The organism is Streptomyces sp. NPDC039480, from assembly GCF_055597165.1.
The window spans coordinates 393,456-508,798 of record NZ_JBVITX010000003.1; the positions used below are offsets into that span (position 1 = coordinate 393,456).

89 protein-coding genes and 5 pseudogenes (2 of these 94 cut by a window edge) are annotated in these 115,343 nt (G+C 69.4%); 46 read left to right on the forward strand and 48 right to left on the reverse strand.

Annotation, left to right across the window (positions count from 1 at the left end):
* Both ACZ56E_RS12455 and ACZ56E_RS12460 read left to right on the forward strand, forming a co-directional pair.
* Positions 1-728, forward strand: partial view of an FAD-binding and (Fe-S)-binding domain-containing protein gene (locus ACZ56E_RS12455; protein WP_471213622.1) — the end only. 2,197 nt of this gene lie to the left of the window's left edge; 728 of the gene's 2,925 nt are visible here — the last part of the coding sequence; its start codon lies off the left edge, out of view; it ends in the stop codon at positions 726-728.
* Between the two features lie 144 nt (positions 729-872).
* Positions 873-2,354, forward strand: a complete 1,482-nt coding sequence (locus ACZ56E_RS12460) for a Gfo/Idh/MocA family protein (RefSeq protein ID WP_471213623.1) — start codon at positions 873-875, stop codon at positions 2,352-2,354.
* Between the two features lie 69 nt (positions 2,355-2,423).
* On the opposite strand, the gene ACZ56E_RS12465 is transcribed toward ACZ56E_RS12460, so the two are convergent.
* Together ACZ56E_RS12465 and ACZ56E_RS12470 are read right to left on the reverse strand one after the other, a co-directional pair.
* The gene (locus ACZ56E_RS12465) at positions 2,424-4,076 is read right to left on the reverse strand and encodes a peptide-N4-asparagine amidase (RefSeq protein WP_471213625.1); all 1,653 of its coding nucleotides are present in this window, start codon (positions 4,074-4,076) and stop codon (positions 2,424-2,426) included.
* A gap of 101 nt (positions 4,077-4,177) precedes the next feature.
* Positions 4,178-4,912: a L,D-transpeptidase family protein gene (locus ACZ56E_RS12470; protein WP_471214087.1), complete on the reverse strand. Its 735-nt coding sequence runs from the start codon at positions 4,910-4,912 to the stop codon at positions 4,178-4,180.
* Between the two features lie 226 nt (positions 4,913-5,138).
* Here ACZ56E_RS12470 and ACZ56E_RS12475 point away from each other — a divergent pair, with 226 nt between their 5' ends.
* The 4 genes from ACZ56E_RS12475 to ACZ56E_RS12490 all read left to right on the forward strand — a co-directional run bounded on the left by ACZ56E_RS12475 (position 5,139) and on the right by ACZ56E_RS12490 (position 12,531).
* Complete coding sequence (locus ACZ56E_RS12475) at positions 5,139-6,995, forward strand: ABC transporter transmembrane domain-containing protein (RefSeq protein WP_471213626.1); 1,857 nt, start codon at positions 5,139-5,141, stop codon at positions 6,993-6,995.
* Positions 6,992-8,773, forward strand: a complete 1,782-nt coding sequence (locus ACZ56E_RS12480) for an ABC transporter ATP-binding protein (RefSeq protein WP_471213628.1) — start codon at positions 6,992-6,994, stop codon at positions 8,771-8,773. Before ACZ56E_RS12475 ends, ACZ56E_RS12480 begins: the two co-directional genes overlap by 4 nt.
* An 84-nt stretch (positions 8,774-8,857) precedes the next feature.
* Positions 8,858-10,726 carry an ABC transporter transmembrane domain-containing protein gene (locus ACZ56E_RS12485; protein ID WP_471213629.1) on the forward strand — a complete coding sequence of 623 codons (1,869 nt, stop codon included), beginning with the start codon at positions 8,858-8,860 and terminating at the stop codon, positions 10,724-10,726.
* Positions 10,723-12,531, forward strand: coding sequence for an ABC transporter ATP-binding protein (locus tag ACZ56E_RS12490; protein ID WP_471213630.1), 1,809 nt, complete (start codon positions 10,723-10,725; stop codon positions 12,529-12,531). The genes ACZ56E_RS12485 and ACZ56E_RS12490 overlap by 4 nt, the downstream gene beginning before the upstream one ends.
* A 53-nt stretch (positions 12,532-12,584) precedes the next feature.
* Here ACZ56E_RS12490 and ACZ56E_RS12495 read toward each other — a convergent pair whose 3' ends face one another.
* The gene (locus tag ACZ56E_RS12495) at positions 12,585-13,379 is read right to left on the reverse strand and encodes a metal-dependent hydrolase (protein ID WP_471213631.1); all 795 of its coding nucleotides are present in this window, start codon (positions 13,377-13,379) and stop codon (positions 12,585-12,587) included.
* Positions 13,380-13,440: 61 nt separating this feature from the next.
* Between ACZ56E_RS12495 and ACZ56E_RS12500 the strand changes: the two genes are divergently transcribed.
* The 4 genes from ACZ56E_RS12500 to ACZ56E_RS12515 all read left to right on the forward strand — a co-directional run bounded on the left by ACZ56E_RS12500 (position 13,441) and on the right by ACZ56E_RS12515 (position 18,793).
* Positions 13,441-16,014: a DEAD/DEAH box helicase gene (locus ACZ56E_RS12500; protein ID WP_471213633.1), complete on the forward strand. Its 2,574-nt coding sequence runs from the start codon at positions 13,441-13,443 to the stop codon at positions 16,012-16,014.
* A gap of 46 nt (positions 16,015-16,060) precedes the next feature.
* Positions 16,061-16,963: an acyl-CoA thioesterase gene (locus tag ACZ56E_RS12505; protein WP_468089032.1), complete on the forward strand. Its 903-nt coding sequence runs from the start codon at positions 16,061-16,063 to the stop codon at positions 16,961-16,963.
* A gap of 28 nt (positions 16,964-16,991) precedes the next feature.
* Positions 16,992-18,182 (forward strand): winged helix DNA-binding domain-containing protein, encoded by a 1,191-nt coding sequence (locus ACZ56E_RS12510; RefSeq protein WP_471213634.1) that lies wholly within the window; start codon positions 16,992-16,994, stop codon positions 18,180-18,182.
* A 98-nt stretch (positions 18,183-18,280) separates the two neighbouring features.
* Positions 18,281-18,793 (forward strand): tetratricopeptide repeat protein, encoded by a 513-nt coding sequence (locus ACZ56E_RS12515; protein WP_471213636.1) that lies wholly within the window; start codon positions 18,281-18,283, stop codon positions 18,791-18,793.
* Positions 18,794-18,841: 48 nt separating this feature from the next.
* Here the strand turns inward: ACZ56E_RS12515 and ACZ56E_RS12520 are convergent, their stop codons facing one another.
* Together ACZ56E_RS12520 and ACZ56E_RS12525 are read right to left on the reverse strand one after the other, a co-directional pair.
* The gene (locus tag ACZ56E_RS12520) at positions 18,842-19,777 is read right to left on the reverse strand and encodes a DUF6397 family protein (RefSeq protein WP_471213638.1); all 936 of its coding nucleotides are present in this window, start codon (positions 19,775-19,777) and stop codon (positions 18,842-18,844) included.
* Positions 19,778-19,889: 112 nt separating this feature from the next.
* A complete protein-coding gene (locus ACZ56E_RS12525; RefSeq protein WP_471213640.1) occupies positions 19,890-20,303 on the reverse strand; it encodes a roadblock/LC7 domain-containing protein in 414 nt (137 codons plus the stop codon).
* 92 nt (positions 20,304-20,395) lie between these two features.
* Between ACZ56E_RS12525 and ACZ56E_RS12530 the strand changes: the two genes are divergently transcribed.
* Entirely contained in the window at positions 20,396-20,824 is a 429-nt protein-coding gene (locus tag ACZ56E_RS12530) for a PPOX class F420-dependent oxidoreductase (protein WP_471213641.1), read from the forward strand.
* Positions 20,825-20,894: 70 nt separating this feature from the next.
* Here the strand turns inward: ACZ56E_RS12530 and ACZ56E_RS12535 are convergent, their stop codons facing one another.
* From ACZ56E_RS12535 to ACZ56E_RS12555, 5 genes are read right to left on the reverse strand one after another with little or no spacing between them, the layout of a single operon-like run.
* Entirely contained in the window at positions 20,895-21,500 is a 606-nt protein-coding gene (locus tag ACZ56E_RS12535) for a GTP-binding protein (RefSeq protein ID WP_468607817.1), read from the reverse strand.
* Positions 21,481-21,894, reverse strand: a complete 414-nt coding sequence (locus tag ACZ56E_RS12540; protein WP_471213643.1) for a DUF742 domain-containing protein — start codon at positions 21,892-21,894, stop codon at positions 21,481-21,483. Before ACZ56E_RS12540 ends, ACZ56E_RS12535 begins: the two co-directional genes overlap by 20 nt.
* Positions 21,895-21,912: 18 nt before the next feature.
* A complete protein-coding gene (locus ACZ56E_RS12545; protein ID WP_471213644.1) occupies positions 21,913-22,347 on the reverse strand; it encodes a roadblock/LC7 domain-containing protein in 435 nt (144 codons plus the stop codon).
* Positions 22,344-24,950, reverse strand: a complete 2,607-nt coding sequence (locus tag ACZ56E_RS12550; protein WP_471213646.1) for a sensor histidine kinase — start codon at positions 24,948-24,950, stop codon at positions 22,344-22,346. The genes ACZ56E_RS12545 and ACZ56E_RS12550 overlap by 4 nt, the downstream gene beginning before the upstream one ends.
* 55 nt (positions 24,951-25,005) lie before the next feature.
* The gene (locus ACZ56E_RS12555; protein ID WP_471213649.1) at positions 25,006-25,779 is read right to left on the reverse strand and encodes an MHYT domain-containing protein; all 774 of its coding nucleotides are present in this window, start codon (positions 25,777-25,779) and stop codon (positions 25,006-25,008) included.
* A 153-nt stretch (positions 25,780-25,932) separates the two neighbouring features.
* Here ACZ56E_RS12555 and ACZ56E_RS12560 point away from each other — a divergent pair, with 153 nt between their 5' ends.
* A complete protein-coding gene (locus ACZ56E_RS12560) occupies positions 25,933-26,532 on the forward strand; it encodes a class I SAM-dependent methyltransferase (RefSeq protein ID WP_471213650.1) in 600 nt (199 codons plus the stop codon).
* A 28-nt stretch (positions 26,533-26,560) separates the two neighbouring features.
* Here ACZ56E_RS12560 and ACZ56E_RS12565 read toward each other — a convergent pair whose 3' ends face one another.
* Positions 26,561-27,319: an alpha/beta fold hydrolase gene (locus tag ACZ56E_RS12565; RefSeq protein ID WP_471213652.1), complete on the reverse strand. Its 759-nt coding sequence runs from the start codon at positions 27,317-27,319 to the stop codon at positions 26,561-26,563.
* A 135-nt stretch (positions 27,320-27,454) separates the two neighbouring features.
* Here ACZ56E_RS12565 and ACZ56E_RS12570 point away from each other — a divergent pair, with 135 nt between their 5' ends.
* The gene (locus ACZ56E_RS12570) at positions 27,455-27,988 is read left to right on the forward strand and encodes a PadR family transcriptional regulator (protein ID WP_471213653.1); all 534 of its coding nucleotides are present in this window, start codon (positions 27,455-27,457) and stop codon (positions 27,986-27,988) included.
* On the opposite strand, the gene ACZ56E_RS12575 is transcribed toward ACZ56E_RS12570, so the two are convergent.
* A complete protein-coding gene (locus ACZ56E_RS12575; RefSeq protein ID WP_471213656.1) occupies positions 27,965-28,870 on the reverse strand; it encodes an oxygenase MpaB family protein in 906 nt (301 codons plus the stop codon). The genes ACZ56E_RS12570 and ACZ56E_RS12575 overlap by 24 nt on opposite strands.
* A 100-nt stretch (positions 28,871-28,970) precedes the next feature.
* Between ACZ56E_RS12575 and ACZ56E_RS12580 the strand changes: the two genes are divergently transcribed.
* Positions 28,971-29,276, forward strand: coding sequence for a hypothetical protein (locus ACZ56E_RS12580; protein ID WP_471213658.1), 306 nt, complete (start codon positions 28,971-28,973; stop codon positions 29,274-29,276).
* 129 nt (positions 29,277-29,405) lie between these two features.
* On the forward strand, positions 29,406-30,227 hold the full coding sequence (locus ACZ56E_RS12585; RefSeq protein WP_471213659.1) for a hypothetical protein: 822 nt from the start codon (positions 29,406-29,408) through the stop codon (positions 30,225-30,227).
* A 40-nt stretch (positions 30,228-30,267) separates the two neighbouring features.
* On the opposite strand, the gene ACZ56E_RS12590 is transcribed toward ACZ56E_RS12585, so the two are convergent.
* Positions 30,268-30,450 carry a hypothetical protein gene (locus tag ACZ56E_RS12590; protein WP_471213661.1) on the reverse strand — a complete coding sequence of 61 codons (183 nt, stop codon included), beginning with the start codon at positions 30,448-30,450 and terminating at the stop codon, positions 30,268-30,270.
* 157 nt (positions 30,451-30,607) lie between these two features.
* Positions 30,608-31,660 carry a fatty acid desaturase family protein gene (locus ACZ56E_RS12595; RefSeq protein ID WP_471213663.1) on the reverse strand — a complete coding sequence of 351 codons (1,053 nt, stop codon included), beginning with the start codon at positions 31,658-31,660 and terminating at the stop codon, positions 30,608-30,610.
* Between the two features lie 235 nt (positions 31,661-31,895).
* Here ACZ56E_RS12595 and ACZ56E_RS12600 point away from each other — a divergent pair, with 235 nt between their 5' ends.
* The 3 genes from ACZ56E_RS12600 (at position 31,896) to ACZ56E_RS12610 (ending at position 37,584) form a co-directional block, all read left to right on the forward strand.
* Complete coding sequence (locus tag ACZ56E_RS12600) at positions 31,896-34,778, forward strand: DEAD/DEAH box helicase (protein WP_471213666.1); 2,883 nt, start codon at positions 31,896-31,898, stop codon at positions 34,776-34,778.
* Positions 34,775-36,097, forward strand: a complete 1,323-nt coding sequence (locus ACZ56E_RS12605; protein WP_471213668.1) for an SWIM zinc finger family protein — start codon at positions 34,775-34,777, stop codon at positions 36,095-36,097. The genes ACZ56E_RS12600 and ACZ56E_RS12605 overlap by 4 nt, the downstream gene beginning before the upstream one ends.
* A gap of 134 nt (positions 36,098-36,231) precedes the next feature.
* On the forward strand, positions 36,232-37,584 hold the full coding sequence (locus ACZ56E_RS12610; protein ID WP_471213670.1) for an esterase-like activity of phytase family protein: 1,353 nt from the start codon (positions 36,232-36,234) through the stop codon (positions 37,582-37,584).
* A 20-nt stretch (positions 37,585-37,604) separates the two neighbouring features.
* Here the strand turns inward: ACZ56E_RS12610 and ACZ56E_RS12615 are convergent, their stop codons facing one another.
* Both ACZ56E_RS12615 and xylA read right to left on the reverse strand, forming a co-directional pair.
* Positions 37,605-37,907: a hypothetical protein gene (locus tag ACZ56E_RS12615; RefSeq protein WP_471213671.1), complete on the reverse strand. Its 303-nt coding sequence runs from the start codon at positions 37,905-37,907 to the stop codon at positions 37,605-37,607.
* A 279-nt stretch (positions 37,908-38,186) separates the two neighbouring features.
* On the reverse strand, positions 38,187-39,353 hold the full coding sequence (gene xylA / locus ACZ56E_RS12620; protein WP_471213673.1) for a xylose isomerase: 1,167 nt from the start codon (positions 39,351-39,353) through the stop codon (positions 38,187-38,189).
* Positions 39,354-39,476: 123 nt separating this feature from the next.
* Here xylA and xylB point away from each other — a divergent pair, with 123 nt between their 5' ends.
* The 6 genes from xylB to adh all read left to right on the forward strand — a co-directional run bounded on the left by xylB (position 39,477) and on the right by adh (position 47,325).
* Positions 39,477-40,931, forward strand: coding sequence for a xylulokinase (gene xylB / locus ACZ56E_RS12625; protein ID WP_471213675.1), 1,455 nt, complete (start codon positions 39,477-39,479; stop codon positions 40,929-40,931).
* 14 nt (positions 40,932-40,945) lie between these two features.
* Positions 40,946-42,178: an ROK family protein gene (locus ACZ56E_RS12630; RefSeq protein ID WP_471213677.1), complete on the forward strand. Its 1,233-nt coding sequence runs from the start codon at positions 40,946-40,948 to the stop codon at positions 42,176-42,178.
* 390 nt (positions 42,179-42,568) lie between these two features.
* Positions 42,569-43,657, forward strand: coding sequence for an acetamidase/formamidase family protein (locus ACZ56E_RS12635; RefSeq protein WP_471213678.1), 1,089 nt, complete (start codon positions 42,569-42,571; stop codon positions 43,655-43,657).
* Between the two features lie 143 nt (positions 43,658-43,800).
* Complete coding sequence (locus tag ACZ56E_RS12640) at positions 43,801-44,400, forward strand: N-acetylmuramoyl-L-alanine amidase (RefSeq protein WP_471213680.1); 600 nt, start codon at positions 43,801-43,803, stop codon at positions 44,398-44,400.
* 74 nt (positions 44,401-44,474) lie between these two features.
* Positions 44,475-45,746, forward strand: coding sequence for a winged helix-turn-helix domain-containing protein (locus ACZ56E_RS12645; RefSeq protein WP_471213682.1), 1,272 nt, complete (start codon positions 44,475-44,477; stop codon positions 45,744-45,746).
* 55 nt (positions 45,747-45,801) lie between these two features.
* Positions 45,802-47,325 carry an aldehyde dehydrogenase gene (adh, locus tag ACZ56E_RS12650; protein ID WP_471213683.1) on the forward strand — a complete coding sequence of 508 codons (1,524 nt, stop codon included), beginning with the start codon at positions 45,802-45,804 and terminating at the stop codon, positions 47,323-47,325.
* A 160-nt stretch (positions 47,326-47,485) separates the two neighbouring features.
* On the opposite strand, the gene ACZ56E_RS12655 is transcribed toward adh, so the two are convergent.
* From ACZ56E_RS12655 to ACZ56E_RS12710, 12 genes are all read right to left on the reverse strand, one after another.
* Positions 47,486-48,874, reverse strand: coding sequence for a tyrosine-type recombinase/integrase (locus ACZ56E_RS12655; RefSeq protein WP_471213685.1), 1,389 nt, complete (start codon positions 48,872-48,874; stop codon positions 47,486-47,488).
* On the reverse strand, positions 48,871-49,068 hold the full coding sequence (locus tag ACZ56E_RS12660) for a helix-turn-helix transcriptional regulator (protein ID WP_471213686.1): 198 nt from the start codon (positions 49,066-49,068) through the stop codon (positions 48,871-48,873). Before ACZ56E_RS12660 ends, ACZ56E_RS12655 begins: the two co-directional genes overlap by 4 nt.
* Before the next feature lie 1,037 nt (positions 49,069-50,105).
* Positions 50,106-50,588, reverse strand: a complete 483-nt coding sequence (locus tag ACZ56E_RS12665; RefSeq protein WP_471213688.1) for a hypothetical protein — start codon at positions 50,586-50,588, stop codon at positions 50,106-50,108.
* A 167-nt stretch (positions 50,589-50,755) separates the two neighbouring features.
* Complete coding sequence (locus ACZ56E_RS12670) at positions 50,756-51,721, reverse strand: phosphotriesterase family protein (protein ID WP_471214089.1); 966 nt, start codon at positions 51,719-51,721, stop codon at positions 50,756-50,758.
* A gap of 292 nt (positions 51,722-52,013) precedes the next feature.
* Positions 52,014-53,834, reverse strand: a complete 1,821-nt coding sequence (locus ACZ56E_RS12675; protein WP_471214090.1) for a TniQ family protein — start codon at positions 53,832-53,834, stop codon at positions 52,014-52,016.
* A gap of 57 nt (positions 53,835-53,891) precedes the next feature.
* Positions 53,892-54,170 (reverse strand): hypothetical protein, encoded by a 279-nt coding sequence (locus ACZ56E_RS12680; RefSeq protein WP_471213689.1) that lies wholly within the window; start codon positions 54,168-54,170, stop codon positions 53,892-53,894.
* Positions 54,170-55,180, reverse strand: coding sequence for an ATP-binding protein (locus ACZ56E_RS12685; protein ID WP_471213691.1), 1,011 nt, complete (start codon positions 55,178-55,180; stop codon positions 54,170-54,172). Before ACZ56E_RS12685 ends, ACZ56E_RS12680 begins: the two co-directional genes overlap by 1 nt.
* On the reverse strand, positions 55,177-55,944 hold the full coding sequence (locus ACZ56E_RS12690; protein ID WP_471213693.1) for a hypothetical protein: 768 nt from the start codon (positions 55,942-55,944) through the stop codon (positions 55,177-55,179). Before ACZ56E_RS12690 ends, ACZ56E_RS12685 begins: the two co-directional genes overlap by 4 nt.
* Positions 55,945-56,230: 286 nt before the next feature.
* Entirely contained in the window at positions 56,231-57,610 is a 1,380-nt protein-coding gene (dctA, locus tag ACZ56E_RS12695; protein ID WP_471213695.1) for a C4-dicarboxylate transporter DctA, read from the reverse strand.
* A 194-nt stretch (positions 57,611-57,804) separates the two neighbouring features.
* Positions 57,805-58,863 carry a tartrate dehydrogenase gene (locus ACZ56E_RS12700; protein WP_471213696.1) on the reverse strand — a complete coding sequence of 353 codons (1,059 nt, stop codon included), beginning with the start codon at positions 58,861-58,863 and terminating at the stop codon, positions 57,805-57,807.
* A 94-nt stretch (positions 58,864-58,957) separates the two neighbouring features.
* Positions 58,958-59,842, reverse strand: coding sequence for a LysR family transcriptional regulator (locus tag ACZ56E_RS12705; protein ID WP_471213698.1), 885 nt, complete (start codon positions 59,840-59,842; stop codon positions 58,958-58,960).
* A 182-nt stretch (positions 59,843-60,024) separates the two neighbouring features.
* Positions 60,025-60,255, reverse strand: coding sequence for an MmyB family transcriptional regulator (locus ACZ56E_RS12710; RefSeq protein WP_471213699.1), 231 nt, complete (start codon positions 60,253-60,255; stop codon positions 60,025-60,027).
* A 467-nt stretch (positions 60,256-60,722) separates the two neighbouring features.
* Between ACZ56E_RS12710 and ACZ56E_RS12715 the strand changes: the two genes are divergently transcribed.
* The 7 genes and pseudogenes from ACZ56E_RS12715 to ACZ56E_RS12745 all read left to right on the forward strand — a co-directional run.
* On the forward strand, positions 60,723-61,280 hold the full coding sequence (locus ACZ56E_RS12715; protein ID WP_471213701.1) for an adenylyl-sulfate kinase: 558 nt from the start codon (positions 60,723-60,725) through the stop codon (positions 61,278-61,280).
* Between the two features lie 69 nt (positions 61,281-61,349).
* Positions 61,350-62,129, forward strand: a complete 780-nt coding sequence (locus tag ACZ56E_RS12720; protein ID WP_471213702.1) for a class I SAM-dependent methyltransferase — start codon at positions 61,350-61,352, stop codon at positions 62,127-62,129.
* A gap of 69 nt (positions 62,130-62,198) precedes the next feature.
* Positions 62,199-63,707, forward strand: a complete 1,509-nt coding sequence (locus tag ACZ56E_RS12725; protein ID WP_471213703.1) for an MFS transporter — start codon at positions 62,199-62,201, stop codon at positions 63,705-63,707.
* The gene (locus ACZ56E_RS12730) at positions 63,704-64,591 is read left to right on the forward strand and encodes a sulfotransferase domain-containing protein (RefSeq protein ID WP_398310482.1); all 888 of its coding nucleotides are present in this window, start codon (positions 63,704-63,706) and stop codon (positions 64,589-64,591) included. Before ACZ56E_RS12725 ends, ACZ56E_RS12730 begins: the two co-directional genes overlap by 4 nt.
* A gap of 150 nt (positions 64,592-64,741) precedes the next feature.
* Positions 64,742-65,053, forward strand: a pseudogene (locus ACZ56E_RS12735) (transposase); the annotation flags it as partial.
* 90 nt (positions 65,054-65,143) lie between these two features.
* A complete protein-coding gene (locus ACZ56E_RS12740) occupies positions 65,144-65,734 on the forward strand; it encodes a hypothetical protein (RefSeq protein ID WP_471213705.1) in 591 nt (196 codons plus the stop codon).
* A gap of 469 nt (positions 65,735-66,203) precedes the next feature.
* Positions 66,204-66,667 (forward strand): annotated as a pseudogene (locus ACZ56E_RS12745) (transposase); the annotation flags it as partial.
* Positions 66,668-66,722: 55 nt separating this feature from the next.
* Here the strand turns inward: ACZ56E_RS12745 and ACZ56E_RS12750 are convergent.
* Positions 66,723-67,019: a hypothetical protein gene (locus tag ACZ56E_RS12750; protein WP_471213707.1), complete on the reverse strand. Its 297-nt coding sequence runs from the start codon at positions 67,017-67,019 to the stop codon at positions 66,723-66,725.
* Between the two features lie 187 nt (positions 67,020-67,206).
* Here ACZ56E_RS12750 and ACZ56E_RS12755 point away from each other — a divergent pair.
* Positions 67,207-67,641, forward strand: a pseudogene (locus ACZ56E_RS12755) (transposase); the annotation flags it as partial.
* Between the two features lie 142 nt (positions 67,642-67,783).
* Here ACZ56E_RS12755 and ACZ56E_RS12760 read toward each other — a convergent pair.
* The 5 genes from ACZ56E_RS12760 to asnB are packed head-to-tail and all read right to left on the reverse strand — an operon-like array spanning position 67,784 to position 75,047.
* Positions 67,784-69,073 (reverse strand): ATP-grasp domain-containing protein, encoded by a 1,290-nt coding sequence (locus ACZ56E_RS12760; RefSeq protein ID WP_471213708.1) that lies wholly within the window; start codon positions 69,071-69,073, stop codon positions 67,784-67,786.
* A complete protein-coding gene (cuyB, locus tag ACZ56E_RS12765) occupies positions 69,070-69,849 on the reverse strand; it encodes a cysteate racemase (RefSeq protein ID WP_471213710.1) in 780 nt (259 codons plus the stop codon). The genes ACZ56E_RS12760 and cuyB overlap by 4 nt, the downstream gene beginning before the upstream one ends.
* Positions 69,846-71,060, reverse strand: a complete 1,215-nt coding sequence (locus ACZ56E_RS12770; protein WP_471213712.1) for an MFS transporter — start codon at positions 71,058-71,060, stop codon at positions 69,846-69,848. The genes cuyB and ACZ56E_RS12770 overlap by 4 nt, the downstream gene beginning before the upstream one ends.
* Positions 71,061-71,101: 41 nt before the next feature.
* Positions 71,102-73,111, reverse strand: a complete 2,010-nt coding sequence (locus ACZ56E_RS12775; protein WP_471213713.1) for a hypothetical protein — start codon at positions 73,109-73,111, stop codon at positions 71,102-71,104.
* 46 nt (positions 73,112-73,157) lie between these two features.
* Entirely contained in the window at positions 73,158-75,047 is a 1,890-nt protein-coding gene (gene asnB / locus ACZ56E_RS12780) for an asparagine synthase (glutamine-hydrolyzing) (protein WP_471213715.1), read from the reverse strand.
* 230 nt (positions 75,048-75,277) lie between these two features.
* Between asnB and ACZ56E_RS12785 the strand changes: the two genes are divergently transcribed.
* The 4 genes from ACZ56E_RS12785 to ACZ56E_RS12800 are packed head-to-tail and all read left to right on the forward strand — an operon-like array spanning position 75,278 to position 87,365.
* The gene (locus tag ACZ56E_RS12785; RefSeq protein ID WP_471213717.1) at positions 75,278-78,382 is read left to right on the forward strand and encodes an amino acid adenylation domain-containing protein; all 3,105 of its coding nucleotides are present in this window, start codon (positions 75,278-75,280) and stop codon (positions 78,380-78,382) included.
* A gap of 46 nt (positions 78,383-78,428) precedes the next feature.
* Positions 78,429-84,212 (forward strand): AMP-binding protein, encoded by a 5,784-nt coding sequence (locus tag ACZ56E_RS12790; RefSeq protein ID WP_471213718.1) that lies wholly within the window; start codon positions 78,429-78,431, stop codon positions 84,210-84,212.
* Complete coding sequence (locus tag ACZ56E_RS12795; RefSeq protein WP_471213720.1) at positions 84,209-85,516, forward strand: KamA family radical SAM protein; 1,308 nt, start codon at positions 84,209-84,211, stop codon at positions 85,514-85,516. The genes ACZ56E_RS12790 and ACZ56E_RS12795 overlap by 4 nt, the downstream gene beginning before the upstream one ends.
* A gap of 46 nt (positions 85,517-85,562) precedes the next feature.
* Entirely contained in the window at positions 85,563-87,365 is a 1,803-nt protein-coding gene (locus tag ACZ56E_RS12800) for a carbamoyltransferase family protein (RefSeq protein WP_471213721.1), read from the forward strand.
* 66 nt (positions 87,366-87,431) lie between these two features.
* Here ACZ56E_RS12800 and ACZ56E_RS12805 read toward each other — a convergent pair whose 3' ends face one another.
* Positions 87,432-87,809 carry an IS110 family transposase gene (locus tag ACZ56E_RS12805; protein WP_471213723.1) on the reverse strand — a complete coding sequence of 126 codons (378 nt, stop codon included), beginning with the start codon at positions 87,807-87,809 and terminating at the stop codon, positions 87,432-87,434.
* Positions 87,810-88,189: 380 nt separating this feature from the next.
* On the opposite strand from ACZ56E_RS12805, the pseudogene ACZ56E_RS12810 reads away from it, so the two are divergent.
* Both ACZ56E_RS12810 and ACZ56E_RS12815 read left to right on the forward strand, forming a co-directional pair.
* Positions 88,190-88,891, forward strand: a pseudogene (locus ACZ56E_RS12810) (IS701 family transposase); the annotation flags it as partial.
* Positions 88,892-89,010: 119 nt separating this feature from the next.
* Positions 89,011-89,421, forward strand: coding sequence for a transposase (locus tag ACZ56E_RS12815; protein WP_471213725.1), 411 nt, complete (start codon positions 89,011-89,013; stop codon positions 89,419-89,421).
* Positions 89,422-89,582: 161 nt separating this feature from the next.
* On the opposite strand, the gene ACZ56E_RS12820 is transcribed toward ACZ56E_RS12815, so the two are convergent.
* Positions 89,583-89,945, reverse strand: coding sequence for a helix-turn-helix transcriptional regulator (locus ACZ56E_RS12820; protein WP_471213727.1), 363 nt, complete (start codon positions 89,943-89,945; stop codon positions 89,583-89,585).
* A 112-nt stretch (positions 89,946-90,057) separates the two neighbouring features.
* On the opposite strand from ACZ56E_RS12820, the gene ACZ56E_RS12825 reads away from it, so the two are divergent.
* Both ACZ56E_RS12825 and ACZ56E_RS12830 read left to right on the forward strand, forming a co-directional pair.
* Positions 90,058-90,456 (forward strand): STAS domain-containing protein, encoded by a 399-nt coding sequence (locus tag ACZ56E_RS12825; RefSeq protein ID WP_471213728.1) that lies wholly within the window; start codon positions 90,058-90,060, stop codon positions 90,454-90,456.
* A gap of 603 nt (positions 90,457-91,059) precedes the next feature.
* Positions 91,060-91,467, forward strand: a complete 408-nt coding sequence (locus ACZ56E_RS12830; protein WP_471213731.1) for an STAS domain-containing protein — start codon at positions 91,060-91,062, stop codon at positions 91,465-91,467.
* A 658-nt stretch (positions 91,468-92,125) separates the two neighbouring features.
* Here the strand turns inward: ACZ56E_RS12830 and ACZ56E_RS12835 are convergent.
* The 7 genes and pseudogenes from ACZ56E_RS12835 to ACZ56E_RS12865 form a co-directional block, all read right to left on the reverse strand.
* On the reverse strand, positions 92,126-92,353 hold the full coding sequence (locus tag ACZ56E_RS12835) for a hypothetical protein (protein WP_471213733.1): 228 nt from the start codon (positions 92,351-92,353) through the stop codon (positions 92,126-92,128).
* A 90-nt stretch (positions 92,354-92,443) separates the two neighbouring features.
* Positions 92,444-92,662 (reverse strand): annotated as a pseudogene (locus ACZ56E_RS12840) (IS5/IS1182 family transposase); the annotation flags it as partial.
* A gap of 87 nt (positions 92,663-92,749) precedes the next feature.
* Positions 92,750-93,178, reverse strand: a complete 429-nt coding sequence (locus ACZ56E_RS12845; RefSeq protein ID WP_471213734.1) for a hypothetical protein — start codon at positions 93,176-93,178, stop codon at positions 92,750-92,752.
* 348 nt (positions 93,179-93,526) lie between these two features.
* On the reverse strand, positions 93,527-96,643 hold the full coding sequence (locus ACZ56E_RS12850) for a hypothetical protein (protein WP_471213736.1): 3,117 nt from the start codon (positions 96,641-96,643) through the stop codon (positions 93,527-93,529).
* The gene (locus tag ACZ56E_RS12855) at positions 96,640-97,899 is read right to left on the reverse strand and encodes a hypothetical protein (protein WP_471213737.1); all 1,260 of its coding nucleotides are present in this window, start codon (positions 97,897-97,899) and stop codon (positions 96,640-96,642) included. The genes ACZ56E_RS12850 and ACZ56E_RS12855 overlap by 4 nt, the downstream gene beginning before the upstream one ends.
* Complete coding sequence (locus ACZ56E_RS12860; RefSeq protein ID WP_471213739.1) at positions 97,896-99,164, reverse strand: hypothetical protein; 1,269 nt, start codon at positions 99,162-99,164, stop codon at positions 97,896-97,898. The genes ACZ56E_RS12855 and ACZ56E_RS12860 overlap by 4 nt, the downstream gene beginning before the upstream one ends.
* On the reverse strand, positions 99,161-100,414 hold the full coding sequence (locus tag ACZ56E_RS12865) for a Wadjet anti-phage system protein JetD domain-containing protein (RefSeq protein WP_362012535.1): 1,254 nt from the start codon (positions 100,412-100,414) through the stop codon (positions 99,161-99,163). The genes ACZ56E_RS12860 and ACZ56E_RS12865 overlap by 4 nt, the downstream gene beginning before the upstream one ends.
* A 612-nt stretch (positions 100,415-101,026) precedes the next feature.
* On the opposite strand from ACZ56E_RS12865, the gene ACZ56E_RS12870 reads away from it, so the two are divergent.
* The 5 genes from ACZ56E_RS12870 to ACZ56E_RS12890 all read left to right on the forward strand — a co-directional run bounded on the left by ACZ56E_RS12870 (position 101,027) and on the right by ACZ56E_RS12890 (position 106,942).
* Positions 101,027-101,278, forward strand: a complete 252-nt coding sequence (locus tag ACZ56E_RS12870) for a hypothetical protein (protein ID WP_471213740.1) — start codon at positions 101,027-101,029, stop codon at positions 101,276-101,278.
* 779 nt (positions 101,279-102,057) lie between these two features.
* Positions 102,058-102,837, forward strand: a complete 780-nt coding sequence (locus ACZ56E_RS12875) for a hypothetical protein (RefSeq protein ID WP_471213742.1) — start codon at positions 102,058-102,060, stop codon at positions 102,835-102,837.
* 429 nt (positions 102,838-103,266) lie between these two features.
* On the forward strand, positions 103,267-104,481 hold the full coding sequence (locus tag ACZ56E_RS12880) for an ABC-three component system protein (RefSeq protein ID WP_471213743.1): 1,215 nt from the start codon (positions 103,267-103,269) through the stop codon (positions 104,479-104,481).
* Positions 104,481-104,966 carry a three component ABC system middle component gene (locus tag ACZ56E_RS12885; RefSeq protein ID WP_471213745.1) on the forward strand — a complete coding sequence of 162 codons (486 nt, stop codon included), beginning with the start codon at positions 104,481-104,483 and terminating at the stop codon, positions 104,964-104,966. Before ACZ56E_RS12880 ends, ACZ56E_RS12885 begins: the two co-directional genes overlap by 1 nt.
* Complete coding sequence (locus ACZ56E_RS12890; protein ID WP_471213747.1) at positions 104,963-106,942, forward strand: DUF3732 domain-containing protein; 1,980 nt, start codon at positions 104,963-104,965, stop codon at positions 106,940-106,942. Before ACZ56E_RS12885 ends, ACZ56E_RS12890 begins: the two co-directional genes overlap by 4 nt.
* A 1,190-nt stretch (positions 106,943-108,132) precedes the next feature.
* Here ACZ56E_RS12890 and ACZ56E_RS12895 read toward each other — a convergent pair.
* Together ACZ56E_RS12895 and ACZ56E_RS12900 are read right to left on the reverse strand one after the other, a co-directional pair.
* Positions 108,133-108,573, reverse strand: coding sequence for an OsmC family protein (locus tag ACZ56E_RS12895; RefSeq protein ID WP_471213748.1), 441 nt, complete (start codon positions 108,571-108,573; stop codon positions 108,133-108,135).
* A 49-nt stretch (positions 108,574-108,622) separates the two neighbouring features.
* Entirely contained in the window at positions 108,623-109,894 is a 1,272-nt protein-coding gene (locus ACZ56E_RS12900; RefSeq protein ID WP_471213750.1) for a DUF6777 domain-containing protein, read from the reverse strand.
* 207 nt (positions 109,895-110,101) lie between these two features.
* Here ACZ56E_RS12900 and ACZ56E_RS12905 point away from each other — a divergent pair, with 207 nt between their 5' ends.
* The gene (locus tag ACZ56E_RS12905; RefSeq protein WP_471213751.1) at positions 110,102-111,400 is read left to right on the forward strand and encodes a streptophobe family protein; all 1,299 of its coding nucleotides are present in this window, start codon (positions 110,102-110,104) and stop codon (positions 111,398-111,400) included.
* A gap of 57 nt (positions 111,401-111,457) precedes the next feature.
* Here ACZ56E_RS12905 and ACZ56E_RS12910 read toward each other — a convergent pair whose 3' ends face one another.
* The 3 genes in view from ACZ56E_RS12910 to ACZ56E_RS12920 are tightly spaced (at most 11 nt apart) and all read right to left on the reverse strand, a layout consistent with a single transcriptional unit that may run on beyond the window.
* Positions 111,458-112,474 carry a serine/threonine-protein kinase gene (locus ACZ56E_RS12910; protein WP_471213752.1) on the reverse strand — a complete coding sequence of 339 codons (1,017 nt, stop codon included), beginning with the start codon at positions 112,472-112,474 and terminating at the stop codon, positions 111,458-111,460.
* Entirely contained in the window at positions 112,474-113,376 is a 903-nt protein-coding gene (locus tag ACZ56E_RS12915) for a hypothetical protein (protein WP_471213754.1), read from the reverse strand. The genes ACZ56E_RS12910 and ACZ56E_RS12915 overlap by 1 nt, the downstream gene beginning before the upstream one ends.
* Before the next feature lie 11 nt (positions 113,377-113,387).
* Positions 113,388-115,343: the 3' portion of an ABC transporter ATP-binding protein/permease gene (locus ACZ56E_RS12920; protein ID WP_471213755.1), read on the reverse strand. It continues 411 nt past the right edge of the window; the window shows 1,956 of its 2,367 coding nt (coding positions 412-2,367); the start codon falls outside the window, past its right edge; it ends in the stop codon at positions 113,388-113,390.

Genomic DNA, 115,343 nt, shown 5'->3' on the forward strand with positions numbered 1-115,343 from the left:
GCGCCTCGGCCGTCTACTACCCGGCGTGCGTCAACCGCATCTTCGGCGGGCCGGGCGACCGCTCCCTGGCGGAGGCCGTCGTCGCCGTCTCCACGCGCGCGGGGAAGCCGGTTTGGATTCCGGACGATGTCGCGGGGACGTGCTGCGCGACGATCTGGCACTCCAAGGGGTACGACGCCGGCAACAGGATCATGGCCAATCGCATCGTCGAAGCGGCCTGGGGCTGGACGGCGGGCGGCCGCCTGCCGCTGATCGTCGACGCCTCGTCCTGCACGCTCGGCATCGCGCACGAGGTCGTGCCCTACCTGACCGCCGACAACCGCGAGCTGCACCGGGAGCTGACGGTCGTCGACTCGATCGTCTGGGCCGCCGACGAGCTCCTCCCCCATCTGACGGTGCACCGCACGGTGGGCTCCGCCGTGCTGCACCCCACCTGCTCCATGCAGCACCTCGGAGACGAGCCACAGCTCCGGGCCGTCGCCGAGGCCTGCGCGGACGAGGTGGTCGTCCCGGACGACGCCGGGTGCTGTGCCTTCGCGGGCGATCGCGGCATGCTCCACAAGGAGCTCACGGAGTCGGCCACGCGCAAGGAGGCGGCGGAGGTCACGTCCCGCGCCTTCGACGCACACCTCTCGGCGAACCGCATGTGCGAGGTGGGCATGGACCACGCGACGGGCCGCGGCTACTACTCCGTACTCCTGGAGTTGGAGCGCGCGACACGTCCGTGACCGGCATTCCCCCTGCTCCTGCTCCTCCTTCGATAAATCCAACTCTTCGGTCCCTCCTGTCTCTTGCGCCCCGGCCGGGCCCGCCACCAGGGTGGCTTCCGCCCCAGTGGTAGAGACCAGCCGACATTCAGCTACGGAGGTCCGATGCACGACGAGAACGCCACCCCGACCCCTGACGCCACCACCCCCGACGACGGCACCGGAAGCACGGCGGGAGACGGCCACTCCCGCCGCACGGTGCTCCGCACGGCGGGCCTCGCCGGTGCGGGACTCGGAGTCGGCGCCTTCACCGGCGGCACGGCACACGCCGACACCCCTGCCGCGGCGGCCGCGGCAGCCCCGGCGTCGGATGCTGGGACGGCCGAGGCTCCCGCCCGCAAGGGCGACACCATGATCGGCGTGCCGTTCGAGCGGCGCTCCACGGTGCGGGTCGGGATCATCGGGCTCGGCAACCGCGGCGGCAGCATGATCGACCTGTTCCTCGCGATACCGGGCGTGCGCGTGGTCGCACTCTGCGACCCGGTCAAGGACAAGACTGCGGCCGCCGCGAAGAAGGTCACGGCCGCGGGCCAGCCCGCCCCCGCGACGTACACCAAGGGCGAGCACGACTACGAGAACCTGTGCAAACGCGGCGACATCGACTTCGTGTACGTGGCCACGCCCTGGGAACTCCACTTCGCCATGGCCAAGTCGGCGATGGTCAACGGCAAGCACGTCGGTGTGGAGTGTCCGATCGCCATGCGCCTGGACGAGCTGTGGCAGCTCGTCGACCTGTCCGAGCGCACCCGCAGACACTGTATGCAGCTGGAGAACTGCTGCTACGGCAAGAACGAGATGCGCGTCCTGCGCATGGCGCACGCGGGCAAGTTCGGCGAGCTGCTGCACGGAGCGGGCGCCTACAACCACGACCTGCGCGGTCTGATGTTCGACCCCGACTACTACGAGGGGCCATGGCGACGCCTGTGGCACACCAGGCTGCGCGGCGACCTCTACCCCAACCACGGCTTCGGCCCGGTCGCCAACTACATGGACGTCAACCGCGGCGACCGCGTCACACACATCTCCAGCTTCGGCACGCCCGCGCTCGGCCTCGCCGAGTACCGCAAGGCACACATGCCCGCAGGGGACCCGAGCTGGAAGGAGACGTACATCGAGAGCGACCGCACGATCAGTCTCGTCCAGACGGCGAAGGGACGGGTCATCCGTCTTGAGCATGACGTTTCCACGCCCCACCCGTACAGCCGCATCAACAGCCTCGGCGGCACGAAGGGCGTCTTCGAGGACTACCCCGCCCGCATCTACATCGAGCCGGACCACACGGACGACCGGTGGGCCGACTTCTCCAAGTACGCCGACTTCGACCACTGGCTGTGGAAGGAGCACTCCAACCCGCCCGGCGGGCACGGCGGCATGGACTACATCATGATCTTCCGGCTGATGCAGACCATGCAGCTCGGTCTGGTGCCGGACTTCGATGTGTACGACGCCGCGACGTGGACGGCGCCGGTGCCGCTGAGCCATCTGTCGATCAAGGCGAAGGGCGCGCCGCAGGCGATCCCGGACTTCACCCGTGGGCTGTGGAAGAAGGCGCGGCCGGGAATGGACTCGGAGAAGCCGAAGGCGTAGGGGCTCGGGCGGGCTCGGTGGCGGGGACCAGCCACCGAGCCCGCCCTCGGGCCTCGGCGTCCTCGCCGGTCAGCAGCGCCGGCGGTCCTCCGCCAGGGTTCCCTGGACGGTGGCGAGAGTCCGGTCGTAGCAGCCGGTGTCGCCGACCAGCCGGTAGCGCTCACGCGAGGTGCCGACGGCGTGCCGCTGGTCGCGCGGGACGTTGGCGGTGTACGTCGCGTCGCCGTCGTAGCGGTCGTCCAGCACCGACCAGCCGGTGCGCCGGTCACCCCGCTCCGTGACTCTCTCGGCGCGGTCCCCGAGGGAGATCTCGGTCCGCAGCCGGTCGCCGGCCCTGAGCGTTGTGGTGCCGTCCATGGTGTACGTCCGGTCGGTGCGCTCCGCGCGTTGGCCTGTCGTGACCGTCTCGCGGTCGGTCCAGGTGGCCTTGAGCGCGTCCGTCGACTCGCCGTCGGTCCAGCGGTGGACGGACGTGTTCGCGAGGGTGCGCGTCACGGTCGTCGCGACGCGGCCGTGCGAAGTGTTCACGTACCCGGAGACGCTCAGCCGGTGGCCGCCCTCCGTGTCGAGCCGGTGCGCCTTGCCGCCCGAACCCGGCGCGTAGGTCGACTTATTGACAAGGTCGCCCTCCTTGTGGCGGGTCAGGCTGCCCGTCACGTGGTCGCTCTTCTCGTCCTGCCAGACCAGAACGTTGACCGGCGTGCTCCAGCCGGTCTGTGCCTCGGGTACGCCGGCGACGGAGACCTCCACCCGGTGCGGGCGGCCGTCGTTGAGGATGCCCGCGAAGGGCGTCAAGTCGTACTCGATGGGCTTGATGTCGAAAGCGCGCGGCCCTGGGATCACGTACCAGAGAAAGGGGTTGGACCAGCCGCCGGTCCACACGGTCGGGAACGGCGCCGCGATGCCCGCCAGTCGGCCGTCGACCTTGACCTGGACCTCGCGGTAGGGGCCCTTGTCGGCCTTGCAGGAGTAGGGCGCGGCGTCGGGCACCGTCAGGTACCAGTACTCCTCGCAGCCTCCGCCGGATCCTGTGGCGTAGACCTCGGCGACGATGCGTTCGCTGTTGCGGGGGGTGGTGAGGGTGGTACCGGTGGGGCCGGTGGTTCCCTCGCCGAGGGGGATGATCCGGTCGGGCGTCTCGCGGGCGGCGGCGTCCGCCTTCCGCTGCTCGGCGGCACCCGCCTTTCGCTGCTGGTAGAACGTCAGCTTCACCTTGACGTCGATGATCCCGGTGTAGGTGTCGTTGACGACATTCCCGATGAGCATCTCGACCTGTTGGGCGCGGGCCAGGGTTTCGCTGTACCGCGTGACGTCCTTCTCGACGGACCAGGTGATGCCGTCGACCGACGGTTGCGGAGTCGACGTACGGAAGACTTCGACGCCCCCGATGCGGAGATAGCCGAGACGGTCGTACTGCCGCCCCTTGACCTTTCCGTCGAGCCGCAGGACCACCTTGCCCCAGTCGCCCTTGCCGCACTTCTCCGGAGGGGCGTAGTCGCCCTTGTACGGCGTGAAGTCCTTGAACTGCGCTTCGGCGACCGTCACTTCACAGGACTTGGTATGCGGTTTCGGCACGGGCGGCGCGGCGGTGACCGGGTCGTGCCAGTCGTTCCCGAACTCCGGTGGGGGTGTGGCGGCAGCGGCCGGGCCGGTGCCGGCACCGAGGAGGGTGCTCGCCGCGAGGGCCGCTCCGGCGAGCATGGACATGACGCGTCTTCTCATGGGGGCTTTCTATGGGCAGGCGCCGATCACCGCAATGGTGCCGCCGCTGCTCCGACCTCCCGGTGCCCTGGCCTCCCGGTTCCTCGGCCTCCGCACCCTGCTCAGGCCCGGAGGTTCGCCCTGTCACCCATCACCACGACCGGGTGCTGCTTCGGATCGAGCGTGCGCAGCAGGTGCTTCATGGCCGCCTTGGACAGGCTCACGCAGCCCGACGTGCCGCTGCCGTGGTCCATGTGCAGCCAGATGCTGCCGCCCTTGGCCTGCCCTTGCGGCCGCGTCGGGTCGTTCGGCGGGGTGCCCTTGGCGCGGTTGTAGTCGATGGCGATGACGTAGTCGAAGTCGTGCCAGTGCGTCTTGGGCCAGTAGTGCGGGGCCTGCATGGACACCGACTCCGTGTAGGGGAACTTGGCCCCCGGATCCGCGAGGACTCCGCCCGCGTCGGTCAGCGTGAACACGCCCACCGGACTGCGCTTGTCGTTCTCGCGGTGGTCGGTGGTCCAGCCCTTCTTGCCGTTGTGCGCGGGCCAGCTGCGGGCCTTCTCCCAGGTGGTGTCCTTGCTCCCCGACTTCGTGTAGAGCACGACGGTCGACTTCGCCGAGTCCTCACCGTCGCCGTAGACAGCTACGACCTGACGGGAGTTCCGAGGAATCTCGGACTGCAGGCGGTCACCGACGTCCGGAATGCGCCGGGGGTCGTCGGCCCCGTCCTGACCACCCTGACTCTGTCCTTCACTCTTGCCGTGCTCCGCGCCGGCGTCACCCTTCCGCGAACCGTCGTCGTTCCCACTCGCGCAGGACGTCAGAAGAACACCGCAGGCCGCTGCCGCGACCACCACTCGCACCCCACCGGCTATTCGCATCCGCCCATGGTCGCACCCGCTCCGCACTCCCCCCGCCCACCGCCACGGCGCACGCCGGGACCGGGCCGATTCTTTACCCCAGGGCGGAAAACCGTTTGCCTCCGACCACCGCGCGAGGCGAACCTTTCACGGTTTGTAACCGCCGTCCGCTCCTTCGAACTCCTCGTCGGAGCGACGCCGCCGCACCTAGTCCTGGGACGTCATGCAGATTCGCGACCTTCCGTATACCGACCCCGGTGTCCCCGATGTCCGGTCGGGGCCGCGCTTCCTGCTGTGGCTGGGCCGCAACCAGCTCGGTGGGCAGCTCAAGTCACTCGCCTGGGGCCTGCTGCACTTCAGCTCCATCGCGGGCCTGCCCTACATGGTCGGCGTCGCCGTCGAGGCCGTGCTCGACCGCTCCGGCGGCCGGCTCGCCCTGGCGGGCGCGCTGATCGGCCTGCTCGGCATCGGCATCGCGGTGGGCGACACCATGCTGCATCGCACCGCGGTCACCAACTGGATCATGGCCGCGGCGCGCGTGCAGCAGCTGCTCGCCCGCAAGACCGCCGCGCTCGGCTCCGCACTGACCCGGCGCGTCGCCGCCGGAGAGGTCGTGGCCGTCTCCACCGGTGACGTCGAGAAGATCGGATGGTTCGTCGAGGCGCTGTCGCGGTTCGCGGCGGCCGCGCTCACCGTCGTCCTGGTCTGCGTCGGTCTCGTCGTCTACCAGCCCGCCCTCGGTGTCGTCGTCGCCGTCGGCATCCCGGTGCTTGCGATAGCGGTGCTGCCGCTGCTGCCCCGCGCCACGCGCCGGGCGGACTTCCAGCGCGAGAAGGCGGGGCGGGCCACCGAACTGGCGTCGGACACCGTCGCCGGGCTGCGGGTGCTGCGCGGCATCGGCGGCGAGGAACTCTTCCTCGACCGCTACCGCCGTGCCTCGCAGGAGGTCCGCACCGCCGCGGTGCGCAGTGCCCGGATGTGGGCCGTCATCTCGGCGATCCAGATCCTGATGCCGGGGCTGCTGCTGATCGTGGTCGTCTGGCACGGCGTGCACCTCGCTCGCGAGGGCCGCGTCACGGTGGGCGAGCTCGTCACCGTCTACAGCGCCATCATGATGCTCAACTACCCGCTGCGGCACTTCGAGGAGATCGCCATGGCGTACTCCTTCTCCCGGCCCTCCGCGAAACGAGCGGCCCGGGTCCTCGCCCTGCAGCGGACGGCGCCGAAGGGTACGGACGCCGCAGATACAAAGTCTTCGGCGGGTGACCCGCCTGTTCCTTCCGGTGACCTGTACGACCCGGCGACGGGCCTGCTCGCCCCGGCGGGCCGCCTCACCGCCGTGGTGTGCGGCGACCCGGACGAGGCGGGGCGGCTCGCCGAACGGCTCGGCGGACACCCCGCGTTCGACGACGCCGCGGACCTGCCGTCCGTACGCCTCGGAGACGTACCGCTCGACGACCTGCCGCTGGACACCGCCCGCACCGCCGTACTGGTCCAGGACAAGGACCCCGTCCTGCTCTCCGGAACCCTTCGCGCCCTCCTCGACGTACCGGCATCGGGCGCGGTCAGCCCCAAGGAGGCGCTGACCGCCGCCCAGTGCTCCGACGTCCTGGACGCGCTCGCACAGGCGTCGGTGGACGACGACCCGATGGCCGCCCACCTCACGGAACGTGGCCGCTCCCTCTCCGGAGGCCAGCGCCAACGCCTCGCTCTGGCCCGTTCACTGGTCACCGACCCCGAGGCGCTCGTGCTCGACGAGCCGACGTCCGCCGTGGACTCGCACACCGAAGCCCGGGTCGCCGACGGCATCCGGCAACTGCGCCGGGGACGCACCACCGTGGTGCTCACCTCGTCACCGCTGCTCCTCGACCGTGCCGAGCGTGTCGTCTTCCTGGCCGACGGCGAGGTCGCGGCCGTAGGCGCACACCGGGAACTGGTGCACAGCGAACCGCGGTACCGCGCGGTCGTGACCCGCGAGACGGACACCGAACACACCGAACACACGGAACGTGTCGCCGCGGAGGCCCTGACCGGCCCCTCGGACGCCCTGGCGAATTTCGACATCGAGGAGACGGCATGATCGGCCTGGCGCCTCCGGCGTACGATCCGGCGGCCCCCACGACGGCGGAGACCCTGCCCGTCGGCTCGGCCACGACCGTGCGCGACTACGTTCGCGAACTGTTCCGGCGCCACCGCCGGGCCTTCCTCCTGCTCATCCTGGTGAACACACTCGCCGTCATCGCCTCGATGGTCGGCCCCTATCTCCTCGGCGGCTTGGTCGAGAAGGTCTCGGACGACACACGGGACCTCCACCTCGAACTCACCATCGGCCTGTTCACGGTGGCCCTCCTCGTGCAGGCCTTCTTCGTGCGCGAAGTGCGGCTGCGCGGTGCGATGCTCGGCGAAAGGATGCTGGCAGATCTGCGGGAGGACTTCCTCGTACGATCCGTCGGGCTGCCGCCCGGCGTCCTGGAGCGGGCCGGTACCGGCGACCTGTTGTCGCGCATCACCACGGACATCGACCGGCTGGCCAACGCCATGCGTGAGGCCGTGCCGCAGCTCGCCATCGGCGTGGTGTGGGTTGTGCTGCTGCTCGGCGGACTCGTCGTGACCGCGCCGCCGCTGGCACCCGCCGTGCTCGTCGCCGTGCCCCTCCTCGTCGTGGGCTGCCGCTGGTACTTCAAGCGGGCTCCCTCCGCCTACCGTTCGGAGGCCGCCGGATACGCCGCCGTGGCCGCCGCCCTCACCGAGACCGTCGACGCGGGACGCACGGTGGAGGCCCACCGCCTCGGCCGCCGCCGCGTCGAGCTCTCGGAGCGCCGCATCGCGGAATGGACCGCTTGGGAGCGATACACCCTCTACCTGCGGTCGGTCCTCTTCCCGGTACTCAACCTCACCCACACGACCGTCCTCTGCTCGACCCTGATGATCGGCGGAGTCTTCGTCCTCCAGGGCTGGATCGGCGTCGGCCAGCTGACCACCGGGGTTCTGATCGCGCAGATGCTCGTCGACCCGCTGGGGATCATCCTCAGGTGGTACGACGAACTTCAGGTCGCCCAGGTGTCGCTGGCCCGGCTCGTCGGCGTGCGCGACATCGAGCCGGAAGCGGGTGACCCCTCCGTGACTCCGGAAGGACGACATGTCCTCGCCGACGACGTCCACTTCGGCTACCGCGCGGGCGTCGACGTGCTCCGCGAGGTGTCTCTCGCCATCGAACCCGGTTCGCGCGTCGCGTTGGTCGGCCCGTCGGGCGCGGGCAAGTCGACCTTGGGCAGGCTTCTCGCCGGGATCTACGGACCTCGCACCGGTCATATCACCCTGGGCGGCGCCGCACTGTCGGACATGCCCGCGGAGGCGGTCCGCGCCCATGTGGCGCTGGTCAACCAGGAACACCACGTCTTCGTGGGCTCTCTGCGCGACAACCTCCTCCTCGCCAGAACCGGAGCGCGGGACGCCGAACTCTGGGCCGCACTCGGCGCGGTCGACGCCGCCGACTGGGCGCGTGGCCTCGACGAGGGACTGGACACCGAGGTCGGCTCCGGCGGGTTCGCCCTGACGCCCGCCCAAGCCCAGCAGATCGCCCTGGCTCGACTGGTCCTCGCCGACCCGCACACGCTGGTCCTGGACGAGGCGACCTCGCTCCTCGACCCGCGCGCGGCACGGCACTTGGAGCGCTCCCTCGCCCGCGTCCTGGACGGCCGCACGGTCGTGGCGATCGCCCACCGACTGCACACCGCACATGACGCCGATGTCATCGCGGTGGTCGAGAGCGGCCGGATCAGCGAACTGGGCAGCCACGACCAGCTGGTGGCGGCCGACGGCGCGTACGCGGCGCTGTGGCGGTCCTGGCACGGATAGGAAGGACTGGGCGTACGGGGAGGTGGGCGCGCTGAGCGCAGGGGGCCCTATTGGCCTCCGGGCGAGGGTAGTTAGGGTTCGTGGATGGCTGCATCGTCCACGGAACCCGGCGTCCCCGATCGGCGCGGGCCCGCCCGCTACCTCTGGTGGGTGACCGTCAGCCAGCCTCGCCGTGTGGCTGCCGGTGCCATGTTGGGCAGCGCGTGGATGGTCTGCCTGACGCTCCCCCCGTACGTCCTGTCGCGCGCCATCGACGAGGGCCTGCGGGCGGGTGACCGGTCCGCTCTGGTGGGCTGGTGCGCGGCCCTGTTCGGCATCGGAGTCCTGAACGCCTGGCTGGCGATCATGCGGCATCGCACGATGACCCGGATCCGACTCGACGCCTACTTCCGCACCGTGCGGGTCGTGGTCGACCACGCGACCCGGCTCGGCGCCGCGCTGCCCCGCCGCATCTCGGCCGGTGAGGTCGTCACGATCGGCCATTCCGACGTGGGTGTGATCAGCCAGACCCTCACCGTGACCGGGCCAGGCGTGGGCTCGGTGATCGCCTACTTCGTGGTGGCCGCGCTGTTGTTGTCCGTCTCCACGTTGCTCGCTGTGGTGGTGCTGGTCGGCGTGCCTCTGCTCGCCGTGCTGATCGGGCCGTTCCTCAGCCGGTTGCAAGGGGCCGAGACGGCCTACCGGGAGCGCCAGGGCGCACTCGCCGCGACACTCGGGGACCTCGCGGGCGGGCTCCGTGTCCTCAACGGCCTCGGGGGCAAGAGGGTGTTCGCGGCCCGCTACCGCGAGGGCTCCCGCCAACTGCGGGACGAGGGCTACCGGGTCGGGTCGAGCATGAGCTGGATCCAGGCCTTCGGTCTCGGCCTGCCGACCCTTTTCCTGGCCGCCGTGACGTGGCTCGCCGCACGCATGGCGGCGCAGGGCACCATCACTGTTGGCGAGTTGGTGGCCATCTACGGCTACGTCGCCGTGCTCGTGGTACCGGTGACTTTCTTCATCGAAGGCAGCTACGACATCGGCCGGGGCCTCGTCGCCGCGCGCCGGGTCGTCGACTTTCTGAACCTGGAGCCGCTGGAGCCGCTGGAGGTGCTGGAGCCGCAGGGCTGGGAGAACGGACATCCGGTGAACTCGGAGGCTCCGGTTCCTGCTTCCGCTTCCGCACCCGCACCCGCACCCGCACCCGCACCCGAGAAACCATCCGTGCTGCGCGACCCCGCATCCGGCGTCGAGGTCGCCCCCGGCCTCCTCACCGCGCTCGTCAGCGCTCGTGCGTCCGACGGCACGGAGATCGTCGATCGGCTCGGCCGGTTCGCTCCCTCCTCCGTCACACGGGGTTCGGTCCGCCTCGACGCCGTCGCGCTGGACGAGGTGCGGGCCCGGATCCTGGTGGCGGACAACGAAGCGGACCTCTTCGCCGGTACCTTGCGTGCCGCGATCTCCGGCCGCTGGGCTCCGGACGAGGACGCCATCGCCCACGCGGTCGAGGCGGCCATGGCTCGCGACATCGTCCTCGGCCTCCCGGACGGACTCGATGCCCTCCTCGACGCACAGGGTCGCAACCTGTCCGGCGGCCAGCGTCAGCGCGTCCGCCTGGCGCGGGCCCTCCTCGCCGACCCCGAGGTGCTCCTGGCGGTCGAGCCCACATCGGCGGTCGACGCCCACACCGAGGCGAACATGGCGTCCCGTCTCCGCGCCGCCCGCGACGGCCGCACCACTCTTGTCACCAGCACGTCTCCCCTCGTCCTTGACCAAGCCGATGTCGTGTACTACCTGGTGGACGGCTGCGTGGCCGCCGTCGGCCACCACGCCGACCTGCTGGCAGGTCATCCGGGCTATCGACGCCTGGTGTCGCGCGGGGCTGAAGAGGGCGACGAGGCGGAGGAGCAGCACACGCCACACGGACAGCAACGCCCCCAACCTCCCGCCGAGCCGACTCATGAGGCCCTCCGATGACGCCGCCCCGCCGCGAGAACGCGGCAGAGCCCGCGCCGGGGCACCTGCCCGTGGCCGACCGCCGCCAGGTCCGACGTGCCGCCATCCGGCTCATCCGGCGGGACACCGGCGCCTTCATCACCATGATCGTCTTCAATGCGCTCGCCGCGGCAGCGGGGCTCGTCGGCCCCTGGCTCCTCGGGCGCATCATCAACACGGTCAGGGACGGCGGGGGCGTCGACACCGTCGACCATCTCGCCCTCGGCATCCTTGTCGGCGCTTTCGCCCAGCTCCTTCTGGCGCGCCACGCCCGCTACCTCGCCCATCGCTTCGGCGAGCGGACCCTCGGCCGTATCCGTGAGCAGTTCGTCGACCGGGCCCTCGCCCTGCCGGCCTCCGTCGTGGAGCGGGCCGGAGCGGGCGATCTGACGGCCCGCGGCACCACCGACGTCGCGACCGCCGGGCAAATGCTGCGCGACACCGGGCCGGATGTCTTCGTGGCGGCCGTGCAAGCGCTTTTCATCCTCGGCGCGGTCTTTCTGCTGGAACCGCTGCTGGGTGTCTGCGGTGTGGTCGGGCTCACCGGCATCTGGTTCGCCACCCGCTGGTACCTGCGCCGTGCGCACTCCGCCTACCTCGAGCAGGGAACGGCCCACTCCGCACTGGCCGAGGTACTCGCGGCCACGGCCTCCGGGGCCCGCACCGTCGAGGCCCTGCGACTGCGCGAGCGTCGTGTCGCGGACAGTGAGGCGGAGATCGGACGGTGCGTCGCCGCCCACGACCGGACGCTGTTCCTGCGCAGCGTCCTCTTCCCCTCCATCGACATTTCGTATGCCGTCCCGGTCGTCGCCGTGCTGCTCCTCGGCGGGATCCTACACGAGCAGGGCTCCGTGAGCCTTGGCACGGTGGTCGCTGCGGCCCTCTACCTTCAGCAGCTCTCCCAACCGCTGGACACGATCCTCCAGCAGGTGGAACAGTTGCAGAGCAGTGGCGCCTCCTTCGCCCGGGTCGAAGGCCTGGCCGCCGCCCCGACGGGTCCCACCGGCGCCATCACTCCCCTCCTCCCCCACGGCGGCACCCCCGAGGACGACCGCATCGAGGTCAACGGCGTCCGCTTCGCCTACAGCGGCACCGCCGACGTCCTGCACGGCGTCGACCTCTCCGTACATCCTGGCGAGCGTCTCGCGATCGTCGGGCCCTCGGGGGCGGGCAAGAGCACTCTGAGCCGACTTCTGGCGGGGATCGACGCACCGGTCGAGGGCACGGTGACCGTCGGCGGCGTACCGATCGCCGACCTTCCGCCCGACCGGCTGCGCCGTCAGGTCGTCCTCGTCACCCAGGAGCACCACGTCTTCCTCGGCACTCTCCGGGACAACCTGATCATCGCGGCGGAGTCCGCCACGGACGTCGAGCTGAAGACCGCCCTCACCGCCGTGGGCGCCGACTGGTCCGACGGACTGCCGGACGGTCTGGACACCGAGCTGGGCCTCGGAGGCCATCGCCTGCACGGGGCGCAGGCCCAGCAGCTGGCCCTGGCCCGCGTCGTGCTCGCCGATCCGCACACGCTGATCCTGGACGAGGCCACCGCGCTTCTGGACCCGACGACAGCGCGCCACACGGAACGGGCCCTGGCCGCCGTCCTCCACGGACGCACCGTCATCGCCATCGCCCACCGGCTGCAGACGGCCCACGACGCGGACCGGGTGGCGGTCATGGAGGACGGCCGGGTGACCGAGCTCGGCACCCACGACGACCTCGTGACGGCCGGCGGCGCCTACGCCGCGCTCTGGCACTCCTGGCACGGCGAGCACCCGCCCACGACCTGAGCCGGCGTCGGCGTCGGCGTCCGCGTGGCCATGCTTAGGACGAGAGTCACGCCTCAGATGAAGTTGAGCGCCGCGGCGCCGCCCACTCCCCCGAGCAGCATGAACACCGGCATCAGCACCTTGAGCTCGATCCAGCTCCCGGCCCGGAACCGCATAGCCTTCGGGGGCCCGATCGGGTACCAGCGCTTGCGGCCGATCGGGATGGGCCACAGAATCGGGCACCCGGAGACGGTCAGCGCGTCCCCGATGTCGTGCACCAGCGCGCCGAGCACGATCGGCAGCCCCAGCCACAGGTACTCCTGGTCGGGCGCGGTGAACATCCAGTCGGAGCCGTTGCCCGGCTTGTCCAGGACACCGGCGAGGATCCAGGCGCTCGTCGCGGCGAGCAGCCACACCAGGACATCGCTGCTCGACCCGCGGGCGGCCCGCCACAGCAGGCCTTCGATGGCGAGCACCATATGGACGAAGAGGATCCCGAGCACCGCCCAGCGACCCCCGAAGATCGCCAGAGCCGACGCGCCCGCCCCTATCAGCACCGCCCACAGCCAGGTGTGCGTGAGTGTGCGGTGCCCGCCCGAGCGACGCGGGTCCCCCTGCTTGCGGGTCGCCTTGTAGACGGCGTACGAGAGTTTGTCGACGATCTCGCACAGCCCCCGGGACAGCGGCCCGAAGGCCCGCGAGATGGTCGCCGACTTGTGGTCGAGGTCGGGCGCGAGTGCCGCTCCGGCGCAGATCAGCGCTCCTACGAGGAGAACCGGCCAGGGCATCGTGTGCCCCGCGGCCGCTGCCGCGGCACCGACCCCGAGCCAGGCCGCCGCCCCCGACAGTGAGTGTGCCGGTCCCATCATTGGTGTTGCCCGCCCCATTTCCATTGTTCTGACGCCCCGTTGGCGACACAGCGTAGCGGTCGTGATCTTCGTGGATACCTCCGGTTCCGTGATCGGGCAGGAAGGAAGGCAAGATGGGGGTGTGACCCTTATCGATCAGCTGCCGCCGGACGCCGACCCAGATGCCCTCTTCGAAGCCTTCTCGTCGTGGGCCGAGGACCAGGGCATCACCCTCTACCCGGCCCAGGAGGAGGCACTGATCGAGGTGGTCTCCGGGGCGAACGTGATCTTGTCCACGCCGACCGGCTCCGGCAAGAGTCTGGTCGCGGCGGGCGCCCACTTCACGGCGCTGGCCCAGGACAAGGTCACCTTCTACACGGCGCCGATCAAGGCTCTGGTATCGGAGAAGTTCTTCGACCTGTGCAAGCTCTTCGGCACTGAGAACGTCGGCATGCTGACCGGTGACGCGTCGGTCAACGCCGACGCTCCCGTCATCTGCTGCACGGCCGAGGTCCTCGCCTCGATCGCGCTGCGTGACGGAAAGCACGCCGATATCGGCCAGGTCGTGATGGACGAGTTCCACTTCTACGCCGAGCCGGACCGCGGCTGGGCCTGGCAGATCCCGCTGCTCGAACTTCCGCAGGCGCAGTTCATCCTCATGTCGGCGACGCTCGGCGACGTCTCCATGTTCGAGAAGGACCTGACGCGCCGCACGGGCCGCCCCACCTCGGTCGTCCGGTCCGCGACGCGGCCGGTGCCGCTGTCGTACGAGTACCGTCTGACGCCGATCACCGAGACGCTCACCGAGCTCCTGGAGACCAAGCAGGCGCCCGTCTACATCGTCCATTTCACCCAGGCCCAAGCGGTCGAGCGCGCGCAGTCGCTGATGAGCATCAACATGTGCACGCGCGAGGAGAAGGACAAGATCGCCGACCTGATCGGCAACTTCCGCTTCACCACCAAGTTCGGCCGCAACCTCTCGCGTTACGTGCGCCATGGGATCGGCGTGCACCACGCCGGCATGCTGCCCAAGTACCGCCGCCTGGTGGAGAAGCTCGCGCAGGCGGGCCTCCTCAAGGTCATCTGCGGCACCGACACCCTGGGTGTCGGCGTCAATGTCCCGATCCGCACCGTGCTGTTCACCGCCCTCACCAAGTACGACGGCACTCGTGTCCGCACTCTGCGCGCGCGGGAGTTCCACCAGATCGCCGGGCGCGCCGGGCGTGCGGGCTTCGACACGGCGGGCCTCGTGGTCGCCCAGGCGCCCGAGCACGTCATCGAGAACGAGAAAGCGCTCGCCAAGGCCGGCGACGACGCGAAGAAGCGCCGCAAGGTGGTCCGCAAGAAGGCACCCGAGGGCTTTGTCGCCTGGTCCGAGAGCACCTTCGAGAAGCTCATCGCCTCGGAGCCCGAGCCGCTGACCTCCCGGTTCCGGGTCACGCACACCATGTTGCTGTCCGTGATCGCGCGGCCCGGCAATGCCTTCGAGGCGATGCGGCACCTCCTCGAGGACAACCACGAGCCGCGCAAGCAGCAGCTGCGGCACATTCGCCGGACGATCGCGATCTACCGCTCCCTCCTCGCCGGCGGCGTCGTGGAGAAGCTCGACGAGCCGGACTCGACGGGCCGCATCGTGCGTCTGACCGTCGACCTGCAGCAGGACTTCGCGCTCAACCAGCCCCTGTCGACGTTCGCCCTCGCCGCCTTCGAAGTCCTCGACCCCGAGTCCCCTTCGTACGCCCTGGACATGGTGTCCGTCGTCGAGTCCACTCTCGACGACCCGCGTCAGATCCTCGCGGCCCAGCAGAACAAGGCGCGGGGCGAGGCCGTGGCGCTGATGAAGGCCGACGGCGTCGAGTACGAGGACCGGATGGAGCGGCTCCAGGACATCACGTACCCGAAGCCTTTGGAGGAGCTGCTCTTCCACGCGTACAACACGTACCGCACGAGCCACCCGTGGGTCGGCGATCACCCGCTGTCCCCGAAGTCCGTCGTCCGCGACATGTACGAGCGGGCGCTGTCCTTCACGGAATTCACGTCCTTCTACGAACTCGCTCGCACCGAGGGCATCGTCCTGCGCTACCTCGCGAGCGCGTACAAGGCGCTGGAACACACCATCCCGGACGACTTGAAGTCCGAGGACCTGGAGGACCTGATCGCCTGGCTCGGCGAGATGGTGCGCCAGGTCGACTCCAGCCTCCTCGACGAGTGGGAGCAACTGGCCAACCCCGAGGTCATGACGGCGGAGGAGGCACAGGAGAAGGCCGACGAGGTCAAGCCGGTCACGGCCAACGCCCGCGCCTTCCGCGTCCTGGTCCGCAACGCGCTGTTCCGCAGGGTCGAGCTGGCCGCCCTCGACCACGTCGAGGAGCTGGGCGAGCTGGACGCCGACTCCGGTTGGGACGCGGATGCGTGGGGTGAGGCCATGGACAAGTACTGGGACGAGTACGAAGATCTCGGCACCGGCCCCGATGCCCGTGGGCCCAAGCTGTTGCTCATCGAGGAGGATCCTGAGCACGGTCTGTGGCGCGTCCGGCAGACGTTCGCCGACCCGAACGGCGACCATGACTGGGGCATCAGCGCGGAGGTCGATCTCGCGGCTTCCGACGAGGAGGGCCGCGCCGTCGTCCGGGTCACGGACGTCGGCCAACTCTGAGCGCCCCGAGGATCCGTGTGTCCCGGACAGGAGTCGAGGAACTGTCATGAACAATCCCGCCGACCGGCTGGTCGACCTGCTGGACCTCGAGCAGATCGAGGTGAACATCTTCCGGGGCCGCAGCCCGAACGAGTCCTTGCAGCGGGTGTTCGGCGGGCAGGTCGCCGGGCAGGCCCTGGTGGCGGCGGGCCGGACCACCGAGGGCGACCGCCCGGTGCACTCGCTGCACGCGTATTTCCTGCGCCCGGGGCGCCCGGGCGTGCCCATCGTGTACCAGGTCGAACGGGTCAGGGACGGACGCTCCTTCACCACGCGCCGCGTCACCGCCGTCCAGCAGGGCCGCACCATCTTCAACCTCACCGCCTCCTTCCATCAGCCCGAACAGGGCGCCTTCGAACACCAGCTGCCGCCGCGCCTGGACGCCCCGGATCCGGAGTCGCTGCCGACGGTCGCCGAAGAGATCAGGGAGCACCTCGGCGCACTCCCGGAGCAGTTGGAACGCATGGCCCGGCGCCAGCCCTTCGACATCCGCTACGTCGACCGGCTGCGCTGGACCGCCGAGGAGACCAAGGGCGCCGAGCCGCGCAGCGCGGTGTGGATGCGCGCTGTCGGCCCGCTGGGCGACGACCCGCTCGTGCACACCTGCGCGCTCACCTACGCGAGCGACATGACGCTCCTCGACGCCGTCCGCATCCCGGTGGAACCCCTGTGGGGGCCCCGCGGCTTCGACATGGCGTCGCTGGACCACGCCATGTGGTTCCACCGCCCGTTCCGCGCCGACGAGTGGTTCCTCTACGACCAGGAGTCCCCCATCGCGACGGGGGGCCGCGGTCTCGCCCGGGGCCGTATCTACGACCGGGAGGGCCGCCTCCTGGTATCCGTGGTGCAGGAAGGGCTGTTCCGTCCGTACGGGGAGCGCCACATGGACGGTCCGGCAGTCGGCGCGTAACTGATGAAGGGCCTGGAGGGGAGGCACGGTGCGACGAATTGACGCGGTGGAGCGGCGGGCGAGGCTGGCGCTGCGGCATCGGCTGACGGTGGACACCAGGACGGACGATCCGGTCGAGGTAGCGCGGTCTCTGCTGGCCCTGCACGGCACCGACCCCTCGTCGGTCTACGTCGGCGCCTGGGCCCGCATGCGGGACGGTCAGGTGGCGGACGTGGAGCGCGCGCTGTACGAGGACCGCTCGCTGATCCGCCTGATGGGCATGCGGCGCACGGTTTTCGTGACGTCCCTCGATGTGGCGCCGGTCCTGCAGGCCGCCTGCTCCCGGGCGGTCGCCGCGCGGGAGCGGCGCCTCCTCCTGGGGATGCTGGCCGAATCCGGCGTCGCCGACGACGCGGCCGGGGTACAGGCGTGGCTGGCGCAGACAGAAGAGGTGGCGCTGCGCGCGCTCAAGCAGCGAGGTGAGGCAACCGCCGCCGAGCTCGCGGGCGATGACCCACGGCTGGCCACCGAGCTGGTCATGGCGCGCGGCAAGAGCTACGAGGGGCGGCAGAAGCTGGCGAGCCGACTCCTTCTGCTGCTCGCCGCCGAGGGACTGGTGGTGCGTGGCCGACCGCGTGGCACATGGACCTCCCATCAGTACCGCTGGGCGTCGCTGACGGACTGGTTCCCCGGTGGCCTCGCGGACTGGGACACCCAGGAGGCCGAGACGGAACTGGCCCGGCGCTGGCTCCGCACGTTCGGTCCGGCCACTGCGGATGATCTGCGGTGGTGGGCCGGGTGGACCAAGACCCAAACCAAGCGGGCCTTGTCCGAATTGCGCCCCGTCGAGGTCGACTTGGACGGGCTGCACGGCCTGTTGCTCCCCGATGATCTGGAGGAGACCGCCCAGCCCGAGCCCTGGGCGGCTCTGCTGCCGGCGCTCGACTCCACTCCGATGGGCTGGCAGCACCGCGGTTGGTTCCTCGGGGAGCACGGCCCACGTCTCTTCGACAGGAACGGCAACATCGGCCCGTCTGTGTGGTGGGACGGCCGCATCGTCGGTGGCTGGGCCCAGGACAGCAGTGGCGAGATCGTGTGCCGATTCCTCGAAGATGTCGGCGCAGACGCGCAGAGCTCGGTCCGAGCTGAGGCGGAGCGCCTTGCCGCGCGGCTGGGCGGCGTGCGTCTCACTGCTCGCACCCGTGGGCGTACGTGGCTGGAGGAGGAACTGGCCGCTTGACGGCCGCGGGGCGGTCACGGGACGGGATCCGAAAGACATCTCTGCCTCCGTTCGGGATAGATTCCGGTTTCGGACACGAGCACGAAGGGGACGGGGCGTTGAGCGGAAATCGGAGTGAGGACAGGGATCGGCTGCTGTCGGAGGCCGTACGGCTCCGCGAGGGCGGCCGCCGCGAGGAGGCCAGGGAGCGACTCGTCGCCCTTGCGGCAGATTTCCCGCACGATGCGGAGGTCGCGTACCAGACGGCTTGGGTCCATGACACGCTCGGTCTTGAGGCCGAAGCGGTGCCGTACTACGAGCGCGCTCTGAAGGGAACGGGCCTGTCGAGCGACGATCGCCGCGGAGCTCTGCTGGGGCTGGGCAGTACCTATCGGGTTCTGGGGCGCTACGAGGAAGCTGTGGCCACACTCAGTCAAGGGGCGGCCGAGTTCCCGGACGACGGGGGTCTCAAGACGTTCCTCGCCATGGCCCTGTACAACACCGGCCGGACCCACGACGCGATGCAGATGCTTCTGACGCTGCTCGTCGCCACGAGCAAGGACCCTGGCATCGCGGGCTATCGCCCCGCCATCGAGGAGTACGCCAAGGACTTGGACGCGACGATGCAGTGACGCCGACGGACACCCCGCCCCCGAACCCGACGTCACGGCTGCGACGGTCTACGCCCTCCTGCGGCGCAACCACTTCATCAAGCCTCGCGCTTCCTGCACCGAGGGTTCGGCCGAGACCTCGGTCGACGGCTCCAATTCCGGTCCAGAGGTGCTTGTCTGAGGAGCGGGGTCTGGGGCGGACCGCGGGGTCGGCCGAGGGGCCGGGCGCTCCGCGCGGGCCTGGACGAGGCCGATCAGCAGGCTGGAGCGCAGCCACCGGATCTCGTCGGGGTCGTCCGCGGTCGTGATGGTCTCCACGATCCGCACCGCGGGCGACTCCGGTCCGCCCTGGGTGCGAGGCACGGGCTTGAGCCGACTGAGGTAGGCGCGTTCGTAGGGGTCCCTGACGATCTCCGCGATCTGTACCGGATCGAGCAGCGAGGCCATCGCGGCGGCGCGCTCCCACGCGTCTTCGGCATGGCGCAACAGGGATTCCGCGTACCGCCCTCGCCAGTTGCGTGCCCGCAGATCCTGCCCGTCTTCGAGGCGGCCTCGGATCGTCTCCGGCATGCGTCCCTTGAGAAGTACGGCATTGATCTCGGACTCGGCGAAATGGCGCAGCTCTTCGGCGAGATAGAGCCAGACAACTGCCCTATAACGGTTCAGGTAAAACTTTACGGGCGTCAGGACACCCGCGCGTGCGAGGCGGGTGAAGCGGGCCGTGGTGATCTGCATGAGCTCCGCGCCCTCGGTGGTGCCCACAGCTCTGACGCTCTCCCGTAGCGCCTCGGGGAATCCCTCGCACCCGCGCACGCGCTCGATCTCCTCGTGGGTGACACGGCGCCGACCGCCCGGTACGTCCGCGACGGTGCGGATGCGCCCCAGCAGCACGGCCAGATCGAATTCGCCCCGCTTCAGCCCCAGTTCTTTAGCTGCCCAGCTCGGCGTGACCGTCGGTCGAGTGGTCGTCGCGCTGGTGGATTGCGTGATGGTGTCGCCGGTCATGGTGGATCCCCCGTGAGATGTGCTTGCTGGCTCTCGGGAAAAACCGTAGCCCGATCACGACGATCCTCGCTGGCCCTGTGGATAACTCTTGATGTGGCAGCGTCAGTGCAGGTCAGAGGTCCACGACTGGCGTGCGTTCGGGTTTCCGTGCATCCACGGCCAGGTGCTCCCCGACGCGGTTCACGAGCAGCGTCATCTCGTAGGCGACCTGCCCGATGTCGGCCTCCGCGGAGCTCAGAACACACAGGCAGCTGCCGTCGCCCGCCGCCGTGACGAAGAGGACCGCGTCGTCGAACTCGATCATCGTCTGGCGCACCTTGCCGGCGTGGAAGTGGCGCCCTGATCCCTTGGCGAGGCTGTGCAGTCCGGACGAGACCGCGGCGAGATGTTCCGCGTCCTCCCGCTTGAGGTCCGTGCTCGCGCCGGTCACCAGGCCGTCGTTGGACAGCACCAGCGCGTGTCGTACGTGTTCCATCCGCTGCGTCAGGTCGTCCAGCAGCCAGCCGAGCCCCGTGCTCTGCCCCATGTTCCCGTCTCCCCGTGTCTGCTCCCCCTGGCCGGAGGATCTGACCTGCCAGCCTTCACCACGACCGGCCCCCCGGCAAGCATGATGGGGACATGGCACAGAAGATGACCGACGACCAGTGGCGGGCCTTCGTCTCGCACGGCACCCGAACCGGCAAGCTCTCGACCGTCAGGGCGGACGGCAGTCCGCACATCGCGCCGATCTGGTTCCTGCTCGACGGCGACGACCTCGTGTTCAACACGGGCAAGGAAACCGTGAAGGGACGGAACCTCGCGCGGGACGGGCGTGTGGCCCTGTGCGTCGACGACGATCACCCGCCGTTCGCCTTCGTCGTGCTGCAGGGGCGCGCGGAGCTCAGCGAAGACATCGATCAACTCCAGCACTGGGCAGCCCGGATCGGCGCGCGCTACATGGGCGAGGACCGCGCAGAGGAGTTCGGCAAGCGCAATGGTGTCCCCGGGGAACTCCTGGTGCGCGTGCGAATCGACAAGGTGCTCGCGCACTCCGGCGTCGCCGACTGACGGCCCGCACGGAGTTTCCGACCGACGGCACGCGGAGGACCCGAAGCGGGCCGGCAGTGGACGCGACGCCTCAGCCCACGGAGTCGAGCAACCGGGCGGTATGAACCCGCCCGGCGTACTCGACCAGGCGTATCAGCACCTCCTTCCCCGAATCACGATCCCGGGCGTCGCACAGCACCACAGGCGTCCCGCGGTCGAGGTCCAAGGCCCGTGACACTTCGAGCGCCCCGTAGGTACGCGCGTTCGTGAAGCAGTTGACTGCCACGACAAACGGGATACGACGGTGCTCGAAGTAGTCCACGGCGGGGAAACAGTCCTCGAGCCGACGGGTGTCCGCAAGGACTACGGCACCGAGGGCACCTTGTGACAACTCGTCCCACAGGAACCAGAACCTGTCCTGTCCCGGGGTACCGAACAGGTACAGCGAAAGGCCCGACCGGATGGTGATGCGCCCGAAGTCCATGGCCACAGTCGTCGTGGTCTTCCGGTCGACCCCCTCGGTGTCGTCCACCGACTGACCCGCCTCACTCAACAGCTCTTCGGTGCGTAGCGGACGGATCTCGCTGACAGCGCCCACCAAGGTGGTCTTGCCCACCCCGAAGCCGCCCGCGACCAGAATCTTCAACGCCATGGCAGAGGTCTCGGCGCCCGTGGCGTCAGAGTGCTCGGAGCCCATCGATCACCTCTCGGAGGATCTTTTCGTCGGGAAGCTGTGCGGGCGGAACGGGCCGACTGATCTTCACGCGGCCCGCCTCCAACAGGTCGCCCAGGAGCACGCGGACCACACCCACGGGCAGGTCCGCGCCGGCGGCGAGCTCGGCGACGGACTGCGTCTCGGCGCGGCACAGTTCGATGAGCGCCCGGTGTTCGGGCCCGAGCCCGATGGTGTCGTCATGCTCCGGAGCGGTGTCGTCGAGCGTCACGAGGGCGATCAGGTCGAAGCGGACGCCCCGCGGTCCCGGCCTGGTGCGTCCGCCCGTCATCGCATAGGGCCGTACGAGAGGCCCGGCTTCGTTGTCGTACCACTGGCTGCCCGGCTGGCCCGGGCTGCCGCTCGTGTCCTCGGTCATGGGTACCGGCCGCCCTCATCATCCGAGGTTCGGTGGCTGCTCGGCGAAGCGCGCCGGGGTGTAGAGGTGCTCTCCCACCCGTTTGACCATGCGCGCCATCTCGTACGCCACGAGGCCGATGTCGGCCGTCACTGTAGTGAGAACAGCGAGGCAGGATCCGTCGCCCGCAGCGGCAACGAACAGGAAGGCGTCGTCCATCTCCACCATCGTCTGGCGTACTCCACCGGCTCCGAAGTGCCGGCCCGCCCCTTTGGCGAGGCTGTGGAACCCCGAGGCCACCGCAGCGAGGTGTTCGGCGTCCTCGCGAGTGAGGGCGGTCGACGCGCCGACCGGGAGTCCGTCGGTGGACAGCACCACCGCGTGCCGCACCTCCCCGACACGCAGCACCAAGTCGTCCAACAGCCAGCCGAGTTCGCCGGTCCGACCGGTGGGGATGCTCTGGCCCTGGATCATGCGCGATCTCCTTCACTGCTGTCCCTGCCCGTTACGGCTCCCGGCGTGCCGATGCCCGGGAGCCGACCGCCCCCGCGTGCCCAGCCGTCGCGGTAGGCGGTCATACGGTCGCGTACCTGCTCCGGGCTGCGCTCGTCCTCAGCTCCGGCGTCCTCTGCCGTGGCGCCACGGTCAGTGGGGCGTTCCCGCAGCTGAGGAGCGAGGCTCGCTTGACGTACGCGGCGAGGCAGATCCTCCGAGGAGTCCTGTGCATCCGCGTCGGCGACATCAAGAGCGTCGATGCTCTCCGGACGCGTCTCCGGGGTGTCGCGAGCGTCTCGTCCCTGGTGCAGCCGGAGCGTGGAGACACCGGGCGGGGGCAGCGCCTCGGCCGCTGCGGCCAGCGCGGGACGTGTGGCCGAGGCCGGAACGGAGTTGTTGTTCCTGTGGTGCCGTGGTGCTCCCTGCACGCCTGCGTGCTCCTTGTCCCACGCGGCTCTGCGCGCCACCGGGGCGGCCTCAGCGGCGTGCGGCTCCGGGCTTCCCACCGTGCCGCTGTGCAGAAGTGCGGTCGGAAGCAGTACGACGGCCGTGGTCCCCCCGTAGGGGGACGTGCGCAGATGCACTTTGATGGCGTGGTGGGCGGCAAGCCTGCTGACCACGAAGAGACCGAGTTGGTCGCTGTCGAAGAGATCGAGTGCTTCCGACTGCTCGATACGACGGTTGGCCTCCGCGAGCGTCTCCTTGCCCATGCCGAGCCCTCGGTCCTCGATCTCCAGGGCGTAGCCGTTGCCGACTGGTTCGCCGCTGACGCGCACCTTGGTGTGGGGTGGCGAGAACTGAGCGGCGTTCTCGACCAGTTCGGCGAGGAGGTGGGTGAGGTCGGCCACCGCCGTCCCGAGGACCGACGCGGCAGGGAGTTGTCGTACCTCCACGCGCGCGTAGTCCTCGACTTCGGAGACTGCCGCGCGCACCACGTTGGTCAGGGAGACGGGCCTGCGCCAGGCCCGGCCGGGTGCGGCTCCGGAGAGAATGATGAGGCTCTCCGCGTGGCGCCTCATCCTGGTCGTCAGATGGTCGAGCCGGAAGAGGTCGCTGAGCTCGTTGGGATCGTCGGACCTGCGCTCCATGCTGTCGAGGAGGCTGAGCTGACGATGGACGAGGACCTGGGTCCTGCGGGCCAGATTGACGAACACCCCGGAGATGCCGCTGGCCAGCTCCGCGCGCTCGATCGCCGCGCGCAGGGCCGCTCGATGGACGGTATCGAGCGCTTCGGAGACCTGCCCGGTCTCGTCCTCCGCCGGTGGCCCGGGGGGCGCCTCGGCACGGATGTCGATCTCCTCACCGGCGCGCAGCCGTCGCATGGCCTGCGGCAGTTTATGGCGCGCGATCTCCAGGGCTCCGTTACGGAGGCTCACGAGCTCGACGACGAGACCCCGCCCGATGCGCACAGAGATGACGAGTGAGGTGCAGACGGCAACCAGCCCCAGGAGGACGGCGGCGCCTGCCGGGGTGAGCACCCCGTGAGCGAGCGGGTCGGTGCGGTCGGCGGCGCTGCGATCCGCTCGCTCCTTGATCGCGTGGAGCTCGTCCCGCACGACCGCATAGGCGTTGTCCCAGGCTCCTGCCGGTGCCGCGGCGAGCGCCTTGCGGCCTGGTTCGGCCAGGAGCACCTTGTCCTCGGCGGCGCGTACGTCTCCGTACGCCTTGCCTTGCTCGAGTTCACGCCATGCGGCCTGCTCAGGACCGCGCAGGTCCGCTGCCGCTGTTTCGGTCAGGGTGCGGCGGGTGTCGACGGCCCCGGTGAACAGCCGCAGGCGTGCACCGTCCAGGGTGCCGTCCAACCGGGCCGCGGCGAGCATGGTGTTCTCGCGGGCCAGCATTTCGCCCGCCCTCGAGAACTCGAGCAGCACGCGCGCGTGGGAGCCGTGTTCGGTGTCCTGCATCCCAGTGAGGGCGGCCTCGACCGCGAACGCCTGGGAGATCGTCTTTGTGTACTGGCCGTACGTCGCGTCCCAGCCCGTGCGTCGGTCCAGCACCTCGGTGCGCAGGGAGCGCAGTTCTTCGGCGCTGGAGACGAACGTTTCGAGCCGGTCGGCCACGCCGTCAGGGAGCCCGGCGCCGTCGGCGACGGTCCGGCGGTCGCCGAGGCGCAGCTCGGCCACGGCGCGGTCGGTCCGTGTCACCTGCCTTTCGAGTGCGCCGCCGCGGTCGGCACCGGGCTCGACCGCGTGGCGAACGGCGGCCACGCGTTCGGCCTGGAGCGCGGCGATAGCGGCCTCGACCGGGGACCGTACGTCGGCATCGGCACGCTGAACCTGTCGCAGGCGGGCCACATCTTGCGCGGTGCTGACGGTCGCGTAGCCCCACAGGGCGAGCAGCGAGACCACGGGCACCATCAGAAGGCACACGATCTTGGCGCGCACGGTGCGCGGCCTTACTCGCCACCATGCCGCGCCCGCGGGCGCCCTGTATGTCGATGGATCGGTGAACGCGTCGTCTCCGCCCGGCGGTTCGACGGCGGGCTGACCTGCGTGGGCGCGACGTCCGCGCGCCGGCTGGTGCTCCGGAGACGGCGGTGTCGTGCTCGCGGCCGGATCGGGGGTGCTTCGCGGGGTGTCCATGGCCTCCTCGCTCGGATGGTCGGTGTGTGTCGTCCGGTCGGCGCGGGAGGCGCCTCTAGGGGGCGACACCGTCCACCGGTCGCTGGGCCGACACAGACGCCGCACGCTCCCCGGTGGTCGGGGAGAGCGCAACGAATGCCGAGGTCAGGAAGAGATAGGAGCCGAGGCCGACGGCCAGGGGGAAGATGAACTGCATCGTCGTGGCGCCGGGCAGCGCGGCTTCGGACGGGACCACCCGGACGCTGACAGCCAGCATCCCGGTGTAATGCATGCTGGTCACCGCCCCTCCCATGACCAGCGACGCCACCGCGACGGCGATCGGGGACTTGATGTTGAGGCCGGCCCACAGAGCGGCGGTCGCCGCGACGACTGCGATGACTACGGAGAGCCCGACCAGCACGAGGTCGTACTCGACGTCGCCGTGCAGGCGCAGCGCCGCCATGCCCAGGTAGTGCATGCTCGCGACACCGAGTCCTGTGGTGAGTCCGCCCAGCGCCAGTGCACGCCCACGATCACGGCCGTACCCCACGACGAAGACGCCGGCCCCCACGACGGCCATCGCGACGAGAAGGCTCAGGAAGGTCAGTGGCACGTTGTAGTGGATCTCGGTGCCGGTGACTCCGAAGCCGAGCATGGCGACGAAATGCATCGTCCAGATGCCGGTACCGAGAGCGGAGGCAGCGGTGATGAGCCAGTTCCGGCGTGACCGGCCCGAGGCGCCCAGCGCGCGGACGGTGCAGCGCAGCCCGAGGGCGGCACCGATGCAGGCCATCGCGTACGACAGCACGGGGGTCAGCCAGCCGAAGGTGGCGTGGTCCAGGTGTCCCATGGCCCCGGGACGCTAGTCCGACAAGGGGCGCACAACGGGGGCGCAGTTCGAAAGCTGACGGAAGATGACAGAGAGGCGACGCTGAACGATCGCGTCACGCTCGAACGAGTGCGCCCAACGCGCGTGCGACCTTGTTGCGGGATCATGGGTCGCATGAGCGACGACCACACGCAGGTCCAGGAATTCTTCACCGCCCGCGCCGCCGACTGGGACGCCCGCTTCCCCGATGATGGGCCCGCCTATCGCGCCGCCGTCGCCGAGCTGTCACTTGCTCCGGGCGCCTCCGTGCTCGACGCCGGGTGCGGGACGGGGCGGGCGCTGCCCGCGCTCAGGGACGCCGTAGGGCCATCGGGTGTGGTGCTCGGCGCCGATCTGACTCCGGCCATGCTGGAGGCCGCGACACGCGCGGGCAGGGGCCGTGACGGCCGGCTTCTGCTCGCCGACGTGGCACGTCTGCCGCTGCGTGCGCGGTCACTCGACGCCGTGTTCGGCGCCGGACTGATCGCACACCTCCCGGATCCCGCAGAGAACCTGAAGGAGTTGTGGCGGGTGGTGCGCCCGGGTGGATTGCTCGCGCTCTTCCACCCCATCGGCAGGGCGGCGCTCGCGGCACGGCAGGGACGACAGATCACTCCGGACGACCTGCGGGCAGAGGTCAACCTCCGCCCGCTGCTGGCCCGTTCCGGGTGGCTCATGACCTCGTACGTCGACGAGGACGCGCGCTTCCTCGCCCTGGCGGTACGCCAGGACTGAGGGTGGGCCACCCGGTCTCGACGAGCGGTCAGAGGCGACCGGCGATCGCCGCCGCGAACGCGTCCGCGTTGTCGAACATGATGTTGTGGCCCGCTTCGGGAACCGTCACCACACGCACTCCGGAGGCTGTCAGTTCGCCGTGCCCGAGGAGCTCGCCACTCATAGCACCCTGCAAGTAGACGCGGTCGACGGTCAGTTCCATGAGCATCCGACGCATCGTGGGCCGGGTGCCCGCGACCAGGCCGGTGGCGCTCCGGTGCAGCGCAAGCGGGTCCGCAAGGCGCATCGTGGCTGCCCATGTGGCGCTGATTTCCCCGAGCACGCGCGCGTAGCCACCGCCGCCGACGAAGTCCTCCTCCGAGTACGCGGCGATGCCGCTGCTGCCCGCGGTGGCGGGAGGGTCCGGGTCGAGATTGGCCTCCGTGAGGACCAGCCTCGTCACCAGGTCGGGGCGTCGGCACGCGAGGACGATGGCGACGGACCCGCCCATGCTGTGCGCGACGATCTCCGCGCCGACCACATGGGCCGCTTCCAGAGCCGCGGCCAGCGCGTCGGCATGGTCCTCCAGGCTGTACCCGAAGTCTGCGGGACGGTCGCTGAGGCCGTGCCCTGGGAGATCCACGAACAACGAGCGGCGGCCGACCAGCTCGGGCCTGGCGGCTATGTGTGCGTGGTAGACCGCGGAAGCGGCACCGAGTCCGTGCACGTACACCCGCGTCGGCCCGGCCCCGTCCACCTCGGTCCACCGCACACGGCTGCCCCGAGCATCGAACCGCGCTTCCCTCATCCCCGCACCCCGTATCCCTCGTCCTGTCGCCCGCTCCCAATCATCATCTGCGGACTCCGGAGACCATACATCGATGCCGAGGTATCTCGCACCGGATGTACACCTGTCATGGAATGTGTGCGGCAGAATGCAGCCATGCTCGAACTGGCCATCCTCGGATTTCTCTACGACGCCGCCCTGCACGGCTACGAGCTGCGCAAGCGCATCTCGGCTCTGACCGGGCATGTGCGCCCCGTCGCGGAGAGCACGCTGTACCCAGCCATCAAACGCCTGGAGAAGACAGGGCTGCTCGCCAGGGAGACCCAGCCCGGCACCGGGGCGGCGCCCCGCCACGTCCTGAGTCTCACGCCGGCCGGCCGACAGGAGCTGCGCAAGCGGCTCGCGGAGCCGGCACGGGGAGACATCACCGACGAGAACCGCTGGTTCACTCTTCTCGCGTTCCTCCGCCACCTGGACGACGAAACGGCACAAGCGGCGGTGCTCCGGCGACGGCTCGCTTTCCTCGAGGAACCCGCTAGCTTCTTCTACGACGGCGAACGCCCTCTGCGCGCGGAGGAGCTCGACGACCCCTTCCGACGCGGCATCCTCACGATCGCCCGCGCCACCAGCCGGGCCGAACTCACCTGGCTCCGCGCCACCTTGGCCTCACTCGACGGGAGTGGTCGCTGATCCGTCCTTGTGCGGGACCGGGCACCCACGAACGCCCGGCACGGGGAACGAGCCGAGCTCGGCGACCTCGTAGCCGTCGGGGTATCCCTTGATCTCCCGGTTCTGCCGCGCATAATGCGGTGCCCTGCGTGGCGGCATGAGGCGCACCGCACGCCCGCGAAGCCGCACCGCGCCCCGGACCACCGAGCGGGTGACCACACCCGGTTGTTCGTACCGAAACGCCCGCAGCAGGGGCTCGTCCAGCAGTGCGAGGGTCGCGTTGCGCAACAGGGGTGCCATGGGCCGCGGATACCAGGAGGCCATCAAGTTTAGGGTCGCGTCGGAGACCTCACGCGCCCCTGCATCCCAGCCGAAATTGGCCTCTTCGTAGGCAACGAGGCAGTCTTCGAACTCTTCGAAGGAGCCTGGGATCTCCTTGATGCCCATGTGCCGGCCAAGGGTGCGGTAGTACGCGGCGGCCGCGGCCGTCTCGTGACGCGAAAGCCTGCGCCAGCCATAGGCGTCGATCCACCGCTTCGGCACCACCACGAACGTACACAGGACGTAGCGCATGTCGTCGTTGCTGATGTCGTAGCTGCGGTGCATCTGGTTGATGCGCCGGATGGCGGTACGGCCCTTGTCGCCGTCGAAACCGTGCTCCACGACGGCGTCGAGAAGCAGAGCCGTGTCGTCGTACCTCTTCTGCGTACGGTCTGTCAGTTCCGCTGTCTGTGCCAGCAGACGGCCGATACTGGGGACTGCGTAGGTGCGGTAGAGCGCGAGTTCCAGTGCGCGCGTGTGGTCCCACGGGAATTCGAATGTCGTGCTGAGCCGATAGATCTCGAGGAAGTCCCGCTCCGGGTCCAGTCGCCGGATCTGCTCGAGCCGCTCGAAACGCTTCACCGCGTGATCCCCCTTCTCGCACCGGAACAACAACTCTACGTTGGCCAAAGGCGGATGAGGCTTCAATGGTGGTAGCCGCACCCGGGGGAAGGTGGACCACATGTTCGACGGACTTCGCAAGTTCTGGCAATCCAACAAGCCCGCGCGGGACGAGAGCGAGCCCACTCGCGACCGGGACAAGCACAAGCGCCCGCACAACATCTTCGAGGCAGCCGCCGTCTATGTGGCGGCGTGCGCCGAGGACGATCAGGCCGAGATGGACGAAGCCACCGGCTGGGTCTCTCCGGAGGCACTGTCATTCGGTGTCAACGAGCTCGCGTGCCGCGCTGTCATCGCCCTCGCACGCGAACGGGACGAGTCACCACGGGACGTGGCCAGGTCTCTTCTGGGGCTGCCCGCCGCCTGAGCCCGCAGGCGCACCGGCCCGGTCGCACGAGGTGGTCCGCCGGCGACTTTCCTGCTCATCGACCTCTCGACGATCTCTGGGGCGAGTGGTTAGGGTGCGCCGACGGATGAAGCGATCGGGGAGGCTGGCATGGCCGGGACGGACGACGCTGCCGACGCGGCCGACGACGCGCTGTACGTGCTGACGGCGGTGCTCTTGACGCCCGCGAAGTTCCCCAGCGTACTGGGCGACGACTATCCGGAGGCATGTGCGGCGCTCGGCCTCGCGCCGCTCGCCGCCGGATACGGGCTGGTGCTCGGCCAGGACGGTGAAGGCGCGCGCTGGACGGTCGTCGTCGACGATGTGTCGCTGGTGGCCGTGGCAATCGCCTCCTGGGACTGCGGTATGGAGTACGACCTGTCTCCCGAAGAGCGCACGGTGGTCGCCGCGCTGCCCGGATGGCCGCTGGCGGTCGCCGTGGCCGCTCCCGGCGTGCCCGCTCCGCACGATCCGGAACCTGGCCCGGACGACGCCGGCCGCCCACCACTCGCGCCGCCCCCGCCCGACACCTGGGGCCCGGCACAACGACGGCTTGGTGCCGACGAGATAGCACTGCAGTGGGCGGCCTGGCGGGCGCAGATCGACGACGAGGAATTCGCGACGGACGGGACCGCCGTGGAGTCTCCGGAAGACGCGGACGCTCCTTTGACCAGCGTCCGGCGCGTACTGGCGGAAGCGCGTGCGTACGTGGACACTCCGCCGCCGTTGGGGCGGGTGCGGTCGTCCTTCGCCTCGGGGGACGCGCGCACCCTGCGGGCCGACGGCCCTGGCTGGTCCATGGTCGCCAGGACCGACGACATCGCGTTCGTGCTGCTGGACGAGGAACCGGGAGAGGTGATGCCGGTGGGCCGTGGAGCAGAGCTTCCCGCACTGCTGGAGGCCCTCGACAAGATGGCGGTTCGCCCTTCCTGAGCACGAGCGACAGGAATCACTGCCGCATCATGCAGACGCCTCAGCGACCGATCTCCTTGCGTGTGACACGACGCAGCCTGCCCCGCTGACCGGAGTCGAGCGTCAGATAGGCCGCCGCAGGTACTCCGAGCACGATCAGGAGCGCGGCCCACCATGGCAACCAGAACAGCAGAATGATCCCGGCTGCCACACCTCCTGCGGCGATCTTCGCCTTCTTCGACATGTGCGTCGCCTCCTTCGCGGCTTGTGCCGCTCTCTGCCTTGGAAAACGGGATCGGGCGTCCTACGGTTCCTGGCCGTGACCCTGAGACATCCCTGAGCCTCGTCCCCTACTGGTCCCTGACTCGCCGGCCGCCTCCAGGGTTACGCGATCTCCCGGCCTACTCGACCCGCAGGGGCTCACCGACTTCGTACATGTGGCGCAGCACCTGGCGATAGGAGTCGACAAATCCGGCCTCCGCGTAGGGCATCCCCATGGCGGCACAGTGGGCGCGTACGACGGGTTGGGCGAGTCGCAGATGAGGGCGCGGCATGCTCGGGAACAGATGGTGCTCGATCTGGTAGTTGAGTCCGCCGAGGAACCAGTCCGTCACGAGGCCGCCGCGAACGTTGCGCGAGGTGAGTACCTGGCGCCGCAGATGACCCCATCGCTCGCCGTCCGGGTCGGGCATTTCCATGCCCTTGTGGTTTGGTGCGAAGGCGAGTCCGAGGTGCAGGCCGAACAACGCCTGGTGAAGCGCCGCGAAGGCGAGCGCGTGGCCGAGGGGCATGGCCGCGAGCAACAGCGTCACGTAGCCGACGAGATGAGCGACCAGCAGAAGGCCTTCCACCACGCGCTCGCGCCGATCCTGCCGCCGCAGGTCCTGGAAGCCATAGATCTTCATGGCGACTCCTTGGAGGAGCGTCAGCGGGAAGAAGAGCCAGGCCTGGTTGCGGGTGAGCCAACGCCGGAAACCCAGACGGACCTTGGCCTGCCTGCTGGTCCACACGAGGACGTTCGCGGCGACGTCGGGATCCTTGTCGACATGGTTGGGGTTGGCGTGGTGCCTGTTGTGCTTGTCGTTCCACCAGGCGGAGCTCATCCCCAGCAGGAGGTTGCCGTGTACGAGGCCGATGGCACGGCTGACGGACCGGTTTCCGGTTATCTGCGAATGGCCCGCGTCGTGGCCGATGAACGCCGTCCGTGCGCACAGGACGGAGAGCACGGGGGCAAGCAGCAATACCCACCACGAGGCGCCGAGCAGGAACATCCCGGCCCCCACGGCCGCCAGTGCGAGGGTGTTGATTCCGATGGTCCGCGCGTACCAGCCTGTACGCCGATCCAAGAGCCCCTGCTCCTTGACCGTACGCAGGAGGGGCGCGAAATCACTACCGGCGGACTGTCTGCCAGTGGCGGCTGGGGAGCGTTCCGCGACTGCGGCGGCCTGGGGCATGGTGGGTCTCCGTCTGCTGATGAAGGGCTGACCTCATAAAACGTACGGATCAGTGACCTTCGGGAACCATGACGGCACCACCCGTCTTGCAGCGGGGGCCAGCCCCGAATGGCAGGGGGGCTGGCTACACCATGTGACTGGGATCACTGCCCGAGGTCGCCCGCGAAGCTCTCCCTTTGCTGTACTCTCGGCCGCTCCGGCCGCAGTAGTCAAATTTGAGGAATGCGTTATCGCTGTGCACAGGCTCCCCGTCGTGTCCCCTGCCGAACTCTCCGAACTGTCACGCTGTTCCGCCCTTTTCGTACCCGCCGACCCACCACGCGACGGACGCGTCGCCTTCTGGCACAGCGATGGCACCCAGCCACCGAACACAGCTGCTGGTGCCTACGAAGAGCTGGCCCTCGCAGTACCGGGGGACGACGGGATCGATCTTGCCACCGTGCCCGCGGTGCTCCTCCCTGTCCGCGCCGCGCTGCCGGTCCTCACGCGCGCGCGTGCCGCGACGGGAACACACCCGACGGCCGCGTTCTGGGGAACGGCCGGAGTGCTGGCCCTGCAACTGGCGGCGCGCGGACTCCTGCTGCCCGGGCTGACCGCCACCGACCACGACGCATGGCGCACCGGCCCACTGAGCGCAGAAGACCTGCAGCGGCTGCGTGAGCTGTCCGCGGCGATGCCACCGGCCGCCCACGCACGCCCGTTGGACGACAGCCTGCCGCTGCGACTGCCCGAGCCCGAGAGGTTGCTGCGCCAGTTCCTCGACGCCGTGGCCGACACACTTCCGCGCTCCCCCGCCGCGCCCCTGGCGTCCGGTGGAACCGTCTTCGCCACGCCGGAGCCCCAGCACGTACCGGAGCAGCGCGCGTGGGCCCTTGATGTGGCGGCCGGGCACGACGCCGGCGTACGGATCTCACTGCGCGTGGAAATCCCGGGCCTCGCCTCCGTGGCGGAGGACGGCACTCGGCTGCCGTTCCGCGCCGTGCTGCAACTGCACAGTGTCAGCGACCCCTCGCTTGTCGCGGACGCCGCCGAGGTGTGGGCCGGGTCCGGGGCTTCGGGACAGGCCTTCGGGCCGCGTGCGCGCATGGACGCCCTGCTCGCGTTGCGTCGCGCCACGCGCGCGTGGCCGCCTCTCGCCCCGCTGCTCTCGGCCACCGTGCCGGACGCGATCGAGCTGGCCGACGAGGAGGTCACCGCGCTCCTGGGCGAAGGCGCCCGAGCACTGGCTGTCGCGGGCGTCGACGTGCACTGGCCGAAGGAACTGGCGCGCAGCCTCACCGCGCGCGTGGTCATCGGCCCCCCGGACGACGACGGGCAGAACGACGACCAGAAGGGGCCGCACAAGCTCGCGTCGGGTACGCCGTCCTTCCTCTCCGCCGATGCTCTGCTCGCCTTCAACTGGCGCTTTGCGCTGGGCGACCAGCAGCTGACGCGGGCGGAACTGGACCACCTCGCGGAGGCCAACCGTCCGGTGGTGCGCCTGCGCGATCAATGGGTGCTGGTCAATCCCGAGGAGGCCCGCCGCGCCCGTGACCGCCAGGATCACAAGGTCACCCCGATCGATGCCCTCAGTGCCGCACTGACCGGCACGACCGAAGTCGAGGGTCGGCGCGTCGACGTACAGCCGACAGGATGGCTCGCCACCCTGCGCGAGCGACTCGCGGACCCCGAGGGCATGGAGCCCGTCGGGCAACCCGAGGCGCTTGCCGCCGAGTTGCGCGACTACCAGCTGCGTGGCCTGAACTGGCTGGCACGGATGACCTCGCTGGGCCTCGGCGGCTGTCTCGCCGACGACATGGGCCTCGGCAAGACGATCACGTTGATCTCGCTGCATCTGCACCGCCAGACACAGGAGGAGACCGCGGGCCCCACGCTGGTGGTCTGCCCGACGTCGCTGATGGGCAACTGGCGACGCGAGATCGAGAAGTTCGCGCCTGGCACGCGGGTACGCCGCTTCCACGGCTCCCAGCGCAGCCTGGAGGGCCTGACGGACGGCGAGTTCGTCCTCACCACCTACGGCACGATGCGACTCGACACGGAGAACCTCGGGCAGACCTCCTGGGGCATGGTCGTCGCCGACGAAGCGCAGCACGTCAAGAACCCGTACTCGGCCACGGCCAAGCAGCTGCGCACCATCGGGGCACGCGCGCGTGTAGCACTCACCGGCACTCCCGTGGAGAACAACCTCTCCGAACTGTGGGCCATTCTCGACTGGACCACTCCCGGCCTGCTCGGCGGACTCGGCACCTTCCGGACGCGGTACGCACAGGCCGTGGAGGGCGGCGCGGATCCCGGTGCCGCAGAGCGGCTCGGGCAGCTCGTGCGTCCCTTCCTGTTGCGCCGGCGCAAGTCGGATCCGGGGATCGCGCCCGAGCTGCCGCCGAAGACGGAGACCGATCGTGCCGTCTCGCTCAGCGCGGAACAAACAGGCCTCTACGAAGCCGTGGTGCGGGAGACGCTCGCGGAGATCTCCGGCGCCGACGGAATGGCGCGCAGGGGGTTGGTCGTCAAGCTCCTCACCGGGCTCAAGCAGATCTGCAACCATCCCGCGCAGTACCTCAAGGAGGACAAGCCCCGGATCCCCGGCCGCTCCGGAAAGCTGGAACTGCTGGACGAGTTGCTCGACACGATCCTCGCCGAGGACGCGAGCGTGCTCATCTTCACGCAGTACGTCCAGATGGCGCGACTCATCGAGCAGCACCTGTCGGCCCGCGGGGTCCCCTCCCAGTTCCTGCACGGCGGCACACCTGTAGCGGCGCGGGAGGCCATGGTTCAGCGCTTCCAGGACGGCGACGTCCCGGTGTTCCTGCTGTCTCTGAAGGCGGCGGGCACCGGCTTGAACCTGACGCGTGCCGAACACGTGGTGCACTACGACCGCTGGTGGAACCCCGCAGTCGAGGCGCAGGCCACCGACCGCGCGTACCGCATCGGGCAGACGCAGCCGGTGCAGGTGCACCGGCTGATCGCGGAGGGAACGATCGAGGACCGCATCGCCGACATGCTGCTGCGCAAGCGGGAGTTGGCCGATGCCGTCCTCGGGTCGGGCGAGGCGGCTCTCACCGAGCTGACCGACGCCGAACTGTCAGATCTGGTGGAGCTGCGAGGGGGCGCGCGATGAGTGACATCCATGATGAGACGTACGGTGCCGTGGACGACGACGCGCGTGCGGGTGCGCAGGCGGACGAGCGTACGTTCGCGGCGCTGCCGCCCGCCCATGGGCGCGGCTTCGCGCAGAGCTGGTGGGGTCAGGCCTGGCTGAAGGCTCTCGAGGACACGGCGCTCGACTCCCAGCAGCTCAAGACGGGGCGCAGGCTCGCTCGCGCCGGCGCGGTGGGCGCGGTGTCGGTGCGACCCGGCCGGATCACGGCGGTCGTCATGGACCGCGACGGCACACCGCACCGCTCCGATGTCCTCCTGCAGGAACTGAGCTCGGAGGAGTGGGACCGCTTCCTCGGCATGACCATCGAGCGGGCCGGGCACATCGCAGCGCTCCTGGACCGTGAGATGCCACCGCACCTGGTGGAGGACTCCGCGGCGGCGGGTGTGGAGCTGCTGCCGGGGATCGGCGATCTCGAGCCCGAGTGCGACTGCGACGCGTGGGATCACTGCGGGCACACGGCCGCGCTCTGCTACCAGATGGCGCGTCTGCTCGACGAGGACCCTTTCGTGCTGCTGCTGATGCGGGGGCGCGGAGAGCGGAGACTTCTCGACGAGCTACAGGTGCGCAGTGTTGCCGGGGCGGGTCCCGAGGAGCCTCAGGAAGGGCCTCAGGAAGCTGCCCCAGAGGGCGTCAGTGCCGCGGAGGCGTACTCGGACGGTGCCATCCTTCCGCCGCTGCCCGCCCTGCCTCCGCTGCCCGCGGAGCCGGGCCTGCCGCCGACGCTCGACACCGAGGCGGAGCCCGCGCCGGGACTCGATGTGCCGGCAGTCGAGTTCCTGGCCGCGCAGGCGGCCGCCGAGGCGTACCGGCTGCTGGCCGACGCGCTCACTCCAGGGCACGAAAGCTCGCCCTTGGAGGCTGAGTTGACTGCTGCGGAGGACGCCGTTCGTCTGGCAGCCGCTCAGCCCGGTGCTGTGATCGAAGCGCGGCTCGCGGAGGCGTCCGAGCGTGGCCGGGACGGCATGGCACTCGCCGTGCGGGCCTGGACGTACGGCGGCCGCGCCGCGCTCCACGTACTCGAAGAGGAGTGGACGCCTCAGGACGAGGCACTGGCACGCGCGCGTGCCGCACTGGACGCGGCCTGGGACGAGGACGAACGGCCTCGGCTCCGCGCGGCCCACAACCGCTGGACCGTGGTCGGCACGAACGCGCAGCTGCGCCAAGGGCGTGACGGTCGCTGGTGGCCCTACCGGAAGGAGGGAGGCCGTTGGGCCCCCGCGGGGCCGGCGGCCCATGACCCCGCGACTGCGTTGGCCATGGCCGACGCCGGGGAGTAGCACGGACGCGGATTCCGCCCCTCGCGGGAGGCGCCGTCGGCGCGTCTCCCGCAGTTCACCCAGTGGCCCCTTCGAGTTCGTGACGGCGGCGAAGTCTGACCGCTGTCACCGAACCCGTGCCCCAGGAGGCCCCGATGTCCCCGCACGCAGTCCGTAAGGGGCGTGTCCGCCGCTCCATAGCCGCCGGTATACCGCTCGCCGTGATCGCCGCTCTCACGGCGGCCGGCACCGCGACAGGCCGGCAGGCGAGCGGCGGACACGGTGAGGCGAGGATCACCAAAGCTGCGACGCTCGGGGACATCTCTCTCGGCGCCTTCAGCAACGCGCTGCTCCCCGGGACGGTGAAGAACGATCGCGGTGTCGATCTCGGCGGCATAGGCAGCGATCTCTATCCGGCGGGCCGCAAGGGCGAGTTCTGGACCGTGACCGACCGTGGGCCCAACGGTCAGATCAAGGTGGACGGAAAGAAGCGCCGCACTTTCCCGGTCCCCGGCTTCGACCCGGCGATCGTGAAGATCCGAGTGCGGGACGGCAAGGTCAAGGTCGTCTCCGCGCTCCCCATCACGACTGCCTCCGGAAAGCCCGTCACAGGCCTGCCCAACCAGGAAGGGCGTGACGAGGCCCCGTACACGTATGACGCGAAGGTTCCCGTCTCGTACGACCCGAACGGTCTGGACACGGAAGGAATCGTGCGGGCCCCGGACGGCAGTTTCTGGTTGGTCGACGAGTACGGTCCTTCACTGATCCATGTCTCCGCGCGCGGGAAGGTCATCAAGCGCTATGTCCCCCGAGGGCTGAAGCTGCGTGGCGCCGACTATCCGGTCGTCGAGGCGCTGCCGGGTGTTCTGCTCCACCGGAAGACGAACCGCGGCTTCGAGGGCCTCACCCGGCTTCCCGGCGGTGACCTCGTGATGGCCGTGCAGAGCCCGCTGGCCCTTCCGGACGAGGACGCGGGTGACGATTCGCGCACGACGCGGCTGCTGCGCTTCTCTCCGAAGAAGGGGAAGGTCACCGCCGAGTACGCCTATCGGTTCGACGCCGTGGGCATCGTGGACCCCGGTGAGGACGACACCTCCGAACTGAAGATCTCCTCCGTAGTAGCCATCGGGCGCGACCGGCTCCTCGTCCAGGAGCGGACCGACAAGGCCGCACGGCTCCAGGCGGTCACTCTGGACCGCAGGTCGGACATCCTCGGCGACAAGTGGGACAAGGCCACGACCAGCCCCTCCTTGGAGCAGCTCGACGATCCCGTCGCCTCCGGAGTGCCCGTCCTCCGCAAGCGTCTGGTGGTCGACCTCGGGGCCGTCGACGGCGTGCCCGACAAGATCGAAGGCGTTGCCAAGGTGGACAGCCGCACCCTGGCACTGATCAACGACAACGACTTCGGGATGAGCGACGGGCCCGAGGCCTTCGACAAGCACGGGCGACTCGTCGACAGCGGTGTGGAGACCTCGGTGACGTACGTCCGGCTACCGGAGAAGTACTGACTCTTCGAAGCGAAGCCCTGTCAGGACTGGGGCTTGGTGTACGGGACTTGGCCATCTGCGGGCGAGGGCGGCAGGAGGGAGTTCAGGTCGCTCGGGAAGTCGGTGGGCAGCGAAGGGAAGTCCGTAGGAAGCGACGGCATGTCGGTGGGCAGTGACGGGACCTCGCTGGGCAGACCAGTGGGCAGCTCGGTCGGAATCTGCGACGGGATGCTGAGCGATGGCGTGGGTTCCGGTCTGGTGTCCTTGCCGGTCTCGGCGGGTTCCTTCTTGCCGTCGCTGTCGTCGCCGGTGGCCACGAGGACCACCGCGATGACGGCTCCCACCGCCACGATGATCGCCAGCAGGACGAACAGCCCGTTACGCCGTCCTGAGGGCCCGCCAGGAGGCGGGGCCGACGACCAGCCCCCGCTGCCGGGTGGCGGCCCGTACCCGCCGCCTGGTGGTGGTCCGAACCCGCCTCCGCCCGGTGGTGGACCACTGGGCGGAGGCGGAGGGGGCTGCGGAGGTACGGGCGGCACGGCCATACCAACAAGAGTCGCCTCGAACCGGTTACAAGGCGACCCCCGTGCACCAGCTGACGGAGCGTCGGCTGCGGAGCGCGCTCAGCTCCGAGCCGCCAGAAGGTGATCCATGGCCAGTTGGTCGAGCCGTTCGAACGCCATTCCGCGCGCTGCGGCTGCCTCCACGTCGAACGCCTCGAAAACATCCCTGTCGGCGAGCAGACCGGACAGTCCGTCCTCAGCGGTGGGGACCGCCAGTTCGTCCAGGCGTGCGGCGCGCAGCGCTTCGCGCACCTCGGGGTCGGCCCGGAACGCGGCCGCCCGCTCCCGCAGGATCAGGTAGTTGCGCATGCACCCCGCGGCCGACGCCCACACTCCTTCGTAGTCTTCCGTGCGCGGCGGCTTGAAGTCGAAGTGCCGCGGGCCGTCGTAACCGCCCCTCTCCAGGAGGTCGACCAGCCAGAACGCGCTGCGCAGGTCCCCCGCGCCGAACCGCAGATCCTGGTCGTACTTGATGCCCGTCTGACCGTTGAGGTCGATGTGGAAGAGCTTGTCCGCCCACAGCGCCTGGGCGATGGAGTGTGGGAAGTTCAGGCCCGCCATCTGCTCGTGGCCCACTTCGGGGTTGACGCCGAACAGTTCGGGTCGTTCCAGGCGCTCGATGAATGCGAGGGCGTGGCCGACGGTGGGCAGCAGGATGTCGCCGCGGGGCTCGTTCGGCTTCGGTTCGATCGCGAACCGCAGGTCGTAGCCCTGCGCGGTCACATACTCGGCGAGCAGGTCGAAGGCCTCCTTCATGCGGTCCAGCGCATTGCCGACGTCCTTCGCCGCGCCGGACTCGGCGCCCTCCCTGCCTCCCCAGGCGACGTAGGTGCGCGCGCCCAGTTCGACCGCGAGGTCGATGTTGCGGATCGTCTTCCGCAGCGCGTAGCGGCGTACGTCGCGATCATTGGCGGTGAAGGCGCCGTCCTTGAAGACGGGGTGTGTGAAGAGGTTCGTGGTGGCCATCGGCACGACGAGACCCGTGGCATCGAGCGCCTGTCGGAAGCGCTTGATGTGGCTCTCCCGTTCCGATGCGGATGATCCGAAGGGGATCAGGTCGTCGTCGTGGAACGTCACTCCGTAGGCACCCAGCTCAGCAAGGTGCCGCACCGAGTCGGCCGGGTCGAGTGCGGCCCTGGTGGCGTCCCCGAACGGGTCCCTGCCCTGCCAGCCGACGGTCCACAGGCCGAAGCTGAACTTGTCCTCGGGAGTGGGCTGGTAGTTCATGTGCGGCTCCCTCACCTATTTCGTCATGGCCCTTTACAAATTAGTATCCGAGGGCGCCGCTGGGAAGGTCGTGGAAGAAACTCCGGTTCGCACCCGGAGACAGCCGCAGGAACGGAGACCGTCATGTCATCAGCGCCCGCAGCCCAGGGGCCCCTCGTGGTCGGCGTGGACAGTTCCACGCAGTCCACCAAGGTCCTGGTCGTCGACGCGGCCACCGGCCGGGTCGTCGCGAGTGGCCAGGCTCCGCACCGCGTGAGCACGGGCGAGCATCGCGAAAGCGATCCCCAGGAGTGGTGGGACGCTCTGTGCGCGGCTCTCGAGCAGTGCGGCCGAGCCGCCCGGGAAGCCACCGCGGTGTCCATCGGCGGCCAGCAGCACGGGCTCGTCACGCTCGACAAGGACGGCAGGCCGGTGCGGCCCGCTCTGCTCTGGAACGACGTGCGGTCGGCACCGCAGGCCCGGAGCCTCGTCGAGCGTCTCGGCGGCCCCACGGTGTGGGCCGACCGGGCCGGCAGCGTCCCTGGACCTTCCTTCACCGTGACCAAGTGGGCCTGGCTCGCCGAGCACGAGCCCGCCGCGGCCCGCGCCACGGCCGCGGTGCGTCTCCCCCACGACTACCTCACGGAACGCCTCACAGGTCTCGGCACCACCGACCGCGGCGACGTCTCCGGAACAGGGTGGTGGGCGTCGGGAGCGGAGCAGTACGACGAGGGCATCCTCGACATGGTGGGCCTCGATCCGGCTCTGCTGCCCCGTGTCGCACGCCCTGGTGAGGTCGTCGGAACAGTGCGGGACGGTGACGAACTGCCCTTCTCCAGGGGCACACTGGTCGCGCCCGGCACCGGCGACAACGCGGCGGCCGCCCTGGGGCTCGGCCTGCGCCCCGGCACGCCGGTGCTGAGCCTCGGCACCTCCGGCACGGTGTACGCCGTCTCACAACGCCGTCCCGCGGATCCGACGGGCACCGTCGCGGGCTTCGCCGACGCACGCGGCGCGTGGCTGCCGCTGGCCTGCACCCTCAACTGCACGCAGGCCGTCGACCGGGTGGCCGCGTTGCTCAGCCTGGAGCGCGAGGCCGTGGAACCGGGCGGCTCGGTCACGCTTCTGCCCTACCTGGACGGCGAGCGTACGCCGAACCTGCCCCACTCCTCCGGAGTACTGCACGGCCTGCGCCACGACACGTCACCCGGGCAGTTGCTCCAGGCGGCGTACGACGGGGCCGTGCACTCACTGCTCGGCGCGCTCGACCTGGTCCTGGACCCCGACGCCGACCGGTCGTCGCCGCTCCTGCTGATCGGCGGCGGGGCACGCGGCACAGCCTGGCAGGAAACCGTACGGCGCCTCTCCGGACGTCCCGTTCAGGTCCCGCAGGCCCAGGAACTCGTCGCGCTCGGCGCCGCGGCACAGGCGGCGGGCCTGCTGACCGGTGAGGACCCCAGCGCGATCGCCCGACGCTGGGGCACGGCCCAAGGGCCCGTGCTCGACCCCGTGGAGCGGGACGAAGCGACGCTCGCCCGGATCTCCGGGGTACTCTCCGACGCGGCGCCGCTCCTGGACAGGGCGCCCCATGGGGAGTGAGGACTGACCGAGGCATGACCGCACCGCTGCACGACGAGCGCCGGGGTACGTCCGGCGCGCGGCTGCCCGACACCCAGCAGGCGATACGCCGTCGCAATCTGTCCCGGGTGATGCACGCCGTGGCGGCGCACGGCCCTCTGTCCCGTGCCGCCGTCGCCTCCCGCATCGGGCTGACGCGGGCCGCTGTCTCCACGCTGGTGGACGAGTTGATCCGCTCCGGGCTTCTGGACGAGCTGGGTCCCGAGCGACCAGGTCGGGTGGGCCGTCCAGGGTCCGCCCTGGCGGTCAGTGCTCAGGGGCCCGTCGGCATCGGTGCCGAGGTGGGAGTCGACCACCTCGCGGCATGCGCGGTGGATCTGCGTGGGGAGGTCCGTGCACGGGCTGTGCGGCGGGCCGCAAACCGCGGACGCTCGCCTGTTCCGGTGCTGGAGGAGCTCGCCATCCTGGTGGAGCGGGTGAGCGCGGAGGCCCGCCGGGCAGGGCTGTCCCCCGCCGGCCTCGCGGTCGCCGTGCCCGGGCTCGTCGCCCGCGACACCCGGACGGTCGTACGCGCCCCCAACCTCGGCTGGCACGACATCGACCTGAGCCGTCTCCTCCCCACAGAGCTACCACTGGCAGTGGGCAACGAGGCCAACTTCGGCGCCCTCGCCGAGTTGTGGCTCGGCGAAGCATCGCCCCAGGACTTCCTACATGTGTCCGCCGAGATCGGCATCGGTGCCGCACTCGTCGTCGACGGACGGCTGCTTCTCGGAACACGGGGATACGCAGGTGAGTTGGGCCACGTGCCCGTGCACCCCGACGGGCCGGCCTGCCCCTGCGGAGGCCGCGGCTGTCTGGAGCAGTACGCAGGTCAGGAGGCGGTCCTGCGCGCGGCAGGCCTGGGCCCCGGTGAGGAACGCGGTGAACTTCTGGCCGACCGTGCCGCCGCGGGCGACGAAACAGTGCGGCGAGCACTCCACGGCGCCGGAACAGCCCTGGGCATCGCCCTCACCGGCGCGGTCAACCTGCTGGATCCGCAGGCTGTGGTGCTGGGCGGCGCTCTGTCGCGCCTGGCGCCGTGGCTGCTGCCCGCCCTCGAGCAGGAGCTGGTGGAACGCACTGCCGGCCGGGCCTGCGGAGTCGCCATATCCAGGCTCGGACCGGACGGCCCGTTGCTGGGAGCAGCGCACTCGGTGGCGCGGGCGGTGCTGGACGATCCAGCGGGCGTCAGCGGCAGCGTCGGTGCTGGTGGGGGCGGGCAGGCGTAGACGTAGGCGTGATGCGGTGGGGGCGCAGGGCTGTGGAGGGTGCGCAGCCGTGAAAGGCGCGCAGCCGTGGGGTTTGCAGCACTTCCGACCCAGCACCGCTCCCCCGATTCCCCCGATCGGGTGGCCGAGATATCCACAATCACGCTGCTATGCACAGATCCAAGCAACGCCCTTCCGCCCCAACCGCCGAGCGCCGTAACGTAATTCACGCGGGGCGTCGATGCCATGGCTGCAGCACTTGCGGCGGCCCATGACGCCCACAGAGCGACCCGAGCGACCTACGGGATCTGAGGGTCCCGAGCAACCTGAGCGACCCGAGCGACCCGAGCGAGCAGAAACGGCCCACCCGGCCGGACCGACGGCCCACGGCCGGAGTGGAGCGGCACAGCGATGAATGACCCCAAGATCCTGACCGTCCGACCCGAACCGGACCAGTACGCCTGGACGTTCGGCGGCGCCCCGCCCCTTGCGCGCATCGCTCCGGGCACCGTCCTCGACCTGTTCACCGAGGACTGCTTCGCCGGGAACGTGCGCTCGGAGAAGGACCTCGTCTCCGAAGTCTGCGAGTTCCCGTTCCTCAACCCCCAGACCGGCCCCTTCCACGTGGAGGGCGCGGAGCCCGGTGACACCGTCGCCGTCCACTTCGTGTCGATCGAGCCGGCCCGAGACTGGGCGGCCTCCACGACGGTCCCCCTGTTCGGCGCCCTCACGTCCACCCACTCCACCGCTTCGCTCCAAGCGCCCCTGCCTGAAGCAGTGTGGATCTGGCAACTCGACCGGGCCCGACGGACCGCGCAGTTCAGCGCGCGGGACAGTGACTTCCAGATCGAGCTGCCCATGGATCCCATGCACGGCACGGTCGGTGTCGCGCCGGCGAATCTGGAAGTGCGCTCGGCGCTCGTGCCCGACGCGCACGGCGGCAACATGGACACGCCCGAGATGCGCGCCGGGGTCACCTGCTATCTGGGCGTGAACGTCGACGGCGCGCTGTTGAGTCTCGGTGACGGACACGCACGGCAGGGAGAGGGAGAGACCTGCGGCGTGGCCGTCGAGTGTGCCATGAACACCGTGGTGATCGTGGATCTCCTCAAGGGGGTGAGTACGCCCTGGCCGCGGCTTGAGTCGGACACGCACATCATCTCGACCGGGTCGGCGCGACCGCTGGAGGACGCGTTCCGAATATCCCAGCTCGACCTGGTGCAGTGGCTGGTCCGTGATTACGGATTCAGCGAACTGGACGCCTACCAGTTCGCGACGCAGACCGTCGAATCCCCGCTGGCCAACGTCTGCGACACGAACTACACGTGTGTGGCCAAGATCCGCAAGGAGTGGCTGCCCGCACGCGAGACGCATCGCGGTCTGCATGCGCACCTGCGCCAGATATCCGCCTCGCTACCACGGTCCGTCGCGCTACCGCGGTCCACCGCACTCCCGCTGTCCGCCTCACGATCACGCGGGTCGGACCACCGCCCCTCCTGAGAACCAGCGCCTTTCGACAGGGCGGCCGCTCCCGCCCGGAGACCGGCGCTGCGCTTCTCGCCGCAGTCGAGCTTTCCACCGTGGCGAGCTCCTCACGTACAGCGCCAGTCAAGCCGTTCTCCCCACCGAGAGGCAGGTCAGTCATGGATCGATTGAGACGCTCCCCGAGCCGGCGTCGAATGCTGCAGGGCGCATTCGCCGCAGCCGTACCCGCCGCGCTCCTGCCCACCACCCGCGCGACGGCCGGAGCCCTCGCGGTCGATTACCCCCCGGCCGAGTGGGTGCCGGCCAGCACCTCCAACTACACGGCGTCCAACCGCCCCAGCAGCTACCCCATCGACTATGTGGTCATCCACGTCACGCAGGAGACGTACGCGGACACACTCGCCATCTTCCAGAACCCCGCGAGGAAGGTCTCGGCCCATTACGTGGTGCGGTCCAAGGACGGCCACATCGCCCAGTGCGTCCGCGAGCGCAACATCGGCTGGCACGCGGGGAACTGGACCTACAACACCCGCAGCATCGGTATCGAGCACGAAGGGTGGGTCGACAACCCCGAGTACTTCACCCACGCGATGTACGAGCGGTCCGCGGCACTGACCGCTGCCATCTGTACGAAGTACGGCATCCCGAAGGACCGTGAGCACATCATCGCTCACCATGAGGTGCCTGGTTCGGACCATACGGATCCCGGGCCGCATTGGGACTGGACTCGCTACCTCCGCCTCGTCAACTTCGCCTGAAGCTGCGCGTCCTTGTCGGCTTCACGCTCCGGGGCGACGATGGCAGCACCGCATCGCCGTCCCGGGAGGCCGAGTTGACCGATCCATGGGTGGCCCTGGAACCGGGCACGGACCCCGTCGAGCGGGTGCGGGTGGTGCGGCGGGCCCATGAAAGGTTCACCGACGCGGGGGCGATCTCCCGTCCGGTGCGTTCGGTGGTGGCCGAGTCGTGGCGGAGGTCGGCCAGGGCGCTGGTGAGTCCGGAGGCCACCGGCGCCGCGGTGGAACTGACCGACGGCGACCTCGGGGCGTACCGGGCGGAGCATCCGTTGGCGAGGGTGATGCCGCTGTTCCGCGAATTGATGGGCGGCTTCGCGGCGGACGGGGAGCATCTTCTCGCCGTGTGCGACGCACAGGGCAGGTTGTTGTGGGTCGAGGGCCACGCGGTGACGCGGCAGCGGGCGGGGCGGATGAACTTCGTGCCGGGCGCGCGGTGGGCGGAGTCCGCCATGGGGACGAACGCGCCGGGGACGGCGGTCGCCGTGGACCGGCCGGTGCAGGTCTTCGCCACCGAGCACTTCATGCGGCGCGTGCAGCCGTGGACGTGTGCGGCGGCTCCCGTGCACGATCCGCGGACGGGGCGGCTGATCGGCGCGGTCGACATCACCGGCGGTGACGGGCTCGCGCACCCGCACAGTCTCGCCTTCGTGCAGGCGGTCGCGCGGGCCGCTGAGTCCCACCTGGCGTTGCTGGCTCCACCGACGCGAGCAGGCGAAGGAGTGGAACTGGCGGCTCTGGGCCGTGATGAGGCGCTGCTCCTCACGGCTGGGCGCAAGGTGCGGCTGAGTCGGCGGCACAGCGAGATCGTCGTGCTGCTGGCCCGCCATCCGGAGGGGCTGACGGGGGACGAGTTGTTGTGTGCGTTGTACGAGGACGAGTCGGTGCCGCAGGTGACGTTGCGGGCCGAGATGGCTCGGCTGCGACGGGTGCTCGGGGGTGAGTTGCTGCGGTCGCGGCCGTACCGGCTGGCGGTGCCCGTCGAGTGCGATGTCGACATGGTCGAGCGTCGTCTGGGCGCGGGGGCGGTGACGGCGGCCGCGGCCGCGTATGCCGGTCCGTTGCTGCCGCAGTCGCAGGCCCCCGGTCTCGTCCGGCTCCGTCGCAGGCTTGCCGACCAGCTGCGGGCGGCGCTGGTCGACCGCAACGACCCCGATCTGCTCGCGGACTGGGCGCACGCTCCATGGGGGGAGGATGATCTGACGGTGTGGCGGGCGCTGGCCGCGCTGCGTCCGACGGCGCCGGTTCTGGCGCGCTTGAAGGAACTCGACGCCGAGTTCGCAACGTCGATGCAACGTCCGTGCCTCTAGCCTCCGGGCGAGAGCTGCCCAGCGGCGGGCAGCCTGCCACGGGAGGCCAGCCAAGATGACCCGTTACGCAGCGCCCGGCACCGACGGCGCGACCGTCTCCTACCAGTCGCGCTACGACCACTTCATCGGCGGCGAGTACGTGGCGCCGGCCCGTGGCCAGTACTTCGAGAACCCGAGTCCGGTCAACGGTCGGACGTTCACCGAGATCGCCCGGGGCACCGCGGAGGATGTCGAGCGAGCGCTGGACGCGGCGCATGCGGCGGCGCCCGCGTGGGGGCGTACGTCGGTCGCCGCGCGCGCGGACGTGCTGTTGAAGATCGCCGACCGGATGGAGGCCAACCTCGAACAGCTCGCGGTGGCCGAGAGCTGGGAGAACGGCAAACCGATCCGCGAGACGCTGGCCGCCGACATTCCACTCGCCATTGACCACTTCCGGTACTTCGCGGGGGTCATCCGGGCGCAGGAGGGGTCGCTGAGCGAGATCGACGAGGACACCATCGCGTACCACTTCCACGAGCCGCTCGGTGTCGTCGCGCAGATCATTCCGTGGAACTTCCCGATCCTCATGGCCACGTGGAAACTGGCGCCGGCACTCGCCGCCGGGAACGCCGTCGTCCTCAAACCAGCCGAACAGACCCCGGCCTCCATTCACTACTGGATGAGCCTGGTCGCCGACCTGCTGCCGCCGGGGGTCATCAACATCGTCAACGGATTCGGGGCCGAGGCGGGCAAGCCGCTGGCGTCCAGTCCGCGCGTGGCCAAGGTCGCGTTCACCGGTGAGACCACCACGGGGCGGCTGATCATGCAGTACGCCTCCGAGAACATCAAACCGGTGACGTTGGAGCTGGGCGGCAAGTCGCCGAACATCTTCTTCGACGACGTGTGGGCGGCCAACGACGACTTCAGGGACAAGGCGCTCGAAGGCTTCACGATGTTCGCCCTCAATCAGGGTGAGGTGTGCACCTGCCCGTCGCGGGCGTTGGTGCAGCGCGGTCACTACAGCGAGTTCCTGGAGGCGGCGATCGCGCGCACCGAGCAGATCAAGGCCGGTCACCCCCTCGACACCGACACCATGATCGGAGCGCAGGCTTCCAATGACCAGCTGGAGAAGATCCTCTCCTACCTGGACATCGGCCAGCAGGAAGGCGCCAAGGTCCTGACGGGCGGCCAGCGCATCCAGTACGACGGAGAGTTGGCCGGGGGCTACTACGTCCAGCCGACGATCTTCGAGGGCAACAACCGCATGCGGATCTTCCAGGAGGAGATCTTCGGACCGGTCGTCTCGGTCGCTTCGTTCAACGACTTCGACGACGCCATCAAGATCGCAAACGACACGCTGTACGGCTTGGGGGCGGGTGTGTGGACGCGTGACATCAACACGGCGTACCGGGCAGGCCGTGCCATCCAGGCGGGTCGCGTCTGGACGAACTGTTTCCACGCGTACCCGGCGCACGCGGCGTTCGGCGGCTATAAGCAGTCCGGCATCGGTCGTGAGACCCACAAGATGATGTTGGAGCACTATCAGCAGACGAAGAACCTCCTGGTGTCGTACTCGCCGAAGAAGCTCGGCTTCTTCTAGGGGCACGAAAAAGGCGCCTGACCTGGGGATTTGCCGGTCAGGCGCCTACCGCTCGGCCCGCTCAGAGCTGGGCCCGATTTACGTCATAACTCCCAGTTCCTGCCACCGTCATCCCGCTCCTGACCAGCTCTTCCGGTCTATTTCCGGTCCACATCCCGTCTCACCCCTCAGGCGCCGCGCCCTGGCTGACGCGGTCCCACTCCTGCATGGACTGCTCGATCAGCCGGTTGGCCTGCTCCCGGACGCCATCCAGGAGCTTGGCGTAGTGCCGGAAGAGAACCTCGATGCTCTGGCCCGCGCGGCGAGCGCATTCGGCCGGGTCCACACCGGAGTACAACCAGAACGAGATCCCGGCATGCCGGAGATCATAGGGCCGCTTGGCCAGACCGGAGGCGAGTTCCGTGCGGGTCAGGACATGCTTCCGTGCCCGCGCCCACGTAATGCCATACGCAGACGCGTCCACGTAGTTGCCGGCCTGGTTCCGGAACACCCGACCGTCCGGCCCCACGCCGAACCGTTTGATGTGCGCGCGCAGGATGCGCACGAACTGCGGCGGGATGTGCACCGGCCGGGTCGCGATAGCCGCACGGCGCCTGAGCGAGTGCACCTCGTGCACCGCACCGTCGTCCGTCCATTCCTTGCCCGAGGTGATGACGCCGCCCGACAGGTTGAGCATCCCCCATCCGGTCTCGGGCAGATGGCACTGTTCGAGCCGGAGGTGAATGACCTCCCCCGGCCGCATGGCCGCGTAGTACATACAGCCGAAGAACGCCTCAAGGTGGGGACCGCGCCCGCGCTGCTGGGCAACCGCCGCAAGCAGCCGTGCGACTTGGGCCGGATTGGGGACGGCAGCCGGGTCCACCTCTTCGCTGACCGCCGGAGCGTTCCACCTGAGCCCGTTGAGGGGGTTCTCCGCGAAGTAACCTTTCTCCACCGCGGTGCTGAGGACTTCACTCAATGCAGCCCGCTTGTGCCGCACCGTCTTGGCCGCAGCCGCTTTGCCGTCCAGCTTGCGACACAGGGCGTCCAGCGCCCGCCGCAGCACATCTGCTTCCGCGAGAGCACCGACGGGCAAGGAGTTTCGCTTCAGCCAGTCCAGGGCCTTCCGCCACCCCTGGGTCGGCTCTTGGGCCCATGCGTTCTTGTTGAACGCCCACGAGTACAAGGCGCGCCGCAGTACTCGCGGCTCCGGATACGTTGCGCCAGGGCGCACCAGGGCAGGCGTGATGGTGGCGAATGCGTCGGCCAGGGTACGGCGGGTGTTTCCCGGTGTACGGTCCCACCGTTGATCGATGTATTCGTGAGCAAGGTCGTACCACATCGTCCGCTGCTTGATGGCCCGCAGCTCGGACGCCGGCAGCCCCGTGTGCTCATCGAAAGGCTCGCCTTCGCGCGCCGCCGTCATCAGCTTCGCATGCCGGCTCTCGGCGAGCCTGACAGTGCTGAACGCTTCCGAATTCTCCCGCCCGTTGACCGTCCATCGCACCTGAAAACGGCTACGCCGACCAGGACGCTCACGTATGTCCCAGAAACGGACATTGTAACTCATCGCCAAGTGTCAGAATCCCTCTCGCACGCTTCCCACCAGGCATCCAGATCTGTGCGACGGCACCGCAGTTCGCCGTTGGGCAGCTTGACCATGCGGGGGGCCTGCCCGCGGGCGCGCATGCGGTAAAACGCCGACGGACTCATGCGGATCTCCGCAAGCACCTCGGCCAGCTTCAGCGCAGGAGGACGAGCCATGCAATTTCACCTTCGTGTTGAGAAAAGCTTCATGCCGGAAGTACAGACGTGCATTGATACGGCACGGACCACCCGTCCTGAGAGATCCATCTATCGTGGACTGGGCTACAAAATGCAGCGCGGCATCACGAATTGACACAGCGTGGAATATCCCTCACGGCGCACAGGCGAGCGGCCAGGGTGGACCTGGCCGAGCAACCAGCCGACCAAAGCCTTAGGCATGAAGACGCGGTCGTTGATAGGGCAGCAGGCGACAGCAGCGCCCTACACCTCCTCGCGAATGTGCGGCACTGCCAACTGCGTCCGCCACGGCTCCACCGCCAAGCACAGCCGTGTGCGAACACCATCAATGCTCTGCACGATCCCCGGTTTCGCTAACCGGGGATCGCCTGCTATGTATCGCACAGCACGAAAAGGGCATCGCCCATGGGCACCTCTGTCGTCTCCGTCAGGACGACAGCCGGTCGGACCGGAGAGCCGGGGCCGCTCCGTCCATGACAAGGGTCAGAAGCCCGTTTCCGGTGAGTCGTCTGGTGCACCGCGACATATGCGGCCACCGCTCGATCACGACGGCAGCCCCGTTGCAACAGGTCGGTCCTCCCCGACGAGCGCGGCCGCGCAGAGGCAGAGACAGAGGGCCGTGGAGAGCGCACCATGGTCTTCTGTCTCCTGCGGTCCACGCGTTCTGGCGCCGAGCCCCAACAGGAGGGGCAGTGAAGCGAGCAGATCGCAGAGCAGGATTCGGCAGATGGGGCCTCCTTAGAACGGATCTCGGCGGCAAGACCGAGCAGAGCGGAAGTACGGGCTCCCACGGCGCCCGGCCTGCGTACCGGTCGCCCCGTAGCCGCATCACGTCGCTGACCTGGTTTTTTCCGGGACGTTGTACGTTGACATGGTCTCGGAGGAGGTTCCAGTCCTTTGGAGCCCTTTCCCGTCTGCCGTGGGCGAATCAGTGCCGAGCACACCGCAGGCAGCGTCTGGCTTGGCCCCGCTTCTCGGCACCGTGGTCGAGCAACTACCCGCTTCCATACCTTCGATCAGAACGACGACGGAATCGTCAGCAGGGACGACTTCCGGCTGATGGCAGCACGGGTGGCTGCTGCCTTCTCACGTCGAAGGACGAGTTCAAGGCGGCAGCCGGCTGCTTCCGGGAAGGGACGGCGGTCCTTGCCGATGTGGATGGCAGCGGGCATATCAGCCGGGAGGAATTCGTAGCTGCAGCGGCAAAAGGACTTCACCAGGACTCCGACGCTTTCGCTCGGATCTCGCTGCCCTGGCATCGCGCGGTTTTCGCCGCGGTGGACCCAGAGGGCCACGGTCGCGTCGACCGCCAGACGGTCGAGACGGTGCTCCTCGCCCTTGGAGCAGGTGCACAGGCCGCTCGTGCCACCGCTCAGGCTCATCAGGGCGATACAGAGGGCCTGATCACCCCGGACGAGATCCTGCGAGAAGCCGAGGCGTACTACACCCGTGATACGCCGCAGCGCGCCTTCCCGCGCCCGTATGACACGCTCCCACATCACTCAGTCACTGGCTGACCGCTGCGTCGCTCCGTCCACGGTCTACATGCGCTCCCTGCTCTACGCCGCATAAGCAACAAAGATGGTGGCAGGCGGCGTTGACGCCGTTCAAGACGGTGGGTCAGCGCGCAGTGGTGGCGGCCAGCCGGGACTGAGGGGGCGACGCCTCAGGCCCCCGGAAGGGCCATCGGCTGTTCCCGGAGAGGTGCCGAAGACTCGGTTCCGGCGTGCCCGGTCAGTGCCGCGCGCGGGTTGGCGACCAGCAGCGTATCCAGTTCGTCGTTGCTGATGCCGGCGGCTTTCAAATGGCCGGCGAAGTCGGTGAGGAGATAGGCGTAGCCAGTGCCGCCATACGTGGTGAGATGACCACGCTTGCACACGTCGTGGGAGAGCAGAAGGCGGTGCAGGTGACCGCGGGCGAGGAACTCGCAGACGAGGCGGACGGCCTTGTCGCGCTCCCACGGATTGCGGTCGTGGATCAGGTCGAACTCCACCCACGCGCCTTGACGGGCGAGGAGGTCGTGGTACTCGGAATCGGCGGTGGCATCGCAGTGACCGATGATGATCCGCTCCGGGGCGACACCTTCTTCCATGAGAAGGTCGAGCTGGGCCAGGCCTACTCGGCCCTGAGAGGCGTGGGTGGTAACCATCAGCCCTGTTCGTCGGTGCGCCCTGGCAGCAGCGCGGAAGGATTTCTCCTCGACAGGCGAGACGTAGTCGCGGTCAGAGCCAATCTCCCCGATAATTCCCGGCCGCACAAGATGCGCCCCGGCGCGGACGCCTTGTGTGATCTCTGTGACGATGTCGTCGGCGAGGCGGCTGGTGGGGAGCGTCCATACGTCGTCGGCGTAGTACGGCTCGCGGTACCAGCCGCAGCCCATGACGATGTTCAAGCCTGTCGCCTTCGCCACCTCGACCAAGGCGTCGGGACGGCGTCCGAGGGTATGGCTGGTGACCTCCACCATCGTGCCTCCGCCAGCCGCGGCGAACTCTGCCAGCTCCTTGACCGCCAAAGGCACTTCATACAGACGCTGCGACCGGTCACGGGTGATACGAGCCATGTCGAGGAAGATGTGCTCATGCATCAACGTCACCCCGAGCTCGACCGGATCGACCGGCCCCAGCACGGTCATCACGCTCGGCTTCGGTCCTGGTCGCTGGGTCATGTCGAATCCAGTCTTCGGCAGTGAAAGCGAAAGTCACCTCTCCAAAGACATCAGGGGATGGCACGAACTCCAGTGCCGTCAGGCGCTGTTCGCTGCCTCCAGCAGTCTCATCCCGATCGCCTGTGGATAGATCTGCGCACCCCGCCACACACAAGGCGCAAAACCGCCCACATGTGACCGTTCACGTTAGATGGCGGGCAGGCCGCACTGTCTCTGCAGGTCGTCGCGAATCTTGTTCATCTTGCTTGGCGGGTTCTGTTCACGTGGATGGCGGGTTGATGGGGCGGGTGTCGCCGAGGAGGGTCTGCGCGTGCTCGGTCAGCGCCTCGTGCAATGACCCGTAGCGTCGTGAGGCGCGGTGCGTGATTTTCCTGAGGAGCGCGCGGTGCGTCTTCCACTCCGGCGTCCGCTCTGTGAGCTGGGTCCATGAATTCGGGGCGAGGTGCCACTCGCTTCCGGTGAGGCAGGCCCAGATGAATGCTGACGCGCTGTCGCGGAGCGGCTCGACGACCCCGAGGAAGCCGGGCATGTTGTCCTGGGCGAGAGGACTGAAGATGGGCATCCAGTCGGTCGACGTGAGCGTCCAACGGGCGATGCGTCGGCGGGCCTGGTAGTCGCTGTGCTGCTGGACTGCGGAGACGTGGTCGACGAGCCGGGTGATGGCGGTGGCCAAGGCTTCCGACTGTTCCTCCTGGTAGACGCTCAGGGGGTGAAGCCGACGCTTCTTGATCTCCAGCCCAGTGCGGTGCCATGCGTCGGGGATTCCGAGGAAGCGTGCTGCCTGTTCCATGTCCATGTTGCCTGCGATCTGGACAAGCTGGACGGAGGCGAAGCGGCGGAGTGCGCAGGACGCCTTCAGCTGTGTGGTGCCGCTGAGCAGTGCGGTGAACCACCTCTCGGGGATCCGCTGAGGAACGTGCTCGGGCAGGTAACCGTCACCCGCGACGACGCGGAGCAACGGTTTCCTGCCCTGTCGCCGGACTGGCCTTGCCATTCTGCCGACGAGCTGGGAGGGCATCGTCTCGTTCACACGCGCTTGAAGCTCGGGCGAGCAGTCGTAGCGGAGCGTCGTCCAAGTCTTGCCCCATCCGGACGATGACGGTGGGGTGTGGTCGAAGAGGACGGCCAGGGCCTGGGCGAGAGCCGGGCCGGGCAACTCGAGCAGACGCGACGAGATGTCGAGGAGGCCAGCGGCCGCCGGGGGCGAGGCAGGCATCGTCGTCCACTGATGGCCGGCCTCGGGGGAGCCCGGACCGCGCTCGTGCTGGTGAGCCGCGAACGTGGTGAAGGCCGTTGCAAGGTGCTTCTCGGGTGTGACCGTCGAGGCCGCCGGCCATGAGGCCGTGACCAGCGCTGCGACGACCTGTAGGTCGCTGAAGAACCTGGTAGGAGGCTTGCCGGAACCGACGCCGACGGGCTCGAGGAGACGGAGGAGCCGTTCCTGGAGGACGAGGATATCTGCGGACAGCTCGTGGCGGTTGGCTGAGCCTGGGTCATTGAGCCAGGCGCCGCAGATGCCCCCGTCGGGGGCGCGGACCGGGTTGCGGCACTGAGCTGGGTGCAGCCCGGCGGCGGAGGAGGCGGGAAGCAGTCGCCGCTGCTTGGACTGGGACCCTCGACGGACTGGCTGCCGGCAACTGGGGCAGTGGTGGCAGAGGAAGGTGTTGTGCTCGGTGCAGGTGAAGACCATGGCCAGGCGCCAGTGGAGCCGCCAGGGTCCGCCGTACCGGTTCTGGATCTCGGAGCCGTCGCCGCGCAGGCAGTTGGGGCAGTAGCGGGTGCTCTCGCCCAGGATCCAGGGCGGGAAGTATCCGCGCGGACGCTGGGCGGAGGTGGACGGCCGGGTGAGTGCGTCGCGGACCGGCGGATACCGGTGTGCGAGCAGACGCAGGGTGAGGTGGTCGAGCATCTCCTGGGGCAGGCGCGTGGCGGCGCAAAGCGAGGCCAGCTGATGTGGTTCGAGCATCAGCAGGTACCGGCTCGGAATGTGGAAGGACGTCTGTGCCAGACCAAGGCGGCGCGCGATGTCGCCGAGCGCCTGGCGTAAGCGGTGGCCGAGCCGGAGCAGGAGACCGGGCAGGGCTCTCGCCGGCCAGCGGGATCAGGACCTGGGCAGCGGGGCGGGCGGGAGCACGGGTCAACCACGAAGGCCCGCGGCTTGGGGTCCGGCATCGTCGAAGACGGTGTTCCTGCCGCAACGTCTGGCCTTCTTACTGTTTCCCTTCGCAGCACTTGGCCTGGCCGGGGCGCCAGCGCTGGGAAAAGGGCCGATCTCGCCGTCCGGGATGTCCCGACCGATGACGATCTCGTCGAGGAGTGCCTCATTGAGGACTTCCCGTCCGGAGTCCATGGCCTCCTGGGCGCCGTCGGCGATGAGCCGGCCGAGAGTGCCGACGACACCATCCGTGCGGCGCATCAGGTACTCGGCATGCCGTTGGCGGTGAGCATGCCCTTCTTGGCCTTGGCCAGCCGCAGGTGTACTTCGATGCCTCCCAGATGGTTGAGGAACGCCTCCATCCCGGCGGCGGTGTCGTAGTGGAACCGGTCGAGTTCCACGAGCTCGAAGCGGCGCTCGGTCTGGGTGACCTCCAGGCCGTGAACACGCGCATGCTCCAGTGGCGGCAGCACCCATTGACGCTTGGTGCGGTTCCAGGTCGCTTCCCGCAGCAGGCCGGTTCCCGGGATGTTCACGCCGGTCAGGATCAGGGTGACGTCGAACCCCATGAGAGCCCTCACGAGGTCGAGGACGTCCTGGTCATCGGCCCGGTGCATGCGGAGCCGGTTGACGTCGTCGATGATCAGCACCTTGACGCCGTGATCGCGAAGCGAGTCGGCGACCTGCTGGACCAGCTGCGGGAGGGTCATCTTCCAGCGGTCCGGACCGAAGAAGTTCAAGATCGCTTCGCAGAGGCTCTTCGGCTTCGCCGTGACCGGGGTCGCGATGTAGGCGACCGGCGCGTGCAGGTCCCAGGCGCCGGGAACCGCCGCGGGGTTGAGATGACTGTGCAGGTTGAGCCACATGTCCTCGAACGCGGCGGCGATCGAGCACACGGTCGCGGTCTTGCCGTGGTTGCCCCAGCCGCTGACCATGACCCCGGGCACCGTGGGGTCCTCCTGGTCAAGGGCGTTGCCCTGCAGCCGCCGGTTGATCACCCTGGTGACCTTCGCCAGCATGGGTGTCTGCTGGATCGGCAGGTTGACGTTGGTGAGACGACGGTAGAGGTCGTAGTCCGAACGCCGGTCGACCGGAATGGCCGCCAGCTGCCGGGCCGTCACCTTCGGAGCCGGGGCGAGCCGCCCGCGGCGGGCCCTGTACTGCTGCCAGCCGTCGAAGGTGTGCCGCAGCGGCCGCTTGTTCAAGATCATGCCCGCGATCTCAGCGCGATCGGGCAGGTCGGCCAGCGGATCGTCGCAATCCTGGATCACTCATCCTCCTTCTTCGAAGCACGGCCGCGGGACTCGGCCGGCAGCAGGAACAGGTGACGCTGCCGCAGCGAGTCGTCCAGCAGGGGAGGCGCGACAGGCTCGCCGACCGATGCTTCGCGGCGGCGGCGACGGGAGTCATCGACGGCCTGGACAACCGAGCCAGCCAGCTCGTCCAGGGATGCCGGCTCGGACGCCTCGCGCGGGCGCCTCGGTGCCCGGTCGGCCTGGGCCATCTGGGCGCGCGATGCCTCCCGGGAACGGGAGATCCGGTCCTTGCGGCCAGCCTTCTTCGCTTTCTGCGTGGGCCATTGGTCGACAGGGGATGCCCAGCCGAGGATTTCCAGCAGGGGCGGCAGCAGCTCGGCATCGCTGCGGGGCTTCAGCCCGCGCTCGCGTGCCTGTGCCAGCAGCTCGGAGGCGTTCTTGTCGGAGAAGGCCGGGACCTCGCCCTCCGGCGGCAGACCGGTCCAGCACAAGGAGTGCCAGGTGGCATGGTCGACGGGGTCCTGGAAGAAGACCTGGCGCCGGTCGCGGCGATCGCTGCGGATCACCCACTTCCCCGCGTGCTTCCCGCCCCGGTCAGGGGACTGTTGGAACCGCGGCTCGTTGAGGACCTCGTCGAAGTACCGAAGCCCCAGGATCTTCACCCCGCGACGCGGATGGATCTTCACATGGTGCTTGCGGAGCACCTTGTAGTAGAGCCCCGGTTCGGGGATCTCCATCGACCATCCGCCCTGTTGCCCTGTGCCGAACACCCGGGCCACGTCGAGATCACGCCGGACGGACCCCTGCGAGCGTCCTTGGGGCAGGCGTGCGACGCTGTTCGTCGCGCGGGATCGAGTGCCGGCGCTTCCCTGCGGCGTGGCAGTGGCTACAGCCACGGTGCACTCGATGGGCGGCGTGCCAAGTCCAGGCACTGACCACCTCCGTGGAGGCTGCGCGCACTGACCAGAGGCGGCGGCTTCGCCCCTTCACCGACATGGCCGCCGCTGGGGGCGGTCTGCTGCCGGGCCGTGGCACGAGAGGAGCCCGGGATGTCGGGGCTGATGGTCAGGCTTTTGTCGGCAGTTGTGCCGGCAGGGCGGCTGCTGGCTGTTCCTGCGCGGGCGAGGGCTGGGGTTTCCCGGTGCGCAGCACCTTGTTGACGTGGGCGGTGTCGAGGCCGTTTTCCCAGCGGGCGACGACGAGGGTGGCGACCGCGTTGCCGGCGAGGTTGGTCAGGGCGCGGCATTCGGACATGAACTTGTCGATGCCGAAGATGAGCATGATGCCGGCGGTGGGAATGGTGCCGACGGTGGTGAGCGTGGCGGCGAGGGCGATGAAGCCGGCGCCGGTGATGCCGCCGGATCCCTTGGAGGTGAGGAGCATGACGGCCAGCAGGCCGAGCTGCTGGCCGATGCTCAGGGGGGTGTCGGTGGCCTGGGCGATGTAGACGGCGGCCAGGGACAGGTAGATGGAGCTGCCGTCGAGGTTGAAGGAGTAGCCGGTGGGGACGGTCAGGCCTACGATGTCGCGACGGATGCCGAGCCCTTCGAGTTTCTGCATCAGCCGGGGCAGGGCGCTCTCGGAGGACGAGGTGCCCAGGACGAGGACGAACTCCTCGCGCAGGTGGCGCAGCAGCCGGAAGATGTTGATCCTGAGCGCGGCGGTCACCGCGCCGAGGACGACGATCACGAAGAACGCCGAGGTGCCGTAGAAGAGCCCGATGAGCCGGCCGAGGCTGGTCAGGGTGGAGAAGCCGTATGTGCCGATGGTGAAGGCCATCGCGCCGAAGGCGCCCACGGGCGCGGCCAGCATGACGTAGTGCAGGATCTTGAAGACGACGGCGCTCAGGCGCTGGATGCCGTCGACGAGAGGCTCGCCGACGGGACCGACGGCCTTGAGGGCGATGCCGAAGAGGACCGAGAAGAAGAGGACCTGAAGGATGTTGCCCTCGGCGAAGGCGCCGACGGCGCTGGTGGGCACGAGGCCGGTCAGGAAGTGCCACCAGGACTGGTCTTCCCCGTCTTTGACGTACTGACCGGCGTCTGCTGTCAGCTGGAGGTCGCCGGGGTGGGCGTGGACGCCGGCTCCGGGCTGGAAGACGTTGACCGCGACAAGGCCGATGAGCAGAGCGGTGAGGGTGCCGGCCTGGAAGTACAGCAGGGACTTCAGACCGACCCGGCCCACCCGGCCGAGGCTGTCGACACCGCCGATGCCGGCCACGATGGTCACGAACACGATCGGCGTGATCAGCATCTTGATCGCAGTGACGAAGGTGGTGCCGACGGGTTCCATCGCGGTACCGGCCGAGGGCCACAGCCAGCCGGTGAGGACACCGGCGACGATGGCGGTCAGGACCCAGAAGTACAGCTGCCGGTACCACGGCTTCCTGGGCGCTTCGGCCGGGGAGGGTGCGGGAGCTGCGGGCGGCGGGGCGGATGCTGCCATGGCGTTTCTCCTCGTTGAGGAACGGGGGCACAACCGGGACGCGGAAGGGTCCTCAGGGGTCGGGAGGCCGGTGGGCGGGCGCGGCGCGGGCGCGTAGGGGACGCGGGCGCGTAAGGGGCGCGGGCGCTGGCGGAGTGTGGGGCGGCTTCGTCCGGGCCGCCGTAGAGAGGGCGCAGGGCCAAGAGGGCGCAGGATCAGAGGAGTTCGAGGAGCTTGTCGGTGAACTCGGCCGTGGAGGCGGTGCCGCCCAGATCCGGGGTGCGTACGTCGGTCTTGGCCAGAACCGCGGCCATCGCATCGGTGATGTCCCTGGCCGCTTCCGGGTGGCCGAGGTGGTCGAGCATCATGGCGGCCGACCAGATCGCGCCCAGCGGGTTGGCGATGCCCTGGCCCGCGATGTCGGGGGCGGAGCCGTGGACCGGTTCGAACATCGAGGGGAACTCCCGCTCGGGGTTGAGGTTGGCCGCCGGGGCGACACCGATGGACCCGGCCACCGCGGCGGCGAGGTCACTGAGGATGTCGCCGAAGAGGTTGGAGGCGACCACGACGTCGAAGCGGGCCGGTTCGAGGACGAACTTGGCCGCGAGCGCGTCGATGTGCTCTTGGTCCCAGCCGACCTGCGAGAACGAGGCGGCCCGCTCGGCGACGAGTTCGTCCCAGAACGGCATGGTGTGCACGATGCCGTTCGACTTGGTGGCCGAGGTCAGCCGGCCCTTGCGCTGCTCGGCGAGGTGGAAGGCGTAGTCCAGCAGACGTGTGACGCCGGCCCGGGTGAACACGGCCTCCTGTACGGCCATCTCGTCCGGGAACCCCCGGTTGAGCCGCCCGCCGGCCTCGCTGTACTCGCCTTCCATGTTCTCCCGGACGACGACGAAGTCGACCTCGCCGGCCCGCGCCCCTCGCACCGGGCTGTCGATGCCCTCGAAGACTCGGATGGGCCGCAGGTTGACGTACTGGCGGAAGCCGCGACGGATCGGGATCAGCAGTCCCCACAGCGAGATGTGGTCGGGCACCGCGGGGTGGCCCACCGCGCCCAGCAGGACGGCGTCCTTGTCGCGGAGCCGGGCGAGGCCGTCGGCGGGCATCATGGCGCCCTCGCGCAGGTACCGCTCGCACGACCAGTCGTCGTAGGAGGTGTAGGAGAGGGTGAAGCCGTGCCGGCGGCCGAGGATGTCGAGTACCTGCTGCGCGGGGGGCAGCACTTCGGTGCCGATGCCGTCACCGGGGATGAGGGCGATGCGGTGGTTCGTCATGCCTTCGATTCCAGCAACGCGCCCAGGCAGACGTCCAAGACAGAAACCGGATCTCCCTTATAGCGGCCGCCTATCAGTCGGTGGCCGCCGTCTGTCAGCCGGTGCCGGTGGGGACGGCCATTCCCCAGAAAGCGGCGGCTGCCGGGGACAGGACACCCCGGCGGCTGATCAGGGCAACATTCAGCGCGGTCGCGGGTTCGATGGCCAGCACGTCGGCCCCTGACCGCCGGGCGATCTCCCGCCAGGAATCCGTCACGACCGCGAGCCCGACCCCGGCCAGCACCAGAGGCAGCAACGCGACCCGGTGCTCCGTCTCCGCCGCCACGCTGAAGTCGATGCCCTGGTCACGCAGAGAGTCGACGTATGCCCGCATCCCCGTCCCGGGCTGTCCCACGATCAGCCGCTGACCCGCCAGTTCCTCGCACGCCACCGCTTCCCGGCCGGCGAAGGGCCCGTCCGGCGGGACCACCAGCACGAACCGCTGCTTCCCCAGCACATGCGCGCGGACCTCCGTGTCCGGCACCCTCCCGGCTGACGCCAGCAGGCCGAGCTCCGCAGCCCCTGTCCGCACCGCGCCGACGACGTCCCGAGCCGTGAAGACGGCCCGGACGGCCACCGTCACGCCCGGATGGCGGCGGGCGAAGGAACGGATCAACGACGTCAGCGGCTCGACGGCCTGGGACGGCATCGAGGCCACATCGAGGCGCCCTTCCCGCAGTTCGTGGACGGACGCCACGCTCGCCCGGGCGACCTCCAGGCTCCGTACCGCCGCACGGGCCGGTTCGATCAGCGCCCGGCCCGCCTCCGTCAGCACCGCGCGGCGTCCGATCCGGTGGAACAGCTCCGTACCCAGATCACGCTCCAGCCCACGGACAGCCTGTGACAACGACGGCTGCGACACATACAGCGCCGAAGCGGCCCGGTTGAAACCGCCGCGGTCGACGACGGCCAGGAAGTACTCCAACTGCCGGATATCCATGACTTCGATCTTCGATCTTCACTGGCCAGGGAGGTGCCCTCCGCTGTGGGGCCCAGTGTGCCGGATCAGCATGCCGCCCGGCGCGGGGCCGGTGCGGCTCGGGCCGCGGGCGAGTGGCCGGCCAACGTCCACCGAGGCAGTCGTCGCGGTTGATCCGGCCAACGGCGGCCGGGGCTGGCGCGTCACGCGAGCCGCGCCAGGGCCGCCTCCGACGGGCTCCCGGCCGTCGCCTGGTACACGATGATCACCTGTTGCTCGGCGCCGCCGACGGTGAACGCCTGCCTGCGCAGGACGAGGCCGCCGACGACCGGGGGCGCGAAGCGTTTGAGCTCGTCACGGGCGGGCCGCGGGGCGCGATACGGCTCGGAGTCGGGCCGAGGCGTGGAGCAGGGTGGCACGGGTGAGTTCGGCACCCAACCAAGCTGTGACCGCGCATGGAGCGTCACCATGACACGTGTCGACCGCCGGGCCGGCGTGGCGTGATCTTGGCCCTGCCAGGTGTGACGCACGCCACCCCTTCTTCTTGGCCCATGCACTTACCTAGCCATAAAATGCCGAAATTCTACCCTTTACATAAAAAGCGCGTCTTGCGAAGTTGGTTACCTTAAGAGCTAACCCGCAGCGACGCGAAGTGGACTTTGCGGAAAACGGGAACATGGCCTGCGTGAAGTCGGGTAACCGGGCATGGCCACCTCTGTCTCTTTCGCTGCCATTCTTGACGCGAAGGGTGGGGCATTTCTAAAGTTCAACCGGAGTTCGCAAAAGGCGAATTGGGGAGTTCCTGAACAGGCGTTGCAGCGGGTCGCCGCGCCAGTCAAAAGCGCGAACGGTGACATCCGCCCACCTGCCCACGCGGTTATTACATCCGGAGGACGGCATCATGGCTTCAACTGATCAGGTTTCCACACCGGCGGCCATCCTGCGCGAGGGCGGCGTGTTTTGGATTACCGGACTCGCGGAGTCGGGCAAGACGACGGTATCCAAAATTCTGGCTCGGCAGATCCGCTCTCACGGCATACGGCCAGTCCTGCTGGATGGCAATATCGTGCGGGAGGTCGTCGGGGAAACCAGGTCGTTCGACCGTGAAAGCCGACGCAGGATGGCCTACACGTACGCCCGCTTCAGCCGCATGCTGGCCAGCCAGGGACAAGTCGTGATCTGCGCGACCATCTCCCTTTTCCATGACGTACACAAGTGGAACAGGGAGAACATCGAGCGCTACTACGAGGTGTTCCTCGACGTACCGCTGGAAGAGTTGAAGAAGCGAGACAGCAAGGGAGTGTACAGCGAATCGGATGACAAAGATATTGTCGGCATCGGAGTCGAACCAGAATTCCCGGAGAGCCCCGACCTGGAGATAGCAAACTTTTCTGACGTCGACCCGGATGCGGCGGCCTCGCGCATTCTGGATGAATGCCTGACGGGAGCAGCCCGCTGACCGGAACCGTTTCACCCGCAATCAGCCGCATCTCAAGCCCTGCGTGACGGAAGAGGAATAAACGTGACTGTGACCCTCAAGCACGGTGACTTCACCAGCCTGGCCGAGGACTACTCCAAATACCGCGAAGGGTATGCGCCCTCAGTCGTTTCTGCCCTGGTCGGGCTGCTCGGCGGATCCGCCGGGGCCTGCGATGCCGTCGACGTGGGAGCGGGAACCGGCATCTGGAGCCGCATGCTCGCAGAAGCCGGCTTTCGGTCCGTGACGTCCGTCGACCCGAACGACACCATGCGGGCAACCGGGGAGAGGGATTCCGCACACCTCGACATCACCTGGCGCACCGGCAGCGGCGAGGACACCGGCCTGCCCAGCGCGTCGGCGGATCTCGTGACGATGGCGTCGTCCTTCCACTGGGTGGACTTCGACAAGGGCACACAGGAGTTCAGCCGCCTGCTGCGCCCCGGCGGGTGGTTCGTCGCCCTGTGGAATCCCCGCTACATCCAGGCCAGCGCCCTGCTCACCGACATCGAAGCGGAACTGGAGAGGCTGAAGCCGGACATGAAGCGGGTTTCCTCCGCCCGGCAGGGGCTCATGGACGAACTCTCCGACCGACTGGCGGCCAGCCCGCACTTTGACGACGTGATGCTCCTGGAGGGACGTCACCACGTGCAGCAGAGTGTCGATCACTACATCGGCGTCTGGCGTTCGGTGAACGATGTCCGTGTACAGCTCGGCGAGGAGAAGTTCGAACAATTCCTCGACTACGCGCGGCGTCGCATCGGTGACGCCGAGACGGTGGAGACCACCTACCTCACCCGCGCGTGGGCAGCCCGTCGCGCGACCGCGTGAATCCGCTGTTGTCTCACCGCGCCAACTGGTGGCGTGACAGACCCCTCGCGCCCGGGCAGGTTGTAGATCATGACTGGCTCTCTCGTTGCTGAATGGATTCGCCGTCATCGGGCGCTTCTGCTCACTGCGCTGCTCACCACCACCAACTTCCTCGTCGTCTTCGACGGCCTGGTGGTCACCGTGGCCCTTCCCGCCCTGCAGCACAGTCTCGGCCTCAGCCAAGCCGGCACGCAGTGGGTCATGACGGCTTACACCCTGCCCCTTGGTGGCATGCTGCTGCTGGGCGGCCGACTGAGCGACCGCTACGGACGCCGTCCGGTCCTCATCACCGGCTTCGCCCTCTTCATCGCCGGCCTGTTGCTGGCAGGGCTGGCCCCGGCACTGTGGCTGCTCCTGCCAGGGCGCATGCTGCAGGGCGCGGGCGCCGCACTCGCGGTCCCCACCTCTTTCGCGATCATCAGCGCGAAAGCCTCCCCGGCCCAGCGCAACCGCTTGTTCGCCGCGGTCGCGGTGGCCGGCGGACTGGGGGCCGCAGGCGGTGCCATCATCGGTGGCGTCGTCACGCAAGGGCTCGGCTGGCGCTACGTTTTCCTGCTCTCCGTGCCGGTCGCACTCCTCGCCGCCTTGCTGGCACCCAAAATCCTCGACCACGAGGCGCCGGCCTTCAAGACCAGCGGCCTGGACCTGCCTGGCGTCGCCCTGTCCATGGCCGCTCTCATGCTGCTCGTCCTGGCCATCACGAACACCGAGAGCGCGGGCGCGCTCTCCCCAAGCACCCTCGGTCCCCTGGTGCTGTCCGCCCTCGCGTTCACCGGCTTCGTCATCCGAGAACGCAGAGCAGCAGACCCCCTCCTGCGTCTGGGCATCCTGCGTGTGCCCTCATTCCGCACTGCGGTACTCGCCATGCCGGCCAACGAATTCGCCTACCAGGGCAGTGTCTTCATCGGGCTGCTCTTCTTCCAACAAGCACTCGGCTACAGCCCCCTCGCCGCGGGACTGGCCTTCAGCCCCCTGGGGCTGGTCGTTCTGATCGGCTCGTCCGTGTCCAACCGGCTTCTTCGCCGCTACCGCTGGACGCTAGTGGCAGCAAGCGCACAGTTCGTCAGCGCAGTCGCCCTGGCGTTGCTCGCCCTGGCCGGTCCGGACAGCGCCTACCTGCCGCACATCCTCCCGAGCCTCCTCATCCTGGGTCTTGGAACCGTAGTCGGCGCTGTCTCTTTCAATGTCGCCGCGGGCAAGGACATCTCCCCCGACGACAAAGGTGTGGGCTACGGCGTCTTCGAGACCGCCAAGTACGTCGCGGGCGTCCTCGCCATCGCGGGGCTGGGCAGTACCGCCGCGGCCCGCACCGCTTCCGCAACAGCGACCGGTCATACCGCGGCGCTGGCATCCGGCTACCAACTGGCCTTCGCCGTCGCAGCGGTCATTGCCGCCATCGGCGGAGTTCTGGTCGCGCTACTGGGCGATTCCCCAGGAGCCGGGACGGGCCGCTCCGGCCAGGCATCGGCGGTCACCGGCACAAGCGACGCACCGTCCTCGCCCCATCCTCCCGTACACGTGAACAGAGGAAAGCGATGAGCGACAAGATCTACTACCTCCTGCACGGCATACAGGACCGGTACAACGCCCTCTACCAGGACAACATCGAAAAGCTCGGCCACCAGGACATCGCCGTCGCCAGCATCGGCGGCTCCGGCCAATCGCTTTTGGGTAATATTCTTCTCGAACTCGGCCTCAACTACGCCGACCCCTACATCGACTCCCTGAACGCCGACGGCACCAGCCATCCCGTGCCTGCCTACGCCGAATACCGCAGCAGGCTGGCAGCCACCGACCACCGCACCTGGGACGGCCAGGAGCTGGGCAGGCCACGGTGGCCCCGTTTCGTGAAGACACACCTCACCCCTGATTTCCTGGCACCACGCCCGCTGCTCGGGGCCTGGATCCTCATCAGGGACCCGCGTGACTCCCTCTACTCCTGGCACAAGTTCCGCACCAACTTCGCAAAAGACCCTGTAGATCTCCTGCCCGGCACCTTCGAGCAATGGCTGGAGCAGCCGGGCCCCGCCGGAGTCAGCCGACTTGAGGACTGGTCGTCGTTCTACGACGCGTGGGATCAGGCGCGCGGCGGTTTTCAGCGAAGCACGGTAACGACCTTCGAGGACCTCAAAACCGACCCGGTACCGGCCCTGCGCAAGAGCCTGGAGGACCTCGAAGTGGACGTCAAACACTCCGACCTCGTACGAGCGGTCGAGCGGAGCAGTTTCGACAACATGCGCGCGCACGAAGAGCAGCGATCGGGCACCGGAGACGGCACCGGCGCCACGAACACCCGCATCATGCGCAGCGGCACACCCAACGAATGGCACAGCTGGATGACGCCCAGCCTGCGCCGAAAATTCGGCGCCGGAAAGATCGCCGACGTAGCCCGACAATTTGGCTACGAGATGACCACAGCCTAGCCTCGATCCCGCATGAGCCCTCGACGGTGCCTCCGTCGAGGGTTTTCTGCTTGCTGGTGGCGGAATTTCGATGTCTGGGAATGCTGACGGCCCGACTGTCGGGTCGGGTAGGCGCCAAGTTCCACGGTCAAGACCGATATGCTGGGCCCTTGGGCAGACCTGGCCTACGCAGGCAAGCTCGTGGACTGGGCGAAGTCGTTCCTCCGCTTGACGATCAAGACCGTGAGCAGGCCCAAGGGTGCTCAGGGGTTCGTGATCTTGCCGCGTCGGTGGGTGGTGGAGAGGTCGCTGGCGTGGTTGGTACACGCACGCCGCAACGTGCGCGACTACGAAACCCGGCCCGAGCACAGCGAAGCGATGCTCACCCTCGCCGCGATCATGCTCATGACCCGCCGGATTACCCGTCCCACCGCCCACCCCAACGCGGCAGCACCCCGGCCAGTGGCTGCCGCCCAAGCAGCCTGAGTCGCCTGGATAGGCTGGTCGCCCGCTCCGGACGGACTGCTCGATCGAAGTCGCAGGCCACGGACTACGTTTCGAGGAGACGAGACCATGCAAAACCGGAAGCTGCTGTGGCTGCGCGCGGCCGCCCCCATGTCCATCCTGGCCCTAACCCTGACCGCCTGCGCAGGACCTGACGAGGACAGTGGCAGCAGGTCCAAGGGCGGCGCCAGTAAAGCCGCCGTGCGCCAATTGAGTGCGGGTGAGAGCGTCACCACGGCCTTCGAAGAGGACGAAGGGGAGATCACATACACCGCCGTGGCGCAGAAGGTGACCGTCGGTACGAAGGCGGACGCCGAAGCCATGCCCGACCCGAAGAAGGTCACGGGCTATGTGCCTGTCGTCGCGCATGTGAAGTACACGAGCAGGGGCGGAGTTGACTTCAATACCTATCCGAACGTCGGCGACATCGTCGAGATCTATGCGGACGGCACCCCCGGCTCCAACCTCGCCTACGCCGATGACGACGCCCCCGGCTGCGAGAAGGACTTGGACATCGTGAACTGGAAGCCGGGACGAAGTCACGTCATATGCCAGACGTACATGGTTCCCAAGGGAGCCAAGGAGCTCGCCGTGTATTGGGCTCCCAAGGACGGCAAGCCTCCCTATGTCTGGACGTTCAAGAACCCGATCAGGCGATGACCACCACCGATACAACCGTGGCGAGGACTGCAGTGGGTCTAGCTGCTGTCTCTGTGTGCGCGACGCCATGTGCCACAACGCCCGCCCCACCCGGTAGCGGCAGCATCCTCACGCCGGCCCGCGCCCGAACGGCCTGCCAACGCAAAATGTGTGTGACGCGGGCGGAATCACTCCGCAATTCCCTTGCCGAATTACCGCAAGCGGAGGAACGAGATCAAGGTTCAAAGATGGGTTCTCAGAGGTCATTTTCCCCTGCAATGGGGGGATAGCTCCATGTTTATGCAGGTCGATAGTCTGGTGCGGGCGGGACTGGCAGGCCGACTGTGGTTGTCGAGTCGGATGATGTGGCCCCCGTGACGGGAGCCGTTTTACGCCTGTCTCATTCCAAGACGCCCAGGTCTGTTCCGTGCTTCCGCAAGGTCGGGTGCACGCCTGGGCGCACGCCCCGGTTCGGCGGTACGCCGACGTCATGACGGAACGTCGTGCCTATCCGAGTGATCTGTCCGATGCCCGCTGGGAGTTGATGGAACCGGTGCTGGCCGCCTGGCGCTTCGAGCGCCGCGGCCGCGCCCTGGACTTCGGCCGCCCGCCCCGGCACGACCTGCGCGAGATCATGAACGCGATCCTCTACGTGGACCGCACCGGCTGCCAGTGGGCCTACCTCCCACACGACTTCCCGCCCTGGCAGTCGGTCTACGGCTACTTCGCCAGATGGCAGAGCGATGGCATCTTCGCCCAGCTCAACGGCCTGCTGCGGGAGCTGGTGCGCCAGCAGGAGGGCAAGCAACGTCACCCCTCGGCCTGCTGCTGGCCGTCCTGGTCACCGCGGCCGGCGTCCAGGACTCCACCGCCGGCCGCACCCTCCTCGAGCAGGCCACCGCCAACCACCCCAACCTGCGCAAGGTCTGGGTCGACGGCGGCTACCGCAAGCACTTCAGGCGGGGCAGGAGGCAGTGCTCGGCAGGTGCACACCCTGTGCTCAAGCCCTTTATTTCTCGGTGGGTTGCTGTTCCGCTGCGGTGATGGCCTGCTGGGCGAGGCCCGCTGGCAGGGCCTTCTTGACGGCGGCATGGACCTCGTCCTTCGTGATGCCTTCGCCCCGGCCCTCGGGCAACTCGCCCGCTATGAGCCTAACAAGGGCATCGAAGAAGGAGATGAGCTCGGCCTCGGCCTCAGGGCTCAGCTCGATGTCCGGGTGCTTCTGCTCCAGGACCTCGCGCAAAGTGATGTCGCCCCCAGCAGGCTCCTGCGGCGTCGGCTGCTTGGGCAGGAGCCGTTCGGTCATGGCGGACTGGGCTCCGCCCGACTTGACCCGTCTGCTCTCAATCCCTCTCACTGCCGCCGCAACACGACCCGAACTAGCGCCGCCAGACCAAGATCCGGACCATTTGCGGACCAGCCCCCGACCGAAGGCTGCACCAACTACCGTTCTACCTGTTCAGCATGGGTGCAGCTGCTCTACTACCAGCAGAATCACCCACACCCTCGGCCTGCTGCTGGCGGTCCTGGTCACCGCCGCGAGCGTTCAGGACTCCACGGCCGGCACCCACCTGCTCGACCAGATCACCGCCACCCACCCCAGCCTGCGCAAAGCATGGGTCGACGGCGGCTATCGCAAGCATCTGGTCGAGCACGCCGCCACCCTCGGCATCGACATGGAAATCGTCGAACGCCGCCCCGGGGCCTGCGGATTCAGCCCGATTCCGAAACGGTGGGCAGTCGAGCGGACCTACGGCTGGCTGATGCTCCACCGGCGCCTGGCCCGTGACTACGAGACCCTCCCGGCCCGCTCCGAAGCCATGATCCACCTCGCCATGACCGACCTCGTGGCCCGCCGCCTCACCGGCGAGAACACCATCTCCTGGCGCGACCCGACACCAGCACACCAAAGCCGCAATCAGGGATGAAACACCAGGAGAAAACGACCTTTGACGGCCCGCGCCGACGCCCTGGCGCACGCCGATCCCGCCTCCGGGGCTCCGGAAGTCCCGGACGGCAGGGCGGTGCATGGCCGACAGAGGGTTCAACAACCCGTCACGAAGGCAAGGTTCAGCGGTTCGCGTCCAGTGCGCCGACGTACCCCGCTTGGTCCAGCTCCGTCAGCAGATCGCGCTGGCGCTGCAGCTCCTCGCCCCTGGCCTCAACCGGCTCGGTGACGAACCGCACCCGGGCGGCCAGCGAGCGGGCGAGCGCGCTCGCTGCCTCGCCGGTCTCGGCGGTCACCACCAGGAACCCGGCCCGGTCCGGGGACCAGCGCACCGGCGGGAGCACCTTGCCCACCTCGAACTGCAGGTGGAATTCGCGGATGGCGGGGTGGTTACGGACCTCCTCGGCGCCCTCGATGGCCACCAGTCGGCCCGGTTCGGCCTCGAAGAAGGCGACCGCCGCCCCGCACTTCGCGGTGGGACGCTCGGTGAGCGGCTCGAACTTGCCGACCGCCTGGGCCAGGCCGGTGCCTTCGAGGTCGATCCCGTAGACGAGCTCGGTCATGGTGTTGATCCGGTCGCCGCCGCGCCGGTTGTGGCCCTCGACCACCTTCGGCCCGGTGGGGGTGAGCTTTATCTCGGTGTGCGACAGGCCGTCGCGCAGGCCCATGGAGTCCAGGAACCCGCCGACCGTCCGGGCGACCTCCGCCTCCAGACTGGCGTCCAGGGCGGCCGGGATAGAGTGCCCGTACTCCATGAACCCGGCACCGGTGATCTTGTCCGCGATGGCGATCACCACGTGTCGGCCGTTGGCGGAGAGCGCGTCGACACTGATCTCCGGGCCCTCCAGGTACTCCTCCAGCAGGAAGCAGTCCAGGCCGAGTTCGACCAGCGCGGCGTGCACCCCCTTGGCCTGCGCCGCGTCCTCGATCTTGTGGATGCCGAGGCTCGCCGAGCCGCCCACCGGCTTGGCAATCAACGGGTAGCCCACCGTGGTGCCGAACTCGGTGATGTCGGCGAGGGTGGTGCCGATGGCGGCCCGCACGGTGCTGACGCCCTGTTCGGCGGTGTGCTGGCGCATCCGCCACTTGTCGGTCAGTAGCGCCACGGTGTCCGAGTGGACGCCGTTCAGCCCGAGTGCGTCGTTGAGCAGGGCGGCCGGGATGACGGCCTCCTCCTGAACGGTGAAGACGGCGGCGAACGGGGCTTGAGCCTGCAGCGCCCGCACCGCCTCCACCATCGACCGCGGGTCCTCCCGGTGCCGCAGCACCAGGCAGGTCTCACCCTTGACGGCGTCCAGCGGCAGCGCGCGGAACTCCTCCGGGGTGTAGACGCAGACCACATCGAGCTTCAGCTGCCTGGCCCGCTGGAGGATCGGCGGCTTGGGAGAGACCAGGCAGACGCGCTGTGTCATAGTGCTTCCTTCGTTCGGTTGTTCTGCGAACGCCGCCGTACGAGGGCGACGACGTCCTGGGCCAACGCCGTAGTGGGGTCGAACACCGGGAGGTCCCCGGCGCGGTGGCCGAGGACCAGCGGCAGTTCGGTGCACGCGGCGATGATGATCTGCGCGCCGGCTTCGGCGACGTTGCGGACGGCCGGCTCCAGACTCTGCCCGGCCGTGTCGGGGCGGCCCGCCTTGACCAGTCGGACCGCTCGCATGACGCACCGCTGCTGCAGCAGCGGTGCGGGGACGACCGCCTCCATGCCTTGCTCGCGCAGGGCCTCCTGGTACAACCCTGCGACCAGGGTCCCGGTGGTGGCCAGCAGCCCGACCCTGGTGATGGGCTGGTCCCACCGACGTAGCCGCCCCACCGTGGCGTCAATCATGCTGAGGAAGGGCACGGTGACGTCGCGCCGCAGCTCCGGCAGGTAGGCGTGTGCAGTGTTGCAGGGCATGGCGATCACGGTAGCCCCCGTGGTCACCAACAGCCGTGCCCCCTCCCGCAGATGGGGCAGCGGGCTGGGCCCGTCGGAAAGGATCGCGGCGGTGCGGTCGGGGACGGTGGAGTCCGACCACACCAGGGTGCGCAGGTGCTCCTGGTCCTGGGCTGCGGGCGTCTCCCGCACCAGCTTGGCGAAGAAATCCGCGGTGGCGGCCGGCCCCATCCCGCCGAGCACGCCGACGATGTCGGACCCGGCGGGCCGCCGGGTGCGAACGGAGTCCGCCTGCTCGTACGCGACGGCGCTCATCGGCCCACTTCCCCGGCTGTGGCGAGGTGGTGTCGGCTCAGCACCGCCTTCGGCACCAGGCCGGCGGCCAGAACCGCCGCGCCGATCAGCACCCAGAGCGGGGTGCCGTGCTTGACCAACGGGGCCACGATCAGCACCGGCCCGACCAGGTCCTGGCCCACCCGACCCAGGTTGTAGAAGGACTGGTACTGGGCCAGCGACTCCTTCGGGGCGAGGTCGTAGGACAGCGGCGTACTGGCGGTGAAGAGGCATTCCCCCGCGGTGTGTGCCACCATCGCAACCATCAGGACCGCCAGCGCCACCCAGCCCTGGGACACCTCCCCGGAGACGGCGTAGGCCAGACAGGCGACGAACACCGCCATCCCGCCGAACACCGGGGCGCGCAGCGCGGCCGAGAAGTTAGCGAACCGGCGGTTCACGGGCACCTGGGCGCTCATCGCCAGCACGCCGTTCAGCGCAAGCAGCGTGGTCAGACCCCAACTGGGCGCGCTGGTCGCCTGAGTGACCCAAAGCGGCAGCACCAGTGACAGGATCGTGTTGTGCGACATGGAGACACCGTTGACCACGGTGATCGCCAGGTAGCGCGGATCGCGCAGCGGCGACGAGCGGCCGCTGCGCTCCCGCTTGCCGCCGGTCTCGGTGGTGGCGGGCTCGGGCACCTGGAGCCTGGCCACCAGCAATGCCGCGGCGATGAAGGTAGCCGCGTTGATGACGACGCCCATCATGTAGAGCACGGTAGAGCCGGTGACCACGGGGAGTGTGGCGGCCAGTGAGCCGAGCACGATCGCGCCGTTGCGCGCCGTGTACATCGTGCCCAGGATGGTCGCCCGCTCCTTGGCCTCGAACAGCCGGCCCATCACGGTCATGTTGATCGGCGGGCTCGACCGGTCGGCCGTGGTGACCAGGCAGGCGAGCACCGCGAACAGCCAGTACTGAGTGGCCAGCACGTACAGCGCGTACCCGACGGCCCGGATGAGGAAGAGCGTGATGAGGCTCTTCTTGACCCCGACCCGGTCCGCCAGTCTGCCGATCCGGGGGCTGAACACGAAGGCGCACAGGCTGCCGAGCGAGATGGCGAGACCGACGGAGGTGACGTCGAACCCTCGTATCTGGGTGAAGAACAGCACCGAGGTGGCCGTGAAGATGCCGGTTCCGAACGAGTCGGCGGTGGCGCTGGCCAGCAGCAGCCTGGTCTCCCGCCGCTCCAGCATCAGCGTGGAGCTCAGCCGTGCCCACAGGGCGGGGCCAGCGCTCATCGGGCGCCGACAGACTCGACCGGACGGACCGACCAGTCGTGGACGTGGCCGTGCACCGGGTGGCACGGGACGGTCTCCCCGCACTCCAGTCGCGGCCCTGCGTCCAGCAGGACACCGTCGTGGCCGTCGCCGTCGGCAGGCCAGTGGATCTCGACGGTGTTGCGGCCGCGCCGCAGCAGCTCCGGGTGGACCTCGAAGGTGTCGGACTGCCAGTCGGTGCCGAGCTCGGCCGCGCCCACCTCCTGACCGTTGACGGTGAGTCGGACGCCGGTGGACGGGCTCTGGCCCGGCAGCCGCCAGGTGAGCTCGACGGTCAGCGCGGTGGGCTCGGCCAGCACCAGGGTCGAACGGGTCAGCGACGCGTGCGCGCGCAGGTAGGCGACCCGCCGGGCGAAGGCGGTCTCCCGCCGCTCGTTGAAGGTGGCGGCCAGCGCGGGATCGGCCAGCAGGTCAGTGCCGGGGGCCTGTTCGGCCACCAGCAGCTCCTGGTGGCGCTCGCGCACCTGGCGGCCGTGCCGCTCCAACTCGTCCAGCATGACCTCGCGCAGCGTGTGGTCGGCCAGCTTGCCGTTCAGCCGGCCGTCGCCGACCACAAGGTAGCGGCGCACCGAGGGCTCTTCGGCAGAGCGCTCGTAGGAGGAGCACATCCAGTTCGGGGCGCGCCGGGTCTGGTAGTCGAGGTAGTCCTCGATCCGTTCGGCGACCGCGGTGTCCGCTTCCAGGGACCGGGCCACGTGGTACCGCAGGACCTCCTCGCCCTGCCCGTAGTGGGCGTTGTGCACGGCGGCCAGGAAGTGCGCCAGGGCGAGCCGGTCGGCGGCGGGCTCGATGGGTGCGGCGGGCTTGACGGTCAGCTCCAGCGCGTCGGCCAGGGCCGCCGCCACCGCGCCAGCGGTGAGCAGTAGGCCCTCGAAGCTCATGTGGCAGTAGTCGAGGAAGAAGCGGCGTCCGGGCACGCCCTGCTGGTCGTCCTGGAAGAGGGTCTGCTGGTCGACCACGCGGAAGCCGAGTTTCTCGCCGCGCTCACGCAGCAGGTACTGGACGGAGGTGAGGGTGCGCGGGGAGTGCACCGCGAACGGGCTGACCACGGAGTCCCGGGCCGCCCGCAGCGCCTCGAGCGCCGCGCCGGGGGTCTCGGCGCAGCGGGCCGCCAGCCGGTGGGTGACCGGCGAGCTGCCGCCGTCCAGCTCCCGCAGGTCAGCGACCAGCGTGCGGGCGCGCTCCAAATCGCCCGCATCCAGAGCCTGTTCGGCCTCACGTCGGAGCTCCAGCCAGCGCGGCTGGCGACCCGCGGGGAGCGCCGGGCAGTCGAGCATCGGCTCGTCCACCCAGTCGGCCAGGTTGAACTCGGGAACCACCAGGACGACGGGGGTCTCCCCGGCGATCTCCCGCAGCAGGTCGAGCGCGTTGGCGGCGATGTCGGCGATCAGCTCGCGGAAGGCCGCGGTGGCGGCCGGGAAGCCGCCGTCGGCGATCAGGGCGGCCAGCTCGTGGCGCTCGGTGGGCGTCGGCTCGACGTTGTTCCAGTTGTTCCCGGCGTGCACCACCAGCGAGTCCACGCCCAACGCGCAGGCGTCGGCGGCGGTCTGCAACAGCTCCGGCAACGAGCAGTTGGTGCGGGCCAGGTCGAGGACGTCGACCTGGCCGTCGGCGAGCCGGGTGTCGATCAGGCCGGCCAGGGAGTACGTCGGGTCGAAGAAGTAGCCGCGGGTGGCGGACTCCCCGAGCACGGCCACTCGGCGGCGCCCGGCGCGCAGGCGTATCTCGGGCAGGTCGGCCCAGTAGCGCCACTCCTCGCGGCGCCCGGCGTCCCGCCGGAGCAGGCCGTCCTCGTGGTGCCAGACCCCCACGGCGCCGTCGGCGGGCCGGGGGGCGGTCAGCTCGGTGGAGCGGGTAGTGGGCTGCCCCAGGGTCTGCATCCGGGCGAGGGCGAGGGTGCCGCCCGGGCCGGACAGGAAGTCGCTGAGTCCTTCGGTGATCCTCTGAGTCGGATCGCTGTGCTGCATCGGTTCCCTCGGCGGTGTGATCCGGATGGACGGGACGGCGCTCTCGTCAGGCGGTATGCGCCGGCAGGTGGTACAGGTCGAGAAGCATGTTGAAGGTGATGACCGTCATCAGGAGGTCCGTCTCGAACGGGACGTTGATCCGGAACCCGGGAGTCGAGTACTGCCGGACGAGCTGTTCCACCCGGTCCGGGTCGAAGTAGCCGTCCGCCTCGATGCGTTCGCGTGAGAGCAGCGCCTTGATGGCGGGGTCGTCCTGGCGGAGCAGGTGCGGGCTGCCCGGCGCGGTGAAGCCGAACTTCTCGCGGTCCACGATCCGGCCCGGGATCCAGTTCCGGGCGACCTGCTTGAGCAGGTACTTCTCCTCCAGGCCCTTCAGCTTCAGCTCAGGCGGCACGGTCGCCAGAAACTCGACCAGCTCGCGGTCGAGGAAGGGGTGGCGGCCCTCCACCGAGTGGGCGAAGGTCATCCGGTCTCCGTGGTCACCGAGCAGGTGGTCCCCGAGCCGGAGCTTGAGGTCCAGGTAGGAGCGGCGGTGCAGATCGTGCAGGCCGGCCAGGCGTTCCGGGTCGACCAGCGGGTGCTCGAGGCAGTCGATCTCCAGCTGCCGCTCGCGCACCGCGGCCGAGTACAGGGCGGCTTTGGTGGCGCGGAACTCGACGTCGTTACGTTCGTAGAAGAAGCTTTCGTCGCCCCATAGCCGGGCCCGGAGGCGGGCTTCGGCGAGGTCGGTGGAGACCACCGCTCCGGGCTGGGCGCGGCGCAGGTGGTCGAAACGGTAGCCGATGTAGCCGCCGAAGAACTCGTCGGCGCCCTGGCCGGTGAGCACCACCTTGACGTCGGATTCCCGGACGGCCTCGGAGAGGGTGTGCGCGGCGGAGTCGTAGGACTCCTTGAGCGGGCACTCGGCGTGCCAGACCACGTCGCGCAGCCGCGCGCTGATCTCCTCGTCGTGTACCAGGCGTTCGCGGTGCGTGCTGTCCAGCACGTTGCTCATCAGCCGCTGGTAGTCGCTCTCGGAGAGTTCGCGCTCCGGGAACGCGGCCGCGAAGGAGCGGAGTTCGGCGTCCGGCAGCAGGTGCCGCATGATACCGCCGATCAGCGAGGAGTCCAGTCCGCCGCTGAGATAGAAGCCCACCTCGACGTCGGACTGCAGCCGCTTCTCGACCGACTTGATCAGCAGCTCCTCGACCCGGTCGACGTAGTAGGTCTCGTCGTGGTGATCGAGCTCGGCGTCGGCGCGAGGGTAGGCCAGGTCCCAGTACGTCCAGGTCTTGGGCTGGTCGCCCGGCCGGTACTCCACGGCGGTGCCGGGCGGCACACTGTGGATGCCCTCGAACATGGTCCGCGGACTGACCAGCCCAGGCAGAGTGAGGACCTGGTCGAGCCCGGTCAGATCGACCCGGCGCTCGACCGTCGGGTGCTCCAGCATGGCTTTGACTTCGGAGCCAAAGACGAGTGCGTCGCCCCGGTGAGTGTAGAAGAGGGGTGTCACACCGAAATGATCGCGGGCCGCCAGAAAGACTCTCTCACGATAGTCGAAGAGGACAATCGCGAACTGCCCGTCCAGCTTACTGAAGAGCTCCCGACCGAACTCCTCGTAGAGGTGCGGGATTACCTCGGTATCGCATTTGGTATGCAAAGTGTGGCCGCGCGCCACAAGAAGTTCACGCAATTGTGGATAGTTGTAGATCTCGCCCGTCGTCATAGCGACGATCTCGCGAGTCTCGTTGTACATCGGCTGGTCGCCGGACGCCAAGTCCCTGATGGCGAGTCGGGTGAAGGCGAAGGCCACGGTCTCGTCGACGTGATAGCCGCGGGAGTCCGGACCTCGATGCGCGATCACCGCACCCATCGCCTCAAGCCGCTCGCGCGCCCATCGGGGGTCGTGCTGCAAGCCTACAAAGCCCGCGAGTCCACACACGCAAACCCCCCTCATTCAACGGCCTTTCGGTGAATCCGATCCACCGACTGCGAGCGATGACCATAGCAGCGAGCATGATCATGTTGCCGTGACTCAGCTCACATCCCGTTTGATCTTCCGGACTTAGTTTTAACATGCAATCGTTCGGGGAGCATTGGAAGCTTTCCGAGCCGATTCCGCGGCTACTTGCCCGCGCCGCTCGAAGAGTTGATGCGTAATCAAATCAACGGGGAGAGGGATTCACCGTGCCTGGTTCCCGATCGGAGCCGATTCAGCACCCGCACTCGTCCACCACCCTGGTGGCGCTGCTGGTCGAGCAGTTCCGGCGGACACCCGACCGCCCCGCGGTGTCGGACCACCGCGAGGTGATCGACTACCGCGAACTCGACCGCCGTTCCGCCGCGTTGGCCGCCCGTCTGGTCCGTTCAGGCGCCGCGGCGGACCGCATCGTGGCTCTCCATCTGGAGCGCTCGGTGGACCTCGCCGTGGCGATCGTCGCGGTCCTGCGGGCCGGCGCCGCCTGGCTGCCGCTCGCCACCGCCGACCCGGACAGCCGGATCCAGGACCTGCTGCAGGACTCCGCGCCCGTCGCGGTGCTGGCCGGCGACCCGGCCCGGCTCGCCGTGCTGGCGGACGGCATACCCTGTCTGAGCCCGCGCGACGCCGAGGACGGCGCCGCCGAGGCGGTCCGGATCGACGCGGCCGCGCCCACCGACCTGGCGTACGTCATCTACACCTCCGGCTCCACCGGCCGTCCCAAGGGCGTGCTGACCGAGCACGCGGCGATCGTCAACCGGCTCTGCTGGATGCAGGACCGCTTCCAGCTCGGGCCCGCCGACGTGGTCGCCCAGAAGACCCCCTACACCTTCGACGTCTCAGTGTGGGAGTTCGTCTGGCCGCTCATGACCGGGGCACAGCTCACCTTCGCCGTACCGGACGGCCACCGCGACCCCGACTACCTGGCCCGCTTTCTGACGGAGCGCCGGGTGACCGTCACCCACTTCGTCCCCAGCATGCTCCGCGAGTTCCTGCGCCGCCTGCCGGTCGGTGCCTGTCCCGAGCTGCGCACGGTGATGGTCAGCGGCGAGGCCATCGGCCAGGATCTCGCCCAGCGCTTCTTCGAGCGGCTGCCGCACGGGGAGCTGCATAACCTCTACGGCCCCACCGAGGCCGCCGTGGACGTCACCCACTGGCCTTGCGAGCCCGGCCGCCCGCTGGACGAGCCGCTGCCGGTCGGCCGGCCCATCTCGGGCATCGAGTTGCTGGTCGTGGACGAGCAGGGCACCGAACTGCCAGCCGGAGAGACCGGCGAGCTCTGCATCGCCGGTGTCGGGGTCGCCCGCGGCTACCTCAACCGGCCGGAGCTCACCGCCGAGCGCTTCGTCCCGCACCCGGCCGACCCGAGCCGGCGGATATACCGCACCGGTGACCTGGCCTCCCGGCGGCCCGACGGCGCCTACCTCTACCACGGCCGCAACGACCGCCAGGTGAAGATCGGCGGCGTCCGGATCGAGCTCGGCGAGGTGGAGTCGGCTCTGCTGGCCCTGCCCTACCTCGACGAGTGCGTCGTCCTCACCCAGACCGACGCCGCTGGCACGGCCCGGCTCGCCGCCGTCGCCGTACCGGCCGCCGACGCCGGGCCGTACGACTGGCGCGCCGACCTCGCCCGGGTGCTGCCCGTCGGCTCGATCCCGGCCACGCTCACCATCGTCGACGCCATCCCGAAGACCGCGCACGGCAAGGCCGACGTGGCCGCCCTGCGCCTGCTGGTGAAGCCCCCACCCACCGCCGACACCCCGTCCGTCGAAGGACTGGAACCGGTGGAGCGGGCCTGGGTCACGGTGCTCGGCAGCGACCTGCCGCACTTCTTCGAGGCCGGCGGCACCTCGCTGCACGCGGTACGGCTGCTCGGCAACCTCGCCGAGGAGCTGGGCGTGCGGGTGCCCATCGCCGATTTCATCGCCCGCCCCACTCTCGACGAGCTGCGGGGACTGGTCGCCGGCGCCAGCCACCGCCCGGAGGAGTTGCCGCCCGCCGTCCCGCGCGACGGCGCTCTGCGGCCCAACCGCGCCCAGGAACGCCTCTGGTTCCTCCAGGAGTTGGAGCCGAACAGCACCGCGATGAGCGCCCCGAGCGCATTCCGGATCACTGGCGCGACCAGGGAGCAGGTCACCGACGCCTTCGCCCGCCTGCTGGCGCGGCACGAGGTGCTGCGCACCCGGTACATCGCCGTGGACGGCGAGCCGCACGCCGTCATCGCCCCGGCGGGCCCGGACCTGCCCTGGGCGGACGCCCCGGCGGGCAGCGACCCCGACGAGCTGACCCGCACCCAGATCGAGGAGCTGGCCCACCTACCCTTCGACCTCGGCGCGGGAGCGCCGCTGCGGGCCCGTGGCATCAGCCTCGGCCCGGATGACCAGCTGCTGGTGGTGGTCACCCACCAGATCATCACCGACGGCTGGACCTGGTCGCTGCTCACCGAGGACCTGCTCGCCCTGCTGACCGGGAACGAGCCGGTGGCCGGGGCCGGGCGCCGCCAGATCGTCGACCACGCGGCCTGGCAGCGCGGGCACGAGGCCGACCTAGAGCACCTCGCCGCCGTCGAGGAGTCGCTGCTGCACTGGCGCACCACGCTGGCCGGCGCGCCGGACGGCCTGGACCTGCCCACCGACGCCCCGCGCCCCGCCGCGCTCGGTGTGCCTGCCGACAGCGTCGACCTGGCCTGGTCGCCCGGCTTCGACGACCGGCTGCGCGCCCTGAGCCGGGAGCACCAGGTGACCGAGTTCATGGCGCTGCTCGCCGGGTACACCGCCTGGCTGGCCCGGATCAGCGGCCAGGAGACCGTTGTCGTCGGCACCCCGATGGCCAACCGGACGCCCGAGTGGACCGACCGGATAGCCGGGAACTTCATCACCACTGTCCCGCAGCGCCTGGACATCGACGAAGACGCCACCTTCCTCGACGTCCTGGACCTGGCCCGGGCCGCGGTGGTGGACGGCGCACGGCACTCGGTGGTGCCCATGGAGCGGATCGTCGCCGACCTCGGCGGCGCCCGCGGCGCCGACCGACTGCCGGTCTTCCAGAACCTTTTCGTGTTCCAGAACATGCCGGCCTGGCGGCGCGAGGCCGACGGCCGCACCGTGCAGGTCCACCAGTTCCCCCCACGCCACACGCACTACGACCTCAAGTTCGAGGTCTTCCCGTTCACCACCGGGTACGAGGCACGCCTGGTCCACGCTCGGGGGCGGATCTCGGCCGAACGCGCCACCGTGATGGCCGGTCAGCTCGCCGCGTTCATCGAAGCGGCGGTCGACAAGCCCGACGCGTACATCGACGAGATCCCGCTCTGACCGGCCCGCAGGTACTCCCCGACCCGAAGATTGGACTGACACTGAGATGACGCACGTCAGCGATCACCGCAGCCCCTCCCCCACGGCCGCGCGGCAATCGCCCGAACACACCGTTCCCGCGCTGATCGAGGCCACCGCCGCCCTGTGCCCCGACGCCGTCGCGATGGTGCGCGGCAACCGGGCGTGCAGCTACCGGGAGCTGGTCGAGTGCTACCAGGCCACCGCCCGTGGCCTCCGCGCGGCTGGCGTCGGCGACGGCGACGTGGTAGCGGTGCGCGGCGGCCGGTCGGTGGAGACGGTCGTGTCCCTGCTGGGCGTCCTGCGGGCTGGCGCGGTCCTCACCATGATCGACGTCGCCCAGCCGGCCGGTCGGGTGCGGGACGTGCTCGCCGCCGCCCGGCCACGGCTCGTCCTGGATACCACCGGCGAGGCCGCGCCCGCCGAGCTTGCCGACCACACCGTGCTCCGCCCCGATGATCTGGCGGATCAGCCGGTCGGGCTCCCCGAGCCGGACATCGAGGCGCCCGCCTACCTGTGCTTCACCTCCGGCACCACTGGCACCCCGCGCGGGGTGCTCGGCTGGCACGGCGCGCTCACCCAGTTCTGCGCTTGGGAGCAGCAAGCCCTGGCTATCACCGATGGCGACCGGGTCGCCCAGATGGCCGCGCTGACCTTCGACGCGCTCTTCAAGGACCTGTTCCCGACGCTGATCGGCGGCGCGACCATCTGCCTGCCGCCCACCGACCGCCCGTTCGTGGACGTGGCGCGGGTGCTCGAGTGGCTGCGCGCGGACGCCGTGACGGTGCTGCAGACCGTCCCGAGCGTGCTCGCCAGCCTGCTCTCCGAGCTGCCCGAAGGCCTCGGCTTCCCGGCGCTGCGCCTGATCTGCCTCTCCGGCGAGCCGCTGGCGGGCAGCCTGGTCAACCGCTGGCGCGCCGCCACCGACGCCCCTCAGCTGCGCTTCGTCAACCTCTACGGCACCACTGAGGCCACCATCCTCAAGGCCTGGTACCCCGTCCCGCAGGGCGAGGTGCCCGCCGGCACCCTCCCGGTCGGCACCGCCACCGACGGTGCCGAGCTGCTGGTGGTCAACCGGCGCGGGCGCCGCTGCGGCGTCGGCGAGCCCGGCCAGGTGCTGATCCGCAGCCGCTACCTCACCCGCGGCCTGTGGCGGCCCGAGCGGGACGCCAAGCCGCTGTTCGAGGTGAACCCGCTCAACCCGGACGACCCGACCGACCTGGTGCAGCGCACCGGTGACCTGGGCCGGATCGACCCGCAGGGCAACGTGGAGATCCAGGGCCGCGCGGACGACCAGGTCAAGATCCTCGGCGTCCGCGTCCAGCCGACCGAGGTCGCCGCGGTGATCCGGCGCCTGCCCGAGGTCAAGGACGCCGCCGTGGTGGTCCGCCCGGGCGGGGACGGTCCGACGCTGGCCGCCTACCTGGTGCCCGCGCCCGGCGTGAGCCTCGACGCCGCGTCGGTGCGCGCCCACGTGGCCGCGCACGGCTCCAACGCCATGGCCCCCGCCCACGTGGTCCTACTGGAGCGCATGCCGCTCACCGGCCACGGCAAGCTCGACCGGGCCGCGCTACCCGAGCCCGAGCAGGCGCAGCCGTCTACTGAGGAGGCTGCGGACGAGGGCGAGTGGAGCGACACCGAGCAGCGGGTCGCCGCCATCTGGTCCGAGGTGCTGCGGCAGCAGGTCGTCTCCCGGCACGCCAACTTCTTCCACCTCGGCGGTCACTCGCTGGTGATGGCCCGGGTGCTGGCCCGGATCCGGCGCGCCTTCGCGGTCGAGCTGAGCCTGACCACGCTCTTCCGGTCCGCCACCGTCGCCGCGCTGGCCGCGGCGGTCGACGAAGCGCTGGGCGCCGAGGGCACCGCAGTCGAGGAGCCCCTGCCGCTGCCCGCCGCGGCCGACGCGCAGCACCCGCTCTCTCCGGAGCAGGAGGGCCTGTGGTACCTCCAGCAGCTCGACCCGAGCAGCTCCGCATACAATATGGTCGGCGTCTTCACCCTCCCGGCCAGGATGGACGAGGAAGCGGTGCACGAGGCCGTCCGCACGGTCTGCGGCCGCCACCAGGCGCTGCGGCTGCGCTTCCGCGAGGTTGACGGTCGCCCGGTGCAGCTGGCCGGGCCCGCCGAGGTGGACTTCGACCGGTTGCCGACCTCGGCCGACCGCGCCGCGGGCGTGACCGCGCTGACGACGGCCGCCGCCGTCCCGTTCGACTTGGTCGCCGGCCCCCCGGTGCGGGTGCGCACCATACGGGTGGCTGAGCGGGAGCTGCTGGTCGGACTGACCATCCACCACCTGTGCTGCGACGCGGTTTCCTGGCGGATGATCTGCGAGCAGGTCGACGAGCTGCTCATTGGCACCGACCGGCACGCCCACCTGGACTCCGCTGAGCCCCGGCTGCAGTTCGGCGACTGGGCGGCCTGGCGGTCCGGCCGGACCACCGGCGCACGGGCCGAAGCTGACCTCGCCTACTGGCGCGACCTGCTGGCCGACGTACGCCGTCCCGACCTGCCGCTCGGCCGGCCCGTTCCCGGCGAGCGGCCGCACCAGGCCCGGGTGGCCCGGCTGCCGCTGGCCCCCGAAGTGGCCGCCCCGCTCGCCGAGTTCTGCGCGCGGGCCGACGCCACCGAGTACATGGCGATGATGACCGTGCTGTCCTACGCGCTCTCCCGTGCAGCGGCGCAGGACCAGGTGGTCCTCGGCAGCGACAGCGTGGGCCGCGATCGCGAGGAGTTCGATGAGATCGTCGGCTTCTTCGTCCGCACCCACGCCTATGCCTTTGACCTGTCCGGCGACCCCAGCTTCGCCGAGGCGCTGGAGCGCGTGCGCGCCACCCTGATCGAGGCCGCTGGGCACCGGGACGTCTCCTACGCCCAGGTCGTGGACGCCGTCACCACCGCCCGCGGCGGCGACCACGACCCGCTCTTCTCGGTGCTGCTGCGGATGCCTCCGCGCGAGGAACTGCCGGGCGAGGCCGCCGTGTTGCACCCTGTGGACGTGGTGGCCGAGGCGGCGGACGGCACCGGCGCCGCGCCCACCGCCAAGTTCGACCTCACCGTGGTGGTACGCCCGGAGCCGACCGGCACGGTGCTCGACCTCGAATACGACGCGGACACCGTCCAGCCCGAGTATGTGGCCGCGCTCGCCGAGCGGCTTGGCCGACTGCTGCGCTTCGCCGCCGAGCAGCCGACCCGCCCACTCAGCCTGGCCCACGGCCCCGCCCACCCGTTCGACACCGAGCTCCCCCCGGCACCGCTCACCCCGGTCGCCGAGCGGGTCCACCGGCAGGCCGCCGCCACCCCGGAGGCCGTCGCCGTCCGCTGGGCGCAGGGCGAGGTGACCTACCGTCAACTCGCTCACGCGTCAACGAGTGTGTCCCGCGAGCTGGAGCCCGGCGAGCGGGTCGGCCTGCTGGGCGGGAAGACCCCTGCCACGGTGGCCGCCCTGGTGGGCGCGCTGGCCGCCGGCGCCGTCCCGGTGCCGATGGACGAGGGGCTGCCCGGCCCCCGGCTGGAGACCATGGCCGCCAAGGCCGGGGCCGGCCGCGTGCTGTACACCGAGCCCAGCACCGCCGCCGACGCCCTGACCGGTGTCAAGGTGCACCGGCTCACCTTCGACGGCCTGGTCGCCGGCGCCGAGAGCGACGCTCCCGCCCCGGCGGGTCCGGACGACCCGGCATACGTTTTCTTCACCTCCGGCACCACCGGTGAGGCCAAGGCGGTGCTCGGCCGCCGCCGCGGACTTGACCACTTCATCGACTGGGAGACCGCCGAGTTCGGCGTCCACCCCGGCGACCGGGTGGCCCAGCTGACCACGCTCTCCTTCGACGCCATGCTGCGCGACGTCTTCGTCCCGCTCACCCGGGGCGCGACGCTCTGCCTGCCGTCCGCCGCCGACCTGGACGACACCGCGCGCACTGTGGAGTGGCTGGCGCGGGAGCGGATCACCATCGTGCACACCACGCCCAGTGTGGTCACCGCCTGGCTGCGCGAGGCCGATCCGGCCACCGCCCGGCTGCCCCACCTGCGGCTGCTCTGCCTGTCCGGCGAGCCGCTGACCGGCCGGCTGGTCGCCCGGCTGCGCGAGCACCTGCTCGGCCCGGACACCGAGATCGTCAACTTCTACGGTCCGACCGAAACCACGATGATCAAGACCTTCCACCGGGTGGCCCCCGACCAGGAACCCGACCGCCCGGTGCCGGTCGGCCGGGCGCTGCCCGGCGGCCAGGCCGTCGTGCTCGGCGCCGGCGACCGCCCGTGCGGCCCCGGCGAGCGCGGCGAGATCGTGCTGCGCACGCCCTACCGCACTCTCGGCTACCTCGGCGACACCGGCGCGGACTCGGCCTTCCGCCCCAACCCGCGCGCCACCGGCCCGGATGACCTCGTCTACCGCACCGGGGACCTCGCGGTGGTCGGCGCCGACGGCGAGATCCACATCGAGGGCCGCCGCGACGACCTGCTCAAGGTGCGCGGCATCCGGATCCACCCCGGCGAGGTGGCGGCCGAATTGGCCACCCACTCCGAAGTCCGCCAGGTGCACGTCGACGCCGACAAGGAGGGCGACGGCACCCTCGTCGCCTACGTCGTCAAGGAGTCTGGCGCCACGCTGACCGCCGAGACGCTGCGCGCCTACGCCCGCGAGCGGATGCCACTTGCCCTGGTTCCCGGACTCTTCCTGTTCGTCGACCGGTTCGCCCTGCTGCCCAACGGCAAGCTCGACCGCTCCTCGCTGCGCGGCGCGGCGCCCCGGCGGACCGTCGAGCGGGTCGAGCCGCGCGACGAGACCGAGCAGACGCTCCGGCAGATTTGGTCCGACCTGCTCGAGCACCAGGACTTCGGCGTCACCGACGACTTCTTCGCAGTCGGCGGTCACTCCCTGCTCGCCACGATTCTGCTCACCCGAGTGCGCAAGCACACCGGTGTCTCCCTGTCGCTGCGCCAACTGATCGAGGGGCCGCGGATCGAGCACCTGGCCGCAGCCGTACGGGAGTCGGCTGGGGACGCCGCCGAGCAGACCAGCGAGGTGCTGCTGCCGCTGCGCCCGGGCATGCCCGGCGGGCCGCTGCTGTTCCTGGTCCACCCGATCGGCGGCGACGTGCTCTGCTACCGCGAGCTCGCCGAGGCGCTGCCGGCCGAGGTCACCGTGCTCGGCGTACGCACGCCCGGTCTCGAGAGCGGCCCCGCACTGCGCACCGTCCAGGAGCTGGCCGCCGCCTACCTGCCCGAGGTCCGCAAGGCGCAGCCGCAGGGCCCGTACCACTTCGCGGCCTGGTCGATGGGCGGCACGGTCGCCTACGAGATGGCTCGTCAGCTCTCCTTCGAGGGCGAGCGGACCGCCTCGGTGACCCTGCTGGACAGCTACGCGCCCGGCTCGGGGGCCCTCGCCCGCTTCGCCGACCCGGACGTCGACCGGGTGGCGTCCTTCGCCCACGACCTGGAGCGGATGACAGGCGAGCGCGTGGACGCCGAGCTGCTGCGCGGCGCACCGGCGGCGGACGAGGAGACACGCTCGCTGCAGCGCCGCTACCAGGTGTTCGACGCCAACGCCACGGCCCTGGTGGCCTACCGGCTGCGCCGCGCCCGGCTGCGCGACACCCGGTTCACCTTGCTGCGGGCCGGGGCCCAGGAGCGCCCAGACGGCGCCACCGCCACCCTCGGCTGGGCCGAGGCACTCGGCACGGATGTCGGCACCGCCACGGTGCCGGACGTCGACCACTTCACCCTGCTGCGCGGCCCATCGGCCCGAATCGTCGCCGCGGAGATCGCCCGCGTGATCGCGGCGAGCAGCGGCCAGCCTAACCAGGAGTACGCGTGACCGACATCAGCACATCGCGATTCCGTGCCTTCACGGCGCGCGACCTGAACACCCTGCTCGACCGCTGCGGGGCGGACGCCGAGACCCGGCTGCAGACCCGCGCGGTGGCGGCGATCCTGCCGTTCAAGACCAACCAGTTCGTGGTCGACGAGCTGATCGACTGGGACGCCGTCGAGGACGACCCGATCTTCCGGCTGGTCTTCCCGCAGCCGGACATGCTGGCCCCGGACGAGCTGAAGACCGTCACCGACCTGCTGCGCGACGGCGCCCGGCCGGCCGAACTGAACCGCGCCGCACGGGAGATCCGGTCGGGCATGAACGCCCACCCAGCCGGGCAGACGGACCTCAACGTCGCGCACTTCGAGGGCAAGCCGCTGTCCGGCGTGCAGCACAAGTACCGCGAGACGCTGCTCTACTTCCCCCGGCAGGGCCAGACCTGCCACGCCTACTGCACCTACTGCTTCCGCTGGGCGCAGTTCGTCGGGGACCCGGAGCTGAAGATCGCGGCGGCCTCCGACCAGATGGCCGCGCTTCGGGGGTACCTGCGCGAGCACACGGAGATCTCCGACATCCTGGTCACCGGTGGCGACCCGATGATCATGGGCACCGGGCCGCTGCGCCGGGCACTGGAGCCCTTCCTGGACCCGGAGTTGGAGCACATCACTACCATTCGGATCGGCACTAAGGCGCTCAGCTACTGGCCGTACCGGTTCACCACGGACAATGACGCCGACGACCTGATGCGGCTGTTCGAGGAGATCCGCGCCGCCGGCAAGCACGTGGCCCTGATGGCCCACGTCACCCATCCCCGCGAACTGCAGCCCGAGGCGGTCCGCCAGGCGGTCCGGCGGGTCCGGGCCGCCGGAGCGGTGGTCCGCACCCAGGCACCGATGATCCGCACCATCAACGACGACCCCGCCGTCTGGCGGGAGATGTGGACGCGTCAGCTGGCGCTCGACGCCATCCCGTACTACCTCTTCGTCGAGCGCGACACCGGTCCGCGGGACTACTTCGAGGTGCCGCTGGTGCGGGCCTGGGAGATCTACCGCGACGCGGTGTCCGCCGTCACCGGGCTGGCCCGAACGGTCCGCGGCCCGTCGATGTCCGCCACCCGGGGCAAGGTGGTGCTGGACGGCGTCACCGAGGTCGCCGGACAGCGGGCGCTCGCGCTGCGCTACCTGCAGGCCCGCGACCCGCAGATCGTCGGACGGCCGTTCTTCGCTCAGTACGACCCGCGGGCGACCTGGGTCACCGACCTGAAGCCGCTCTTCCCGTCCGACGCGCCGTTCCTGGAGGTCAGATGACCTCCGACGCCCTGCCAATCCCCTCCCGAGGTCAAGGAGACCAGCGATGACCGGCCAGACCACCAACACCGCCAGCACCGACGGGCCGGTGATCCTGGGCATCTCGGCGCACTTCCACGACTCCGCCGCCGCCCTGCTGGTCAGCGGCCGCCTGGTGGCCGCCTCCCATGAGGAGCGCTACACCCGGCGCAAGCAGGACCCGGAACTGCCCCGCAATGCCGTCCGTGACTGCCTGCGCCAGGCCGGTCTGAAGATCAGTGACGTCGACTGCGTGGCCTACTACGAGGACCCGGCCAAGAAGCTGCACCGCCAGCTCTGGGCTGGCCTGCCGGCCCTCCCGGACAACAGCCCGATGGCCCGCTACCGGCTGGACGCCGAGCGCCCCTACCGGGAGATCCGCGACCTGCTGGGCTGGCAGGGCCGGATCGAGGTCGTCGACCACCATCTCTCGCACGCCGCCAGCGCCTACTACTACTCGGGCTTCGAGGACAGCGCCGTGCTGACCGTCGACGCGGTCGGCGAGTGGGCCACCACCGCCTGGGGCGTCGGGCGCGGCGCCGAGCTGGAGCTGCGCGAGCAGATCGAGTTCCCGCACTCGCTGGGCCTGCTCTACAGCGCCGTCACCGGCTACCTCGGCTTCGAGGTGAACGAGGGCGAGTACAAGGTCATGGGCCTCGCCCCGTACGGCAAGCCGCGGTTCAAGGAGCAGCTCGAGCATCTGATCCACGTCAGTGAGGACGGTGCCTTCCGGCTCGCCCTGGAGTACTTCGACTTCGCCGCCCCGGAGGGCATGTTTGGCGAGCGCTTCGAGAAGTTGCTCGGCGTGCCGCCCCGGGTGCCGGAGTCGGAGATCGAGTCCGTCCACTACGACTTGGCGCGCTCCATCCAGATAGTGACCGAGGAGACCATGCTGCGCATGGTCGACAAGGCGCACCGGATGTCCGGCAGCCGCAACCTGTGCATGGCCGGCGGCGTGGCGCTCAATGTCGTCGCGGTGCGCCGCGTCGTCGAGGAGGGGCCGTTCGAGAACGTCTTCGTGCAGCCCGCCGCGGGCGATGCCGGCGGCAGCCTCGGCTGCGCGGCCGTAGCCCACCAGCGGCTGACCGGTGAGCGCCCCTCGCAGGGCCGCCAGTGTTCCGCGCTGCTCGGCTCGGGCACAGGCTCGGAGGAGATCGAGGGGCTGCTCGGCGCGTATGCCGGCCACTCCTTCCTGGACTTCCAGGGTGACGAGCCCGGCCTGCTGGACGCGGTGTCGTCCCGGCTTGCAGACGGCAAGGTGATCGGCTGGTACTACGGCCGCGAGGAGTTCGGTCCGCGCGCTCTCGGCGGACGCTCTATCCTGGCCGACCCGCGCGGGGACGGTACCCGGGACCGGATCAATGCCTCGGTCAAGATGCGCGAGGCCTTCCGTCCCTTCGCACCGGCCGTCTTGGCCGAGCGCGCCCAGGAGCACTTCAAGCTTGACCATGACTCGCCGTTCATGCTGGAGACCTGCGAGGTCGCCTCTCCGCTGAACCTGCCGGCCATTACCCACGTCGACAACTCGGCCCGAGTGCAGACCGTGGCCGAGGAGCAAAACGGCCGGTTCTACCGCCTGATAAAGACCTTCGCCGAGCGGACCGGCTGCCCGCTGCTGCTGAACACTTCGTTCAACCTGCGTGGTGAGCCGATCGTGCACACTCCGGTCGACGCGCTGCTGTGCTTCCTTCGTTCGGACATCGATTGCCTGGTGCTGGACGACTTCGTCCTGGACCGGTCGGCCCTGCCGCAGTCCTGGGTCGCCTGGTTCAAGGGCACCCGCCCGCCCCGCCACAGCCAGGTGAGCGACAACGTGTACACCCTGCTCTGATGCTCTGAACCGCAGCGCCGGGGGCCGCTGGCGCCGGACGTCCGGCGCCAGCGGCCCGCGGCGCGTTCACTGCCAGCAGGAGAAGCTCCGTTCACCGCCAGCCGGCCGTCGGAGGACGCGCCGGAGGGGCGCGACAGCCGAGAACGCGAGCGGCTCACCCGCTACGCCGCCGTGTCGGGTCGGCGTGGTGCGTTCACTAGCGTCGTAGGCGCGGGCGACGGTCACCGCCAGGGTGCCGATGGAGGCCGGTTGGTCGACCATGACCAGGACTTTCCCCTTGCTCTTGAGGCGAGTGAACAGCTGCCGCAGCTGGGGCTCGTTGTTGGGCAGCGGCTTGTCGAACGTGGTGCGGCCATCTCGCAGCAGGGCCGTGCCGCGATGCTCCGACTTGCCCGCGTCCAGGGCCCAGTACACCTCGATCGAGGTTAAGTTCCTGCAGGTCACCGGGCTTTCCCCCTCACCGGAATCACGAGCGGTGGCCTTGGAGGGCGCCGGAGATCGGTAGCCACACTACGCAGCTCTGCCCGAAGGAGGAGAACCTGTAGGCCACCTTCTCGGCGGCACTGGGAGATGGTGGCCGGGCTGCCGCAGCTCTTCCTCGGCGCCTGGGTGTTCACCACCCTCGGCTCGGTGCGGGCGGCGGGCCCGGCACGCACGGCCAGGGCCTCAACCTGGCCCGTCCGGCCTCAGCACGGTCCTCGGCGCTCTGCGAGTGGCGGAAGGACTCGCCGCCGGCTAATAGGACTCCGTTAGGTATTTCCGTTAGGCCTGATCAAAAGCATGTTGGGTGCGTGGACGCACATGAAGTGAACCGTATGCGGGCGATGTTGGCGTTGTTCGTGGCAGACGTGTTTGCCTCGGTGCCGCGCAAGGACCAGCGGGCCAAGGGCGACTGCTATCTGCGCGGGCTGATGCTGGACGGACGGCGCAAGTCCATTCAGGCCATGGCTGCGCGATTGCCTGACGGCAACGAGCAGAACCTGCAGCAGTTCGTGAACCAGTCCACGTGGGACCCGGTGCCGGTGCAACGGCGGATCACCGAACGCGTGCTGCCGTTGATCAACCCGACGGCCTGGGTGATCGATGATGTGTCGGTGCCCAAGGACGGCCGGATGTCGGCCGGAGTGGCCCCGCAGTACTGCGGGTCGCTGGGCAAGCGGGCCAACTGCCAGGTCGCGGTCAGCGTCCACGCCGCGACGGATACGGCTTCCTGCCCGCTGCAATGGCGGCTGGTCCTGCCCCAGGGAGTGGGCGTCGGACACCACGCGTCGGGCCCTCACCCGCATCCCGGACAACGTCATGCACCGCGAGGAGTGGCGGCTCGCCCTGGACATGCTCGACACGCTCGCCGGCTGGGGTGTGACGTCGACGCCGCCTACGGAACCAATGCCCGCCTGCGGGCCGCACTGGCCGAGCGCTCCCTCGCCTACATGCTGGCCGTCCGTGGCGATGTCGTCGCCCACCCCTTCAACGCGAAGCCCATCGCCCCGCTCCGCAACGGGCCCGTCGGCTGCTGGCCCCAGCCCCGCTACCGGGACCCTGCCCCCTCGGTGGCAGCCCTGACCGCCGGCCTCGGACAGGAGGCATTCTCCTGTCACCTGGCGGCACGGGTCGAGGGGGGGAGTTACGTTCCCGCTTTGCCGCGATGCGCGTGCGGCCCGCCGGCGAGGCGGTCGAGCGCCCGATCAAGGCCGCGGCATCGGCCGAACAGGGCTGGTGGGACGGGATCCTGCCCGACTGCTGGCTACTGGTCGAGTGGCCCGCCGATGCCGAAGCACCAACCGACTACTGGCTGTCCAACCTGCCAGCCGACACTCCGATCGCCGACCTGGTGCGTCTGGCCAAGGTCCGCTGGCGCATCGAGCACGATTACCGCGAACTCAAGCATGGCCTGGGCCTTGACCACTTCGAGGGTCGTTCCTGGCAGGGCTGGCGCCACCACGTCACCCTCGTGACCGCCGCCCACGCCTTCCTCACCGAACAGCGTCTGACCCCAAGAGCCCCCGGACCGGACTCACTCTCTACCAGGTCCTCGACACCCTCCAGAACACCCTGAGGTGCTGGACAGGCATCTGCACTACCTGCCCGCCAGGACCTACACCACGCCAAGATCAAGACAGACCTAACGGAGTCCTACTAGGTTGCGCCCCCTACTACCCGGTGCCGGGCAGCACCGTGATGGCCAGCCGGACGAACTGAGCCCGAAGTGGTCCTCCGCTAGCGCGCGGCGGTGGCGTCGACCAGCTGCTGCGTGGGGGCGGTCGGTGCGCCGGTGCGCCGGGTTTCGTCCTGCACGAGCAGAGAGAGCAGCGAGGCCACGGGCAGGCCGGCTTCGGCGGGGTGGCGCAGCACTTTGTCCGGGTCGATGCGGTAGGTATTGGTGCGCCCTTCACGGGTGTGTGAGAGGTATCCGTCCTGCTCCAGGTCGGAGATGATCCTCGACACAGCGCGCTCCGTGAGCCGGCAGCGGGCGGCGATGTCGCGGACGCGGATGTTCGGGTTGTCGGCGATGGCTGCCAGCACGCGGGCGTGGCTGGTGATGAACGTCCATCCGGTGTGGGACTCAGGTACTGCGGCCATGCCCGGCATTTTAGGGGACGGTTGTTGCCTGAAGTTTGTTACATGACATAGTTTTCCGGTAACAGAGGACATGCTCCCTCGCGGGAGGAAGACAGAAGGAGCCCGAGGCGCCTTGGAAAAGGCCGTCTTGCTGACGAGCGCGAGCAGCTTCAGTGCGACGTTGGCGCCAGGACGGGTCGCTGCGCACGCCTCGAACGGTCCCCAGGTGCGGCAGTACGAGTACCGGGGGGCCTGCGTGATCGCCGCTGCCGGCGAGTACGACATGGGCTCGATCGCGCCACTGAGAGAGATGCTGCAGGCCACGGTGAAGCAGTACCCGAAGGTCATCCTCGAGGCCTCCGATGTCACCTTCGCCGACTCGACCTTCTTGAATCTGCTCCTCCTGGCCCACCTGAGGGGGACGCTGCGCCTCGTCGCACCCTCGGCGCAGGTGCGACACCTGTGTGAGATCACTGGTGTCGACCGCGTCCTGGACATCCGCCAGACGATTGAGGACGCGGCCGCCTCGTAACGCACCACGTTCCACGGCGGCTGCGCACTCATAACCTGTCTGTCTTTGGTCCCTGTGCAGCGACGATCGTCTTCGGGTGGGTGACGACCTGGGGGACGCTTTCGTCGTGCCGGGTGGTGCACAGTCACGGGGCAGAGGCCCGCGCCACGGCGGCGGCGGGCCGCGGCCGCACTCGGCCTTTGGCCACGTTGTTCTGATGGAAGGCCCGGTCAGGCTTTCCTGACCGGGCCTTCGCTGTCGTGCGGCTGTCGTTGCCGGCCACGACAGCCGAGCCCTTGCGAGACCGCCGTCCCGGAGTCTGGGGGCGCGACTGGGTACCGGCTGGGGCGGCCAGCCCACGGCCTCGGCTCCCCGCGAGTCTCCCGCATATGCCCGGGAGGGTGCAGCGATCCCTGCAGACCTGTCCGAATCCGTTCCCGCACTCGGCCACTTGACTGTGAGCGTCTGCACGGATCGCTCTGAACAGACGCTTCGCTCGGCACGTCAACGTCCTGTTGACGCGACAACGAAACCGTGAATTTCAGTTCATGCATTCCTTGACAGGTGAGCAGCAGGGGCGGGACCCTTGCCGGAAGCAGGCAGAGGAGCTGGCAGGGAGAAGCCATGACGGACACCGCACTCTGCGGCCAGCCCATCGGCCCGGGAGACGACGCACCCCACCCCTGGCAGGCACCAGCGTTGCCCCGTGTCCCCCTTCTGCGGCTGACGCCGATCGTGGTGCACGGTGAACTGGACATAAGAACGGCCAACGAGCTCCGCCCGGACCTCCTGCGCGCCCTGGCCCACTCACAGAGCGGCCTGGACCTGGATCTAAGCGCTCTCACCTTCTGCGACTGCTCAGGCGTCAACCTCCTCCTGGTCCTGCATCGACAAGCCCAGGATGAAGGCAAGAGGATCACCATCAGCTCAGCACCACCCGCAGTCGAACGCATCCTCGACCTGACGGGCACCCGCGCCCTGTTTCTGCCCGACCCCAGCAGCACGGCCGCCCAGCCCGCCCACAACAGATGATCCAGTCACCGAGGTCGCCCGGCCAGCACTCAACGACAGGTTCTGAAGGTTCAGAGCCGGATTCTTCAGACGGGGCAGCGCTGAAGGACGAAGCGCAATGGGCAGGGGCCGCGACACCGTGGTGTTCATCTACGCGTACCGTGGGACGGCGTGTGTTGTGCAGCACCTTGGTCCGGTCGCACCCTTGCCAGCCACAGCGCGCGCCAGCATCAGTAGTGCGCAGCCGTCGGCCGTCGGCTGCATTCGCGGAAAGGTACGACATGAGCGGGACCTCCCTTGCGCCGCTCACCATGGCCGAGGAGAGCTATCAGGTGTATGTGCGGCACACAAGAGCTGCACCCGCTGCGGGCCAGGGCGGTGCACCAGGGGACAGACAGGCCCTGTGCCAGGCCTATCTGGCAGCGCTAGCCGGGCCATGCCCCGACGGGCTGAAGAGCGAATAGAGGTGGGCGCGCGACGTTACGTTTCCGTTGCCTGCGGCCCTCGTTGCTGAAGCATGACCAGAGACACTCGCATGAGATCAGCAAGGTTTAAAAGTCACTTCTGATCTATATGGCGCGCCGTTGCCAATGAGGTTGCGGTGCGTTGCTGTAGGTGTGGAGTGCGAGAGGGAGCTGGGTGGCGAGGCGGGTGGGGTGCTTGCGGAGTTGAGGGGCGCCTACTGGCTGGAGAGTTCGGTGCACGAGTTGCCGGACAGGTGCCGGTGCACCCGTCCGTCGGCCGGGCCGCGGCCGTCGCTCTGGGGCGTGATGACGGTGTTCACCGCGGGCACGGTCTTGGCGGCGTTGACCTCGGTCCGGTGGGGGTAGGTGGCCCCGTCAGCCTGACCCTGAGCAGTGACAGCGACGGCGGTTGCTGGAGTCCTGCGGGCAGCTGACGCAAGCACGGCTGTGAGGACACCCCCGTTCACCCGCATGAAGGACGTTGGGCCTGTGACTCGGGCGGGTAGGTGCGAAGGCGTGGACACTTAGAGGTCCTAACAAAGGCGTTGGTCGTGGCGGTGGGTGATCAGGCAGGTGGCGAGGTCGAGGAAGGCTTCGTGGATGTCGTCGCGTCGTTACCACCGAATCCGCAGGCGGCGGAAGCCGTGCAGCCAGGCGATGGCGCGTTCGACCACGTAGCGGAAAATGCCCAGGCCAGAGCCGTGAGGTTGGCCTCGTTCGGCGATGACCGGGCGGATGCCGCGCTGCCACAGCAGGCGCCGGTACTTGTGTGCGTCACCTGCCGGGGGCGGGCGTGATGGCACCGGCCCAGGCAGACTCGTGGAGGTTAGTTGGTCTCCTCAGCGGGCGATGAGGTGGTGCAGGACTTTCTTGGCCACGCTGCGGGCCTGCTGTGACAGCTCCCTCTCCGGCACGGAGTGGCCCTTGGCGTATTTCTCGACGTACAGGTAGCGGCCGTGGCCCAGTTCGAGGGTGACTGCTCCGGACCACTGGTCGCCGTAGGTGATCTGTTCGGCGGCGCTGCGTCCCTCGAACTGCAGAGGCAGTGATTTGGTGGGCATTACGTCGGTGCCGTCGACGGTCTCGCGCAGCGCCTTGGCACTGTCGAACACGGTCACCTCGTAGCCGCTGGGATCGGGGTCGTCGTCCAGGGTCATAGAGTAATAGCAGCTGGCATAGCCGTCGTCGGCGTCGGGCGTGGCCTCGGCAGAGCCGATGTCCTCCTGCTGCGATGCGCTCAGCAGTTCACACACCGAGGTCTCGTCCACGGAACGTGTGAGGGGTTGGGACGTGACGGCTGTCGCTTCGGACACGGACGCCGTGCCAGAGGCCGGCTGGGAGCCGGCGCTGCAGCCGGCTGTCGCCACGACTGCGGCTGCTGCCAGAAGGAGAAGTGGACCGGTCCGTCGATGCATGGCTACCCCCGCACAGAATGTAAAGAAAATGTGTGGGGGGAGGGTGATCATAGCCTGCTGCCGCGCCATCGATGCGCTCGCGAGCATGGAACGGGCCTCACCGCAATGCCGCCGAGCGGCGGCACTGTCGTCCTGTCCCCGGCGAAGTACTGGGGCCTGCTCGAGAGTCCTGCTGTCGGGATGAGTCAGCATGGTTCCAAGTCAGTGCGTCAGGAGTCGCCGGGTGAGCTGCTCCGCGGTGAGTTCCACCCGGCCCCTGTGGGGGTCACGTCCGAACATGCGCGTGGGCAGGTTGAGGTAGTCGGACTTCGAGGGGTAATGGAAGTAGAGGATCTGCCCGCATACGGGGGTGACCTCTCGCATCAGGGTGTCCTGGCAGGTGCCCAGGACCGTGATGCCGTAGGTGGTGGCGACCTTCGTGATGGCGGCCAGGACTTCCCGGCGGTGTTCCTTTCCCAGCGAGTCGCCGAGTTCGTCGAGGATGAGGGTGCGGCCCTGGGCGTTGGGGGCGGCCAGCAGCGCGGCGAGCACGAGATGGATGGAGAAGAGCTTCTCCTGGGCGGTGTTGGTGACGGTGTTGTAGGCGAGCATGTGGCCGCCGGGGTTGCGTCGCCACCTGGGGGTCACGAAGCACTGCCAGCTGTGTTCGGTCTCGGTCGGCGGATCGATCTGGTAGTGCAGGCTGGTGCCGAACAGCCCTGCCTCACTGTTGAGTTGCTCGAGCGCTTTGGCGATGTTGTCGAGTGCTCCGGACACACGCTGGATGATGACGTCCTGGGTGTGACGGAGTTCGTCGGCGAGAGTGTCGACGGAGTCGGCGATGAACGTGTTCTCACGGATTCGTTCCTTGCGGACCCTCTCGACCTCTGTGTGGACATCGGCGTCGCCGACTTCAGTGTCGGTGAGCCAGTCCCCCAGTGCCTGCAGAGCGACCTCGGCCTTGTGGGTGCTATCGGTAATGCGGCTCGCCTGGTCCAGAGCAACGGTGGGATAGCCGGCGGTGCGCGCCTGGTGGTCCACGACGATCATGCATCCGTTGACGGTGGCGGTGGCCGCCGTGTGCAGTTGGGTGGCGGAGCGCCGTTCCCGGACCGGGTCGCCCGGCGCCGCGGTGGGCGGCGACGGCGCTTCGGTGACCAGGGCGGTGACGTCCGTGGGCAGCCAGTCTGCGGGCCAGTTCAGCAGGACGCGGGCGGCCTCCGGGTCCTGCCCGAAGGCTTCTTGTGCCAGGTGCGCGGCGCCTTGGTCGATCACTGTCTGCTGGCTGCTCTGTTCGGCTTCGCAGCGCTTGAGGGTGGCGGTTGCCTCGTCGATCTGCCGTCCGAGGTCCTCGATGCGGCTCTTGCGGCTGTTCAAGGCGTTCTTTGCGGTGGCCCAGTCCTCCTCGGCCTGGTCCAGGAGGATCTTCAGCTGCGGAAGGGCCTGCCGCAGCCGGGTGAGTTCGGTGCTGGTGTCATCGTGCTTCTTTTGCAGTCGTGGGAGTGCCTCGGCTGCCTCGGCCCGCTGGAGGTCGGCCTCGGCCAGGAGGGTGCGCCGTGCCAGCCGGTCGAGGAGTCGATCTGTCTCGGCCTGGGCCGCAAGGGCATCTTTCTGACGCGACCGCAGATGGCCGAGCAGAGCGGCACGTCCGACGACAGGGCTGGGAAACGAGCCGATGATGTGGGCGCCGAGTCCGTCGACGCGGGCGTGGGCAGGTTGCCTGGTCCAGTGGGACTGGCCGGCCAGAGTGTTGAGGAAGGGCCGCGCCGGGGCGGGGGCCGCCATGATTCCTTCGGGGCAGGCCATCGTGCCGGCCAGTGGGCCGGGGCTGATGAGGACGGAGCCGGGAAGCGCTTCAAGCGCCTCCAGAGCTCGGGGAAGGTCGGCGGAGTCGACGCAGACTGCGTCGCGCCACGGGTGAAGGGCTGCCTCCCAGAAGTCCCTCCTGCGGTCGTCGAGTTCGACCTGGTCGTACAGTCCCCAGCTGGGGATCTTCTGGCTGGCGAGCTCTTTGAGGACGGCGCCTGCCGCTCCGGCATGTCCGAGTTCGGCCGCGCGGAGTTGCTCTGCGTAGTGTTCGGCGTCGCGTTCGGCGATGCCCCGGTTGATCTCGGCCTGCCTGGTCCGGTGGGCGAGTCGGGTCAGATGGTCCCGCAGTTCGCGGCTGTTCGCCCCGGTGTGGTCCGCGCTGAGGGTACGGACCTCCTCGAGCTCCTTGCGGTCCTGGGTGAGCCGGCCGGCCAGGAGACGCTCGTCGCCCTGTGCCTCGCTCCATCCGGTACGGCGCTGCTCCTTGGCTTCTGCGCTGGTCCGGCAGTCGCGTTCCAGATCGGCGACGTTGGCAGCGGTCTGTCGTTGTGCGGTCAGTTCCCGGAGCAGGTCGGCTGTTTCCTGCAGCGTTCTCCGGGTCTGGGGCAGAAGCTGGTGGGCACTGAAGAGGCGGGCCGTTTCGTCCAGGAGCGTGCGGGCCAGCGCGGCGCGCCGGTCGGCTTCAGCGCTTCGGATCTTGTCTCGCAGATCTGCACGGTCCTCCACCTCGCGCAGCAGGCTTTCTTCCCGGGCCAGTCTCTTCTCGTGCCGTTCGAGCGCCGCGGCGTACTCGGCGCGTTTGTCCGCGAGATCGGTGCGCTGGGCCCTGTCGAGTTCGAGGACGCTCGAACGACCGGACAGCGTGATCAGTGCGTCGCCGATCCGGTCGGGCGAGTAGGTGCCGGCTTCCAGTTTCAGCAGGGAGGGCCGGGAGCGGACCTGCCCGCGGGAGGCGACGTAGGCCAGCACTTTCGGAGAGCGGCCGTAGAGGCGATGGGCGTACTCGACGGCTCCGAGGGTCTCGGTGCCGAGCTGTTTGTAGAAGTCGGGTGCGGCGCGGTGACGCTCGTTGTCGTCGCCACCGGTCAGCAGGTGGGCGCCTGCCTGGTGGCGGACTTGGACATAGGGTGAGTCGCTGCTGATCTGGAGCCAGACCGTGTGCGGGTGGGTTCCGTCGTGCGCTGCGAAGACACCGGCGATGTAGCCGCGTTCGGCAGGGTCGACGAGTTGGGTCGAGGCACCGGCGATGACGGGTTCGAAGAGCAGGCTGGTGGTGTTGGGGGTGCCGTTGCCGGTGATCTGCCACTCCGGGTCGCCCAGGAGCAGGGAGACCGCGGCAAGGAAGCTGGTCTTGCCGGACTCGTTGGAGTCCACCGGGCCGCGTCCGGTTACGGCGATGAAGGTGCCGGGGATCAGGGCGACCGGGTCGCTGGTGAGCCGGGCGATGGCGAAGGTCTGCACGGCGATGAGTTGCCGGTCGCCGATGAGACCGGTGGACAGCTGGGGGGCGGCGCCCGTGAGAGGACTCATGGATGCTCCTGGGGTGATGCGGTGGGGCGGGCCGCCTGGCGCCGCTGCTGGATGGCACGGGCGAGGTGGCCCTGTGGGCGGCCGGCGATGATGAGGTCTTCCCACAGGGCGGTGATGCGGGTCTCGCTCAGGCGCTGCAGGCAGGGGCCGGGAACGTAGGTGCCCTGGCCGGTGGTGTCGACGAGTCCTGCTGCGGTGAGGGCGCGCAGGGCAGAGCTGATCGTGAGTTTGGACAGGGCGCGGTTCCGGGCGAGTTGACGCTGGGTGACACCGTGCTGGGTGGTGTCCCATTGGGCGTGTGTGTGGCGTCCCTGGGCACGTGGCAGAGCGACAGTGTGCAGGAGGATGACGGCTAGGACGGTGCGCTGGGCGGGGGTGAGCGTGCCGATGTCGGCGGCGTTGAGCGCTTCGGCGACGGTGTCCGGGTATCCGGTGGTCCACGTTCCCTGGGGGGTGCGGATGAGGGTGCGGCCGATGCCGGCGAGGGCGGACTGGACGTCGGCGCGGATGTCGGGGTCCTGCAGCGCGGGCAGATCGCGCGGGGGCAGCGGGCCGCGGGCTGTTTCGAGTGCAGTGATGGTGTTGCAGACGATGTGGTCGCTGCTGTGCGGGGGCGGTGGGTCGGGGTGGGTGAGGTCGTGCGGCGCGGTGGCGTGGGGCGTCTGGCCACCGATGGCCGCAGCGGTGCCGCCCGAGGGGGGTGGTTCCTGGTGTTCTTGCGGGTCGGGCAGCCGGTGGTGGCCTCGTCGTAGTGCGGTGACAGTGGGGCCGGGCAGAGTGGCGACGGCCGGTCCCAGATGAATGAGCGGGCCGACCGGGGTGATGAGGTCGCGTCCGGGGAGGGTGCGGGTCAGCGCGGTGGCGACGGCGCGGGCCGAGGCGCCCAGGTGCCGGGCGGCTGTCTCGATCAGCTCGGCGGGAAACGGCTGGCCCGGGTAGTGGGGCAGTGTCGGGTCGGGCCAGGCCGCTTTCAGGCACAGCGCCCACACGAGGGTGGGGATGGGCGCCAGGGTGGGCGGGGCCTGGTCCCGGAGTTGCTCGATGCTGGGTGCGCTGCCGGTGGGCCAGGCCAGCCTCAGCGTCGTCTTCTCCTCACCCGCTGCGCGCAGTTGCAGCGCGCTGCGGCCGACCCGTTGTGCGGCCTGGGCGACCTCCTGCAGCAGGTCGGCGCTGCGGGGTGCGGCAACTCCTCCTGCGGCCCGGATGGCGGCCAGCAGGAGGGAGGAGGCCGACGGGGGTGGATCCTCTGCGGTCATGGGTTGTCATCCTGTGCATCGGCTGATGTGCGCAGGGTGACGTCGTGGAGGTAGGTGACCGCGGCCGCGGGATCGACGCGCACCGGCACGGCGATGTCGATGCTGCAGTCAGTGCGCGGGTCCGCGTCGGCGGCGAGCAGGTCGACCAGGAGGCGGGCGGCGCCTGGCCAGCCGCGGGCGTTGAGGATTTCGCCCAGGGTGGTGTTGTGGCGGTCTTCGAGCAGGTCTTCCAGGAGGATCTGCCGGCGCAGGCTCTCGTGTTCGGCGGCGTCGTCCAGCTCGGCGAACGGGTCGGCGTCGTCTCCGGGAGCGGCCTGCGGAGGCGTGGGGCGGGGGCGCGGCGGGCGTTGGCGGACGTAGGAGGCCGCGGTGTCCACCACGTCTTGGCCGTCGATCCACAACGGTGGTGCGTCGGCGATCAGGAAGGTGCCGAAGTGTCCGAGGCGCTCGACGCCTGCGGTCTTGGCCAGGTCGTCGTACTCGGCTGGGGTCAGGACATCCAGGTTGAGGCTTCCACCGCCATGTTCGAGGATTTTCTCGATGGCGGCGAACAGCTGCTGACGGTAGAACTGCGCGGCTTCGATGAGGGCCGTGGCTGCGTCTTCCAGAACGAGGTGTCCGGAGAAGGCCCGGGTGACCAGTTCGTTGAGGGCTTTGACCTGTCGGGTGAAGTCGGTGTGGTCGTGCTGGCGCTGGGCGGTGATCAGTTCTGCAGGGGTGGCCATGATGACCTGTCTTTGCAGGTCCAGTGCGAAGACGGTGAGCCCGTGCCGGCAGGTGCGCAGTTCTTGCAGGACGAGGTCGGGGTCGGGGTCGGTTCGCTCGAGGAGCTCGCGGGTGCGGTCCAGCAGGCCGACCAGTTCGTCGACGCCCCCGTGCAGGGACAGGCGGTCGGCGGCGAACGCGCCGGCGAGGCCGGCGGGTCGCATAACGTAGCGGTCCTGGTGTGCTTTGAGGACGTAGGGCTCCAGGAAAGACATGTCGATCATCAGGGACAGGCGACTGTCCAGCACGGGCAGGGGCCAGCCCAAGCCCTGGGGGCCCAGGTACTCGCGCAGCTGCGCCTTGGTCAGGCCGCTGGCCGCGGCGTGCTCGGCGAAGACGGTCACGATGTCGGTCGCCAGATGGACGAGTTCGGGGTCCTTCACCAGGGCCTCGCGGTGGGCGGCCAGCGGGGCGAAGAAGGCGCGCCAGTTCGTCAGCCGCTGGGCCGGGGCCAGCATCGCCTGGTCGGTTTCGTTTAGGGGCAGCTGGTCGGTGCTCACCGGGTCTGGTCCGTGGTGGAAGAACCCGGGCGGGGTGGCTGCGGTGTGTGCAGAAGCGGCTGGAGGAGTTCGGGCAAGTGCGGAAGGACGGATGTGTACAGGGTTTCCTGCTCGCGGGATTCGCCGTTCTCGGCGATGGCGAGGGCCAGCTTGTGCAGCGGTCCGGTGACCTTCTGCGCCAGGTCTGCGGCGATCTTCGCATCGCGGGCCTTCTCCCGCTCGGGGTTCTTCTTACGGACGCGGTAGGGCCCTTGACGCCACAGATCGGCGTCCATTCCGACGGCATGCACGGGAGCGTCGAGGCGGCGGGACAGGTCGTGGATGATCCCGATGCCGTCGGCATCGAGGTCGCACCATGCAGCGATCGGCCGGGGCTGCAGCCATTTGAGCAGGGTCACGAGCTGCTCTTGGGCGTAGCCGGCGCCCCAGACGCACAACCACTGTGTTGTCAGTTCGGGCAGTCGGCGGCAGACCGCTCCGAAGGTGTCGGAGTTCTCGATGAGGAAGACTCCCTGGGCGGTGCAGCGGGCGTCTCCGACGAGTCGGATGCCCTGGGAGGGCAGGCCGACCCAGGGCTGGGCGATCGCTGCGTTCGCGGCGACCTCGCCGATACGCCAGGACAGGGGTCCCTTGACCCGCAGGTCGGTGTCTTCCTCCCGGACCGCGGCTTCGAAGTCCATGCCGATGAGGTTGGCGAACCCGCTCTGCTGTTGCGCCGTCCAGGTCTTGGAACCGCCCAGGGCGTGTGCGGCCAGCTGTTTGAGGGTCACTTCCTTCTCGCCCTGGGCGCGCAGCTGCCACCAGTGAGCGGCTGCTCTGACGGCTGCCTCGTAGACGGACCAGGCGGCGGTCTGTACGCGGCTGTCCTCGGGGACGACGAGTCCGGCTTTCTCACTGATGGCCGAAAGCAGCTGTCGTTCGTGGGCTAGCTGGACCACCGGCTCCATGACCTGTCGAAGCTCGCGGCGGGCTCGGCGGGGATCGCGGGCGCCGCGCAGCTGGGCCGTGCGGTCGGCGGACTGTTCCTGCCAGGCTTGAGTCAGATGCCAGCGCAGCGGACGGCGCAGTCGGACCAGTTCGTCGACCTCGCAACGCAGGGTCACGGCACCGCAGCGCACGAGAGCGGCTGCCACCTCCTCGGCCCGAGCGTCGAAGCGCTTGAGAACCGAGGGCCACTCACGGCGCTTGAAGGCCAGAACCCAGATCAGGTCTTCTGCGGACAGTTCCTCCGGCGGAGCGAAGAGCTGCACGTCACCGGCCGATACCAGGTCTGCTTCATGGAATTTCAGTCTGCGCCGCTGGTTTCGTGGCAGCCTGTCCTGTCCCTCACGTCTCGCGGGGATCGTTACAGCCCTCAGGCCTTCCGGCAGCCCTTCCACATGTACAGGAACACGCCCCTGCGCTTCCCCGAAGAGCAGTCCGCCACCGTCCAGCCCCATCATCCCCCGCCACCCCTTAATTTGTCGCCGCCGGCTGCGGCTGCTGCACCTCTCCCCCGGCCGGCCCGGCTGGCTGCCGCCGTGGCCTGGGGTGGCATATTCCCCGGCGGAACATACCGCCGCACTCTCCTTAATGTGAGAAGAACGCTCAAGTAGACCCGTATGAGCCCTATAGCCACAGGTATCGCGGTAGTGCCCCGGCGGTGCATGCGTTACTCCCCGGCGGGAGCTGCGGCCCGTCAGCCGGAGGGGACGTTTCCTGGTGGCTTCCCCGGCTCAGCAGGGACGGCGCGGCACCGGCAAATTCGGTCACATCTGACGGTTCGCCAGATACGTGAGAACTGTCCCATCTACCCTTCAACAGTCTTTTTCTGACGCAGTATCACATCTGTTGAGATTCTCGATTGCCGGAGGGCGTATCGCGTGCGGATCGTCGCGGCGTGCCCGTTCGAACTGGTGCTGTGCAACTTAGGCGACACGGTCGACTTCACCCGCTCGACCTTCGAGGGCGGCGAGGTCCACTTCCGCAGCTCGACCTTCTCCGGCGGCACGGTCGACTTCAGACGCTCGATGCACAATTCCAACTGCGATGTCCGGATGGCCGACGCTCGCGTCCAGGCCGCAGCCCACATCGCCTGGGGCCCTTCCCCCAGATCGCCGTCAACCAGCCCCTGAACTCCACGGTTACTCGCCAGGGTTTTCTCTGCGGACCGCACACCGGCCGGCGGGCATCGCCGTTGTCCTCGTAGTCCACGGCAGCGGGAAGCACTCGATGCGGCCCGACCCCATCGGATCACCACGATCGGGTTCGCTCAGGGGGCGTTCGAGGACGTCGATTTTCGGCTGAGGCTGGGGCTGTGCGCTCCTGCAGGCAGCTCACACGACGGGCGTTAGCGTGACCGAAACGACGCTGGGGCCCGGTGCATCGATCTTGAGGAACGGCTTGCCGGCATCGAGGAGGACGCAGAGCGCGAGGAACTCAAGGAACTGATCAAAGAAGCGCGAGGGGAGATGACCGAGGCCGTCCTGGCCACGGAGGAGCGCCTACCGGTAGTTCGTTGAATTCGGGCCGGTGCGGGTTGACGCCAGGTCGGTTGGCCGTAAGCCGCTGGTGAGAGCCAACTTCGTTGTTGGGGGCGAAAGATGACCACTCGCCGTCCGTGCCCGCCCGTTCCCGGGCCGTTGGAAGAGTACGCGGCCCGGTTCGACGACCTCTTCTTCAGCCTGGCCCAGCGGCGGGGGTTTCGCGAATACCTGACGGGCTTGCTCGCTGAAGGCCCGACCACGTCCGGCGCGGCGCCCCTGCGCACACCTGCATTAGGGACGCCTTCCGAGGCGTAAGAGGGTGGGGGCGCCTGGTGGTGTGTGGCGTTGCTGACGTCTACCCCGAATCGATACCGCAGCCGGCGCAAGCGCAGTAGGACAACAGTGTCGACGACCAGAGGGGGACGGGCATGAACACGGTAAGGCTGGTTGGCGCCGTTACGGCGGCCTTAGGGATCTGGGTGCTGTGGAGACGGCACAGATACCCCGGCGGTTGGGCCTTCGCCTTCAGCTTCCAGTACGAGCATCGCCGCGAAGAGCTGGCCAACGCCCGCAGCAAGGCACGCCATGCAGCCCGCACAGCAGCTCAGGCCGAGTCCACCGCGCACGCCCAACTCACGGCCGCCAAAGCTAATTACGACCGCAGGCTGAACCAGCTGGCACAGAAGATCGCAGCTCTGCGCAATCCAGGCACCGGTGAGCGGCTGGGCAGCCTGGGAGAGCTCGTCTTGTTCAAGCACGCCCTCGTGGTGACGTCTTCAACGGACACCCGTTCCATCGCGCTGGCCGGCCTGGACGTCTCCTTCGACAAGGAGGAGAGGATCTACTCGATCTACATTACCCAGGTCACCGGGCATAGGCACCGGGTCAAGTATCCCCATTTCCGTGCTCCCCTCGATGACCAACCCCTCTTCGACCACGAGGCTGTGAGCGACTTCGTCATTGCCATCCAGAACGCCGTCGCAGACGAGAACAACACCTGTGTCCACATCCCCCACCAGCTCAAAGAAGCTGAGAGGGAACTGGAGGACGCCCGCGCCGACACTCGCGCACAGGAGGCGGCACGCCAACGACTCGCTCAGGTACGACAACGCAACCGCCAAGACCCGGACCTCAAGACCGCAGAGGACGAACTGGAACAGGCCCGCCTCGCCTGGAAGAAGCACACCGGCTGCATGCCGCCCAAGTAGCGGGTAGTGCCGACTGCTGCCGCCTCTGCCAAAGACTCTCCGTAGCTTTTGGGGCGACAGAGCCTGCTTGGGACGACCACCGTCACCCAGATACGGCCGCGCCCGGTGACACGCCGCGAGACTCCACCCGGTCCGCCTCGTGCCACACGGCCTTCGAGTGGGTCTGCACGGTGGGGGGTTGTCCGTGCCAGTCGCCAAGCGACAAACGGAAGATGTCCAGGTCGGTGCCCCGCCCAGCTGCCATTTCAACAGCCCCGGCCGCCCAACGGTGCGCACGCGCGGGGACCGTTGCGGGTGCGGTGCGCCGCCTGCCGCGCGCCGTCGCCTTCGCCTTCGCCTTCGCCTTCGATCACGATCAGGTTCCGGGCATATGCACAGTGTTCCGCCTATGCGAAGATTCTTCCCAGTTCGGCTGGGGAGGCGGGGGTCATGGCGGTCAGGAATGATCAGTTCGAGGCGTCTGCGTCGGCGCTCGGCTACCTGTACCAGTTCGCCAAGGCGCTGCACTTGTGCATTGAACAGTCGATGGGCGGGCCGGGGTGGAGTGTCGCCGTCGAGGGCGCCGACGACATCGAGAATCACGCCGGGTCGCTCACCGAGTTGCTCCAGCTCAAGCAGCGGGCCGAGGGAGTCCGTCTAACCGACTCGGCACCGGACTTGTGGAAGACGCTGCGCATCTGGTGCCTGGCGGCCTCGACCGGGCAGGTAAGCCTGCCCGAGACCAACCTCTTCCTCATGACCACCGCCGAGCTCCCCGAAGGCACCGCGGGCTATCACCTCCAGCCCCGGGCCAGCGGTCACCGCGACGAGGAGGCGGCGCTCGCGCTGCTGCAGAAGGCCCGCGCGGCGTCCAAGAATGACGATCTAGCGAAGGCATTCGAGGCGTTCGACGCCCTGAACAGTGCGGGCGGGCCGGGTCAGGGCGCCCTGCTCGCACGGATCGACGTCATCGGCGGTGCCCCCAGGATCAACGAGGTCCGCGAGAAGATGCTCGGGCATGCGCGGCTCGTGGTGGGCGACAACCTCGCCAAACCCTTTCTGACCCGGCTGGAGGGCTGGTTCTACGACCGGGTGATCGAGCAGTTGCAGACCAAGGGCGGGGCGCCCGTCACGGGTGAGGAGTTCGACCAAGAATTCAGCGAGCTGCGCCACCAGTTCGGCCCCGACAACCTCCCCATCGACCCCGACATCGCGCAGCGGGAGCCCGAGCCGGCCGAGTCCGCCGACAAGACCTTCGTGCGCCAGCTCGACCTGATCGGTGTGGGCAACGAACGCATCCATCTCGCCATACGGGACTACGTGCGGGCCTTCGACCAGCGATCGCGATGGTCGGAGGAGAAGCTCCTACGGGTGGGTGAACTCGGCGCCTACGAACGCCGCCTGGTCGAGGAGTGGCAGGCACGCTTCGCGGACATGCGCGAGGAACTCGGCGACGAGGCGACCGAGGCAGAGATGAAGCGTGAGGCCCGGCAGATCTACCGCTGGGTCGACCGGGACGCCCGCGCGCAGATCCGCACCGGCCTCGAAGAGGTGTTCATTCCCAAGGGCTCGTACCACATGCTTGCCGACGAGCTGAAGGTCGGCTGGCATCCCGATTTCACCGCGCGGCTGATGGCCCTGCTGGAGCCGAGCGGAGCACAGTGATGTCATCACTCGAACTCAGCCGTGAGGAGCGCGCGTTGTACAACCCGGCGTTCACGGCCGTGCTGTGCACCCGCGCGGTGCAGGGCTACGACAAGCAGTACGCGGGCCCGTGTCCGCTGCCGGTCGCGGTCACCGCCGCCGTCATGGCCCTGCAGCCGTCCATCCGGGCCGTACTGCCGGCCACCACGGGAACCGGCCTGATGGGGTGGCTCGACGACCACGACGAGGTGCCGGTTGCCATGGCGCGCAACGCGGCCACGGTGGCGTCGGTGGTGCGGCCCGGCCTGCTGTTCGCGCTGCAGGGCCGGGTCCTGAAGCTGGGCGAGGGCGGTCTGACGCTGGTGGCGGGGGCGCTCGGCAAGACTCCGCGCGGAGAGACCGAGCAGAGCGTCGCCATCCAGAAGGCGGCCGTCCAGCTCGGCCGCTGGCTACCCAGCACCGGCAGCATCAGCACTGTCCTGACGCTCCTTGGAGTCAAGCCGTGACCTTTCAGATCCAGGCCGTGACGATCTACGGGAAGCAGCCCGGCCAGATCCGCACCGTGCCCTTCCGTCCCGGCGAGTTGAACATCGTCACCGGTGACTCTCGACGCGGCAAGAGCGCCCTGCTCACCATCATCGACTACTGCCTGGCTAGCGGCGGGTACCCGGTCAAGGCCGGCCGGGTCCGCGACTACGTCAGCGCCTACGCCGTCACCCTGGTCAGGGGCGGCCAGCAGCTGTTCGTCGCCCGCCGGGCCCCCGCGGGGAAGGCCGCATCCAGCACCGTCCTGTGTGTTCTCGCACAGGCCGACGGCACGCCACCCCCGCCGCTGGAGTCCCTCACCTTCGCGACACCGCTGGACGCGGCGAAGGACCGGATCAGCGACTTCTGCGACATCGACCGCACCGTGCGGGTACCCGCCGTGGGCAACGCCAGAACCATCGCCCCGTCCATCCGCCACGCCCTGTTTTTCTGCTTCCAGGCGCAGAACGAGGTCGCCAATCAGGACCTCCTCTTCCATTCCCAGGGCGAGGAGTGGCGCCCCAACACCATCCGCGGTGTCCTGCCCTACTTCCTGGGCGCCGTCGACGCGGAGCAGGCCCTGCGGCGCAACCGGCTGCGTCTTGTGCGTCGCGACCTCGCCGACCTGGAGGCCTCCCTGGCCCCGGCCCGCCAACTCGATCCTGCGACCGGGCAGGCGCGGGCCCTGGTAACGGAAGCCGTCCAGGCTGGTCTGCTCACGCCGCTGCCCGAGGGGCAGCAGGAACCCCAGGCGGACGAGGTCCTCGCTATGCTGCACCAGGCCCTCAATCACAACAACAACCCCCCGGCCGCCGAGGGCGAAGCGGAGGATCCTCTGGGGGTCCTGACCACCCGCCGCGGCGAACTGCGCCGCCTGCACGGCCAGACCCGCGTGAAGATCGCAGATCTCAAGCGGGCGGTCGCGGAGAACACCGACTTCACCACGCAGGCCACCGAGCAGCGCGCCCGCCTGATCTCTCTCGGTCTGCTGCGCCTGGACCCCGAGACCGCCCATGCAGCGCAATGCCCGGTGTGCGACAGCGCCCTGGCCTCGGCCAACGACACTGTCACCGCGCTCACCGGCGATCTGGCCCACCTGGAAGGCGACCTTGAGGTCATCGGCAGTGGCACCCCCGCCATCCAGCGTCTGATCGGTGAGGAGGAAGAGCGCCTGCAGCAGTTGCGCTCCGCACTCGCACGTAACCAGGACGAGATCAACGAGGTCACCGCCGGCCTGCGGGCCCTGCACCGCGAACCCGACGCCATCCGCCGGGCCGCTCTGGTCCAGGGGCGCATCAGCCTCTACCTGGACACCGCCGCGCAGCGCACGGTGATCCCCCAGATAGAGGACCGGCGCGAGGAACTACGCGAGCAGATCGCCCACCTTGAGGAACTCCTCAGCGACGACACCCAGGGCGAGCGTCTGGCCAGCTACCTCTCCCTCATCAGTCAGAGGATCACCGCCAAAGCGCAGGGCCTCGGGCTCGAGCACTCCGAAAGCCCGATCCGTCTCGACGCCAACCGGCTCACCGTCATCGCCGACAAGCCCAACGGGCCGCTGCCCCTGCCCGAAATGGGCAGTGGCGAGAACCACCTCGGCTACCACGTGGCCGCGCTGCTGAGCCTGCACGAGTGGTTCACCGAGCACCACGCCCCGGTGCCGCGCCTGCTCGTTCTCGACCAGCCCTCGCAGGTGTATTTCCCCCGGGACCACACCGACGACGCGGTCCTGGGAGAGGACGACCGCAACAGGCTGCTGAACGTGTTCCATGCCTTCCACGACACACTGCGCCTGTTGGACGGCCAGTTCCAGATCATCGTGATGGAACACGCCGACTTGGCCGACAATGCCTTCGCTCCCTATGTCCAGCAACGGTGGCGCCACGACGTCAACGAAGCCTTGGTGCCGGCCGAATGGATCGACAACTCGGACGATGCGGCAGCGCAGGACGAGTGACCGGGCCGCCGCCGAGCGTCCAGTCTCCTCGCCACTGGGCGCGCACCATCAGCGCCGCTCAGGCAAGGATCTCCCCCCACATGGTCCTTGAGCAGGCTGGAGTTCTCCGGCCGCCACGACCGCGGAAGGCACTGCCACTGACTCCCTCGCGAAGTACTACCGCCTCCGTGACCACCTCCTCGTCACCCGTGCGGAACACCTCGGTGGCCCACGCATCACGTTTGCCGCAGTGGCACTCCCCCATGCACGCGGCACACCCGGAGTACGCGGAAGCTGAAAAGGTCATCTGCCATGACCGAATCCTCTCGAGCCCCACTGACAGACAGCTTGCGCAGACACCAGCTGGGCTGTCGTGGGGCCTGGCAGCGGACCTCCGATGCCATCTTCGCCCTCAATCCCGGGAAGCCAGCGTCCGGGAGCCGACCATCTACCGCATCCGGTCCTACTCGCTCCCTCCTCCCCCGCACGTCAGCCGCAGCATGCCCCGTACCGGCGTCGCCAGACCAAGATCCGGACCATTTCCGGACCAGCCCCCGAGCGAAAGCTGCGCCAACTACCATTTCGCCTGGTCAACATGGGTGCAGCTGCTGTACCGCCAGCAGACAAAAAACCTCCTGGTGTCGTACTCGCCGAAGAAGCTCGGCTTCTTCTAGGGGCACGAAAAGAGGCACCTGACCAGCTCTTCCGGTCCATTTCCGGTCCACATCCCGACTCCTGCATGGACTGCTCAATCAGCCGGTTGGTCTGCTCCCGGACGCCATCCAGGAGCTTGGCGTAGTGCCGGAAGAGAACCTCGATGCTCTGGCCCGCGCGGCGAGCGCATTCGGCCGGGTCCACCCCGGAGTACAACCAGAACGAGATCCCGGCGTGCCGGAGATCATAGGGCCGCTTGGCCAGACCGGAGGCGAGTCCCGTGCGGGTCAGTACATGCTTCCGTGCACGCGCCCAGGTAATGCCATGCGCAGACGCGTCCACGTAGTTGCCGGCCTGGTTCCGGAACACCCGACCGTCCGGCGCCACGCCGAACCGTTTGATGTGCGCGCGCAGGATGCGCGCGAACTGCGGCGGGATGGGCACCGGCCGGGTCGCGGTAGCCGCACGGCGCTTGAGTGAGTGCGCCTCGTGCACCGCGCCGTCCCTGGCGGTCTTCGTCGAGCACATGGCGAAGGCGCTGGGCGCCTGACGGTGTGTCAGGCGTCGCCGGTGTCGTCGGAGACGGTCACGGTGACCGGGGTGCCCGCCTCGACCGTGCGGCTGACCGTGCACAAGCGGTCGTGCGACGTCTTCACGGCCCGGGGCAGGATGGTGCGGGCGCGCTCCCCCGACGGACCGTCCGGGAACGTGACGTGGAAGGCGACCCCGAGGTCCGACATCCGGTTGCCGCCCTCGTCCTCGACCTTGGTGCCGGTCACGGTGACGGTGAACGCGGCCGGTTCCTCGTGACGGCTCGTGGCGACCTCCACGTCGGCCGCGCTGCAACCGCCGATCGCCGCGAGGAACAACTCGACCGGCGTGAAGTCGGCACCCCCGCCGGTGCCGAAGGTCAGCGTGCTCCCCCGGGCGTTGGTCGCGGTGAACCGGCCGGGGCCTGCCCGCTCGACGGTGACGGAACGCAGCGCATTGTCAGTCATGCGAGGAGAGTACTGTCCGGCCGTCGCCGGCCCGGCGACATCCGCTCGCTCACGGGCTCCCGTCCGCCTCGGGGGACGACGGCGGTGGTACGGGCTCGGACGCGGGCGATTCTTCCTCGGCCGAGGAGGGCGGCTGCGTGACGGGCGAGGAGGGGGGCAGGGCCGACGAGGGCGGGCACGAGCTTGCCGGGGGCGCCCCGGGGGACCGCGCGTCGCACGGCGGCGTACTGGCCGTCGAGGTCGACTCGTCGGGGGACGGGGTGTCCGGGTGCTGTGAGGGAGGCCTGGTCGCCGGAGGCTTCGTCTTCTTGTCGCCGGTGCCTGTGTCGCCCTTGCCCCGGGTGAACCAGTCACCGCTGTCCGGGTCGTACACGACGAACTGGTTCACGACCTGGGTGGCGGGCGCCACGACCACGACGTTCGAGGACCGGTACCCGGGCCACGCGTCGCCCGTCTGCCGCGGTGTGCTCTTCTGCGCGACGGGCGGCAGCAGCGGGTTGCCGCAGGCGCAGCGCACCCGCGGTACGCCGTGGTCGTCGACCAGTACCGCGGTGCCGGTCTGCAGCACGGCCTGGTAGCCGGTGGCACGGCCGTCGCGGTAGCCGTGGTTGGTCACGCGGGTGTCCAGCCGCAGGTTCACGGGCGTGAGCGAGCGCAGGTAGCGGGGGACGGCGGACGCTTCGATGTCGAGGACGGAGGCGAACGCCTTGTTCTTCGCCGGGTCCTTCTGGAGCGCGCCGACCTGCTTCTCCACGTCGCAGCTGCCGACCTTCCGCGTCCCGCCGTAGAGACCGGGCGCCGCGCCGTCGACGCCGCGCGTCACGTTGGCCGAGGCGGACGAGCTGGGCAGCCCGCTCGGGGAGGGTGACGTGGAGCCCTCGCGGGCCGTCGACTGGGTGAAGGGGTCGGGCCCCGACTTGCCCGCGGGCTGGAGGAGGACCTCGCCGCCCGACTCCGACGAGCCCTCGGGGCGGGTGAGGACGACGGCCAGGATCACCGCGGCCACCACCGCGCCGGAGATCGCCGCGACGCGGGGCGCCGACTTCCACCACGGGCGACCTCCTCCGCGACCGCCACCGGCGCCGCCCCCGCCCGGGCCGTCGGACCCGCCGCCGCGGCCCCCACCACCGGCCGGACCGCTCGGCGGGCCGCCGCTCGGCGGGCCCGAGGGCCGCGCGCCACCCGGAGGTGGCGTCGAGCCGGCGGGGCTCGCGCCCGCCTGGGTCTCACCCGGCCCCGAGGGGCCCGGCTGCGAAGGACCCGAGAGCGGGCCCGAAGGGGGTCCTGTGGGGCGTCCTGACGACGGCGGTTCGACGCTCACGAACACTTCCCTGTGTAGGGGGATCGGCGACGTACCTTTTATCCCGGTACGCGCCTATTGTGTGCCCCGACGTCCGGGGACCCGCAAGCCGACGCCGGTCGGCCTTCCCGAAAGCCCTCCCGAAGGCCTTCCCGCAAGCCCTCCCGAAAGCCCTCCCGAAGGCCCTCTCGAAAGGCGGGCCGGTCCCGCGCTGCTTAGCGTGGCACCGTGAGCGAGCAGACACCGCCGCGGCGGGCCGGGGCGCAACGCGCGGAGCAGGGCCGACGGGCTCGTCATGGCTGGCCCCATGCCCTTGCGGCCGTGCTCGCCTCCTTGGCGGCCATGGCGGTCGTCGCCGGGCTCGGCCTGTGGGCCGCGGGCGCCGCCGACCTGCCCGGCGGGGCGTTCCCGAGTGTCGTCGCGGCCGTCGTCGTGATGGCGGTCGGCGGCTCCGTCGGGCTCTCCGGCGACGCCGGGATGATCGCCGAGACGGACGCGGGGCTTTCCGTGCTCCCGCTCTCCGTCAGCCTCGTCGGCGCTCTGGTGGTCGCCGCCGGGTTCCTCCGGCCGCTGCGGCACCGGGCCGTGGCCGACGTGCGGGAACTCGCCGGCTGGGCCGCCCGGATCGCGGTGCTGTGGCTGCTGCTGCTCACCGGCCTCGGCCTGCTGGCCCGGCACCGCTTCGCGATCGAGCTCGGCGACGGGCCCGCCGGGGAGATCGGCGATCTGCTGGACTCGTCGCCCGAGGTCGGATTCAAGACGGACGTGCCGCTGACCCTCGTCTTCGGACTGCTGTGGCTCGCGGGCGTCCTCGTCGTGGCACTGTCCGTCTCGCGCGGCGCCCCGCTCCCCGCCCGCCTGCTGCGCTTCCAGGAATCGGTGCGTCCCGCGGCGTACGCCATGGTGTTCCTGCTGCTGTCGTACGCCGCCCTGGGGCTCGCCGCAGGCCTCGTCGTGGCGGCGACCCGCGGCCATGCCGCCGAGACGTTCGCGGTGCTGCTGCTCGGGTTGCCCAACCTCGTCTGGCTCGCCTTCACCCTGGGACTCGGCGCGTCCTGGGAGGGCCGGGTCGACGGGCCGTTCGGGCTGCCCATGCCGCGGGTCCTTGACGAGGTGCTGCGTACGGCGACCGATTCCACGCTCAGTTTGCGCACTCTCGCCGAGCACGACGGGCGGGTGTGGTGGCTGCTGGTCGTCGCGGCGGTCCTGGTGACGACGGCGGCGTTCCTGATGGCGGCCCGCTCCCCGGCACGGATGCGGGCCTGGCAGCACGCCGTGCACATGGCGGTGGCGCTGGCCCTCACCGTGCTCGCCGTCTGTCTCCTGGGGGGCGTGTCGGCCCACTACGGGCTCTCGCTCCTCGGCATCGGGGATCTCGGCGGGGGCCTGTCCGGCCTCGTGGAGCTGCGGCCGCACCTCTGGAAGGCGCTGCTCCTGGCCGTTGCCTGGGGTCTGGTCTCGGGGTTCCTCGGCGGGGTGCTGGCGCGGCGGGTCCATCGGCGGGGCGAGGTGCGGCCCGGGGCCTGACCTGGCGCGGGCTGCGCGGTCGGCCGTCGGGAGACCGGCCGCTCTAGACCGGCCGGTCTATTCGGTCAGCCGCCGGAAGACCGGCTGGGCCCAGCGGGGTGGGTCGGGGGGCGCGTCCGGGTGGGCCGGGGCTTGCTCGACGCGGCGGTCCACCCGCGTCGGGGGGTGGCCGTCCGTACTGCTGCCCATGGCCGCGGCCCGCATCGTGGCGGCGAATTCCAGGCACGACCCGTACCGGTCCTCCGGGCTCTTGGCCAGCGCCTTCGCGAGGACCCCGTCGAGGCCGGGGGCAACACCCGGCCGCTTCTCCGTCAGGCGGGGCGGCTGGTCGTACTGATGGGCCCAGAGGAGGGCGATGTCGTCGTCGCGCTGGAACGGCGGCCCGCCCGCCATGGTCTCGTACACGACGCAGGCGAGGCTGTAGACATCGCATCGGCCGTCCACCGGGCGGCCCGTTATCTGCTCGGGCGCCACGTAGTCGAGGGTCCCGACGAACTGGCCCACGGTCGTGAATCCGGTCAGCGACAAGGACTTCTTCGTAAGGCCGAAGTCCGTGAGGTAGGCGTGCTCGGGGTGATCGCTGTCCGTGCCCTTGGCGATGAGGATGTTGCCGGGCTTGACGTCCCGGTGGACCAGGCCGTGGTCGTGCGCCGCGTCGAGCGCGGAGGCGATCTGGGTGGCGATGCGGAGCGCGGCCGTGACGGAGAGGGGGCCGTCGCGGTCGAGCAGGTGGCGCAGATCGCTCCCGGGGACGTACCGCATGGCGATGTAGAGCACCCCGTCCGTCTCGCCGGCCTCGAAGACGGGCACGATGTGCGGGTGTTCGATCGCGGCGGCGACGCGTGACTCGTGCGTGAAGCGCCGCCGGAAGGTGTCGTTGCGGGCGAGCTCGGGGGCGAGCAGCTTGAGGGCGACGGTCCGGTCGAGGCGCAGGTCCCTGGCGCGGTAGACCACGGCCATGCCGCCGCGGCCGATCTCGCCCTCGACCCGGTAGTCCGCGATCCGCTGCCCGATCAGCTCGGAGGGCCGCCCGGAGTGCGGGCTCGGGCCGCCCTCGCCCGGCGCGGCCGCCATCAGGCGTCACCGGGCCGGAGCGGCTGATCGGGTTCGTCCCCCTCGGGCGGGAGAAACGGGGCGGGGTGTCCACCGTGCGGGGTGTGCGGTTCATCGACCACCTGGGTCTCCCCCGGCCCTACCGCCTCGCCCACCACCCGCGTCAGCTCAGGCCCTACCGCCTCGCCCACCACCCGCGTCGGCTCAGGCCCTGCCACCCCATTAACCACCCGCGTCGGCTCAGGCCCTGCCACCCCATTAACCACCTGCGTCTCCCCCGGCCCCACCCCGGCGGTCGAACCGTCGGTTCCGTCGGTCGGTTCCTGCGCGGCGGGGACGAGGCGGGTCGGTTCCTCGTCAGGCGGAGGGGAAGCGCCGGGGTCGGCGGCGGCTGCCCGTGGGGGTTCGGCGGCCTCGTGGTCATCGCCGTGCCCCTCGGTGGCGGGCCCTTCCGTCGCCGCGTACGTACTGAGCCGCGTTCCGTCGCAGTACACCCACCGCTCGTGGTCGGCGTCGTAGAGCCACAACGATTCGCCCTCCACGACCACGCCCACCCGCAGCCCGTGCGTCCCGCGCCGGAAGGACTCCCCGTCGCCGCCGCCCGCCAGGTCCTCCACCGCACTCCGGTAGCGGCCGAGGGCGTCCTCGGTCCTGGTCAAGAGCGGACGCGGGTCCGCCGTGCGGGTCAGGGGGCCGCTCGCGCCCGGCGGATCGCGCGGCACGGCGAGCAGGAGCCGGCCGTCGACCCATGCCGACCAGCCGTTGGCGCACACGATCCGGCCCCAGTCGCCGAGCCGGTCGACCAGCTGCACGGGCAGCAGCGCGTCGAGGGGGGTCGTCGGACGCTCCACGTCGGGTGCCTCCCAGGCGGGCAGTCCGTCCTGGGGAACCACATGGGTGGGGCGGAAGTCCGCGGGAGTCATCGCCGGCGCTCCTACTTCCGCATCACGGCGGGTTCATGGCGGCGCAGCAGCCTGGCGACCACGTATCCGAAGACGGCCGACAGGACCACCAGCATCCCCATGTCGAGCAGCCAGACACCCGCGGAGTGCCGGAACAGCGGGTCGGTGGTCAGTTCGCCCGGGACGATCCTGCCGAGGCCGATGGTGCCCGCCATGGCGCCCAGCGCCCAGCGCGAGGGCACCAGCCACGCCAGTTGTTCGACGCCGGGCACGCCGTTCAGCTTGAGGAGCGCACCGCAGAAGACCACCTGGACGATGGCGAGGAACACGAGCAGCGGCATCGTCACCTCTTCCTTGCGCACCAGCGCCGATACGAGGAGGCCCAGCATCATGGCGGTGAACGCCAGCAGGGCCACCGCGAGGGTGACTTCCACCAGCGGTGGCAGCAACACCCCTTTGCCGCCGGGCGCGTTGAGGTCGACGCCGAGGAGAGCGACGAGGGTCAGCACGACGGCCTGGAGCACCGTGACCGTGCCGAGGACGACGACCTTGGACATCAGATACGCCGATCTGGAGAGCCCCACCGCCCGTTCGCGCCGGTAGATGACGCGTTCCTTGACCAGTTCGCGCACCGCGTTGGCGGCACCGGTCAGGACTCCGCCGACGCAGAGGATGAGCAGCGCGTTCATCGCCGTCTCCTGCGTGAGCCGGCTTCCGGCCAGCGCGCGGGCCATGGCGCCCATCACGAACGGCAGGGCGATCATGATGGCGAGGAACGTGCGGTCCGCGCCGAGCGCGGCCGCGTACCGCCGCACCAGCGTGCGCAGTTGGGATCCCCAGCTCTGCGGCTTCGGCGGCGGCGCGAAGGAGCCGGGCGTGCCCGCGCCGTCCTGCGGGAGCGACATCAGATACGGCTGCGCGGAGGAGTTGACGATGTAGCGCTGGTGCAGCGGAGAGAGGTGGTAGTCCCGTGCCCAGTCCCGGTCGCGGTCGCTCTCGAAGGCCTCGAACGCCTCCGGCCACTGCGGGAAGCCGAAGAACGGCAGCGCGTCCCGCGGCGGCCCGTAATAGGCGATCCTCCCGCCCGCGGCGAGGACGAGGAGCCGGTCGCACACGTCGAGGCTGAGCACGCTGTGCGTGACGACGATGACCGTGCGGCCGTCGTCGGCGAGGCCGCGCAGCATGTGCATCACCGAGCGGTCCATGCCGGGGTCGAGCCCGGACGTGGGCTCGTCGAGGAAGAGCAGCGAGGGCTTGGTGAGCAGTTCGAGTGCGACGCTCACGCGTTTGCGCTGGCCGCCGGAGAGGCTGTGGATGGGCTGGTCGGCGCGTTGTTCAAGGCCGAGTTCGCGGATGACCTCGTCGACTCTGGCCCGGCGTTCCGCCCGCTCGGTGTCCTGGGGGAAGCGGAGTTCGGCGGCGTAGCCGAGGGCGCGGCGCACGGTCAGCTGGGCGTGCAGGATGTCGTCCTGCGGTACGAGGCCGATGCGCTGGCGCAGCTCCGCGTAGTCGCGGTAGAGGTCGCGGCCGTCGTAGAGGACGGTGCCGCCGTCCGCGGGGCGCAGCCCGGTGAGGGCGTTGAGCAGGGTGGACTTCCCCGCGCCGCTGGGTCCGACGACGGCCAGCAGGCACTTCTCGCCGACGGGGAACGAGACCTGGTCGAGGAGTGTCTTGCGGCCCCGGTCGACGGTGACCGTCAGGCCCTGGACGTCGAGAGACACCTCGCCCGTGTCGACATATTCCTGCAGCTGGTCGCCGACGAGGCAGTACGCGCGGTGGCCGACGCCGACGATGTCCCCCGGCGCCAGAGGGGCGCGGTCCACCGGCTGGCCGTTGAGGTAGGTGCCGTTGTGGCTGCCGAGGTCGACGATCTCGTACGTACCGTCCGGGCGGACCCTCAGTTCGGCATGCCGACGGGAGACGACCAGGTCGTCGATGACCACGTCGTTGTCGTCGGCGCGGCCGATGCGGACGGTGCGGGTGGGCAG

Coding starts and splice junctions, on each gene's coding strand:
- ACZ56E_RS12460 (WP_471213623.1), top strand. CDS start 873: ATGCACGACGAGAACGCCACCCCGACCCCTGACGCCACCACCCCCGAC.
- ACZ56E_RS12465 (WP_471213625.1), bottom strand. CDS start 4,076: ATGAGAAGACGCGTCATGTCCATGCTCGCCGGAGCGGCCCTCGCGGCG.
- ACZ56E_RS12475 (WP_471213626.1), top strand. CDS start 5,139: ATGCAGATTCGCGACCTTCCGTATACCGACCCCGGTGTCCCCGATGTC.
- ACZ56E_RS12480 (WP_471213628.1), top strand. CDS start 6,992: ATGATCGGCCTGGCGCCTCCGGCGTACGATCCGGCGGCCCCCACGACG.
- ACZ56E_RS12485 (WP_471213629.1), top strand. CDS start 8,858: ATGGCTGCATCGTCCACGGAACCCGGCGTCCCCGATCGGCGCGGGCCC.
- ACZ56E_RS12490 (WP_471213630.1), top strand. CDS start 10,723: ATGACGCCGCCCCGCCGCGAGAACGCGGCAGAGCCCGCGCCGGGGCAC.
- ACZ56E_RS12495 (WP_471213631.1), bottom strand. CDS start 13,379: ATGATGGGACCGGCACACTCACTGTCGGGGGCGGCGGCCTGGCTCGGG.
- ACZ56E_RS12505 (WP_468089032.1), top strand. CDS start 16,061: ATGAACAATCCCGCCGACCGGCTGGTCGACCTGCTGGACCTCGAGCAG.
- ACZ56E_RS12520 (WP_471213638.1), bottom strand. CDS start 19,777: ATGACCGGCGACACCATCACGCAATCCACCAGCGCGACGACCACTCGA.
- ACZ56E_RS12525 (WP_471213640.1), bottom strand. CDS start 20,303: ATGGGGCAGAGCACGGGGCTCGGCTGGCTGCTGGACGACCTGACGCAG.
- ACZ56E_RS12530 (WP_471213641.1), top strand. CDS start 20,396: ATGGCACAGAAGATGACCGACGACCAGTGGCGGGCCTTCGTCTCGCAC.
- ACZ56E_RS12535 (WP_468607817.1), bottom strand. CDS start 21,500: ATGGGCTCCGAGCACTCTGACGCCACGGGCGCCGAGACCTCTGCCATG.
- ACZ56E_RS12540 (WP_471213643.1), bottom strand. CDS start 21,894: ATGACCGAGGACACGAGCGGCAGCCCGGGCCAGCCGGGCAGCCAGTGG.
- ACZ56E_RS12545 (WP_471213644.1), bottom strand. CDS start 22,347: ATGATCCAGGGCCAGAGCATCCCCACCGGTCGGACCGGCGAACTCGGC.
- ACZ56E_RS12550 (WP_471213646.1), bottom strand. CDS start 24,950: ATGGACACCCCGCGAAGCACCCCCGATCCGGCCGCGAGCACGACACCG.
- ACZ56E_RS12555 (WP_471213649.1), bottom strand. CDS start 25,779: ATGGGACACCTGGACCACGCCACCTTCGGCTGGCTGACCCCCGTGCTG.
- ACZ56E_RS12560 (WP_471213650.1), top strand. CDS start 25,933: ATGAGCGACGACCACACGCAGGTCCAGGAATTCTTCACCGCCCGCGCC.
- ACZ56E_RS12565 (WP_471213652.1), bottom strand. CDS start 27,319: ATGAGGGAAGCGCGGTTCGATGCTCGGGGCAGCCGTGTGCGGTGGACC.
- ACZ56E_RS12570 (WP_471213653.1), top strand. CDS start 27,455: ATGCTCGAACTGGCCATCCTCGGATTTCTCTACGACGCCGCCCTGCAC.
- ACZ56E_RS12580 (WP_471213658.1), top strand. CDS start 28,971: ATGTTCGACGGACTTCGCAAGTTCTGGCAATCCAACAAGCCCGCGCGG.
- ACZ56E_RS12585 (WP_471213659.1), top strand. CDS start 29,406: ATGGCCGGGACGGACGACGCTGCCGACGCGGCCGACGACGCGCTGTAC.
- ACZ56E_RS12590 (WP_471213661.1), bottom strand. CDS start 30,450: ATGTCGAAGAAGGCGAAGATCGCCGCAGGAGGTGTGGCAGCCGGGATC.
- ACZ56E_RS12595 (WP_471213663.1), bottom strand. CDS start 31,660: ATGCCCCAGGCCGCCGCAGTCGCGGAACGCTCCCCAGCCGCCACTGGC.
- ACZ56E_RS12605 (WP_471213668.1), top strand. CDS start 34,775: ATGAGTGACATCCATGATGAGACGTACGGTGCCGTGGACGACGACGCG.
- ACZ56E_RS12610 (WP_471213670.1), top strand. CDS start 36,232: ATGTCCCCGCACGCAGTCCGTAAGGGGCGTGTCCGCCGCTCCATAGCC.
- xylA (WP_471213673.1), bottom strand. CDS start 39,353: ATGAACTACCAGCCCACTCCCGAGGACAAGTTCAGCTTCGGCCTGTGG.
- xylB (WP_471213675.1), top strand. CDS start 39,477: ATGTCATCAGCGCCCGCAGCCCAGGGGCCCCTCGTGGTCGGCGTGGAC.
- ACZ56E_RS12630 (WP_471213677.1), top strand. CDS start 40,946: ATGACCGCACCGCTGCACGACGAGCGCCGGGGTACGTCCGGCGCGCGG.
- ACZ56E_RS12635 (WP_471213678.1), top strand. CDS start 42,569: ATGAATGACCCCAAGATCCTGACCGTCCGACCCGAACCGGACCAGTAC.
- ACZ56E_RS12640 (WP_471213680.1), top strand. CDS start 43,801: ATGGATCGATTGAGACGCTCCCCGAGCCGGCGTCGAATGCTGCAGGGC.
- adh (WP_471213683.1), top strand. CDS start 45,802: ATGACCCGTTACGCAGCGCCCGGCACCGACGGCGCGACCGTCTCCTAC.
- ACZ56E_RS12655 (WP_471213685.1), bottom strand. CDS start 48,874: ATGAGTTACAATGTCCGTTTCTGGGACATACGTGAGCGTCCTGGTCGG.
- ACZ56E_RS12660 (WP_471213686.1), bottom strand. CDS start 49,068: ATGGCTCGTCCTCCTGCGCTGAAGCTGGCCGAGGTGCTTGCGGAGATC.
- ACZ56E_RS12665 (WP_471213688.1), bottom strand. CDS start 50,588: ATGTGGGAGCGTGTCATACGGGCGCGGGAAGGCGCGCTGCGGCGTATC.
- ACZ56E_RS12670 (WP_471214089.1), bottom strand. CDS start 51,721: ATGACCGTGCTGGGGCCGGTCGATCCGGTCGAGCTCGGGGTGACGTTG.
- ACZ56E_RS12680 (WP_471213689.1), bottom strand. CDS start 54,170: ATGCGCCGCACGGATGGTGTCGTCGGCACTCTCGGCCGGCTCATCGCC.
- dctA (WP_471213695.1), bottom strand. CDS start 57,610: ATGGCAGCATCCGCCCCGCCGCCCGCAGCTCCCGCACCCTCCCCGGCC.
- ACZ56E_RS12700 (WP_471213696.1), bottom strand. CDS start 58,863: ATGACGAACCACCGCATCGCCCTCATCCCCGGTGACGGCATCGGCACC.
- ACZ56E_RS12705 (WP_471213698.1), bottom strand. CDS start 59,842: ATGGATATCCGGCAGTTGGAGTACTTCCTGGCCGTCGTCGACCGCGGC.
- ACZ56E_RS12715 (WP_471213701.1), top strand. CDS start 60,723: ATGGCTTCAACTGATCAGGTTTCCACACCGGCGGCCATCCTGCGCGAG.
- ACZ56E_RS12725 (WP_471213703.1), top strand. CDS start 62,199: ATGACTGGCTCTCTCGTTGCTGAATGGATTCGCCGTCATCGGGCGCTT.
- ACZ56E_RS12730 (WP_398310482.1), top strand. CDS start 63,704: ATGAGCGACAAGATCTACTACCTCCTGCACGGCATACAGGACCGGTAC.
- ACZ56E_RS12740 (WP_471213705.1), top strand. CDS start 65,144: ATGCAAAACCGGAAGCTGCTGTGGCTGCGCGCGGCCGCCCCCATGTCC.
- ACZ56E_RS12750 (WP_471213707.1), bottom strand. CDS start 67,019: ATGACCGAACGGCTCCTGCCCAAGCAGCCGACGCCGCAGGAGCCTGCT.
- ACZ56E_RS12760 (WP_471213708.1), bottom strand. CDS start 69,073: ATGACACAGCGCGTCTGCCTGGTCTCTCCCAAGCCGCCGATCCTCCAG.
- cuyB (WP_471213710.1), bottom strand. CDS start 69,849: ATGAGCGCCGTCGCGTACGAGCAGGCGGACTCCGTTCGCACCCGGCGG.
- ACZ56E_RS12770 (WP_471213712.1), bottom strand. CDS start 71,060: ATGCTGGAGCGGCGGGAGACCAGGCTGCTGCTGGCCAGCGCCACCGCC.
- ACZ56E_RS12775 (WP_471213713.1), bottom strand. CDS start 73,111: ATGCAGCACAGCGATCCGACTCAGAGGATCACCGAAGGACTCAGCGAC.
- asnB (WP_471213715.1), bottom strand. CDS start 75,047: ATGAGGGGGGTTTGCGTGTGTGGACTCGCGGGCTTTGTAGGCTTGCAG.
- ACZ56E_RS12790 (WP_471213718.1), top strand. CDS start 78,429: ATGACGCACGTCAGCGATCACCGCAGCCCCTCCCCCACGGCCGCGCGG.
- ACZ56E_RS12800 (WP_471213721.1), top strand. CDS start 85,563: ATGACCGGCCAGACCACCAACACCGCCAGCACCGACGGGCCGGTGATC.
- ACZ56E_RS12815 (WP_471213725.1), top strand. CDS start 89,011: ATGCGCGTGCGGCCCGCCGGCGAGGCGGTCGAGCGCCCGATCAAGGCC.
- ACZ56E_RS12820 (WP_471213727.1), bottom strand. CDS start 89,945: ATGGCCGCAGTACCTGAGTCCCACACCGGATGGACGTTCATCACCAGC.
- ACZ56E_RS12830 (WP_471213731.1), top strand. CDS start 91,060: ATGACGGACACCGCACTCTGCGGCCAGCCCATCGGCCCGGGAGACGAC.
- ACZ56E_RS12850 (WP_471213736.1), bottom strand. CDS start 96,643: ATGAGTCCTCTCACGGGCGCCGCCCCCCAGCTGTCCACCGGTCTCATC.
- ACZ56E_RS12855 (WP_471213737.1), bottom strand. CDS start 97,899: ATGACCGCAGAGGATCCACCCCCGTCGGCCTCCTCCCTCCTGCTGGCC.
- ACZ56E_RS12875 (WP_471213742.1), top strand. CDS start 102,058: ATGAACACGGTAAGGCTGGTTGGCGCCGTTACGGCGGCCTTAGGGATC.
- ACZ56E_RS12880 (WP_471213743.1), top strand. CDS start 103,267: ATGGCGGTCAGGAATGATCAGTTCGAGGCGTCTGCGTCGGCGCTCGGC.
- ACZ56E_RS12885 (WP_471213745.1), top strand. CDS start 104,481: ATGTCATCACTCGAACTCAGCCGTGAGGAGCGCGCGTTGTACAACCCG.
- ACZ56E_RS12895 (WP_471213748.1), bottom strand. CDS start 108,573: ATGACTGACAATGCGCTGCGTTCCGTCACCGTCGAGCGGGCAGGCCCC.
- ACZ56E_RS12910 (WP_471213752.1), bottom strand. CDS start 112,474: ATGGCGGCCGCGCCGGGCGAGGGCGGCCCGAGCCCGCACTCCGGGCGG.
- ACZ56E_RS12915 (WP_471213754.1), bottom strand. CDS start 113,376: ATGACTCCCGCGGACTTCCGCCCCACCCATGTGGTTCCCCAGGACGGA.